The organism is Hydrogenibacillus sp. N12 (assembly GCF_019645935.1).
In the GTDB taxonomy this organism is placed as follows: domain Bacteria; phylum Bacillota; class Bacilli; order Thermicanales; family DSM-22653; genus Hydrogenibacillus; species Hydrogenibacillus schlegelii.
This window is the reverse complement of sequence record NZ_CP080953.1, coordinates 2010870-2126212: the sequence shown is the minus strand read 5'-3', so window position 1 is coordinate 2126212 and position 115343 is coordinate 2010870. Positions and strand designations below refer to the sequence as shown.

The 115343-nt window shown below is 66.6% G+C and carries 101 protein-coding genes, 2 pseudogenes and 1 riboswitch (2 of these 104 cut by a window edge); of the genes and pseudogenes, 74 read left to right on the top strand and 29 right to left on the bottom strand.

The window, feature by feature from the left end; genetic code table 11:
• The 12 genes from K2M58_RS09955 to K2M58_RS09900 all read left to right on the top strand — a co-directional run.
• On the top strand, window positions 1–161 hold the final stretch of the coding sequence (locus tag K2M58_RS09955; RefSeq protein WP_220677420.1) for an HAD-IA family hydrolase. 574 nt of this gene lie to the left of the window's left edge; only the last 161 of its 735 coding nucleotides appear in the window; the start codon falls outside the window, past its left edge; the stop codon is at window positions 159–161.
• 72 nt (window positions 162–233) lie between these two features.
• Window positions 234–390, top strand: a riboswitch (cyclic di-AMP (ydaO/yuaA leader).
• Window positions 391–758: 368 nt separating this feature from the next.
• Window positions 759–1757: an ectoine/hydroxyectoine ABC transporter substrate-binding protein EhuB gene (gene ehuB, locus K2M58_RS09950; protein ID WP_252393454.1), complete on the top strand. Its 999-nt coding sequence runs from the start codon at window positions 759–761 to the stop codon at window positions 1755–1757.
• Window positions 1758–1762: 5 nt separating this feature from the next.
• Entirely contained in the window at window positions 1763–2416 is a 654-nt protein-coding gene (gene ehuC / locus K2M58_RS09945) for an ectoine/hydroxyectoine ABC transporter permease subunit EhuC (protein WP_066199593.1), read from the top strand.
• Window positions 2416–3066, top strand: coding sequence for an ectoine/hydroxyectoine ABC transporter permease subunit EhuD (gene ehuD, locus K2M58_RS09940; protein WP_220677419.1), 651 nt, complete (start codon window positions 2416–2418; stop codon window positions 3064–3066). Before ehuC ends, ehuD begins: the two co-directional genes overlap by 1 nt.
• 20 nt (window positions 3067–3086) lie before the next feature.
• Window positions 3087–4013: an ectoine/hydroxyectoine ABC transporter ATP-binding protein EhuA gene (ehuA, locus tag K2M58_RS09935; RefSeq protein WP_289628245.1), complete on the top strand. Its 927-nt coding sequence runs from the start codon at window positions 3087–3089 to the stop codon at window positions 4011–4013.
• A gap of 218 nt (window positions 4014–4231) precedes the next feature.
• Window positions 4232–4693 (top strand): GNAT family N-acetyltransferase, encoded by a 462-nt coding sequence (locus K2M58_RS09930; protein WP_220677418.1) that lies wholly within the window; start codon window positions 4232–4234, stop codon window positions 4691–4693.
• Window positions 4694–5077: 384 nt separating this feature from the next.
• Window positions 5078–6367 carry a diaminobutyrate--2-oxoglutarate transaminase gene (gene ectB / locus K2M58_RS09925; RefSeq protein ID WP_220677417.1) on the top strand — a complete coding sequence of 430 codons (1290 nt, stop codon included), beginning with the start codon at window positions 5078–5080 and terminating at the stop codon, window positions 6365–6367.
• 85 nt (window positions 6368–6452) lie between these two features.
• Window positions 6453–6857 carry an ectoine synthase gene (locus tag K2M58_RS09920; RefSeq protein WP_220677416.1) on the top strand — a complete coding sequence of 135 codons (405 nt, stop codon included), beginning with the start codon at window positions 6453–6455 and terminating at the stop codon, window positions 6855–6857.
• A gap of 115 nt (window positions 6858–6972) precedes the next feature.
• A complete protein-coding gene (gene thpD, locus K2M58_RS09915) occupies window positions 6973–7851 on the top strand; it encodes an ectoine hydroxylase (protein WP_289628244.1) in 879 nt (292 codons plus the stop codon).
• A gap of 215 nt (window positions 7852–8066) precedes the next feature.
• Window positions 8067–9491 carry an acyl-CoA dehydrogenase family protein gene (locus tag K2M58_RS09910; protein WP_220677415.1) on the top strand — a complete coding sequence of 475 codons (1425 nt, stop codon included), beginning with the start codon at window positions 8067–8069 and terminating at the stop codon, window positions 9489–9491.
• A 234-nt stretch (window positions 9492–9725) separates the two neighbouring features.
• Window positions 9726–10271: a DUF2062 domain-containing protein gene (locus tag K2M58_RS09905; protein WP_220677414.1), complete on the top strand. Its 546-nt coding sequence runs from the start codon at window positions 9726–9728 to the stop codon at window positions 10269–10271.
• A gap of 92 nt (window positions 10272–10363) precedes the next feature.
• Window positions 10364–11764 (top strand): FAD-binding oxidoreductase, encoded by a 1401-nt coding sequence (locus K2M58_RS09900; protein WP_220677413.1) that lies wholly within the window; start codon window positions 10364–10366, stop codon window positions 11762–11764.
• A 28-nt stretch (window positions 11765–11792) separates the two neighbouring features.
• Here the strand turns inward: K2M58_RS09900 and K2M58_RS09895 are convergent, their stop codons facing one another.
• Complete coding sequence (locus K2M58_RS09895) at window positions 11793–12803, bottom strand: diacylglycerol/lipid kinase family protein (protein ID WP_220677412.1); 1011 nt, start codon at window positions 12801–12803, stop codon at window positions 11793–11795.
• 30 nt (window positions 12804–12833) lie between these two features.
• Here K2M58_RS09895 and K2M58_RS09890 point away from each other — a divergent pair, with 30 nt between their 5' ends.
• Entirely contained in the window at window positions 12834–13919 is a 1086-nt protein-coding gene (locus tag K2M58_RS09890) for a hypothetical protein (protein ID WP_220677411.1), read from the top strand.
• A gap of 94 nt (window positions 13920–14013) precedes the next feature.
• Here the strand turns inward: K2M58_RS09890 and K2M58_RS09885 are convergent, their stop codons facing one another.
• The 5 genes from K2M58_RS09885 to speE form a co-directional block, all read right to left on the bottom strand.
• The gene (locus K2M58_RS09885) at window positions 14014–14676 is read right to left on the bottom strand and encodes an amino acid ABC transporter permease (protein ID WP_220677410.1); all 663 of its coding nucleotides are present in this window, start codon (window positions 14674–14676) and stop codon (window positions 14014–14016) included.
• Between the two features lie 3 nt (window positions 14677–14679).
• Window positions 14680–15375 (bottom strand): amino acid ABC transporter permease, encoded by a 696-nt coding sequence (locus K2M58_RS09880; protein ID WP_252393453.1) that lies wholly within the window; start codon window positions 15373–15375, stop codon window positions 14680–14682.
• 338 nt (window positions 15376–15713) lie between these two features.
• Window positions 15714–16544, bottom strand: a complete 831-nt coding sequence (locus K2M58_RS09875) for an ABC transporter substrate-binding protein (protein WP_220677408.1) — start codon at window positions 16542–16544, stop codon at window positions 15714–15716.
• A 25-nt stretch (window positions 16545–16569) separates the two neighbouring features.
• On the bottom strand, window positions 16570–17298 hold the full coding sequence (locus K2M58_RS09870) for an amino acid ABC transporter ATP-binding protein (RefSeq protein WP_220677407.1): 729 nt from the start codon (window positions 17296–17298) through the stop codon (window positions 16570–16572).
• Between the two features lie 94 nt (window positions 17299–17392).
• Window positions 17393–18262, bottom strand: coding sequence for a polyamine aminopropyltransferase (gene speE / locus K2M58_RS09865; RefSeq protein WP_066199629.1), 870 nt, complete (start codon window positions 18260–18262; stop codon window positions 17393–17395).
• 427 nt (window positions 18263–18689) lie between these two features.
• Here speE and K2M58_RS13035 point away from each other — a divergent pair.
• The 6 genes and pseudogenes from K2M58_RS13035 to K2M58_RS09835 all read left to right on the top strand — a co-directional run.
• A pseudogene (locus K2M58_RS13035) lies at window positions 18690–18893 on the top strand (winged helix-turn-helix domain-containing protein); the annotation flags it as partial.
• A 77-nt stretch (window positions 18894–18970) separates the two neighbouring features.
• Entirely contained in the window at window positions 18971–19225 is a 255-nt protein-coding gene (locus K2M58_RS09855; RefSeq protein ID WP_220677406.1) for an FCD domain-containing protein, read from the top strand.
• Window positions 19222–20643: an FAD-binding oxidoreductase gene (locus tag K2M58_RS09850; RefSeq protein WP_220677405.1), complete on the top strand. Its 1422-nt coding sequence runs from the start codon at window positions 19222–19224 to the stop codon at window positions 20641–20643. Before K2M58_RS09855 ends, K2M58_RS09850 begins: the two co-directional genes overlap by 4 nt.
• A 104-nt stretch (window positions 20644–20747) precedes the next feature.
• A complete protein-coding gene (locus tag K2M58_RS09845) occupies window positions 20748–22256 on the top strand; it encodes a (Fe-S)-binding protein (RefSeq protein ID WP_220678883.1) in 1509 nt (502 codons plus the stop codon).
• Complete coding sequence (locus tag K2M58_RS09840; RefSeq protein WP_220677404.1) at window positions 22253–23755, top strand: FAD-binding oxidoreductase; 1503 nt, start codon at window positions 22253–22255, stop codon at window positions 23753–23755. Before K2M58_RS09845 ends, K2M58_RS09840 begins: the two co-directional genes overlap by 4 nt.
• A gap of 166 nt (window positions 23756–23921) precedes the next feature.
• A complete protein-coding gene (locus tag K2M58_RS09835) occupies window positions 23922–25721 on the top strand; it encodes an L-lactate permease (protein ID WP_220677403.1) in 1800 nt (599 codons plus the stop codon).
• Here K2M58_RS09835 and K2M58_RS09830 read toward each other — a convergent pair.
• A complete protein-coding gene (locus tag K2M58_RS09830) occupies window positions 25654–26511 on the bottom strand; it encodes an IclR family transcriptional regulator (RefSeq protein WP_220677402.1) in 858 nt (285 codons plus the stop codon). The two genes, K2M58_RS09835 and K2M58_RS09830, sit on opposite strands and share 68 nt — an antisense overlap.
• Before the next feature lie 273 nt (window positions 26512–26784).
• Between K2M58_RS09830 and aceB the strand changes: the two genes are divergently transcribed.
• Window positions 26785–28398 carry a malate synthase A gene (gene aceB / locus K2M58_RS09825; protein WP_220677401.1) on the top strand — a complete coding sequence of 538 codons (1614 nt, stop codon included), beginning with the start codon at window positions 26785–26787 and terminating at the stop codon, window positions 28396–28398.
• A 289-nt stretch (window positions 28399–28687) separates the two neighbouring features.
• Here aceB and K2M58_RS09820 read toward each other — a convergent pair whose 3' ends face one another.
• From K2M58_RS09820 to K2M58_RS09805, 4 genes and pseudogenes are all read right to left on the bottom strand, one after another.
• The gene (locus K2M58_RS09820) at window positions 28688–28969 is read right to left on the bottom strand and encodes a metal-sensitive transcriptional regulator (RefSeq protein ID WP_066201922.1); all 282 of its coding nucleotides are present in this window, start codon (window positions 28967–28969) and stop codon (window positions 28688–28690) included.
• A gap of 199 nt (window positions 28970–29168) precedes the next feature.
• Window positions 29169–29690 carry a MogA/MoaB family molybdenum cofactor biosynthesis protein gene (locus tag K2M58_RS09815; RefSeq protein ID WP_066201927.1) on the bottom strand — a complete coding sequence of 174 codons (522 nt, stop codon included), beginning with the start codon at window positions 29688–29690 and terminating at the stop codon, window positions 29169–29171.
• A 66-nt stretch (window positions 29691–29756) separates the two neighbouring features.
• A pseudogene (locus K2M58_RS09810) lies at window positions 29757–30026 on the bottom strand (hypothetical protein); the annotation flags it as partial.
• Window positions 30027–30125: 99 nt separating this feature from the next.
• The gene (locus tag K2M58_RS09805; protein WP_066201930.1) at window positions 30126–30704 is read right to left on the bottom strand and encodes an IS607 family transposase; all 579 of its coding nucleotides are present in this window, start codon (window positions 30702–30704) and stop codon (window positions 30126–30128) included.
• An 837-nt stretch (window positions 30705–31541) separates the two neighbouring features.
• On the opposite strand from K2M58_RS09805, the gene K2M58_RS09800 reads away from it, so the two are divergent.
• The 5 genes from K2M58_RS09800 (at window position 31542) to K2M58_RS09780 (ending at window position 36954) form a co-directional block, all read left to right on the top strand.
• Entirely contained in the window at window positions 31542–32057 is a 516-nt protein-coding gene (locus K2M58_RS09800; RefSeq protein WP_220677400.1) for a DUF1284 domain-containing protein, read from the top strand.
• On the top strand, window positions 32029–33339 hold the full coding sequence (locus K2M58_RS09795) for an MFS transporter (protein WP_220677399.1): 1311 nt from the start codon (window positions 32029–32031) through the stop codon (window positions 33337–33339). Before K2M58_RS09800 ends, K2M58_RS09795 begins: the two co-directional genes overlap by 29 nt.
• 137 nt (window positions 33340–33476) lie before the next feature.
• Window positions 33477–34112, top strand: a complete 636-nt coding sequence (locus tag K2M58_RS09790; RefSeq protein WP_220677398.1) for an IS607 family transposase — start codon at window positions 33477–33479, stop codon at window positions 34110–34112.
• A complete protein-coding gene (locus tag K2M58_RS09785) occupies window positions 34096–35766 on the top strand; it encodes a transposase (RefSeq protein WP_220677397.1) in 1671 nt (556 codons plus the stop codon). Before K2M58_RS09790 ends, K2M58_RS09785 begins: the two co-directional genes overlap by 17 nt.
• 291 nt (window positions 35767–36057) lie before the next feature.
• Window positions 36058–36954: an NAD(P)-dependent oxidoreductase gene (locus K2M58_RS09780; protein ID WP_220677396.1), complete on the top strand. Its 897-nt coding sequence runs from the start codon at window positions 36058–36060 to the stop codon at window positions 36952–36954.
• Between the two features lie 175 nt (window positions 36955–37129).
• Here the strand turns inward: K2M58_RS09780 and K2M58_RS09775 are convergent, their stop codons facing one another.
• The gene (locus K2M58_RS09775; RefSeq protein WP_220677395.1) at window positions 37130–37504 is read right to left on the bottom strand and encodes a hypothetical protein; all 375 of its coding nucleotides are present in this window, start codon (window positions 37502–37504) and stop codon (window positions 37130–37132) included.
• Between the two features lie 159 nt (window positions 37505–37663).
• Between K2M58_RS09775 and K2M58_RS09770 the strand changes: the two genes are divergently transcribed.
• The 28 genes from K2M58_RS09770 to K2M58_RS09635 all read left to right on the top strand — a co-directional run bounded on the left by K2M58_RS09770 (window position 37664) and on the right by K2M58_RS09635 (window position 69153).
• Window positions 37664–38980 (top strand): RNA-guided endonuclease InsQ/TnpB family protein, encoded by a 1317-nt coding sequence (locus K2M58_RS09770; protein ID WP_220677394.1) that lies wholly within the window; start codon window positions 37664–37666, stop codon window positions 38978–38980.
• Between the two features lie 324 nt (window positions 38981–39304).
• Window positions 39305–40153 carry an alpha/beta fold hydrolase gene (locus tag K2M58_RS09765; RefSeq protein WP_220677393.1) on the top strand — a complete coding sequence of 283 codons (849 nt, stop codon included), beginning with the start codon at window positions 39305–39307 and terminating at the stop codon, window positions 40151–40153.
• A gap of 59 nt (window positions 40154–40212) precedes the next feature.
• The gene (locus tag K2M58_RS09760) at window positions 40213–40968 is read left to right on the top strand and encodes an SDR family NAD(P)-dependent oxidoreductase (protein ID WP_220677392.1); all 756 of its coding nucleotides are present in this window, start codon (window positions 40213–40215) and stop codon (window positions 40966–40968) included.
• A 358-nt stretch (window positions 40969–41326) separates the two neighbouring features.
• Window positions 41327–42904: a 4-hydroxyphenylacetate 3-hydroxylase N-terminal domain-containing protein gene (locus tag K2M58_RS09755; protein WP_220677391.1), complete on the top strand. Its 1578-nt coding sequence runs from the start codon at window positions 41327–41329 to the stop codon at window positions 42902–42904.
• Window positions 42905–42965: 61 nt separating this feature from the next.
• A complete protein-coding gene (locus tag K2M58_RS09750; RefSeq protein ID WP_220677390.1) occupies window positions 42966–43574 on the top strand; it encodes a peroxiredoxin in 609 nt (202 codons plus the stop codon).
• Between the two features lie 76 nt (window positions 43575–43650).
• Window positions 43651–44115: a GlcG/HbpS family heme-binding protein gene (locus K2M58_RS09745; protein ID WP_281180929.1), complete on the top strand. Its 465-nt coding sequence runs from the start codon at window positions 43651–43653 to the stop codon at window positions 44113–44115.
• Between the two features lie 40 nt (window positions 44116–44155).
• Window positions 44156–44581, top strand: coding sequence for a 2Fe-2S iron-sulfur cluster-binding protein (locus K2M58_RS09740; protein WP_245637682.1), 426 nt, complete (start codon window positions 44156–44158; stop codon window positions 44579–44581).
• 151 nt (window positions 44582–44732) lie between these two features.
• Window positions 44733–45659, top strand: coding sequence for a catechol 2,3-dioxygenase (locus K2M58_RS09735; RefSeq protein ID WP_066201852.1), 927 nt, complete (start codon window positions 44733–44735; stop codon window positions 45657–45659).
• 161 nt (window positions 45660–45820) lie between these two features.
• The gene (locus tag K2M58_RS09730; protein ID WP_066201856.1) at window positions 45821–46510 is read left to right on the top strand and encodes a GntR family transcriptional regulator; all 690 of its coding nucleotides are present in this window, start codon (window positions 45821–45823) and stop codon (window positions 46508–46510) included.
• 319 nt (window positions 46511–46829) lie between these two features.
• The gene (locus tag K2M58_RS09725) at window positions 46830–47504 is read left to right on the top strand and encodes a 2-keto-4-pentenoate hydratase (RefSeq protein WP_252393452.1); all 675 of its coding nucleotides are present in this window, start codon (window positions 46830–46832) and stop codon (window positions 47502–47504) included.
• Window positions 47505–47664: 160 nt separating this feature from the next.
• Window positions 47665–49122 (top strand): aldehyde dehydrogenase, encoded by a 1458-nt coding sequence (locus K2M58_RS09720; protein WP_220677388.1) that lies wholly within the window; start codon window positions 47665–47667, stop codon window positions 49120–49122.
• 90 nt (window positions 49123–49212) lie between these two features.
• Entirely contained in the window at window positions 49213–50109 is an 897-nt protein-coding gene (locus tag K2M58_RS09715; RefSeq protein WP_220677387.1) for an acetaldehyde dehydrogenase (acetylating), read from the top strand.
• Window positions 50110–50278: 169 nt separating this feature from the next.
• Complete coding sequence (dmpG, locus tag K2M58_RS09710) at window positions 50279–51313, top strand: 4-hydroxy-2-oxovalerate aldolase (protein WP_066202658.1); 1035 nt, start codon at window positions 50279–50281, stop codon at window positions 51311–51313.
• Between the two features lie 40 nt (window positions 51314–51353).
• Window positions 51354–52202, top strand: coding sequence for a 2-keto-4-pentenoate hydratase (locus K2M58_RS09705; RefSeq protein ID WP_220677386.1), 849 nt, complete (start codon window positions 51354–51356; stop codon window positions 52200–52202).
• Window positions 52199–52996, top strand: a complete 798-nt coding sequence (locus K2M58_RS09700; RefSeq protein WP_066199488.1) for a 2-keto-4-pentenoate hydratase — start codon at window positions 52199–52201, stop codon at window positions 52994–52996. The genes K2M58_RS09705 and K2M58_RS09700 overlap by 4 nt, the downstream gene beginning before the upstream one ends.
• A 138-nt stretch (window positions 52997–53134) precedes the next feature.
• A complete protein-coding gene (locus tag K2M58_RS13030) occupies window positions 53135–53443 on the top strand; it encodes a 2-hydroxymuconate tautomerase (protein WP_220677385.1) in 309 nt (102 codons plus the stop codon).
• 47 nt (window positions 53444–53490) lie between these two features.
• The gene (locus tag K2M58_RS09690; protein WP_220677384.1) at window positions 53491–53973 is read left to right on the top strand and encodes a flavin reductase family protein; all 483 of its coding nucleotides are present in this window, start codon (window positions 53491–53493) and stop codon (window positions 53971–53973) included.
• Window positions 53974–54355: 382 nt separating this feature from the next.
• Complete coding sequence (locus K2M58_RS12900; protein WP_220677383.1) at window positions 54356–56188, top strand: acyl-CoA dehydrogenase family protein; 1833 nt, start codon at window positions 54356–54358, stop codon at window positions 56186–56188.
• 33 nt (window positions 56189–56221) lie between these two features.
• Window positions 56222–57139, top strand: coding sequence for an NAD(P)-dependent oxidoreductase (locus K2M58_RS09680; RefSeq protein WP_289628283.1), 918 nt, complete (start codon window positions 56222–56224; stop codon window positions 57137–57139).
• 5 nt (window positions 57140–57144) lie between these two features.
• Window positions 57145–58605, top strand: a complete 1461-nt coding sequence (locus tag K2M58_RS09675) for a CoA-acylating methylmalonate-semialdehyde dehydrogenase (protein WP_220677381.1) — start codon at window positions 57145–57147, stop codon at window positions 58603–58605.
• A gap of 279 nt (window positions 58606–58884) precedes the next feature.
• On the top strand, window positions 58885–59712 hold the full coding sequence (locus K2M58_RS09670) for an enoyl-CoA hydratase-related protein (RefSeq protein ID WP_338066083.1): 828 nt from the start codon (window positions 58885–58887) through the stop codon (window positions 59710–59712).
• A gap of 104 nt (window positions 59713–59816) precedes the next feature.
• Window positions 59817–60968 carry an enoyl-CoA hydratase/isomerase family protein gene (locus tag K2M58_RS09665; RefSeq protein WP_220677380.1) on the top strand — a complete coding sequence of 384 codons (1152 nt, stop codon included), beginning with the start codon at window positions 59817–59819 and terminating at the stop codon, window positions 60966–60968.
• A gap of 158 nt (window positions 60969–61126) precedes the next feature.
• A complete protein-coding gene (locus K2M58_RS09660; RefSeq protein ID WP_220677379.1) occupies window positions 61127–62827 on the top strand; it encodes an acetate--CoA ligase in 1701 nt (566 codons plus the stop codon).
• A gap of 288 nt (window positions 62828–63115) precedes the next feature.
• The gene (locus tag K2M58_RS09655; protein ID WP_220677378.1) at window positions 63116–64930 is read left to right on the top strand and encodes a peptide ABC transporter substrate-binding protein; all 1815 of its coding nucleotides are present in this window, start codon (window positions 63116–63118) and stop codon (window positions 64928–64930) included.
• A gap of 176 nt (window positions 64931–65106) precedes the next feature.
• Window positions 65107–66036, top strand: coding sequence for an ABC transporter permease (locus K2M58_RS09650; protein WP_066199463.1), 930 nt, complete (start codon window positions 65107–65109; stop codon window positions 66034–66036).
• Between the two features lie 9 nt (window positions 66037–66045).
• Entirely contained in the window at window positions 66046–66963 is a 918-nt protein-coding gene (locus tag K2M58_RS09645; RefSeq protein ID WP_066199458.1) for an ABC transporter permease, read from the top strand.
• A gap of 71 nt (window positions 66964–67034) precedes the next feature.
• A complete protein-coding gene (locus tag K2M58_RS09640; RefSeq protein WP_220677377.1) occupies window positions 67035–68198 on the top strand; it encodes an ABC transporter ATP-binding protein in 1164 nt (387 codons plus the stop codon).
• Window positions 68191–69153, top strand: a complete 963-nt coding sequence (locus K2M58_RS09635; protein ID WP_220677376.1) for an ABC transporter ATP-binding protein — start codon at window positions 68191–68193, stop codon at window positions 69151–69153. The genes K2M58_RS09640 and K2M58_RS09635 overlap by 8 nt, the downstream gene beginning before the upstream one ends.
• Before the next feature lie 222 nt (window positions 69154–69375).
• Here the strand turns inward: K2M58_RS09635 and K2M58_RS09630 are convergent, their stop codons facing one another.
• Window positions 69376–69882, bottom strand: a complete 507-nt coding sequence (locus tag K2M58_RS09630; RefSeq protein ID WP_220677375.1) for a hypothetical protein — start codon at window positions 69880–69882, stop codon at window positions 69376–69378.
• Between the two features lie 234 nt (window positions 69883–70116).
• Between K2M58_RS09630 and K2M58_RS09625 the strand changes: the two genes are divergently transcribed.
• The 8 genes from K2M58_RS09625 to K2M58_RS09590 all read left to right on the top strand — a co-directional run bounded on the left by K2M58_RS09625 (window position 70117) and on the right by K2M58_RS09590 (window position 80009).
• Window positions 70117–70524 carry a DUF6385 domain-containing protein gene (locus K2M58_RS09625; protein ID WP_066199450.1) on the top strand — a complete coding sequence of 136 codons (408 nt, stop codon included), beginning with the start codon at window positions 70117–70119 and terminating at the stop codon, window positions 70522–70524.
• A 97-nt stretch (window positions 70525–70621) separates the two neighbouring features.
• Window positions 70622–71347, top strand: a complete 726-nt coding sequence (locus K2M58_RS09620) for a DUF6385 domain-containing protein (protein ID WP_066199446.1) — start codon at window positions 70622–70624, stop codon at window positions 71345–71347.
• A 53-nt stretch (window positions 71348–71400) separates the two neighbouring features.
• Complete coding sequence (locus tag K2M58_RS12895) at window positions 71401–73545, top strand: glycosyltransferase family 2 protein (RefSeq protein WP_220677374.1); 2145 nt, start codon at window positions 71401–71403, stop codon at window positions 73543–73545.
• A gap of 314 nt (window positions 73546–73859) precedes the next feature.
• Entirely contained in the window at window positions 73860–75470 is a 1611-nt protein-coding gene (locus K2M58_RS09610; protein WP_220677373.1) for a glycosyltransferase family 2 protein, read from the top strand.
• Window positions 75430–76833 (top strand): glycosyltransferase, encoded by a 1404-nt coding sequence (locus K2M58_RS09605; RefSeq protein ID WP_220677372.1) that lies wholly within the window; start codon window positions 75430–75432, stop codon window positions 76831–76833. The genes K2M58_RS09610 and K2M58_RS09605 overlap by 41 nt, the downstream gene beginning before the upstream one ends.
• A complete protein-coding gene (locus K2M58_RS09600) occupies window positions 76815–77633 on the top strand; it encodes a GDSL-type esterase/lipase family protein (RefSeq protein ID WP_220677371.1) in 819 nt (272 codons plus the stop codon). The genes K2M58_RS09605 and K2M58_RS09600 overlap by 19 nt, the downstream gene beginning before the upstream one ends.
• Before the next feature lie 379 nt (window positions 77634–78012).
• Window positions 78013–79026, top strand: a complete 1014-nt coding sequence (locus K2M58_RS09595) for an ABC transporter ATP-binding protein (RefSeq protein WP_220677370.1) — start codon at window positions 78013–78015, stop codon at window positions 79024–79026.
• A complete protein-coding gene (locus K2M58_RS09590) occupies window positions 79023–80009 on the top strand; it encodes an ABC transporter permease (RefSeq protein ID WP_220677369.1) in 987 nt (328 codons plus the stop codon). The genes K2M58_RS09595 and K2M58_RS09590 overlap by 4 nt, the downstream gene beginning before the upstream one ends.
• Before the next feature lie 18 nt (window positions 80010–80027).
• On the opposite strand, the gene K2M58_RS09585 is transcribed toward K2M58_RS09590, so the two are convergent.
• Window positions 80028–82424, bottom strand: a complete 2397-nt coding sequence (locus K2M58_RS09585) for a bifunctional diguanylate cyclase/phosphodiesterase (protein WP_220677368.1) — start codon at window positions 82422–82424, stop codon at window positions 80028–80030.
• Between the two features lie 403 nt (window positions 82425–82827).
• Here K2M58_RS09585 and rarD point away from each other — a divergent pair, with 403 nt between their 5' ends.
• Window positions 82828–83703: an EamA family transporter RarD gene (rarD, locus tag K2M58_RS09580; protein WP_252393451.1), complete on the top strand. Its 876-nt coding sequence runs from the start codon at window positions 82828–82830 to the stop codon at window positions 83701–83703.
• A 138-nt stretch (window positions 83704–83841) separates the two neighbouring features.
• On the top strand, window positions 83842–85398 hold the full coding sequence (gene murJ / locus K2M58_RS09575) for a murein biosynthesis integral membrane protein MurJ (RefSeq protein ID WP_220677367.1): 1557 nt from the start codon (window positions 83842–83844) through the stop codon (window positions 85396–85398).
• Between the two features lie 233 nt (window positions 85399–85631).
• Here the strand turns inward: murJ and K2M58_RS09570 are convergent, their stop codons facing one another.
• From K2M58_RS09570 to K2M58_RS09560, 3 genes are all read right to left on the bottom strand, one after another.
• Window positions 85632–87008 carry a GH1 family beta-glucosidase gene (locus tag K2M58_RS09570; RefSeq protein ID WP_220677366.1) on the bottom strand — a complete coding sequence of 459 codons (1377 nt, stop codon included), beginning with the start codon at window positions 87006–87008 and terminating at the stop codon, window positions 85632–85634.
• A gap of 161 nt (window positions 87009–87169) precedes the next feature.
• Window positions 87170–87655, bottom strand: coding sequence for an NUDIX domain-containing protein (locus K2M58_RS09565; protein ID WP_220677365.1), 486 nt, complete (start codon window positions 87653–87655; stop codon window positions 87170–87172).
• Between the two features lie 25 nt (window positions 87656–87680).
• Window positions 87681–88790, bottom strand: coding sequence for an NAD(P)/FAD-dependent oxidoreductase (locus K2M58_RS09560; RefSeq protein WP_220677364.1), 1110 nt, complete (start codon window positions 88788–88790; stop codon window positions 87681–87683).
• A 102-nt stretch (window positions 88791–88892) separates the two neighbouring features.
• On the opposite strand from K2M58_RS09560, the gene K2M58_RS09555 reads away from it, so the two are divergent.
• On the top strand, window positions 88893–89219 hold the full coding sequence (locus K2M58_RS09555; RefSeq protein ID WP_220677363.1) for a hypothetical protein: 327 nt from the start codon (window positions 88893–88895) through the stop codon (window positions 89217–89219).
• A 151-nt stretch (window positions 89220–89370) separates the two neighbouring features.
• Here K2M58_RS09555 and K2M58_RS09550 read toward each other — a convergent pair whose 3' ends face one another.
• Entirely contained in the window at window positions 89371–89595 is a 225-nt protein-coding gene (locus K2M58_RS09550) for a hypothetical protein (protein WP_220677362.1), read from the bottom strand.
• Window positions 89596–89770: 175 nt separating this feature from the next.
• Between K2M58_RS09550 and K2M58_RS09545 the strand changes: the two genes are divergently transcribed.
• Window positions 89771–90619 carry a Cof-type HAD-IIB family hydrolase gene (locus K2M58_RS09545; RefSeq protein ID WP_220677361.1) on the top strand — a complete coding sequence of 283 codons (849 nt, stop codon included), beginning with the start codon at window positions 89771–89773 and terminating at the stop codon, window positions 90617–90619.
• 36 nt (window positions 90620–90655) lie between these two features.
• Window positions 90656–91750 carry a glycoside hydrolase family 130 protein gene (locus K2M58_RS09540; RefSeq protein ID WP_220677360.1) on the top strand — a complete coding sequence of 365 codons (1095 nt, stop codon included), beginning with the start codon at window positions 90656–90658 and terminating at the stop codon, window positions 91748–91750.
• Here K2M58_RS09540 and K2M58_RS09535 read toward each other — a convergent pair.
• The 6 genes from K2M58_RS09535 to K2M58_RS09510 form a co-directional block, all read right to left on the bottom strand.
• Window positions 91711–92745 carry an ABC transporter ATP-binding protein gene (locus K2M58_RS09535; protein ID WP_220677359.1) on the bottom strand — a complete coding sequence of 345 codons (1035 nt, stop codon included), beginning with the start codon at window positions 92743–92745 and terminating at the stop codon, window positions 91711–91713. The two genes, K2M58_RS09540 and K2M58_RS09535, sit on opposite strands and share 40 nt — an antisense overlap.
• Window positions 92746–92812: 67 nt before the next feature.
• A complete protein-coding gene (locus K2M58_RS09530) occupies window positions 92813–93823 on the bottom strand; it encodes an ABC transporter ATP-binding protein (RefSeq protein WP_220677358.1) in 1011 nt (336 codons plus the stop codon).
• Between the two features lie 78 nt (window positions 93824–93901).
• Window positions 93902–95155 (bottom strand): NAD(P)/FAD-dependent oxidoreductase, encoded by a 1254-nt coding sequence (locus K2M58_RS09525; protein ID WP_220677357.1) that lies wholly within the window; start codon window positions 95153–95155, stop codon window positions 93902–93904.
• An 88-nt stretch (window positions 95156–95243) separates the two neighbouring features.
• Window positions 95244–96134 (bottom strand): ABC transporter permease, encoded by an 891-nt coding sequence (locus tag K2M58_RS09520; RefSeq protein WP_252393450.1) that lies wholly within the window; start codon window positions 96132–96134, stop codon window positions 95244–95246.
• Window positions 96135–96167: 33 nt separating this feature from the next.
• Complete coding sequence (locus K2M58_RS09515) at window positions 96168–97172, bottom strand: ABC transporter permease (protein WP_220677356.1); 1005 nt, start codon at window positions 97170–97172, stop codon at window positions 96168–96170.
• 80 nt (window positions 97173–97252) lie between these two features.
• The gene (locus K2M58_RS09510) at window positions 97253–98827 is read right to left on the bottom strand and encodes an ABC transporter substrate-binding protein (protein WP_252393449.1); all 1575 of its coding nucleotides are present in this window, start codon (window positions 98825–98827) and stop codon (window positions 97253–97255) included.
• A 335-nt stretch (window positions 98828–99162) separates the two neighbouring features.
• On the opposite strand from K2M58_RS09510, the gene K2M58_RS09505 reads away from it, so the two are divergent.
• The 6 genes from K2M58_RS09505 to K2M58_RS09480 all read left to right on the top strand — a co-directional run bounded on the left by K2M58_RS09505 (window position 99163) and on the right by K2M58_RS09480 (window position 107308).
• Window positions 99163–99936: a 3-oxoacyl-ACP reductase gene (locus K2M58_RS09505; protein ID WP_220678879.1), complete on the top strand. Its 774-nt coding sequence runs from the start codon at window positions 99163–99165 to the stop codon at window positions 99934–99936.
• Window positions 99937–100183: 247 nt separating this feature from the next.
• Entirely contained in the window at window positions 100184–101209 is a 1026-nt protein-coding gene (locus K2M58_RS09500) for a DUF1028 domain-containing protein (protein ID WP_252393448.1), read from the top strand.
• A 281-nt stretch (window positions 101210–101490) separates the two neighbouring features.
• On the top strand, window positions 101491–102933 hold the full coding sequence (locus K2M58_RS09495; RefSeq protein WP_220677354.1) for a class I SAM-dependent rRNA methyltransferase: 1443 nt from the start codon (window positions 101491–101493) through the stop codon (window positions 102931–102933).
• 172 nt (window positions 102934–103105) lie between these two features.
• Complete coding sequence (locus K2M58_RS09490) at window positions 103106–104713, top strand: gamma-glutamyltransferase family protein (RefSeq protein ID WP_220677353.1); 1608 nt, start codon at window positions 103106–103108, stop codon at window positions 104711–104713.
• A gap of 409 nt (window positions 104714–105122) precedes the next feature.
• On the top strand, window positions 105123–106331 hold the full coding sequence (locus K2M58_RS09485; protein ID WP_220677352.1) for a globin-coupled sensor protein: 1209 nt from the start codon (window positions 105123–105125) through the stop codon (window positions 106329–106331).
• Between the two features lie 53 nt (window positions 106332–106384).
• Complete coding sequence (locus K2M58_RS09480; protein ID WP_220677351.1) at window positions 106385–107308, top strand: methyl-accepting chemotaxis protein; 924 nt, start codon at window positions 106385–106387, stop codon at window positions 107306–107308.
• A gap of 149 nt (window positions 107309–107457) precedes the next feature.
• Here the strand turns inward: K2M58_RS09480 and queF are convergent, their stop codons facing one another.
• The 5 genes from queF to K2M58_RS09455 all read right to left on the bottom strand — a co-directional run bounded on the left by queF (window position 107458) and on the right by K2M58_RS09455 (window position 113606).
• On the bottom strand, window positions 107458–107934 hold the full coding sequence (gene queF / locus K2M58_RS09475; protein WP_252393447.1) for a preQ(1) synthase: 477 nt from the start codon (window positions 107932–107934) through the stop codon (window positions 107458–107460).
• Window positions 107903–108520 (bottom strand): queuosine precursor transporter, encoded by a 618-nt coding sequence (locus K2M58_RS09470; RefSeq protein WP_252393446.1) that lies wholly within the window; start codon window positions 108518–108520, stop codon window positions 107903–107905. Before K2M58_RS09470 ends, queF begins: the two co-directional genes overlap by 32 nt.
• A 349-nt stretch (window positions 108521–108869) precedes the next feature.
• Window positions 108870–110822, bottom strand: coding sequence for a heavy metal translocating P-type ATPase (locus tag K2M58_RS09465; RefSeq protein ID WP_220677349.1), 1953 nt, complete (start codon window positions 110820–110822; stop codon window positions 108870–108872).
• Between the two features lie 527 nt (window positions 110823–111349).
• Entirely contained in the window at window positions 111350–112477 is a 1128-nt protein-coding gene (gene ugpC, locus K2M58_RS09460) for an ABC transporter ATP-binding protein (RefSeq protein ID WP_220677348.1), read from the bottom strand.
• A gap of 67 nt (window positions 112478–112544) precedes the next feature.
• Window positions 112545–113606, bottom strand: coding sequence for a helix-turn-helix domain-containing protein (locus K2M58_RS09455; protein ID WP_252393445.1), 1062 nt, complete (start codon window positions 113604–113606; stop codon window positions 112545–112547).
• 61 nt (window positions 113607–113667) lie between these two features.
• Here K2M58_RS09455 and K2M58_RS12700 point away from each other — a divergent pair, with 61 nt between their 5' ends.
• Complete coding sequence (locus K2M58_RS12700; protein WP_252393444.1) at window positions 113668–114732, top strand: BMP family ABC transporter substrate-binding protein; 1065 nt, start codon at window positions 113668–113670, stop codon at window positions 114730–114732.
• A protein-coding gene (locus K2M58_RS09450; RefSeq protein WP_220677346.1) for a sensor histidine kinase crosses the window boundary here: on the top strand, window positions 114729–115343 show its 5' end (the start). 1425 nt of this gene lie beyond the right edge of the window; 615 of the gene's 2040 nt are visible here — the first part of the coding sequence; its start codon is at window positions 114729–114731; the stop codon falls past the right edge of the window. The genes K2M58_RS12700 and K2M58_RS09450 overlap by 4 nt, the downstream gene beginning before the upstream one ends.

Sequence of the window (115343 nt, the reverse complement as noted above, 5' to 3'; positions counted from 1 at the left end):
TGGTGACGCCGAGTTTTTACACCCGCGGCGAGGTGTTCGACGGCGCCTGGGCGCTCCTTTCGGACCTCGGCGAACCGGAGCGGCCGGCGACGGATCTCCGGACCGGCCGGCCGGTGGTCGTCGATGTCAACTGGCTTCGGGCGCGGCTGGAAGGGGAGTGATGCAAAATTAGTCACTTCCTTGGGGTTGACCCCCCTGGCCAGCGGTGTTACGATGGACTCGAATTTGAAAGCTCCATATCCGGGCCGAATCTCGCGGGCGGATTGCCGCGCCGCGGGAACGGGGGACCCACTCCTCGGGGGCTAATCTCGGACGATATCCGAGAGGGATGCACGCTTCTCTGCCATCCTGCCCGTCAGCTAACCCCGTAGGCTAACGCAGAGAAGGCCAAGCGGTGCTTGGTGAATGTTTTCTTTTTACCCAGGCCAGTGCATTTAATACACATTCACCCTCCGCAAGAAAATGCCTTCTAAGTGAAGATTTTTTGTCTTCTTTGCGTGCCACGGGGGCGCCGTAGGCGCACCGGTCCGGGGAAGGTCCTCGGGATCGGTGCGCCTTTTTTCATCCGAATGGCTGGCGTTTCGGCGCCGGAGTGGCCTTCCGGTTCGGGTCTCCGGAAGGGGAGCGGATGCCGGATCGCCCGCGGCGGAAACGGGGTTGTTGCGGCGCTCTCCGCGACGGAAGCCGGGTCGTTGCGGCGGTCTTCGCGACGGTTCGGCCCGGGGAGGAGAGAAAGATGAAGACAGGGAGGGACGGCGGTGAAGCGAACGTTTTGGCAAGACGGAAGGCGTCTTGCGGTCGGGCTTTTGGGGCTGTTCATCGCGGTGGCGTTCGTCGTCGCCGGTTGCGGATCCTCCGGCGGACCGGGGGGCGGGACGGCCCCGGGCGGTCAGACGGGGACGGCGGAGGCGCCCTCGGGCGAAGGGGACGGATCCGGATCGGGCGGCGAGGGAGCCGGCGAGCCGGCGCTCCTCAAGCGCTTGAAGGAACAAGGTTACGTTACCGTCGGGCTGGCGAACGAAAAGCCGTACGCTTATCAAGAGGCCGACGGGACGCTGACCGGCGAGGCGATCGAAGTCGCTCGGGCGGTCTTTTCGGAGCTCGGGGTGCCGGAGATCCGCGGGCAGATCGTCGAGTTCTCGTCCCTCATCCCGGGGCTTAAGGCGAAGCGGTTTGACGTCGTGACGGCGGGGATGTTCATCACGCCGAAGCGGGCGGAAGAAGTCGTCTTCGCCGATCCGGAGTACCGCATCGGGGAAGCGCTGGCGGTGGCGAAGGGGAATCCGAAAAACCTCCGCAGCTATGAAGACATCGCCGCCGATCCGAGCCTCAAGGTGGCCGTCATGAGCGGCGCCGTCGAAATCGACTATCTGAAGGCGGCCGGCGTCCGGGAGGAGCAGATCGTGCAGGTTCAGGACCAGCCCCAGGCGGTGAAGGCGCTGGAGACGGGCCGGGTCGACGCGATCACGATGACCGGGCCGTCGCTTCAGGCGATGCTCGAGTCGGCGGGGAGCGACAAGATCGAACGGGTCGAAGACTTCAAGCAGCCGGTCGTCGACGGGAAGGAAGTGTACGGCTACGGCGCCGCGGCCTTCCGAAAAGAGGACGCCGACCTGGCGAAGCGCTACAGCGAAAAGTTGCATGAGCTGGAGCAGTCCGGAAAGCTCCTGGAACTCCTCCGGCCCTTCGGCTTTACGGAGGCGGAGCTTCCGAACGGGATGACGGCCGATGCGGTGCTGAAGGAGGCCGCGAAGTAAGGCGGATGGAAGCCGGGATCCTGCTCCTTCCGGGGCTTTTGCGCGGCCTTCGGGTGACGCTCGAGGTGTTCGTCCTCGGAGCGATGCTCGCTTTGGGGCTGTCGTTTGCCGTCGGGCTCCTTCGCCTCTCCCGCTTCCCGATCGTCCGAACGCTGGCGGCGGCTTACGTGGAGTTTTTTCGGGGCACGTCGCTTCTCATTCAGCTGTTCTGGCTTTACTATGCGCTTCCGTTTTTCGGCGTGGAGCTTTCGGCCCTGGCCGCGGGCGTCCTCGGCCTCGGCCTGAACTACGGGGCGTACGGGTCGGAGGTCGTCCGCAGCGCGATCCGCTCGGTGCCGAAAGGGCAGTGGGAGGCGGCGATCGCCCTCAACCTGTCGCCGCTCGTCCGTTTTCGCCGGGTGATCCTGCCGCAGGCCTGGCCGCTCATGCTGCCGCCTTTCGGCAACCTGCTCATCGAGCTGTTGAAGGGGACGTCCCTCGTTTCGATGATCACGCTGGGGGATATGACGTTTCAGGCGATGTCCCTCCGGACGACGTACGCCCGGTATGAGGTGCCCCTCTTTCTTTTGCTCCTCGTCCTATACTTCCTCATCGCGACCGCGACGAGCGCAATCGTCCGGCGGCTCGAGCGGCGGGCGCGGGTCGGGAGGTCGGCGTGATGGGGGATGAATGGCGCTGGGACGTCGCATGGGCGGCGGCCCGAAAGATCGCCGCCGTCGTCCCGGTGACGATCGCGGCGACCCTCCTCGGATTCGTCGTCGCCGCCGCCGCCGGGCTGGCCTGGACGATCGCCCGCCGGAGCCGGTCGGCCCTCGTCCGCGGGGCGGTTGAGTCGGCGATGGAATTCGTCCGCCGCACGCCGCTTCTGGTGCAGCTTCTCTTTCTGTACGTCGCGTTTCCTCGCTTGTCGGTGTTCGCCATCGGCGTCGTTGGTCTGGGGATTCACTACAGCGCGTATCTGTCGGAAGTCTACCGGGCGGGGATCGAGGCGGTCGACCGCGGACAGTGGGAGGCCGCCCGGGCCCTCAACTTTTCCCGCCGCAAGACGTGGACGCGCATCATCCTGCCTCAAGCGATCCGCCCGATCGTGCCGATGATGGGCAATTACCTGATCGTGCTCTTTAAGGAGACGCCGCTTCTTTTTGCGATCAACGTGACGGAGATGATGGCCGTCGCGAAGCAGTTCGGCTCGGAGACGTTCCGCTATCTCGAGGCGTTTACCGTCGTCGGCGTCTTTTTCTTCCTGATGAGCTACCCGGCGTCGCTCGTCGTCCGGTGGCTGGAGGCGCGCTTCGGGCGGGCCGGCTGAGGGGCCGGACGGGGCGCCCGATGGCGACGGCGAGCTTAAAAACGACGGCAAGTTTAAAACATTTTCGTTCCGAGGGGGAGATGAAAATGGCCGGTGCGCCGGCGATCGTCGATGCGAATCGCGCCCTTCAGGATCGGGCCCGCGCCCGGGGAGACGCCGCCGCCAAGCGGCCGATCGTCCGCTTCCGCGGCGTCAAAAAGGCGTTCGGTGCGATGACGGTGCTGGACGAGATCGATCTCGACCTGTATCCCGGCGAAAAGGTCGTCGTCATCGGGCCGTCGGGGTCCGGCAAGACGACTCTCGCCCGGATGCTCATGACGCTGGAGACGCCGTCCGGCGGCGAAATCGAGGTGGACGGGGAACCCCTCTGGTCGATGGTGCGGCGGGGGCGGCGCGTTCCTGCCGACGAGCGCCACCTGGCCCGCGTCCGGGGAAAGATCGGCATGGTCTTCCAGCACTTCAACCTCTTTCCCCACATGACGGTCCTCCGGAACGTGACGGAAGCCCTCATCCACGTCCGGCGGATGCCGCCGGAGGAAGCCCGCCGGCGGGCGATGGCGATGCTCGAGCGGGTCGGCATGGCGGAGCACACCGACAAATATCCGGCGCAGCTATCCGGCGGGCAGAAGCAGCGGGTCGCCATCGCCCGGGCCCTCGTGATGGAGCCGAAGGTGATGCTCTTCGACGAGCCGACGAGCGCCCTCGACCCGGAGCTCGTCGGGGAAGTGCTGGCGGTCATCAAGGAGATCGCCGCCAAAGGGGACATGGCGATGCTTCTCATCACCCACGAGATGCAGTTCGCCCGGGAGATCGCCGACCGGATCGTCTTCATCGACGGCGGCAAGATCGTCGAACAGGGGCCGCCCGATGAGGTGCTCCTTCGGCCGAAAAGCGAGCGCCTGAAGGCGTTTTTGGCCCGGTTCCGGAACGGGATGGGGCTCCGATGACGACCGAGGCGAACCGCCGGCCGGTGCCCCGCCTCGGGGCACCTCTGGCGGGGCCGGTGGCTAAGGCGCCGGGCGGCGCTCCGCCAGAGTTGGGCGGGGAAATGCGCCCCGCCGCGCCGCACGGGGCGGGGCATCGGGCCGCGGCCCGCGGGAAGGGGCCGGGCGATCGAAGGCCCGTCTTCCGCTTTCGGCCCCCGGCGCCGGATGAAGGGGCCATCATGTGGCGTATCGCCCGGGAGACTGGGGTGCTGGAGGCGAACTCGCCGTACGCCTACGTGATGGTGGCGCGCCTGTTCGCCGCCGCTTCCCGGATCGCCGAGGCGGACGGCCGCCCGGTCGGGTTCGTCGCCGGCATGGAGCTTCCGGAGCGCGACGGTCTTTTCGTCTGGCAGATCGGCGTCCGACCGGCGCATCAGGGAAACGGTCTCGGCGGACGGATGCTCGAGGCGCTTGTCTTTGACCGCTCCCGTCCGCCGGTGCGGCGGCTTTGGGCGACGGTGGCGGAGGGCAACCGGGCCTCGTGGCGCCTCTTCCAAGGGATGGCGGAGCGAAGCGGCGGCCGGTTCCGGGTGCTTGACGTCTGGCCGCCGTTCCTGTTTGCCGTGGGCGGCGGGGCGCCGCCGCATCCGCCGGAAACCCTCATCGAGATCGCCTGGACGGCGGATGCTTTGGCGCATTGAGATGCTTCGGCGCACGGAGGGCGTCGAGCGGGCGCGACCGGCATCGACGTCCGGAGGGCGGGCGGGGGGCGCCGAGGCAGCTTCCGGGGGATGAGGCGGGGTCTGGGAAGGGGCGGGTTCGGCGCCGACGGCGACGAAGCGGCGATCTGCCGGTGGACCGGACGGGAGGGGGCGTTTTGCCGGCGGGTGACCAGGGCGTGCCGATCTGGCGAGGCGACCTGCCAACGAACCAAACGGGAGGGGGCGTTCCGCCGGCGGACCGGAAGCGAGGGGGCGTTCCGCCGACGGACCGGACGGGAGGCGGCGTTCCGGCAGCGGACGGGGCGGGGGACCGGCGGCGCCCTGGAGCCGAAGCGAAAGCAGGGCCGAAGGAGGCGTATTCGGATGAGCGGGCTGGATCTGTTCGAACGGCTCGAGTCGAACGTCCGAAGTTACGGACGGATGTTCCCCACCGTGTTCGTCCGGGCGGAAGGATACCGGCTGATCGACCGGCACGGCCGGGTCTACCTCGACTTTTTCGCCGGGGCCGGGGCCCTCAACTACGGCCACAACGATCCGGCGATGAAGGCGGCGATCATCCGCTACCTCGAGGCCGACGGCATTGTGCACAGTCTCGACATGGCGACGGAAGCGAAGGAAAAGTTTTTGCATCATTTCGAAAATAAAATTTTAAAATCCCGAGGCCTGACTTATAAGATATTGTTCCCGGGGCCGACGGGGACGAACGCCATCGAGGCGGCGATGAAGCTTGCCCGGAAGGCGACGGGGCGGACGGCCGTCTACGGCTTTACGCGGGGATTTCACGGCATGACCCTCGGCTCCCTCGCCGTCACGGGGAACCGCGCCAAGCGGGCGGGAGCCGGGGTGCCGCTTCCCTACGGGATGGCCCTGCCGTACGATGGCTATTTCGGCCACGACGTCGACACGATCGACTGGATCGAGCGGCTTCTTACCGATCCGGGAAGCGGCGTCGATCTTCCGGCGGCGATCATCGTCGAGACGGTGCAGGGGGAAGGGGGGCTCCAGGCGGCGTCGTGGCCGTGGCTCCGGCGGATTCGGGCCCTCACGGAGCGCCTCGGCATCGTCCTCATCGTCGACGACATCCAGACGGGGAGCGGCCGGACGGGACCGTTTTTCAGCTTCGAGCGGGCGGGCATCGTTCCCGACATCGTGACGCTGTCGAAATCGATCGGCGGGTTCGGCCTGCCGTTTTCCCTCGTGCTCGTCCGGCCCGATCTCGACGTCCTCGGGCCCGGCGTGCACAACGGGACGTTTCGCGGCAACAATCTCGCGATGGTGGCGGCGACGGAGGCGCTTCGGCGGTGGGAGACGCCGGCGTTCGAGGCGGCGATCGACCAGAAGGCTGCCTTGCTCCGGCGCCGCCTCGAAGGGCTCCGGGACGCCGTCCGGGAACGAGGGATCGCGGCCGAGGTGCGGGGGCGGGGGCTCATGCAGGGCCTTGCGCTCGAGCCGCCGGGGCTTGCGTCGGCGGTGAGCCGGGAGGCGTTCCGGCGCGGGCTGATCGTCGAGACGTCGGGGCCCGAGGATGAGGTGGTGAAGCTGCTTCCGCCTCTCATCATCGACGAGGCGGGCCTTCAGGACGGGCTGGAGCGGCTGGAGGCGGCCCTGTCGGCGGCGATCGAAGCGGCCCGGCCGGCGGTCGCCGGCCGGTGAGCGGCCGGCCCCGGCCATAAGACGGGCGGGGCAGGAGGCGGGAGGCGGGATCGGGAATCCACGACGAGGAAAAGGGGGCGCACGGATGATCGTCCGAAGGCTGGAGGAGATCATCGGCACGGAGCGGGACGTCCAGGCGAAAACGTGGAACAGCCGGCGGCTCCTTTTGAAGCAGGACGGCTTCGGCTATTCGCTTCACGACACCCGCATCTTCGCCGGGACGGAGACGACGATGTGGTACAAACATCACATCGAAGCGGTCTACTGCGTCGAGGGAGAAGGGGAACTCGTCGATCACGAAACGGGGGCGGTGCACGCGATCCGGCCGGGGACGCTCTACGTCCTCGACCGGCATGACCGGCACACGCTCCGGGCGAAGACGGAGCTTCGGCTCATCTGCGTCTTCACTCCGGCCTTGACGGGCCAGGAGGTGCACGACGCCTCCGGGGCGTATCCGCCGCCGGAGGAAGCCGAAGCCGGGGCCTGCTGAGCGGAAGCCCGGATTCCGTTCGTGCTGTTCCGTGCGTGTTGAAGCCGAATTTCGGGCAAGCCGAAGCCAGGTGCCGCTTTCAAATAAAACCGTTTTTGTTAAGGAGGGCGAGACGATGAGCGCGCCGTCGCTGATGGAAGATCTGTATCCGTCCCGGACGGGCGAGGGGACCCGGTGGATCGAGCGGAAGGACCCGGTCGTCTACGGCCGGCCGGAGGACGGCCCCCTTTCGGCCGAGCAGCTCCGCGAATATGAAACGAAAGGGTTTCTTCTCTTGCGGGACGTCTTTTCTCCGGAAGAGGTGAGGGCGTTTCGAGAGGAACTCCGGAGATTGTTTGAGGAACGGGCGCACGATCCGTCGCCGGAAGTCGTCCGGGAGCCGGAGATCGACGTCGTCCGCTCGATCTTTCGTGTCCACCGGACGAGCGAGGTGTTCCGGCGCCTGGCGGAGGATCCGCGCCTTCGGGATGTCGCCCGACAGATTCTCGGAAGCGACGTCTACATCCACCAGTCCCGCATCAATTACAAAAAGGGCTTCCACGGCAAGGAGTTTTACTGGCATTCCGATTTCGAGACGTGGCACGTGGAAGACGGCATGCCCCGCATGCGGGCCTTGAGCGTCTCCGTCGCCCTCGAGGACAACTTTCCCTTCAACGGCCCGCTCCTTCTCATGCCGGGGTCTCACCGGGTGTTCGTCGCCTGTCCCGGCCGGACGCCCGAGCGGCACTACGAACGATCATTGCGCCGGCAGGAGTACGGCGTGCCGGATGAAGAAAGCCTCGCCCGCCTGGCCGAACGCTACGGCATCGAAGCGGCGGTCGGGCCGGCAGGGTCGGTTCTCTTTTTCGACAGCAACGTCATGCACGGCTCGAACGGCAACATCACGCCGTATCCGCGGAGCAACGTCTTTTTCGTCTACAACAGCACGGAAAACCGCCTGGTGGCGCCGTTTTCCGGCCAGGAACCGCGTCCGGCGTATCTCGCGGAGCGTTGACCTCCTCCGCCTCCTCCCCGGAATGGATCTCGGGGCTTTCGCCAACATGAACCCTTGTCGGCGATAGAGCCGAGCGCCCGTCGTCGATGCCGGCGGCGCTCACCGACGGCGCCCTGCCGGCCTTTCGCGGCCGTTCGGCCCGAAGGGCCGGCTTTTTTGGCCGGTCTCTTTTAAACTGTGCTATAATGGAGGCAATCCGTTGAGGGGGGACGGCGATGGACCGAAGCGATGGCGCGCCGGGGCGCCGGCCGCTTCCGGAGGACGCCGGGCCGGCGGCGACGGCGGAGAGGGCCGGTGCCGGGGAGACGGCGGCCGGTCCCGGGCCGGTGGCGCCGGCCGTCTCCGGCGGGGCCGCTCCCCGGCCGGAAAGGTTCGGCGATCCGGAGGTGGAAGCCGCGGCGGCGACCGCGCCGGAGGGGCCGGACTGGGTGGCCCGGGCGCGGGAGCTCGCCCGGAAGTTCGCCGAGACGGCGGGCCGCTACGATCGGGAGGGCGCCTTTCCCCACGAGCATTTTGAACGGTTGAAGGCGGCGGGGTTTTTCCGCCTCACGGTGCCCCGCGACTTAGGCGGCGAGGAGGCGTCGCTTACGCTTCTTCTCCAGGTGCTGGAGGCGCTCGCCTGGGGCGACGGCTCGACGGCGCTCGCCCTCGGCTGGCATCTCGGCCTCATCCTCCATTACCGGGCGTCGCGACGCTGGCCGGAGGAGCGGTTTCGGGAGCTCTGCCGGGCGGTCGTCGAAGAGGGGGCGCTCATCAACCATTTTTCGACCGAACCGGCGACGGGGAGCCCGAGCCGCGGCGGGCTTCCGGAGACGAAGGCGGTGCCGGTGCCCGGAGGCTTTCGCCTCTATGGCCGAAAGACGTTCGGAACGCTGTCGGCGGTGGCTCGCTTTTTCGTCGTGACGGCGACGGTGGCGGACGGCGGCGCCACCGCTTCGGGCGGTGAGCGGGAAGAAGGCGGGGCGCCGTTTGCCGGCGGGGCGGCGAGGGTCGGGGAGTTTCTCGTCGAGCGGGGCGAAGGGCTCCGGATCGAAAAGACGTGGGATACGCTCGGCATGCGGGCGACGGCGAGCGACGACGTCGTCCTGGAGGGGGCGTTCGTTCCGGCGGAGCGGCTTCTCGGCTTTCGCGGCGAGCGGCGTCCGGAGCGGATCGACGATGGCGACGGGTGGTATTTGTTCATCCCGGCGGTCTACCTCGGCATCGCCCGGGCGGCGCGGGATGCCGCCGTTCACTTTGCCAAGACGTACCGGCCGAACAGCCTGGGGGGCCGGCCGATCGCCGACGTGCCGCACGTGCGGCAGAAGATCGGTGAAATGGAGCGGCTCCTTTGGACGGCCCGGACGGTCGTCTACGCCGTCGCCGAGCGGTGGGACCGGGATGCGGCCGGCCGGGCGGCGCTCAGGCCGGAGGTGGGCGCCGCGAAGTCGGTGGCGACCAACGCGGCGATCGACGTCGTCGACCGGGCGATGCGCATCGTCGGCGGACAGAGCCTTTCCCGGGCGCTTCCGCTTGAACGGCTGTACCGGGACGTCCGGGCGGGCCTCCACAATCCGCCGATGGACGATGCGGTGCTGGAGATGCTGGCGGCCCAGGCGCTGGAGGAGCCGCCGAAGGAGCCGAGGGGCTTCGGCGTGTAGGGGGCCTTTCGGCCGGGGGCGCGTCATCGGCCGTGTTTTTGCGTCGACGCCATCGCGCTGGCGTCGGCGGCATCTTGCCGGGGTCGACGGCATCTCCGACAGAGGGGAACGGACGACGGGAGCGATCGGTTCGCCCTTGCGCCATCGGAGCGAATTTGCTACGATCGTTTCAGAAAAACAGGCAAAAAAGGACGGCGAAGGTCGGTCGTGAGGCCCACCAAAGAAGCTGGCCCGGTGCGCCCGCCCAGAAGCCGCTTCGAGCGGTGGCGGCGGGCGCTTCGCTTTTACCTTCTCCGGCTGATCCGGATCAAAGATAACCGGGCGAGCGTCGTTCGGGGGATCGGCATCGGCGTCGCGGTGCACAGCATCCCGCTGTTCGGCTTTTCGCTCCTCGCCGGGCTGGCGCTCGCGTTTCCGTTCCGGGCGAACAAGGCGGCGGTGACGCTGGCCAACCTGATGAGCGCGCCGGTGACGCTGCCGATTTATTCGCTGAACCTCATCGTGATCAAGCTGACGATCGACCGGCTGAAGCCCGCGGCGGAGGCGCTCGGGCTTCTGCCGCGGTACGCCTACTTCAGCGGAACGATCTTCGGCATCGCGAGCGTCTTTTTCCTCCTCTACCTCGCCTCGACGCTCGTGGCGGCGCTGGCTCTTAAAGGGCTCGATCGACATCTTGCCGAACGCCGCCGGCGGCGTCGGGCAGAACGGACGTCCCGCTCGGATCGGGCGGCCTTGCCGGCGGCAAAGTCGCCGCTTTCGTCGGAAGAAATCCCGGATTAAAGGCGTCGGGGGCGCCCCGAAGCCGGCCCTGGGCGGTTCTGGCGCCGGCCGCTGTGTTATGATGGAAAAAAAGCGGGGAGGGGTGCGCCGTGATGCATGAAGGGGAACGTCCGTGGTTGACCGAGCTTCGGGCGCTGTTTCCGAACGACCGGGTGTCGACGAATCCGACGGTTCTGGAGCAGCATAGCCACGACGAGTCGTACCATCCGCCGCACCTTCCGGACGCCGTTGTTTTTCCGGAATCGACGGAGGAGGTGGCGCGGCTCCTCCGGTTTGCGAACGCGCGGCGGATTCCGGTGATCCCGTTCGGCGTCGGCTCCAGCCTGGAAGGGCACGTCGTCCCGGTCCGGGGCGGCATCAGCCTCGATCTCACGCGGATGAACCGGATCTTGGACGTCCGGCCGGCGAATTTTCTCGTTCACGTCGAGGCGGGGATGACCCGGACGGCGCTCAACCGGGCCCTCGCCCGGCACGGCCTCTTTTTTTCCGTCGATCCCGGGGCCGATGCGACGCTCGGCGGCATGGCGGCGACGAACGCCAGCGGCACAACCGCCGTCCGCTACGGCGTCATGCGGGACCAGGTGCGGGGGATGACGGTCGTCCTTGCCGACGGGCGGGTGATCCGCCTCGGGGGCCCGTACGTGAAGTCGTCGTCGGGATATGACTTGAAGCACCTTTTCCTCGGCTCCGAAGGTACCCTCGGCGTCATCACGAGCCTCTGGCTGCGGGTGTTCGGATTGCCGGAGGCGGCGTACGCCGCCCGGGCGACGTTTCCGTCGGTCCGGCAGGCGGTGGAGGCGGCCCACGCGATGCTCCGCTACGGCCTCGCCCTCGCCCGGGTGGAGCTCGTCGACCGGACGTCGATCCGGCAGATGAACGCGATGAAGGGGACGACGTATCCGGAGGCGGATACGCTCTTTTTGGAGTTTCACGGCAGCCCGGCGACGCTCGAGGCCGACCTTCCGGCGGCGGAGGCGATCGCCCGGGATGGCGGGGCGACGGCGTTCGAGATCGAGCGGGAAAAAGAAGCCCGGGACCGGCTGTGGGAGGCCCGGCATCACCTCGCCTACGCTTATCTCCACGCCCATCCGGGGAAAAAACAGCTCGCGACCGACGTCTGCGTGCCGCTTTCGGCCCTCGCCGACGGGATCGAGCTCGCCCGGCGGGAGCTCGAAGCCCGCGGGCTCGAAGGCGGGGTCCTCGGGCACATCGGGGACGGGAACTTCCATACGATCGTCATGATCGACGCTGACGACCCGGCGGACGTCGCCCGGGCGGAAGGGCTGCACGAGGCGCTCGTCCGGTACGCCCTCTCCGTCGGCGGGACGGCCACCGGCGAGCACGGCGTCGGCCTAGGGAAGCTCAAGTATCAGGCGGAGGAGCACGGGGAGGCGCTTTCGCTCATGCAGGCGATCAAGCGTCTCATCGATCCGGCCGGCATCCTGAACCCCGGGAAGAAAATTCCCCTTCCGCCGGATGAAAGCACCGGCTGAAGGGGCCCGGTGCGCGGAAACAGAGGCTTTAGGCGCGAAAACGGATCGCTTTCGGCAGGACGTCGACGGCGACGCTTAGGCCTTCTTCCCGCTCGCCGTCCCGCTGCAGCCCGACGGGTCGGCGGGCGGCTCCGGTGCCCCGAGGTCGCTCTCCGAAGGTGACGACGGCCTTATGCACCCGCCGAACGGTCACCGCCGGGTGGCGGATGTGCCGCCCCCGGAAGACGAGCGGGAAGGCCCGGAGAAAGCCGAGGCGGCCGATGCCGGAGACGACGACGAGGTCGAAAGCGCCGTCGGCGACTTCCGCGCCGGGGGCGATGTGCATCCCGCCGCCCAGGAAGGGGATGTTGGCGAGGACGATCAGCCAGGCGTCGTCGAAGCGGAGCCGCCCGTCTTCCAGCTCGATCGTCACCGGAAACGGCCGAAACGTCGACCACGCCTTGACGACGCCGAGGGCATAGGCGATCCGCTGGAAGCGCTTTTTGAAGGCAAGCGCCTCGACGGCGTCGATGACGGCGGCGTCGATTCCGGCGCCGGTAAAACCGAAGAAGTAGACCGGCGCCTCCGGTCCGCTTCCCGGGGTCATGATCCGGAGGCGGCCGACGTCGATCGCCCGCTCCGGCGCGGCGAGGAGCCGCTCGAGGGCCCGTTCCGGATGCCGCGGGATGCCGAACGTCCGGGCGACGTCGTTGCCGGAACCGGCCGGAATGAGGGCGAGGGCGGGGGCGGGTCCGTTGGGGTCGGCGCCTGGAGGCGGTGTGCCGGTTTGAGCGGCGGCCGGGTTCGCGGCGCCTTCGGTCCGAGCGCCCATCACGGCGTTTAAGACGAGCGAGAGCGTCCCGTCGCCGCCGACGGCGACGAGCGCCTCGACGCGGCGGTCTCCGGCGGCTTCCCGGGCGAGGTCGAAGGCGCCCCGGGCGTCCCGGCCGACGAGGAGCTCGTAAGGGATGCCGCGGCGCTTTAAGGCCGCTTCCAGCCGGCGCCAGATGCGGACGCTCCGGCCCGCGCCGGCGGTCGGATTGAGGAGAAAAGCAAACACGGGCGTCTCCTTTCTTTCAGGAGGGATGAGATGTCGGTCGAAATCTGGGTCTATCGCCTCTACGATGTGGCCCAGGAAATCGATCTGGACGCGATCGAAGCGCGCCTCAGGGGCGAGCGGACAGCGTCGCGTCTGACCCTGCGGTTGGGGCATCCGAAGGGGCTGGAGATCAAAAACCCGCCCCTTTCGTTCGTCCTCGACCCGGATGCCCGCATTTCCCTGTCCGGCGAAGAGACGCCGGCGGAAGTGAGCGCCCGCTTTTACGACTTCGGCGTCCTAAGCCTCGTCATACGCCTCCGCCTGTCGACGTCCCTGGACTGGGGGCGGCTCATGCGCTACGCCGAGGCGCTCCAGGCGGAGGAGACGCCGGAGCTGGATCGGCGGTTCGAGGCGTATCGCGACGACGTCCTCCGGCGCTTCGGCACGTATTTTTACGGCGGCGGATATGCGGATTATGTGGAGGATTTTGTCCTGTTTGCCGTCCGGGCGTGGCCGGACGACGAGGAATGGTCGCCGCTTCCGATCCTTCTCGGCGAAAAGGGGCCTCTGAGCGAGGCGCTCGTCGAGGATGCGCTCCGGTATCGCTTTTCATACGACGAAGACGACATCATCATCGCCTGGGACAGCGCTTGGGTCGAGGACGCCGACGGCCCCGGGGCGGTGGCGGATCTTCTCGAGTTTGCCAAGGCGCAGCTCCTTGAACTCCGCTACTACGACGACCTGCTCGAGCGGGAGCTCGCTGCCCTCTACGATATGCTCGCCGCTGCTCACGGGCACCGGGGGCGCTTTCGCTTCGGCCGGCTCCGGGAGTCGCGGAAGCTCATGCGGAAGATCATGGAGCTGATCCTCGAGATCACCGAGTTCACCGGCCGGATCGAAAACGCCCTCAAGGTGACGCATGATTTTTATTACGCCCGGATTTACACGGCGGCGGTCGAGCGCTTCCGCATGCGGGAGTGGTCGGAGAGCATCCGGGAGAAGATGAGCGTCCTCGAGCGGCACTACCAGCTCCTCGCCGACGAGTCTCTGTCGACGCGCTTCATCTGGATCGACACGCTCATCCTTCTCCTGATTCTCATCGAGATCCTCCTCGGCCTGCTCCGGCTAACCGGCTGAGAGGCGTGATGCGCCGCTTGACAGATTGGAGGCAGCGTTTGGAGGGGCCGCAAGCGCCGCCAAACGGGCTTTATGCGCCGTTTCGCCGATCCGGTCAGTGTTCGATTCGGAGGCGCCGCTCGAGGGTGAGGGCGAGCTGGGAGAGGCTGAAGTTGGTGATGAAGTAAAGGAAACCGGCGAAGAGGAGGACCGGCACGACGTACCGGCTCGGGTTGGCGTTGTAGATGATCTTGCTGTTGTGAAGCAGTTCCGGCAGGGCGATGGCGACCGCGAGCGACGTGTCTTTGAGGAGGGAGATGAACTGGCTGACCGTCGGGGGGATCATCCGGACGAGGGCCTGCGGGAGGACGATGTAGCGGAGCGTCTGGAAGGCGGTCAGCCCTGTCGACCGGGCGGCTTCGATCTGGCCTTTGTCGACGGAGAGGAGCCCGCCGCGGATGATCTCCGAGATCATCGCCATCTCGAAGACGGTGAGCGCGACGATGGCGCTCGCGACGACGTCGAGGCGGATGCCGATGTCCGGCAGGGCGAAGCGGGTAAAGATGATGATCAGAAGGAGCGGGAGGTTCCTCAGGGCCTCGACAACGGCGCCGAGCACCGGCGCCAGAACCGGAACCTGGGCGTAGCGGAAGACGGCGATGACGGTGCCGAAGAGAAACGAAAGGACGATGGCGCTCGCGGCGACGATGAGCGTCACCCGAAAGCCGTCAAGCATGAAGAGAATGTGTTCCGGCGTAAGCGCCGCCCGAAAGTCCACGGCTTACACCTCCCCGTAGGCCGCCTGAGCCGCCCGGGAACGGTCCGGCAACCGGTGCAGGCGGCCCTCCAGCGTGCGGACGGCGATGCTCAGCGGGATCGTCATCAGGAGGTAAAAAGCGGCGGCAAGAATATAGGCGCCGAATGTCTTAAACGAGTCGCTCGCCGCATAGTCGCTCCAGTACATGAGATCGAAACCGGCGAAGAGGCTCAGGATGGAAGAGTTTTTGACGAGGTTCAAGAACTGGTTGCCGATCGGCGGAATGACGATCTTGATCGCCTGCGGCAGGATGATGTAGCGCATCGTCTGGACGTAGCTGAGGCCGCTCGCCAGGCCGGCTTCCATCTGCCCCCGGGGGATGGCCTGGATGCCGGCCCGGACGGCTTCGGCGATGAAGGCGGCGGTGTAGACCGTAAGACCCAGGGTGCCGGCGGTAAAGCCGTCGAGGTTGAGGCCGAAGGCGGTGAGTCCGTGGTAGAAAAAGAAGGCGACGAGGAGGAGCGGGATGTTCCGCAAAATTTCAACATAGGCGCGGCCAAAAGCGTTCAACGCCTTCGACGGCACGATGCGGAGGACGGCGACGACGATGCCGATGAGGAGGCTTCCGGCGAGGGCGATGACGCTCACCAGCAAGGTGGTGAAAAAGCCGCGAATCAAATACGGGTAATAGTGTTCCAGGACGTACAGAACGTCCCCCACACGCTTCACTCCTTTCCCGGGACGCCGAGCCGTGCGTTTCGTTCTGAACGAGGGCCGCTCCCCGCCGGCGACGCGAGCCCTTATCGCCGGCGGAAGCCCGCTCGGCAAACGGAAAGCGTGGATGGGGCCATCCACGCTTTCCGTCGCTTGCCGGCGCTTGTCGCTTGGCGACCGACGTCCGCCGGTCGGATCGGCTTTTGGCGCCCGCCGGAGCGTCGGCCGTCGTCCGGGCGCCCAGCGGGCGACGATCCTCGGTTCGGACGACGGTCGATCGGAGGGGACCATCCGACGATCGCTCTTAAGAGCGACCGATCGCCTCCGGCGTCCGTCGGGGCGCGTCACTCCGCCGGCGGCTCTTCCTTAAACCACTTGCGGTACAGCTCGGCGTACTGGCCGCTTTCCTTGAGCTCCTTCAGGAAGTCGTTGACGTACTGGGTGAACTTCTCGTCGCCCTTCCGGATGCCGATGCCATACGGCTCCTTCGTGAACAGCCCGCCGACGAGCTCGAAATTCGGATCCTGCTGGGCGTAGCCCATGAGGATGATGTTGTCCGTCGTCATGGCGTCCACCTTGCCGCTCTTTAAGGCCGCAAACGCCTCGGCGTAGTTGTCGTATTCGAGCACCTGAGCCTTCGGCGCTTTCTCGCGGATGTTTTTCACCGAGGTGGACCCTTTGACGCCGGCGACCTTCGTGTTTTCGTTCAGGTCTTCGATGCCCCGGATCGGGGATCCCTTTGGGACGAGGAGCGACTGGCCGGCGGTGTAGTAGACGTCGGAGAAGTTGATCTCCTTCTTGCGCTCGTCGGTGATCGTCATCGTGGCGACGATGATGTCGATGTCGCCGTTTTTGAGCATCGGGATGCGGGTCGAGGAGGTGACTTCTTTCAGTTCGATCTTGTTCTCGTCGCCGAGGATCTTCTTTGCCAGCGCCTTGGCGATGTCGACGTCGAAGCCTTCAACTTCGCCGGTCTTCGGATTTTTGTAGCCCATGAGCGGCGTGTCATACTTGACGCCGGCGATGAGCTTGCCCCGCTCCTGGATGAGGTCCAGGGTGCTCTTTCCTTCCTGGGCGCCTTCTTTGCTCCCGGAGCTGCAGGCGGCCAGGGTGAAGGCGAGCACGAAAGCCGCGGCCAGGGCAGCCCAGCGGAACGAACGGTGACGGCGCGTCATCGAACCCCTCCTTAATTATTTTTCATCAGTGGCTCAGGACCCGTTTTAAAAAGGCCCGCGCCCGCTCTTCCTTCGGGCGGGTGAAAAATTCCTCCGGCGGCGCGTCTTCGAGAATTTCCCCCTGGTCCATAAAGACGATCCGGTCGGCCACCTCCCGGGCAAACCCCATCTCGTGCGTGACGATGACCATCGTCATGCCTTCTTCGGCGAGCATTTTCATCACGGCGAGCACCTCGCCAATCATCTCCGGGTCGAGGGCGCTCGTCGGCTCATCGAAGAGCATGATCTTCGGCCTCATGGCCAACCCCCGGGCGATGGCGACCCGCTGCTGCTGGCCGCCGGACAGCTGCGCCGGATAGGCGTGGATTTTGTCGAGGAGGCCCACCTTTTCCAGATAAAAGCGGGCGATCTTTTCCGCTTCGGCCCGGGGCATCTTGAGCACCTTCGTCGGGGCGAGGATGATGTTCTCCAGCACCGTCATGTGGGGGTAGAGGTTGAAGTGCTGGAAGACCATGCCGATGTTTCGCCGGAGCTTGTTGAGGTCGGTCCCCTTTTGGTGCACCGGGATGCCGTCGACGATAAGTTCGCCGCTCGTGATCGGCTCCAGGCCGTTGATCGTCCGAAGAAGCGTCGATTTTCCGGAACCGGACGGGCCGATGATGACGACGACTTCGCCGGCGCGGATCGTCAGGGTGATGTTTTTGAGCACGTGGAAGGCTCCGTAGTGCTTGTTCACGTTTTTAAATTCGATCATCGCACCCCTCGCCTGCCCGTCGCCCCCGACCGGCCCCTCACCCCCGGCCGGCGGCGCCGTATGGCATGTAGTCTAGTGGATCCGGTCGGCAAAATCAACCGGACGGGCCTTCGGGGCGGATGCGCTCCACGACATACGGCGGGAGGGCAAACGCCGCCCGCATGACGTCGGTCGTGGCGTAGCGGGTCCGGATGCCGGGGTCGAGGGGACGCACGGCCTCGTATCGCCGGCTGGCCAGGGTAAAGAGCCAGAGGCCGCTCGGATAGCTCGGGACGACGGCGAGGTACGGCCGGACGATCGGGAACAGGGCCTCGAGGGCACGGAGGGTTCGGCGGGCCGTCTCGGGATGGTGGAACGGGGAGTCGGTCTGGGCGACGAGGAGGCCGTCTTCGGCGAGGAGGCGGGCCAGCGCTTCGTAAAACGGCGACTCGAAAAGCACCGTCGCCGGTCCGATCGGGTCGGCGGCGTCGACGATGATGACGTCATAGGGGCCGTCGGCCCGGGCGGCGAAACGGGCGCCGTCTTCGAAATGGAGCCGAAGGCGGGGGTCGAGGGCCTCGCCGGCGATCTCCGGCAGATACCGGCGGCTCGCCTCGACGACGGTTTGGTCGATTTCGACGAGGTCGACCGAGCGGACGAAGGGGTATTTGAGCACTTCGCGGGCCGCGCCGAGGTCGCCGCCGCCGATGATGAGCACCCGCTCGGCCCGGGGATGGACCGACAGCGGCACGTGGGCGATCATCTCGTTGTAGATAAACCCTTCGGCGACCGTCGTCTGGATGATGCCGTCGAGGATGAGGGCGCGGCCGAACGGCACGGTGTCGGCGATCATGACGTGCTGAAAGGGCGACTGGGCTTCGAACAGGACGTCGGTGATGCGGACGCTCGTCAACAGGCCCGGCTCGTCGTCGGTAAGCCACAGCTCTCCGCCCAGGCGGGTGAGGTGCTTCGGCAGTCGGTTCATCTCGTCTCCCTTCTTTCGGCGCATCGGCAAACGGACGGCCGTTCGGCCGCCGTTCGGTCAAAAGCCCGTGCCACATTATAACATATCCTTTCGGGCGGGACGATGGCCCGCCCGGACGAGGCGCGGGACCGCGACGCGGCGGCCGCCCGCTCGGGATTCAGAATAGGCGCTCGGCCGCGCCGTCGAGCGCCGGCCCGCGTTCACCGCCCGGCTTCGGCCCATGGCCGCGCTCCGTCTGACCCTGAACGGAAGGGGGCGGCCGGGGCCGCCGGGGCAGCACAAAAACCCCCTCTTGTCGGAAAGGTTGGAATGGCGGTATCATATGAAGGATCGGACGTCTGATGAGTGCCGTGCCGGCGATCGGTTTCGGACGAAGAACGATGCGGATCGCGGTATGGCAGGAAAAGCCGGAAGGGGCGGGTGAAATGTGATCGGGTGGGAGCCGAACCCGCGCAATCGGTCCGAAGCGCTCGCTTCGGTCCTGGCCGCCCGTCTGGCGGCCGGGGAGTGGCGGCCGGGCGAGAAGCTGCCGTCGATTCCGGAGCTCATGGCCCGCTACGGCGTTTCCCGCTCGACGGTGCGGGAAGCGCTCATGCGCCTCGCCGGGCAGGGCCTCGTCCGGATCGTTCACGGGGAGGGGACGATCGCCCGGGGTCGGCCGACCGCCGCCCTTTTGCCGCCGGTTTCGCCGGAGGAGCGGGCCAAGCTGTGCCGAACGCTCGTCGCGCGGCGGAAGCGCTGGAAGACGCCCTCGTCCAGGTGCACCGCCGTCTTCTTCGCCGGCCGGGGCGCTTCGAGGCGGTGGTCGGCGATCACCGGGCGATCGCCGCCGTTGGTCGGGTCGATCCGGCGGCTGCCCGCCGGGCGATGGCGCGGCATCTCGGCCGGGTCGAGCGGTGGATCGGCTGCCGCGGCGCGGTTCCCCGGCGCGGCCCGAAAACCGAGGGGAGGGCGGGGCGATGACGGACCGAGAAAGGCGGCTCGATTCGGTTCTTCCCGGCCGCTTTCGGAAGGTGGCGGACGACCGCTACGGCGGGCTTCCGCCGACGATGGTCGTGCCGCGAACGGTCGAAGAGGCGCAGGCGATCGTCCGGGAGGCGCGGGCTTCCGGGGAGACGGTGGCCTGGTTCGGCACCGGAAGCCGCCGCGGTCTGGGCCGGCCGGCAACGGCGGCGATCGGCCTTTCGCTCATGGCGCTCAAAGGCGTCGTCGACTATCGGCCCCACGATCTCGTCGTTACCGTGCGGGCGGGGACGACGGTGGCGGAGCTTGCCGCCGTCCTCGCTCCGGAAGGGCAGCGGCTGGCCGTCGACGTGCCGAACCCGGAGCGGACGACGATCGGCGGCGCGGTGGCGGCCGACGCGTTCGGCTGGAGGCGCCATCGCCACGGGGGGGTTCGCGATCATCTGCTCGGCCTGCGGATGATCTCCGCCTCCGGCGATCTTCTCCGGTTTGGCGGCACGGTGATGAAAAACGTCGCCGGCTACGACATGCCCAAGCTCGCCGTCGGCGCCCTCGGGACGATCGGCGGCGCGGTGGAGTTTTCTTTTCGCCTGCGGCCGCTTCCGCGGGCGCGGGCAAGCGTGGTCGCTTTTTTTCCGCCGGCGCGCTGGCCGGAGATCGAAGCGGCCCTCGCGGCGGCGCTTCGGGCGCCGATCGAACCGGAGGCGCTCTGGCTGCTTTCGCCGGCGGCGGCGGGCGATGCGGCGGGGCGGTGGGGGCTGGTGGTCCCCTTCGCCGGAGAGCCGGCGGCGATCGCGGCGGAAGAGGAGCGGCTGCGCCGGCTTCTTCCGCGGGGGGCGGGCGTCGAGGTGTCGACCGTCGGAGAAGCGGAGGAGCGGGCGCGGTTCGATCGCCTGTCGGCCGCCCTGGCCGGAAGCCCGCCCTGGCCGGCCTTTTATCGACCGATGGAAGGGTCCGAGGCGGTGGCCCGCGCCGAAGGGGAACCGGGGGCTCAAGCCGGGGACGCGGAGGCGCAAGCGCCGGATTCGGCGCCCGATCGCGCTCCGATCGTCCTCCGATTCGGGCTTCGCTCAACGGACGTGCCGGAAGCGCTCCGGCAGGCGGAGGCGCTCGGGCGGGCGGAAGGGTTTTCGCCGCAGGTGTTCGGCTGTTTCGGAAGCGGCGTGGCCTGGGCGGTGCTGGGCGGCGCATCGGCCGACGCCGCGCCGTCGGAGATCGAGGCGGCCCGGCGGGTGATCGCGGCGCTTCGGGAGGCCTTTCCGTATCCCCGCGGCATCGTCCGCATCGAGCATGGGCCGGCGACCCTGCGGCAGGCGGTCGACCCGTGGGGGATCGACGAGCGGACGGCGTCCCTCTTTCGTCGTCTGCACCGGGCGCTCGATCCGGAGGGGCGTTTTTTGGCGGCCCGGCTGGCGTAGCGGCCGATGTCCGCAGCGGACTGCCCCGGGCCCGTTCGAAGCGTTCGGTGGCCCACCGGCGCCCGGGGCGGTTGAGAAATAGGACCGGAAGGAGGGGCGGCAGGATGGCGCGAGAAATCGAAGCAGCCGAGGCGGAGGCGGGGGGCCGGCCGGGAACGGACCGTGCCGGCCGGCGCTCTCCGGGGTTTCCGTATCCGGATCCGCCGCAGGCGCCGGATTATGAACTTTGCGTCCACTGCGGCCTGTGTCTCGACGTGTGCCCGACGTATCTCGAGCGCGGCGAGGAGCTCCATTCGCCGCGGGGGCGGGTGTTTCTCATCCGCCAGGCGGCGGAAGGACGCCTTCCCCTCGACGCGGGCCTTTACGAGGCCGTCTTTCAGTGCCTCGACTGCCGGGCCTGCGAGACGGCCTGTCCGTCCGGCGTGCCGGTCGGCCGGCTGATCGAAGCGGCTCGCGGGCAGGTCGTCCGGGCGATGCCGTCGCGGGGGTTCCGGCGCTTCGTCGAGGCGACGCTCCTTCGCGGCCTCATTCCCCATCCGAGGTGCCTCGACCGGGCGGCGGCGCTCCTTCGCCTGTACCAGCGAAGCGGTCTGGCCCGAGCGGCCCGGGCCCTTCGCCTGACGAAGCTCTTGCCGCCCCATCTTCGGAAGCTGGAGCGGGCGCTTCCGGCCGTCCGCCGCTCCGTCCGCCGGCGGTATCCGGAAGCGCTGCCGGCGCTTCGACCGTCTGCGGCGGCGCGGGCCGAAGCGGCGGTCGCGGCCGCCCCCCGATCGGGATCCGAGGCGCGCCCGCCGGTCTCCCTCGCCGCGGCCGCTTCCGCGCCCGCCGCGCCTCCGGCGTTCAGGCCGGAATTCAAGCGGCCGAAGCGGGTCGGGGTGTTCACCGGCTGCGTCATGGACGTCTGGTATGCGGACGTCAACGAAGCGACGGTGCGGGTCCTCCGGGAAAACGGCTACGACGTCGTCATCCCGAAGGACCAGCGGTGCTGCGGCGCCCTCCACGTCCACGCCGGCGATCGGGAGACGGGAAAGGCGCTCGCCCGGGCCAACCTCGAGGCCTTTCTCTCCCGGGACGTCGACGCGATCGTCGTCAACGCCGCCGGCTGCGGGGCGGCGCTGAAAGAATACGGCCATCTGCTGGCCGAGGATCCGGAGCGGGAGCGGGCGGAAGCGTTTGCCGAAAAAGTTTACGACGTCAGCGAATTCCTCGTCCGTTTCGGTTTTCGGACGCCGACGGGGCGCGTCGAGGCGACGGTGACCTATCACGAGGCCTGCCATCTCGCCCACGCTCAGGGGATTCGCGAGGCGCCCCGGGCGCTCCTTCGGAGCATCCCCGGCCTTCGCCTCGTCGAGATGCCGGAGGCGGACCACTGCTGTGGAAGCGCCGGCATCTACAACCTCACCCACCCGGAGATGGCGGAGGCGCTTCTCCGCCGCAAGGTGGCCAACGTGCCGGCCGAAGCGGAGGCGGTGGCGATGGGCAATCCCGGCTGCATGCTGCAGATCGCGTCCGGCCTGCTGGAGGCCGGGCGACGGACGGAAGTGGTGCATACCGTCGCGCTGCTCGATCGGGCTTACCGCGCCGAAACCCACGGAAAGGAGGAGGCGCCATGATCGAATCCCGGGTCGCGGCGGATGCCCGGCGCCGCGAAGGCGCCGCTCTTCCCGGGCCAGAGGAGAACTTTCCGCCGCCCCTTCCCCGGGCGGTGGCGGCGGCGATCCGGTCGATCGTCGGGGAGCGGTTCTTCCTGGAAGATCCGGCGTCGCTTCTCGCCTACGCCTGCGACGGTCAGACGCTCATCTGCCGTCCTCCCCGGGCGGTCGTGCTTCCGGCGACGACGGAAGAGGTGGCGGCGGTCGTCCGCCTCCTCTACGACGCCGGGATCCCGTATCTTCCGCGGGGTGCCGGAACGGGCTTAAGCGGGGGCGCCGTCCCGCTGAACGGAGAGGTCGTCTTAAGCCTCGCCCGGATGAAGCGGATCCTTCACGTCGATCCGGTCAACCGGCTGGCGGTCGTTCAGCCGGGGGTCGTCAACCTCCGCCTCTCTCAGGCGGTGGCGTCGGAGGGGCTCTACTTCGCGCCGGATCCCTCCAGCCAGTACGCGTGCACGGTCGGCGGCAACGTCGGGGAAAACGCCGGCGGCGCCCACTGCCTCAAGTACGGCGTGACGACGAACCACGTCCTCGCCCTCCGGGTCGTCCTTCCGGACGGGGAGGTCGTCGACCTCGGCGGTCCGCCCGGAACCCCGGGGCCGGACCTCGTCGGCCTCTGGACGGGTTCCGAGGGGACCCTCGGCATCGTCACCGAACTCACCGTCCGGCTTTTGCCGCTTCCGGAAGGCCGGCGGACGGCCCTCGCCTATTTCGATACGGTCGACGCCGCCAGCCGGACGGTGGCGGACATCATGGCCGCCGGGATCGTTCCCGCCGCCCTCGAAATGATGGACGCCGTCGCCATCGAAGGGGTGGAGCGGGGGAAAAAGCCGGCGGGGCATCCGCCGGATGTCGAGGCGCTCCTCCTCATCGAGGTGGACGGCGTCGAGGCGGGCCTCGACGCCGAGATGGAACGGATCGTCGCCGTCTGCCGGAAAAACGGCGTGCGGTCGGTCAAGGTCGCCGAAAGCGAGGCGGAGCGGCGGCTCTGGTGGGACAACCGGAAGACGGCCTTCGCCGCCATGGGGGCGATCTCGCCAAATTACCTCGTTCAGGACGGGGTGATTCCCCTCAGCACGCTGCCGGAAGTGCTGCGGCGGATCCGGGCGATCGGGGAAAAATACGGCCTTCGCATCGCCAACGTGTTTCACGCCGGCGACGGCAACCTCCACCCGCTCATCCTGTACGACGGGCGGGTACCGGGAGAAGCGGAGCGGGCGGAAGCGGCGGGCCTGGAGGCGCTTCGGGTGTGCGTCGAGGTCGGCGGGTCGATCACCGGCGAACACGGCGTCGGCATCGAGAAACGGGAGGCGATGTGCTTCATGTTCGACCCGCCGGAACTCGAGGCGATGCGGGCCGTCCGGGCGGCCTTCGATCCGAAGGGGCTTCTCAACGCCGCCAAGCTCATTCCGACGCCGGGACGCTGCGGCGAGGTGAAGGCGGCCTCATGGGAAAGGTGAGAGCGCGGAGCGGGCAATCCGCCCGCCCGCCTCCTTTTGAAAGCGGTTGCTTGTTTCCGAATGCGCCAAAACGCGACGGAGACGCCATGAGTCATGGGTTCGAAAATTTTTACTAATGTATTCCGGGAGCTGGCACCGATCTGAGCCAAGGGGGTGTCGATGGACGATGTCTCTTGTTTATTTTCAAAATTACGACCCGCTCCGCAACGGGGTCCTGTCGACCGTCGTGGCCGCGCTGCCGATTCTCGTGCTCCTGTATTTGCTGGCGCTTCATCCGCGCCGGGACGCGCTTGGACGGCGTCAGTTCGGGATTTATGCACCGTATGCGGCGGCGGCGGCCGCGGCAGTGGCGATCGTTCTGGCCGTCACGGTCATGGGCATGCCCGCGCCGACGGCGATCAGCGCTTTTGTCTATGGCGCTCTGACCGGCCTTCTGCCGATCGGCTGGATCGTATTTGCGGCCATTTTTCTGTATAATATGACTCTTGTCAGCGGAGCCTTTGACGTCCTCCGCCGAAGCATCGCCGGCATCACGGAAGACCGGCGCCTGCAGGCGCTTTTGATCGCTTTCAGCTTCGGCGCGTTCATGGAGGGGGCGGCGGGTTTTGGCACGCCGGTGGCGGTCGCCGGGGCGATCCTGGCTGGCCTCGGCTTTCGGCCGCTCGTTGCCGCCGTCATCGCCCTCATCGCCAACACCGCGCCGGTCGCCTGGGGAGCGATCGGAACGCCGATCATTACCCTGTCGGCCGTAAGCGGCCTTCCGGAACATCTGCTCACGATGATGGCCGGAAGGCAACTTCCTTTTTTCTCGATCCTCATCCCCTTTTGGATGATTGCGACCCTGGTCGTCCTCGATCGAGGAACGGTGCGGGAGTTTTTTGAGGTTTGGCCTGCCACGCTCGTCAACGGCCTATCGTTTGCCCTCGTCCAGTATGGGCTTTCGCAGGCCGGAAACGTGATGCTCGTCGACATCGTGAGCGGCGTTGTCAGCCTGGCGGCGACGGCTCTCTTTTTGAAAATCTGGCACCCGAAACACGTCTTGACCCATGAAGAAGTCAATCGCCGCTTCGGTTGGACCGGCGATCCGGCCCCTCGCGGGAGCGATCCGGCCCGGGTGGAAAGCGCCGCCACCGAAAGCCGGGCCCACGACCGATCTTCTTCTGCCGGCCTTACCCCCCGCGCGGTTCTTCGGGCGTGGGCGCCGTGGGCGCTTCTTGCTGTCGCCGTATTCCTCTGGGGGCTTCCCGGCGTGAAGGCCTGGCTGAACGGTCTGTCGGCGCCGAAGTGGCCCATGCCCTATCTTCACGGCATCGTGTACCGGACGCCGCCTGTGGCGCCTGGCGGGGAACCGCAAGCGGAGGCGGCCGTCTATACGCTGGCCTGGCTTTCGGCCGCCGGAACGGGCATCCTCATCGCCGCCCTCATCTCTGGCCTTTTTGTGCTTCGGCTAACGGCCGCTCAGTGGAAAGAAGCATTTTTCCGCACGGTCGCTCGCATGAAGGTGCCGATTCCGGTGATCGCGACCGTCGTCGGCCTCGGCTTTACGACGCGTTATGCCGGCATGGACGCGATCCTCGGCCTCGCCTTCACGAAAACGGGTGCGATTTATCCCTTCTTTGCCGCAATGCTCGGCTGGCTTGGCGTCTTTCTCACCGGAAGCGATACCGCTTCCAACGCGATGTTCGGCAGCCTGCAGCGGATCACCGCCGAACAGCTCGGGCTCAACCCGGTGCTCATCGTCGCCTCCAACAGCACCGGCGGCGTGATGGGGAAGATGATCGACGCCCAGAGCATCGTCGTCGCGACGGTGGCGACGTACGAGACGCAGGAAGAAGGGTTGGCGAACGTCGGGACGATCTTCCGGCACGTGTTCTGGCACAGCGTGGCGCTGGCGACGCTTATGGGCCTTCTCGTCCTGCTTCAGGCGTACGTCTTTCCGTGGATGCAGGTGCCGTACCGGCCTTAACGCCTTTTTCGGCGGGGGGCGGGGCCGAAGAAGCGTCCGGGTGCCCGAGGCGGGCGGAGATGGCGGCGCCGGCCGCCCGTGCCCGTTCCGCCAGCGCCGGAAGGCGGGGGGTCATCCGTTCCGTCGGGCCCGAGATGGAGAGGGCGGCGACGATGGCGCCGGTGTGGTCGAAGATCGGCGCCGCGACGCAGGTGATGCCCGGTTCGTTTTCCTCGTGGTCGAAGGCGACGCCCCGGGCCCGGATGTCGGCGAGGTGCCGGATGAGGGTCGCCTCGTCGGTGATCGTGCGGGGGGTGTGGCGGGGCAGGCCGTGCCGCCGGAGGATGGCGTCTCGCCGCTCGGGCGGCTGGTGGGCGAGGAGCGTTTTCCCGGCGGCGGTGCAGTGGAGGGGCGCCCGATGGCCGATGCGGCTGTGCATCCGGATCGTCTGGCGCCCTTCGACTTTGTCGATGTAGACCGCTTCCCCTTCGTTCAGGACGACGAGGTGGATCACCTCGCCGGTCTCCTCGGCAAGGGCTTCGAGCTCCCGGCGGGCCACCTGCCGCACGTCGAGATCGGCGAGAAAGCGCGTCACGAGGCTTAGCCACTTTGCGGTCAGGCGATAGCGGCCGTGCGCTTCGTCTTTTTCCATGTAGCCGAGTTCGACGAAGGCGGAAAGCAGGCGGTGGACGGTCGTCTTCGGCAGGGCGAGCCGGCGGGCGAGATCGGCGACGCCGACGCCGTCTTTGGCCTCGGCGACCGCTTCCGCAAGCCGCATCGCCCGCTCGAGCGATTTGATGGGCGACTCCATCGACAGAGCTCCTTTCCCGGGGCGAAATATCGATTTGAACTGTCGTGAATAAGATTGCACGCCGCGTCATCGCCGCGGGTTCTTCCGTTTCCGCCGAAACGATGATACCATAAGGATGAATGCGGAACATCGTTCCGCATTGAGGAACGACGGCGGCGATCGCAACGATCGAAGGGTCGCGGTGAGGGAGGCCGCCTGAGCGGCGCGTCGCCCGCTGCGGCCGTCGGACGGCGTACGGCGCCGTGGCGAGATGGGGGAGAAAGGGTGAGGCGGATGTCGGAAGCGCGGAACGGGGCGATCGCGGCTCCGGACGGGGTCGAGATCCGCGGCCCGGTGACGGCGGCCTTCGCAGAGATCCTGACGCCGGAGGCGCTGACCTTCGTCGCCGAGCTGGAGCGGCGATTCGGCGGCCGGCGGCTTGAGCTCATGAAGCGCCGGGAGGAGCGCCAGGCGGAGATCGACGCCGGGAAGCTGCCGGATTTTCTCCCGGAGACGCGGGAGATCCGGGAAAGCGCGTGGACCGTCGGGCCGATCCCGGCGGATCTTCAGGACCGGCGGGTGGAGATCACCGGCCCGGCGAGCGACCGGAAGATGGTCGTCAACGCCTTGAACTCCGGCGCCAAGGTGTTCATGGCCGACTTCGAGGATGCGAACGCGCCGACGTGGGAAAACGTCATCCAGGGGCAGATCAACCTTCGGGACGCCATCCGGCGTGAGATCGATTTCGTGTCGCCGGAAGGGAAGGCGTACCGCCTGAACGAGAAGGTGGCCGTCCTCATTGCCCGGCCCCGAGGCTGGCACCTGCCGGAAAAGCACCTCCTCGTCGACGGTCGGCCGGCCTCCGGGGCGCTGGTGGACTTCGGCCTGTACGTGTTCCATAACGCCCACGAACTTCTCCGACGGGGGAGCGGGCCGTATTTTTATCTGCCCAAGCTCGAGTCGCACCTTGAGGCGCGCCTGTGGAACGACGTGTTCAACTACGCCGAGGACGCCCTCGGCCTCGCCCGGGGGACGATCAAGGCGACGGTCCTCATCGAGACGATCCTCGCGACGTTCGAGCTGGACGAAATCCTCTACGAACTTCGGGAACACGCCGTCGGCATGAACTGCGGCCGGTGGGACTACATCTTCAGCTACATCAAGCGGCTCCGGAACCGGCCGGAGGTCATCCTGCCGGACCGGGCCCAGGTAACGATGACGGTGCCGTTCATGCGGGCGTACACGCTCCACACGATCAAGGTCGCCCACCGGCGGGGGGCGTTTGCCATCGGCGGGATGTCGGCGTTCATCCCGGTCAAGGACGACCCGGAAGCGAACGCCCGGGCGCTCGAGCAGGTTCGCCTCGACAAGGAGCGGGAGGTGACCGACGGCCACGACGGGACGTGGGTCGCCCATCCGGCGCTCGTTCCGGTGGCGATGGAGGTGTTCGACCGGCACATGCCGGCCCCGAACCAGGTCCACCGGCGACGGGACGACGTCCAGGTGACGGCGGCCGACCTCCTCGCCGTGCCGGAAGGGTCGATCACCGAAACGGGGCTTCGGAACAACATCAGCGTCGCCGTCCAGTACATCGAAGCTTGGCTCGGCGGCCGGGGGGCGGTGGCGATCTTCAACCTGATGGAAGATGCAGCGACGGCGGAGATCGCCCGGGCGCAGGTGTGGCAGTGGATCCACCACCCGAAAGGGGTGCTGGACGACGGCCGCAAGGTAACGGAGGCGCTCGTCCGGACCCTCATCGACGAAGAAATGGCGAAGATCCGGGCGATGGTCGGCGAGGAGCGGTTTCAATCCGGCCGGTACGGCGAGGCGAAAGATCTCTTCCTCGACCTGGTGCTCCGGGACGATTTCGTCGAATTTTTGACGCTGCCGGCCTATGAGCGGTTGTAAGAAACGCGCGTCCGAGGGGTTGCCGGCGGAGGCCGCCGTCATGCCTGAGAACGCCGTCGGCCCGGATCCGGCCGCCTTCGCCGGCGAGGAGGCTCACGAACGCTCGAGCGTTCGGAGGGCGCCGGGCGATTCGGCGCCGAAGATCCGGCGCCGCAACGGAAGAAATGCAAAAAGCGCCGCCCTGGGCGGCGCTTTTTTCGATTCGGGCGCTGGCGACGGACGTTTTTCCCGCACGGCCGAAAGGCCGGGGCCCTCATTTCCGTCGCCTCGGCCGGCGCACCGGAGGCGCTCAGCGGGATTTGGTGAGGAGCTGGATCGCTTCCTGGATCTTCTGCTCGGTGTCCTCGCCCTTGATCACCTGTTCCCGGATGCACTGCTCCATGTAGTTGGCGATGACGTAGGCGATCGCCCGGTCGACGGCGGCGCGCATGGCCGAAAGCTGGTGGACGACCTCACCGCAGCTTCGCGCCTCTTCCATCATGCGGAGGATGCCCCGGGCCTGGCCTTCGATGCGCTTCAGGCGATTTTTGACCTTCTCGTCGTAGATCGTCGCTTCGCGCGAACGCTCCATGGCGTTCACCCTTTCTTTTCTATCGTGCTGATCCGTCGAAGCAGGGGCACCGGCCTCCGAACGGCCGCGCCGAGCGGCGGTGCCTGGAGGGGGCTCGGCCCGCTGTCGGAGGCGTATGCCGGTATCCCTAACTTTCTTCCCCTTATATCCTACCCGCACGTTCAAAAAAAAGAAAGGGCCTGGTACGACGGTTTCGCTTTTAAGGCGTTTTCTGCCGGTGTTTGCGGAGTTCGCCGATGAGGTGCGGAAGTTCCGGCAGGATGAGCTTTTCCATCCCGAGGGCGACCGCCTTGGTCGATCCGGGGAGGGCGAAGACGGGTTTCCCGGCGGCGATGCCGCCGATCGCCCGGGAGAGCATGGCCGCGGAGCCGATGTCGTGATAGCTCAGCATGCGAAAAAGCTCTCCGAACCCGTCCAGCTCCTTCTCGAGGCGGCGGGAGACGACTTCGACCGTCGTGTCCCGGGCCGAGATGCCGGTGCCGCCGCTTAGGACGACGGCTTCGACGTCCGGGTGATCGAGGGCCGCCGTCAAGGCGGCGTCGATGCGATCGGGCTCGTCGGGAACGATGGCATAGGAGACGACGGGAAAACCGCGGGCTGCCGCCAGTTCGCGGATGCGGGCGCCGCTTCTGTCCGTCTCCGGCGTTCGGGTGTCACTCACGGTGATGACGGCGATTCGGACCGTATCCGGCCCGGGAGTGTGGCAGACGGAATCGGGCATGGGGCAGGCTCCTTTCTGTTCTCATCAGTGGGGTTGAAACGCGTGTGACTTTCTCCGTTCCGCAACTCATGGACAAAGGTCGCGGTTGCTTCCGGCATCCTCGACGGGATGCGCGTAGACCGCGGCCGGAGTCAGCCGCGTTTCGCCGCAGAGCCCGACTCCACAGGCGTCACTTTCCGCGGAACTCACGGGAGGACCGCATTCACCTACGGCCAGGTCGAACCTGAGCCGGTTCTTCGTCCCATTCTCGTCCCGGTTGCGGTGCGCGCCGCACGCCGGATACGTCCACGCCCGGACGGAAAGCGGAAGATCGGAAAGAACATGCCCGCAGGCGCGGCACGTCTTCGACGGTTGTGGGCGAAGCGGGCCGCTTCGGCATGCTTCGCGAGGAGAACGCGCTGCCGGTCGTCGGGATCCGGTTCGTACCGGGAGGCTCTATGGATCTTCACGCTGGAGCGCCTCCAGCGCCCTTTTTGCCCGGCGTCTCGCGGAACGCTTGCCGTACCATCGTGCGGCGAGGGACGTGAGCACCTCGGTCATGTCGCGCACCAGGTCGTCGGCGTTCTCTTTTTCTTCTTCTTCCACCACCAGGACTCTTCGGCCTTGCGCCCGAAGGGCGGCTTCGAGGAATTCAAAACCAACGGGAGTGAGCCGGTCTCGGTGTTCGACGACGATCGTCGTGACGTTCGGGTCGGAGAGGAGCTTGATGAGCTCCCTCCGCTTGCCGTTCAGACCGGACCCGATCTCCTTGACCGTCTTTCCGACCGAAAGGCCCTGGGCATTGGCAAACTCCAGAAGCCTCACCACCTGTCGTTCGAGATCGGCCTTTTGGTCGGAAGACGACACCCGGGCGTAAAGGGCGACGATGCCAGCTTTCGGCGCTTCGGGTTCGTGGACGAGGATCGTGCCCGAGGGGGTGATTTCGAACGGCACGGGCATTTTGCCCTCTTTGACCCAGCGCCACGCCGTCTTGTAGGTGATGCCGCGTTTTCTGGCCCATTCGCTGAGTTTCATGGGTATATTTTACTTGAGAAAGTGACAAAGATCAATCCGTATTTTGGCTCCATGTCAAAAAGTGTGACCGGGCGATCCGATGAGCGAAGGGAACAAAGGGCCAAAAGCATCTTCGGTTTGATCTTCGGGTGCACGCCCTCGGTGTCGCCGTTCAACGCCCGCCAGGGGGGATCGGCAAGGATTTCGTTCTTCCGGCGCTCAAGCGTTCGGCCCTGCGGCAGGAGCGCCGCGTCTCTGCCCCCCTGCCTCAAAGCGGATCCGGTCCAAAATTGCCTTGGCTTCCTCCCGGGAGGCGGCCCGGGAGCGGTCTCGCAGCTCTTCCTTGACCCCGTGAAACTGCGCCCCGTTCCGGAGCCCGGCGGGTCGTGGCCGGCGCTTTCGCCGGACGCTCGCTGAGGTCTGCTTCGTTTTTGCGCGGACCCGCCGCGGCCGAATCCGGAGAGAGGCCGGCCCTTGATTCCCCCCGTCGACGCTCTGCTTATTTTGCACCAGGCGATCGATGATCCGGCCTTGAAGACCGTGCGCGTGTCCATGGACGGTTTCACAGGCGGTCGGAGCCTCCTTGGGATGGGGGATGGTGTTGGTGACGATCCCATGAGCGCTCTGACCGCCTTTTTCCTGCTTGGGCCACCCCACTTTTTAGCTTGGAGCCCCGAAGGCTCTTTGCCTTCGGAGGGGACCGTCACTGGAGTCCCGACTGCGTCAGGGTGCCGGGCTTACGCCCCGGACCTTGACAATACGTGTATAGACGCCGCTTTCATTCCGTCCCCTGAAGGAGGCGGGTCTTTCCGCGGCGTACTATAATATAAAAAATCCGAGTTTGGAGAGGGGGAGGAAATGGATCGGCCGGTCGGCGGGAAGGCGCCGCTCGTCCTGCGGGCGCACCATCTTCTCTGCATCCACGGGTTTCAGGGGATGGGCTACAGCGCGGAATTCGTCGCGACGATGGCGCGCATCGTCGCGGCGATGCGGAATTCGGCGCCCCTTCCGGTGCGGGTCGTCCGCGGCCTCGATACGGCGTGCTTGAGCTGCCCGCACCACGGCGAGACGACGTGTGAGGCGTCGCCGACGTCGGAGGCGCACGTCCTCGGGATCGACGACCGGGTGCTAGCGCGGCTCGACCTTGTGCCGGGGAGGGTGTACGAGAAAGCGGAGCTCATCCGTAGGACGCGGGAGCGGGTGCGGCCGGAGGATCTTGACGAACTGTGCGCCGGCTGTTCGTGGCTTTCGTACGGTGTGTGCCAGGAAGGGATCGCCCGCCTGCGCGGAGGGGCAGACCGGGGCGCGCCGCCGGGATCAATCCATCGAAAAGGGGAGCGGGAAGATGGCGACGTCGACGGGGCGCAGGGATGATCTGGAGCGGACGACGGTGCGCAAGGTGTCGCGGAGGATTTTGCCGTTTTTGTTCGTTCTGTACATCATCGCGTATCTTGACCGGGTGAACCTCGGATATGCCGCCTTGGAAATGAACGCCGATCTCGGCATCGCCGCGGAGGCGTTCGGGCTGGCCGCGGGGATTTTTTTCATCGGGTATTTTTTGTTTGAAGTGCCGAGCAACGTCCTGCTGCATCGGCTGGGGGCCCGGGTGTGGATCGCCCGCATCCTCATCAGCTGGGGGCTCGTCGTGATCGCCACCGCTTGGGTGGCGAACACGTGGCAGCTGTACGCCCTGCGGTTTCTCCTCGGCCTGGCCGAGGCGGGCTTTTTCCCCGGCATCATCCTGTACCTCACCTACTGGTTCCGGGATCGGGACCGGGCCCGGGCGGTTGCCCTCTTCATGTCGGCGCTTCCGGTCTCCAATATCATCGGGGCGCCGGTGTCGACCTGGATCATCGATCACGTTCACTGGTTCGGGTGGGCCGGCTGGCGCTGGATGTTCATTCTGGAAGGGATTCCGGCGGTCGTGCTCGGCCTGATGACGCTTCAGGTTCTCACGGACCGGCCGGAGCAGGCCGACTGGCTCGCCGCCGAGGAAAAAGCGTGGCTCGTCGGGGCGCTCCGGGAGGAGGCGGCGGCGAAGCCGCCGGCGTCGACGTGGACGGCCTTTCGCGACAGGACGGTGTGGCATTTTTCGCTGATCTATTTTACGCTCGTCATCGGCCTGTACGGCATCGGTTTCTGGCTGCCGACGATCACCAAAGGAATCGCCGAGGTGATGGCCAAGGCGCAGGTGTCGAACACGACCGTGGGCCTGATCGTCGTCGTCCCGTATGTCTTCGGCGGCGCGGCGATGCTCCTCTGGTCCCGCCGGAGCGACCGCCTCGGCGAACGGAAGTGGCACACGGCGCTTCCGGCCCTCGTCGGCGCGGTCGGGCTCTTCTTTTCCGGTTTCTGGCCGGAGCCGTTCGGGGCGCTCGTGATGCTCACGGTGGCGACCGTCGGCATCTACAGCTTCTTCGGGCCGTTCTGGTCGTTTGCGAACCAGTTCTTAAGCGCCGAGGCGGCGCCCGTCGGCATCGCCGTCATCAACTCGATCGGCAACCTCGGCGGCTTCGTCGGCCCGTACGCGGTCGGGTATCTCAAAACCCTGACGGGCGCGAACGCAGCAGGGCTGTACTTTCTGAGCGCGTCTCTGGCGGTGTCGTTCATCCTCGTGACGCTCGTGCGGGTCAAGGCTCGGCAGGCGGTCGTTTAAAAGGGCGCTGCAAAGATTCAAAGCGAAATCCCGATCGGTTCCGGCGCGGAGCCGATCGGAGGGCAAGGAGGTTCGTAGCAGTCACGAATAAACACCCTTTTCTTGACTGAAATTCACTGTCTTTATACCATAAAAACATGGAACTTCTATCCATCCGCGAAGCGGCGAAAAAGCTCGGCGTGCACCCCAACCGTCTCCGGGAGTGGGAGAAAAAAGGGCTCATCCGACCGATTCGGCTTCCGAGCGGCCACCGAAGATACCCGACAGAAGAAATCGACCGCATCCTGAAGGCAGGAGGGATGAACGAAACAGAAGCCGATGCGGTCGCTCTCTATGCCCGGGTCTCGACGAAAAAAGAGGCCGAAGCGGGAAACCTCGAGCGGCAACTGGAAAGGCTTCGGGCTTACGCCGGTGAGAAAGGATACCGGGTGGCGGCCGAATACACGGACGTGGCCTCCGGCCTGAATCAGAAGCGCCGCGGATTGGACCGAATGCTTAAGGCGGCCGAACAGGGCGAGTTCAAACGACTTCTCATCGAATCTCCCGACCGCCTGGCACGGTTTGGCTTTGATTACCTCGAACGGCACCTGAAGTTCTGCGGCGTAGAAATCGAAGTGATCTCGCCGAAAGAACCGGAAGAGGCGCACGCGGAGCTCGTTCAGGATCTTCTGGCTGTCGTCACGTCTTTTTCCGCCCGGATCGACGGCGCCCGAGGGGGAAGGAAAATCCGCCGGGGCTTTCAGGAGCTGATGCGGCGTGTCCGCGAAGAATAGCTTCACGATCGTCGGGGAATTCTTTCCCGAAGTTTACCCGGCCTTTCGGTCCGGGAAGTGGGCCCGGGGCGAAGAAGATCCCCTGACCACCGAGATGCGGCTTTTCTCCGCCTGTCTCCGGTGGTCTTACAGGCGGATTTTGAAGGGAGTTCCCCGCACGGAAATCAAAAAGCACGGCCAGGATCTTTTCGGCCTCAACTCCCGCTACGTCGACGATGCCCGCCTGAAGGCGCAGGGCATGATCGATGCGCAGAAAGAACTTCTGGAGCTTAAGATCGACACGACCGAAGCGAAGCTTCGGCGGGCGAGAAAGAAACTCGGCTGGGCCATGGAGAAACGGAGCCGGGCCGAAAAGAACGGCCTCTCGAAAGAGGAACTCCGGGCGCTCGATCGGACCGTCCATGGAAAGCAGGCCCGCGTCTCGGCGCTGGAAAAGAAGTTAAGGGAGTTAAAAGAACACAAAGAAAACGGAACCGTCCCGCCCGTGATCTTTGGAGGAAGAAAGCTCTGGCGGAACGTCTGCAAGGGAAAGGCCACCCGGGACGAATGGCGGGCGGCCCGAAAAAATCGGCTTTACGCCCGCGGGGACCGCACCAAAGGCGGCAACCCCAACCTGAAGATCACCTTCGACGGGCATGCATTCCGCATGGCCGTCACGATTTCTCATCTGTCGGAGCCGACCGGTGTGGACGCCCTAGGGCGACCGATCATGCGCCGGGCGCCCCGCGTCCTTGGGCGACTCTGGATTCCCGAGAAGCACCGGGCGCGCCTTCTCGGGTGGCTCGCCGAAAAGCGGGCGTACACCGTAGAACTGATCCGGGGCCTGGACGGACGCTTTCGCGTTCACATCGCGCTGGAACTGGACGATCAACCGGCGCCGGATTTTTCGTGCGGCGTCCTGGCCGTCGACATCAACCCCGACGGCGTGGGGCTCGCCAACGTCTCTTCCCGCGGTCTTCCCGAACCGTGGCCGAAGAGATTCCGGATTCCCCATCCGAAGAACCTGGGCAAATACGACGGGGAGTTTCAAATCATCCTGTATCCGTCGGGCTTTCTGTATCTCCGGGTCCCTGAACTCGCCTACGCTTCGGGATTTCGGCGCCGGTATCTCATCGGCGTCCTGGCCAAGGTGGTCGTGGACGTCGCCAAAGCGTTGGGGAAGCCTCTGGCGATGGAAACGCTGAGTTTCGATCAGGGGAGGCTGGACCGGGGAAAAACGTTCAACCGGATGGCCGCCCAGTTTCCTTATGCGATGGTCCTTCAGGCGTTGATGCGGCGGGCGGTCAAAGAGAACGTGGGGTACAAACCCGTTCCGCCCCAGCACACCTCCACCATCGGCCGGCTCAAGTACGAAAAGAAATACGGCGTTCCCGTTCACGGTGCGGCGGCCCTGGTCATCGGCAGGCGGGCCATGGGTTTTAGGGAGCGCATCACGCGCGAGGTTCGGGACTTCGTGCTTCGGGTGAAAGAACGGCGGAAACCGACGGGGAATCTCTTGCCGAGGGAAGGAACCGGGATGACCCGGAAGGTCGAAGCCGCGCTTCAGGCGCTGGAGACGAAGCTTCACCGGCACAACGGGCTTGCCCGCCGGCAGCAGGAAAGTTTCTTCTCCTGCTGGCGCGACCTCAAAACGCTTGCTTTGGCCTTCCGGTAACCCCGTTTCGCCGGGTGTTCGGACAAACCCGGTAGGGCGAATCTGACAGATCGGTGCTTGCGGCGGCGGGTTTCGCCGCCTCTCCCCCGGCCCCCTCCGTTCTGCGGGTGCAACGCACTCCGACCGGCCGTGCAGACGAGACCGGGGGACGGGGAAGGAAGACCTTCCCGTGAGCACACCGGGTGGGACGCCCGGGCCCAGACCCCGATTTCCGAAAGGAGGTGAACGCCTGGTTCGGAGGGGTCCCTGCCTGAAATGAAGTTCAGGTAGGTTTTACGAACCAGGATCAGCATGACCCGTTCCCATGCGAATGCCGCCGATCCGCGCCGGGCCGTCGGATGGATCGGCCTGGGCCGGATGGGGCTTCCGATGGCCACCCACCTCGTCAAGGCGGGCATCCCCGTCGTCGCCTGGAATCGATCGCCCAAAGAAGCGCCGGAGGGGACGTTTCGGCTTGCCGCCTCACCGGCCGAAGCGGCGTCGGCCGGCATCGTTTTTACCATGCTCGCCGACGACGCGGCGACGGAAGCCGTCCTGCCGGCGATTCTCGAGGGCCTTCCGGAAGGCGGCATCCACGTGGCGATGAGCACGCTCAGCGTCTCCTTTTCCCGTTCGCTTGTCGAACGGCATGCGGCTCGGGGTCAAAGGTTCGTGGCGGCACCGGTGTTCGGCCGGCCGGATGCCGCTCAGGCGGCGAAGCTCCGCATCGTCGTCGCCGGACCGCCGGCGGCCAAGGAGGCGGTGCGGCCTTTCCTGGCGCGACTCGGCGAAGCGATCTTTGACGTTGGCGATGAACCTCATCTCGCCCATGCCGTCAAGCTCGGGGGGAATTTCCTCATCGCCAGCATGCTGGAAGCCCTTTCGGAAGCGTACGTGTTCGTGGACAAGCTCGGCGTGTCGCGGGAAGCGTTTTACGAAGTCCTGACGGCCTTTTTCCGCTCGCCGGTCTACGACAATTACGGCCGCATCCTGCTTGAACGGCGGTTTGATCCGCCGGGTTTTCAGCTTCGGCTCGGGCTCAAGGACGTCCGCCTCATCGCCAGGGCGGCCGATGAAGCCCTCGCGCCGCTTCCCCTAGCAGCGCTTCTTCTCGACCGGTATCGGGAGGCGGCCGCCAATGGCCTTGCCGAGGAGGATTGGACGGCCATCCTCAAACGCGTCGAAGCTGCCGCCGGTCTCGTGCGTTAAACGTAGGGTTCAAAAACGCCTGAATTCGGCGGGAAGCCGCGGCGCGACCTTCGCGCGAGGAGGCCGTGCCGCGGGCGGCCCGCACGGGGCGACGGCACGGCGGGAAGGCCGGGGAAAAGCGCGAAAAGGCGCCGACGGGTTCCCCGGTGGAATCGGTGATATCCCGGTCGGCATGCTAGGGCGCCCCGGACAGCATGGTCTGAAGGCGGTACGCCCGAAGCACTTCATCGAGCGTCTCGGCGTCGGGCGCTTCAAAGTCGAGGACGACGACGTCGATGGACCACGCGGCGGTCACCGTGAGCGTCCGCACCTCCCGGACGGCAATCGCCGCCCCATCGTCGCGGCAGTGCCGCTCGGTGCCGGCCGCACGATCTTGCGAGGGAGCCGTTGAAGCAGGGAGGCGGTCGGGCGCCGCGTCCGTCCCTTCCGGCAAAGCGACGGATTCCGGAGAAGGGGCGGACGGCGAGCACGGCCGAAAGCCGAGCTTTTGCATGTAAGCGCGATGCGTGCTCAGCGGAATCCCGCGAAATTCAAGTCGCGCTTGTGCCACCGTGTCGCCTCCTTTCGAACCTGCGTTTCGAACCTGCGTCGATCCATTATAGTACGCCGCGGGAAGACCCGCCTCCTTCAGGGGGCGGGATGAAAGCGGCGCTTGAACATTTGTGCGAATATCGGTATCCTCGTCTTGGACTGAAAGGAGGTGAAAGGTGTGGCCTGGAGTTCCGCCTCCCATCCCGATCGACTGCTTCTCACCCGGCAGTTTCCACTCGGACCCGACCGCCTGCCGGAGTTCGAACCGATCATGCAGGCGGCCAACCGGATCTGGAATTCGTGTGTCTGGCATTCGCGGGAGATCCGGGAAAAGGAAAACCGGTGGCCAAACGAAGGAGAGCTGAAGGCGAAGTTCAAGTTCTTCCAGGTCTGGAAGGAACTCCACTCCCAGTCGGCTCAGGCGGTCGTGGAAGAATACTTCGAAGCCGTCTCCAGCTACCGGAAGCACCGGGAAAACGGTCACGATGAAATGCGACCGCCTGATTTCAAACCGAAGAAACACCTTCGGACCGTGACCTGGAAAAAGCAAGGGTTTAAAGCCGGGGAAGATGGCCTTGTGCTGAAGCGGTCGCGGGGAAAAGATCCCGTTTCGGTTCCGCTGCCTGCGGGATGGAACGTCATCGTCCTGCCGGATGGACGAAGTGTGACCGGGACTCCGATCGAGGTCAAGGTGAAGGCGATCGTCCGTCGCCGGAAGGTGGAAAACCTCATCCTCCACGTGACCTTCGATCTCGGAGTCGTGCCGGTTCGTCCGCAGGAAGGTCCCGTCTCCGCTTACGACTACAACAGCGCGCTGGTCGCCCGGGCGACCTCCGCCGGTGTGCTGGATCTTTTCGTCGGCCGCGAACTTCTGGCCCTCGTCCAGTACCGCAACAAGGTACTGGCGGAATTTCAGGCGAAGCTGAGCCGCCTCAGGGAAGGGTCGCGGCGCTTTCGCCGGCTTCAGGCGGCCAAAGCCCGGGTCCTGGAGAAGCTCGATCGCCGGATCCGGCACATGGAGCACGCCCTGACGAAAGCGCTGGCCGAACTCGACCGTAAAGAAGGCATCGCCGTCGCCGTCCTCGGCGATCTGACCGGCCTGCGCCGCTCTGCCAGAGCCAGGATGATAGGGAAGAAGGCCAGCCAGAAGATCAACCAGATGGCCTACGATCGCCTCGGCTCCCAGCAGGTGTACAAAAACCTCATGCGTGGGATTTGGACGGAGTTTCTCACGGAAAAACACACGTCATCCACCTGCTACGCCTGCGGCCACCATCACCCGGCGTCGAGACGCCATCGTGGGTTCTGGCGTTGTGAGCGGTGCGGGTTTTCGCTTCAGGCGGATCTGAACGGCGCGGGGAATTTGCTGAAACGCCGGCTCACGGGCGACCGCATCGATCTTCCGGCGCCGGTGCCCGTCCGTGTGATCCGGCACTGGCGCTGGGATAAGCGCTACAACCGGTACGTGCATGTATCGTCAAGGGCCGGGGCTTAAACCCGGTACCTGACGTAGTCGGGACCTAAGTGACGGTCCCCTCCGGAGGCGAAAAGCCTCCGGTGTAACCCGGCAGGATGTCCTGCCGCAAGGAAGCCCTACCCCTTTAGGGGTAGGGAGGAAGTCACAACAAAATTCCTTCGTCCTTTCGCCTTAAACACCGTTTGACCGGCAATCCCATATTTGATATTTTATTCACAGATCTCCTTTTACCCCTTTGGTCAAGGAGGTGAGGCCCGGTCCGGAAGGCGATCCGGTCGTCCGGAGGGCGCACCGGCCTGAGCGCCAGGGCGACGCCGGCGGATTTCCGGGCCGGGAACCGGGATGCCGATGGAGACGCTGAAGATCAAAACCGGGGCCTTCGAGACGCATCTCAATCGCGCCGGGAACGGAAAAGAGGCGATCCTCATGATCCACGGCTCGGGGCCGGGGGCGACCGCTTTTTCGAACTGGCAGTATGCCCTCGCCGAATTCGGCGCGACCTACTCGGCCCTGGCGCCGGATCTCATCGGGTTTGGCGAGAGCACCCATCCCGACCCACCGCCGACCGGCGTGCGCGCATGGATTCGGCTGTGGGTGCGGCAACTTCTGGATCTTCTTGACGTGCTCTCCATTGAACGCGCGCATCTCGTCGGCAACTCCCTCGGCGGCGCGGTGGCCCTTCATCTCTTGATGGAAGCGCCGCATCGTTTTGAGCGGGTCGTGCTCATGGGTCCGGCCGGCGCGCCGTTTCCGATCACGCCGGAGCTGGACCGCATCTGGGGCTTTTACGACGACCCGACGGAAGGAACGATGCAAAGCGTTATTCGCTGGTTCGCCTATGACGAAGGCTTCATCGCCGACCGCCTGGAAGAGATTTCGAAAAGCCGTCTTCAGGCGGCGCTCAGGCCGGAAGTACGGCGGAGCTACGAGGCGATGTTCCCGGCGCCGAGGCAGCGGCATGTGGACGATCTCGTCGTCCCCGAATCGGCGCTCCGGCGGATCCCCCATCCGGTGCTGATCGCCCACGGTCGTGAAGACCACATCGTCCCTTACGAGACGAGCCTGCACCTGGTTCGGCATCTCCCGAATGCGCGGCTCTATCTCCTGGGGCGGTGCAGCCACTGGATCCAGATTGAACATAAGGACGCGTTTCACCGGGTGGTCGGCGCCTTTTTGCGCGGGGAAATCTGAGGGCGCTTCCGATCGGGGCGGGCCTCGTCAGGAGATCCCGGAGGAAGGGAAGGGGAATCATGCCGCGCCTGAAGGAGAAGCGGGCGATCATCACCGGTGCGGCCAGGGGCATCGGCGCGGGAATCGCCGAGGCCTTCGGCCGGGAGGGCGCGTCGCTTGTCCTTCTCGACAAGCGGGAAGACCTGCTTCGCGAGACGGCCGAACGGCTGAAGCGGCTCGGGTATGCGGTCGAAGCCTCCCCGTGCGACGTGGCCGATCCGGAGGCGGTCGAACGGGCGGTGGCCGCCGCGGCCCAAGGCGGGCGCATCGATGTGCTGGTGAACAACGCCGCCGTGATCCCGCGGGTGCGCCCCTTTTATGAAATCAGGCCGGAAGAATGGGCCCAGGTGCTCTCGGTGAACCTGCTTGGCAGTTTTTGGATGTCCCGGGCGGTCTTCCCGCATATGCAGCGGCAGGGGGGCGGGCGGATCATCATGATCGCTTCGCGGACGTATTTTTATGCGCCGCCCGGACAGGCGGATTATGTCGCTTCCAAAGGCGCCTTGATGGGCCTGGCGCGGGTGATGGCCCGGGAGCTCGGGCCGTACAACATTACCGTAAACTGCATTGCTCCGGGCTTTCTGCCGACTCCCGGGGTGCTGGAGAACATGCCGGACGCCGGCGAACGCCGGCATGACCTGCTTAAAAACCAGGCGATTCAGCGCCCGCAGGAAATCGGCGATTTTGCCGATGCGGTCGTCTTTCTGGCTTCGGACGACGCCCGCTTCATCACCGGCCAGACTTTAATCGTGGACGGCGGGATGTATTTTCATTAATGCCGTCAGGTTTCGATCCGTGTTTTTTTGCGGAAGCGCGCGCCCGAGCCGGATCCGGCCGCCGATCGGCCGGAAGGGCGAGATCGGCGCGCCTTCCGTTTTATTGTTTCTTAAAAATGAGCGCATTTATTTTATGTTGACATGTTATTGGATATCTGATAAGATTCTCGATGACGAAGGATAGGCAGCGGGGGGTGAGAGCGCTTGCTTTAGCGAAAAGGGAAAATCGGCAGGCTTCGGGGCTGGAGATTTCCGAAAGGAAAAAAACGCGAGGAGGGAGTGTAGGGGCTGGGAACGGTTGAAAGCGGAAACAAGCGAAGGGAAGCTCAGAAATCGCAAAAGGAGTGAGGGATTCGAAATGACTGTAGAACAAAAAAGTGCGACCCGTCCTTTTACCGGTGAAGAATACTTGGAGAGCCTGCGGGACGGGCGTGAGGTGTACATCTATGGGGAACGCATCAAGGACGTTACCACCCACCCCGCGTACCGAAATGCGGCTCGGATGTTCGCCCGCTGGTATGACCGCATCCATCAGCTACATGAAGAAGACGAAAAGCGGGGCGGACCGGAAGCCTGGAAATGGACGGTGCCGACCGACACCGGAAGCGGCGGCTGGACGCATCCGTATTTCCGGGCCTCCAAAAGTGCGGAAGATTTGATCAAAGGACGCGACACGATCGCTGAGCTGCAGCGCGTCGTTTACGGCTGGCTCGGGCGGGCGCCGGACTATAAGGCCGCCTTTGTGGGGACGCTGGGGGCCAACAGCGACTTTTATGCGCCGTATCACGAAAACGCCAAGCGGTGGTACAAGGAGACGCAGGAGCGGCTCATCTTCTGGAACCACGCCATCGTCAACCCGCCGGTCGACCGGAACCGGCCGATTGAAGAAGTGGGCGACGTCTTCATGCACGTGGAAAAAGAAACCGACGCGGGCGTCATCGTCTCCGGCGCCAAAGTCGTGGCGACGGGAAGCGCGCTCACGCACATGAACTTCATCGCCCACTATGGGCCGATCCCCATCAAGGACAAAAAATTCGCCCTGATCTTCACCGTGCCGATGAACGCCAAAGGCGTCAAACTGATCAGCCGGCAGTCGTACGAATACGTGGCCGCCGTGGCCGGCAGTCCCTTTGATTATCCGCTCTCCAGCCGCCTGGATGAGAACGATGCGATCCTGGTGTTTGACCAGGTCCTGGTCCCGTGGGAGAACATCTTCGTCTACGGCGACGTGGAAAAGGTCAACACCTTCTTCCCGCTCTCCGGGTTTATCCATCGCTTTACGCTGCACGGTCTGACGCGGCTCGCGGTGAAGCTCGACTTTATCGCGGGGCTTGTGCTCAAGGCGATCGAGGCGACGGGTGTCAAAGATTTTCGCGGCGTTCAGGCCCGCGTCGGGGAGATCATCGCCTGGCGGCACCTGTTCTGGTCGCTGTCCGAGGCGCAGGTGCGCAATCCCGAACCGTGGGTCGGCGACTACGTGTTGCCGAGCCTGGCTCCGGGTCTGGCGTACCGGGTGTTTGCGACGGAAGCCTACCCGAAGATCAAGGATCTGATTGAGAAAGATCTGGCCAGCGCCCTCATTTATCTGCCGTCGAGCGCCGCAGATTTCCTCGATCCGGAGATCCGGCCCTATCTCGAAAAGTATGTCCGGGGTTCGAACGGCTATGACGCCAAAGACCGCGTGAAGCTGATGAAGCTGCTCTGGGATGCCGTGGGCTCGGAATTCGGCGGTCGGCATGAGCTCTATGAGCGGAACTACGCCGGCAACCATGAGAACATCCGCCTGGAGGTCCTCCTTACGGCGCTGCAGACCGGCGACGCGAAGCGTTTCACAGAATTCGCCGAACAGTGCATGGCGGAATATGACCTTGAAGGCTGGACGGTATCCGATCTCGTCAATCCAGACGACGTCGGAACGGTCTTTCGGCGCCGCTGAGGCCACGGAGTCCAGTCCGCTCCGATGGCGCCAACCGATGGTTGGGGAGGAGGGATGAGGCGTGGAGGCAGGGCAGGCCGTCTTGAAACTCGGCGATGCGCTGCCGGACATCGCGCTTCCGGCCTACTTTCCGGAGACGAAGGCGGACGGGACGATCCACCTCGGCCCGTCGGCGCCGGAGAAGCGGTGGACGATCCTCGTCTATTATCCGGCAGATTTTACCTTTGTCTGTCCGACGGAGCTCGCCGACTTTGCCCGGCACTATGACGCCTTTCGGGCTCTCGGGGCGGAAGTCGTCGGCGTGAGCACCGACACCGTCTACACCCACAAGGCGTGGCTGGAGTCGGAACGGCTCCTCAGCGACGTCCGCTTCCCGATGGCCGCCGATCACAACGGGCGGCTGGCGCGGCTCTTCAACATTTACAACGAAGCGGACGGGACGGCGCTTCGGGGGACGTTCCTCGTCGATCCGGACGGCATCCTTCGGGCGCAGGAAGTGACGTGGTACGACGTCGGCCGGAACGCCGAGGAGACGCTCCGGCTGCTGGAAGCCTTCGAATTTGTGCGCAACAATCCGGGTGTCGCCTGCCCGGCCGGCTGGCGGAAGGGGCAGAAATTCCTGAAGCCGGGGATGGAGCTCGTCGGCAAGGTGGCGGAGGCGCTTACTTGAAGCATTTGATGAATTAATTGACATTGACGCCTTTTTCGATGTTAGATATCATATCAGATACCGGGTGCGTGGCTCGGTGCGCGGATTCGGCGCGGTGGAAAAGGAGGACGAGCGGGTGGAGCGGTACATCCCCGTCAAGCACATCTCCCTGGCGCTGGCCGCCCGCATGCTGGAGGCGGCGGTCCGGAAGGCGGAAGAACTGGGGGCACGGGTGAACATCGCCATCGTCGATGCTTCGGCCCAGCTGAAAGCGTTTTATCGCATGGACGGCGCCCCCCTGCTTTCGATCGGCATCGCCCAGCGGAAGGCTTATTCGGCGGCGGCGTTCGGGATGGAGACGGGCAAGTGGTACGACATGATCAAGGACAACCCCCGCCTCCTGCACGGCCTTCCGCACACGCCGGATCTGACGATCTTCGGCGGCGGGTTTCCGATCGTCATCGACGGCGAGATGATCGGCGCGATCGGCGTGAGCGGCGGGACGGAAGAACAGGACGAAATCATCGCCCGGGCCGCCCTGGCCGTCGCGGCGGACGCCTGAGCCGGGCTTCACCGCCGCCCCTTTCACACGGAGGAGAAACATGCGGGCGAGAGCGGAAGGACGGGAACGGACGATGGAGGCGCCGAAGACGGTAAGGGCCGGCAAGGCGGAGCCTAAGGGGGCGGTCCGCATCCGCATCGACCCGGATGGTGTGGTCGTCGTCGGCCGCGCCGGCGCCAACCTGCTGTCTGAATTGCGGGAGACGTATTACGGCCGCGTCGGACGACCGGCGTTTCCGGGCTGTCGCAGCGGGGGATGCGGGTACTGCAAGGTCGAGCTGCTCGAGGGGGAGGTGATGCTCGGCGACACGTACTCCAGGGGCGCTCTGACCGACGAGGAACGCGCCGACGGCCGCATCCTCATGTGCCGCGCGGAGCTCGTTGGTGACATCGCCATCCGGATGCTGCCGAAAGACGACCCGCTGGCCCGGCTTCTTTTGCGCTTGAAGCGCGAAGGCCAGACGTGAGGTCCTCCGGCGCCGATGCGCGATCCGGCCGCCGGTCGACCGAGGCAAACGCCCTGCAAATAACAAAGTGCCGGAAAAATCGCGGCGTTGAAAAAGCCCGCCGGAACAAAAAAGGATCCGTGACAAAGATCGAACAAGGAGGGTTCGAACGATGGGCGAGGGCATCATGCGGCTCGGATATGTCGTCACCCGGGTGACGGATCTGGAGGCTGCCCGGAAGCACTACGTCGAGGTCATGGGCATGGAAGCGACCGACCGGACGGACAGCGCCATTTATCTGAAAGGCTGGGACGAATACGACCACCATTCGATCGTCCTGAAAAAGGCCGACCGGCCGGGCCTGGAGAAGATGGGCTTCAAAGTGCACACGTACGACGACCTGGCCGAACTGGAAAAGCGCCTTATTCAGTACGGGGCGAGCGTGACGCGCTTCTCCAAAGGAGAAAATCATAAAGTCGGCGAAGGGGTTCGCTTCCGGCTGCCCTCGGGGCACGTGATGGAGCTTTACGTCGAGATGGAGTATGTCGGCAAGGCGCTGCCGCAGCTCAATCCGCCGCCGTGGCCGGAAGGGCTCATCGGCGTCGGCGCGCCGCGGATTGACCATCTCCTCATCACCGCCGAGCGGCCGCAAGAGACCGTTGATTTCCTGATGAAGGCGCTCAATTTCTACATGAGCGAGATGGTCGTCGAGAAGCCCGATTCCGACGTTCCCATTGCGGCGTGGCTTTTCCGCAGCAATACGCCGCATGACATCGCCATCATCCCGGGGAAGGATGAGGGCCTGCATCACTTTGCGTTCTGGCTTGACGAATTTAACGACCTGCGGAAAGCGGGCGACGTCTTCTCCAAACACGACGTGCCGATCGATGTCGGCATCGAGCGGCACGGCATCACCCGCGGCCAGACGATTTACTACTTCGACCCGTCCGGGAACCGCAACGAAGTGTTTACCGGCGGCTACATCGCCTATCCGGATATGCCGGTCGTCAAGTGGACGGTGGATCAGCTCGCCCGCGGCATCTTCTACTTCAACCACCGCCAGGAGTGGATCGAAGGCTTTACCGGGGTGACGACCTGAACCGCCCGGGCGGTATGCACGGGGCGAGCGAGGATGGGAGTCCTCTTGAAGTGCGGCCGCGTGCTCATAGGGGAGAGGCCCAAGGCGCTTTGGGCCTCTTCTTTGTTAAAATATGTGATATAATCGAGGCGGACACACGCTGCACTTCGGGAGGATGAGCGATGACTCAGATGCCGGCCACGCGGGCCGAGTGGGCATATGAACAGCTCAAGGAGAAAATCCTGTCCAACGAGATCGCACCCGGCGAGCGGCTTGTCGTCGATCAGATCGCCCGCGATCTCGGAATCAGCCCGATGCCCGTCCGCGAAGCCATCCGGCGCCTGGAAGCGGAGGGGTGGGTGGAAAGCAAGCCCTATATCGGCGCCCGCGTCGCGCCGATTCGCTTAGAGGAACTGGAAGAGCTGTATACCATCCGCCTGGCGTTGGAACCGATCCTGGCCCGCACGGCGGTGGACAAGGCGACGCCGGAGGTCATCGAGGAGCTGGAGGCGCTTCTCCGGCAAATGGATCGGGCCGTCGAGGCGGGGGACGCCGCGATGTTCAGCCGGCTCAATTACACCTTCCACCGGACGCTGTATGACCTTTCTCCGTGGCGGGAACTCAATCGCATTGTCACGGCGGTCTGGGAAAAGTCGGCGCGCTCGCGCTGGATCTTCGTTCAGACGCCGGAAGCGATGCGCGAGTCGCAGAGCGAGCACTGGGGCATGCTGGAAGCGTTGAAGCACAAGGATGCCCGGCGGATGGAAGAACTGATGCGGCAGCAAAAGCAGCGCTCATTTGAAAACTTCATGAGCTATTTAAAGCGTACGCTTGAGATGTCCGAGTTGAAGTCTGCAAGGGAGGGCAATTAGCCCGCCCGGCAGCGCCCTGCGCCGGCGGACGATCGCGTTTCTTCGTACACGCGCGTTTCTTTGAACGCGTCACCGGTTTTCCTGCATTGAAGGTGATACATCCGTGCATCACCGGGGGCAAGGAGAAACGTCGGTCCGAATGTTCCGGGCGTTGAGAAAACGCGCCACTGCGTTCCGGTGGCGGAGGGTTTGTTTGCGGTGGGCTTGAAAGGAGAGAAAAAGGATGGGGGGAATCCCGCACCGGGACTTGGCAAGGCGGCTATGGGAGGCGCGTCTTAGGCGCACCCCCATTTCGCCCCTAACGGAAGAGTGGCCGGAGATGACGGTGGACGACGCATATGCCATTCAGGATCACCTGATCGCGTTCTACCGCGCGGCTGGAGACCGCCCGGTGGGATTTAAGCTTGGGTTTACCAGTGCAGCCATGCGGCGCGCCCTGGGCGTAGAACAGCCCAACTATGGTGTCCTGATGGCGAGCATGCTTCGATCTTCTCCCGCTCGGGCACTGGAAAGCTTTATTCATCCGCGCGTGGAGCCCGAGATTGCGGTGCGCGTGCATCGCGAACTGTATGGTTCCGACCTGGATGAAGCTCAAGTGAAAGGTGCCATTGAGGCAGTGGCGCCGGCTCTGGAAATTGTGGATTCTCGCTACGAACACTTTCGCTTTACCTTTCTCGATAACACGGCCGACAACTCTTCGGCGGCGGGTGTGGTACTGGGCGAGTGGCGAGAGGCATCGGACATCGATCTGGAGCGTTTGAGCGTCGTCCTGAGCGACGGGTCTCACGAATGGAGGGGATCGAGCGCGGACGTCATGGGCAGTCCCGTCAAAGCGGTGGCCTGGCTCAGCGGGGAATTGGCGCGCCGGGGTCGATCCCTCCCGGCTGGATCGGTGATCCTCACCGGGGGGATGACCGCCCCCCTGCCGTTGCGGCCGGGAAGCAGGGTTGTAGGAAATTTCGGGAACCTGGGAACCCTCGTGATCCACGGGTGAGCCTCAACTCAGATCTGGAGTGAGTCGTGACTCCTGAGCAAATTTCATAGAATCCCAGGCGGCCGGCGGACGTCCCTTCGATCGCGAGGAAGCGTCGATGGTTGCTCGCGCCTAATTTTTGATATATAATCTGATCAAATCGTTGAAAGGAGGCAGGCGGATGGTTCAGACCGTCGCCCAGACCCATCATGCGCGGCTGTTCATCGACGGGGCGTTTGTAGAATCGTCGGCCGGAAAGCGCTTTGTGAACATTAACCCGGCGACCGAGGAAGAACTCGGCTGGGTGGAAGAGGCGACGAAGGAAGACGTCGATCGGGCGGTGCAGGCGGCCCGGCGGGCGCTTCAGGGGCCGTGGGGTCGTCTTTCGATCCCCGAGCGCATCCGGTTGGTCCGGCGCATCGGCGACCTCATCCTGGAGCGGCGGGAGGAGTTTGCCCGGCTCGAGACCCTCGACACGGGGAAGCCCTACTGGGCGGCTTACGAGCACGAAATCCCGCGGGCGGCGTACAACTTTCACTTTTTTGCGGATTATTTGCACTCGGTCGGCACCGAAGCGTATCAGCTCGATGCGGGGCAGCTCCACTACGCCATCCGCCGGCCGGTCGGCGTCGTCGGACTGATCACGCCGTGGAACCTGCCGATGGTGCTCCTCACCTGGAAGATGGCGCCGGCTCTGGCCATGGGCAACACCGTCGTCGTCAAGCCGGCGGAGCTTTCGCCTCTTTCGGCGACGCTCCTTGCCGAGGTGATCCAGGAAGCGGGCATCCCGGACGGGGTGGTCAACGTCGTGCACGGCTTCGGCCCGAATTCCGCCGGCGCCTTCCTCGTCGAACATCCGGGCGTGAACGCCATCTCCTTTACCGGCGAGACGACGACGGGCAAGACGATCATGGCCAACGCCTCCCGGAATTTGAAGCGGCTATCCTTTGAGCTCGGCGGCAAAAACCCGAACATCATCTTCGCCGACGCCGACCTCGATGAGGCCATCGATATGACCCTCCGTTCGAGCTTCCACAACCAGGGCGAAGTCTGCCTCTGCGGTTCACGCATCTACGTCGAGCGGCCGGTCTACGAGGAATTCCTGGACCGCTTCGTCAAGCGGACGAAAGAACTCGTCGTCGGCGATCCGTTCGATCCGAAGACGTTCGTCGGGCCGCTCATCAGCCGGGAACACCTGGAGCGCGTCATGGGCTACGTCGAGATCGCCCGAAACGAGGGACGCATCCTCATCGGCGGCAAGCAACCGGAAGGGCTCACTCGGGGGTATTATCTCGAACCGACGATCGTCGTCGACATGCCGGACACCTGCCGGGTGATGAAGGAGGAAGTCTTCGGCCCGGTGGTGACGGTCTCGCCCTTCGACACGGAGGAAGAAGTGATCGCCCGGGCGAACGACACCGAGTACGGCTTAAGCGCCACCGTCTGGACGACGAATCTGAAGCGGGCCCATCGCGTGGCCCATCAGCTGGAAGTCGGGATGGTCTGGATCAATACGTGGTTCCTCCGGGACCTTCGGACGCCCTTCGGCGGCATGAAGCAGAGCGGCATCGGCCGGGAGGGTGGTATGCACAGCGTCGAGTTTTATTCCGAGCTCACCAACATCACCGTCAAGCTTTGACGGGCCTTGAAACCTCTCGTCGATCGATCGGTGAGCCGCGACGGCCAAACCGGCGGCCCCGGATCGGGGCCGCCGAAAGGAGGGACCGCGATGTCCCGCAAGTTGCGGGTGGCGATCATCGGGTCGGGGAACATCGGCACCGACCTCATGTACAAAATGTTCCGCAGCCCGTATCTCGAACCGGTGTGGATGATCGGCATCGATCCGGAATCCGAGGGCCTGAAGCGGGCCCGCTCCCTCGGCCTTGAGACGTTCGACGCCGGCCTCAAGCAGGCGCTTGAGGCCGGCGTGCGGCCGGATCTCGCCTTTGACGCCACGAGCGCCAAGGCGCACATTCGGAACTGGAAACTGCTCCAGGAACACGGCATTCAGGTGATCGACCTCACCCCGGCGGCCCGCGGTCCGTACGTCTCCGCGGCGGTGAACCTCGGCGAGCACCTCGACACTCCCAACATCAACATGATCACCTGCGGCGGGCAGGCGACTGTGCCGATCACCTACGCCGTCGGGCGTGTCGTGCCCGTGCAGTACGCCGAGATCGTCGCCACCATCGCCTCCAAGAGCGCCGGTCCCGGGACGCGGCAGAACATCGACGAATTCACCGTCACCACCGCCAAGGCGCTCGAGGTCGTCGGCAAGGCGAAGAAGGGCAAAGCGATCATCATCCTGAACCCGGCGGAGCCGCCGATCATGATGCGGAACACCGTCTACAGCCTCGTCGGCGACGTCGACCGCGAGACTCTGGACAAAATCGAACGATCGATCCACGACATGGTCGCCTACATCCAGACGTACGTGCCGGGCTACCGCCTGAACCGCGACATCGTCTACCGCGACGGCGTCGTGAGCGTCTCCGTCGAAGTCGAGGGCCTCGGCGATTTTCTCCCCGTCTACGCCGGCAACCTCGACATCATGACGACCGCCGCCGTCAAGGTCGGCGAAGAGATCGCCAAGCACCGCCTGGCCCTCGTCGAGGAGAAAGCGTAAGCGCCGGCGCGGGCGGCTTGTGCGCCGGGCGCTTCGGCGAATCGGGCGGAACGCGCCGGTCGAACCGGCCCCAACCGACAAAAAGCCGGCGCCAAGCGGCGGACGCCTTCCGGCCCGCCGCTTGCCCAGGGGCCGGCGAACCAAACCTTCCAGAAAGGCGGGGAAGCTCATGCCAAAGGCGCCGCGCATCGCCGTCACCGACGTCACGCTTCGGGACGGCATGCACGCCATCCGGCATCAGTTCAGCGTCGACGACGTCCGGGCCATTGCCGCGGCCCTCGACGACGTCGGCGTAAGCCACATCGAAGTCTCCCACGGCGACGGTCTCGGCGGCTCGACGATCCAGTACGGCTTTGCCAAAGAAAACGAAGACGACCTCATCCGGGCTGCCCGGGAGGTCGTCCGGCGCGCCCGCCTGACCGCGCTCCTGCTTCCCGGCATCGGCATCATCGAAGACATGAAGCGGGTCCAGAAACTCGGCGTCGAGACCATCCGCATCGCCACGCACTGCACCGAAGCGGACATCTCCGAGCAGCACATGCGGGAAGCGAAAAAGCTGGGCCTGGAAGTCGTCGGCTTCCTCATGATGGCCCACATGCTCGCGCCGGAAGATCTCGCCCACCAGGCGCGGCTCATGGCCAGCTACGGCGCCGACGTCGTCTACGTCGTCGACTCCGCCGGCGCGATGCTGCCCGAAGACGCCTACGCCCGCGTCAAGGCCCTGCGGGAGGCGCTTCCGGACACCGTCGAAGTCGGCTTTCACGCCCACCACAACCTCGGCCTGTCCATCGCCAACTCCTTTGCCGCCGTCGACGCCGGCGCGACCCGGATCGACGCGAGCTTAAAGGGCCTCGGCGCCGGCGCCGGGAACACCCCCCTCGAAGTGTTTGCCGCCGCGGCGGCGAAGCGGGGCCTCGAGACGGGGCTCGACCTCTACAAAGCGATGGACGCCGCCGAAGACGTCCTCCGGCCCCGGGTGCCCCGGCTCGTCGAGATCGACCGGGCGAGCCTCACCTTAGGCTACGCCGGCGTCTACTCCAGCTTCCTCCTGCACGCCTACCGGGCGGCGGAACAGTTCGGCGTCGACGCCCGGGACATCCTCGTCGAACTTGGCAAGAAAAAAGTCGTCGGCGGCCAGGAAGACATGATCCTCGACGTCGCCCTAGCGCTCAAAAAACAAAAAGAAGCCGCCGCCGCCCGCTGAGGGCGGCGGATGAGTTCCCGCGGCCGATGGAGGGGAACCGATGACCGACCTTAAAGCCCTCGCCGATCGCCTGTGGGAGGCCGAGCGAACGAAGACGGCGATCCCGCCGCTTACGGCCGACCATCCCGAGCTTACGCCCGACGACGCCTACCGCATCCAGCTCCTCAACATCGAACGCAAAACGGCCTTAGGCGCCCGCGTCGTCGGGAAGAAGATCGGGCTCACCTCCAAAGCGATGCAGAACCTCCTGGGCGTGGACGAACCGGACTACGGCCACCTCCTCGACACGATGCAGGTGGTCGCCGGATCGCCGGTGCCGTGGGCGCCGCTCTTTCAACCGAAGGTCGAAGGCGAGATCGCCTTCATCATGAAACGGACGCTGAAGGGTCCGGGCGTGACGTATCTGGACGTTCTCGACGCCGTCGAGGCGGCCGTCCCGGCGATCGAGATCGTCGACAGCCGCATCCGGGACTGGAAGATCAAGCTCCAAGACACGATCGCCGACAACGCCTCGTCGGGGCTCTTTCTGCTCGGGCGGGCGGCCCGGCGGGTGGAAGACGTCGATCTGGCGGCGGTGGGCATGGCGCTTTACAAAAACGGGACGCTCGTCAACACCGGCGTCGGCGCCGCGGCCCTGGGGCATCCGCTGTATAGCGTGGCGTGGCTGGCGAACTTTCTCGGCCGCTTCGACATCGCCCTGGAAGCCGGGGAGATCGTCCTGTCGGGGGCGCTCTCGGCGGCGGTGGACGCCGCCCCGGGCGACCGGTTCACCGTCGCTTTCGACGGATGGGAGACGCTGGAGATGACATTTGCTCCGGCGGAGGAAGGAGCCCCTTCCGGTGCCGGAGCCGCGGCGGCCGAGGGGGGCGAAGGGAGGCGCGGCGGATGACCGAAGCGTGGACCGAAGAGGGCGGCGCGGCACGGGCGGTTGAGCATCTGCGGGCGGCGGTCCTCCGGCGACGGCCGATTCCGCGCCTTACCGAAACGATGGCGCTCTCGCTGGATCAGGCCTATGAGATTCAAAAGCGGTTGATCGAGGTCGATCTCGCCGCAGGCGCCCGCCGGATCGGCTATAAGATGGGGCTGACGAGCCCGGCGAAGATGAAGCAGATGAACGTCGACGTTCCGGTGTTCGGGCAGCTTCTCGACCGGATGCTCCTTCAGGACGGGGCTCCTTTGCGAAGGGAGGAGCTCATTCACCCGCGGGTGGAGCTCGAAGTGGCGGTCATCCTCGGCGATGGGGTGGACCCGGACCGGGTGAAGACCGTCGACGACGTCGCTTCGCGCATCCGGGCGATGGCCGTCGCGCTGGAAGTCATCGACAGCCGCTACGAGGGATTTCGCTTTACCCTGCCGGACGTCGTGGCCGACAACGCTTCGGCGGCCCGGTTCGTCCTCGGTTCGGCCTTCGTTCGGCCTTCGAAGGACGTCCATCTCTGGGGGGCGCGGCTTTTTAAGAACGGCGAAGCCGTCGGATTCGGTACGCCGGCCAACGTCCTCGGACATCCGTTTGCGGCGGTGCTGGCGCTGGCGCGGCTTCTGGCCGAACGCGGCTTTCCGCCGCTCGCCGCCGGCGACGTCGTCCTCACCGGGGCGATCGGCGAGGCCGTTCCGGTGGAGGCCGGTGACGTGGTGGAAGGCGTGCTGGATCACGCCGGAAGCGTGCACCTTCGCCTGGTCTGATCGGGCCGGGGGCGGTTTCAGACGGGCCGTGCCTCCTTTAGGCGAGCCGTGCAGGGGGCTCCGCGGGGCGCGGTCGGGAAGATCCGGGTTCGGGTCGCGAGGCTGTTGAGGATAGAATCGGAGGGGAGCGTTCAAACGATGCCGCTTATTCAGATCACCTTGCTGGAAGGGCGCACGGAAGCCCAGAAGGCGGCGCTCATCAAGGCGGTGACGAAGGCCGTCGTCGAGGCGATCGGCGCGCCGCCGGAAAGCGTTCGCATTGCGCTGTACGAGCTTCCCCGCACCCACTGGGCGGTCGGTGGCGTCACCAAAGCCGAGCTCGAGGCCAGAGCCCAGGCGGCCGATGCCGTCCCCGGCGGGGCGGAAGGTGAACGGTCGGATCGGTTGCGGGCGGGGGCCGGCGAAGCACTCCCGGACGCCGACGAGGCGCTCCCCGCCCGCCGCTGAAGCGGTTCGAGCAGGAGCTTCGTGATCTTCGAAAGGATGGATGGCCCATGTTCGATACGCGCGATCTCCGATACGCTTTCGGCCGCTTTGCCACCGGCATCACGGTCGTCACCTATCGGACGGACGACGGTCCCCGGGGGTTTACGGCCAATTCTTTCACGTCCGTCTCGTTGGATCCACCGCTGCTTCTCATTTCCGTCGACCGGAAGATCCAGGCGGCCCGGTACCTGCCGGAGACGCCGTTTGCGGTCAACATTTTAAAGGCCGAGCAAAAGGCGCTGTCGGATCAGTTCGCCGGCCGCGCCCGCGAGCCGGTCGCCGTTCCGTGGACCGAAGGGGCGTGGGCGCCCCATTTGAGCGAAGCGCTGGCGGTGTTTGAGTGCACGCCGTGGCAGACGTACGACGGCGGGGATCATCTGCTCGTCGTCGGCGAAATCCGCCGCTACGCCTACGGCGATGGGGACGCCCTGACGTACTTCTACGGCCGCTACGGAACGCTTCCTCAGCCGGAAGAGGCCCGAAAGGGGTAGGCGCGCGTCGATCTTCTCGGTTTGTGCTCCTCCGCCGACCGATCTCCGCGGGAGAAACGGACGGCGGTTTTTTGCGCTTGCGGTCGAGCGAGCGCTCGTATACAATCGTCAATGAAGAAATGTCAAATGAGTTCGGCGCCGCACGAGGCGCTTTGATCGCGATCGGTGACGATGCGATGGGTTGCGATGCGACGCGAGGGAGAGGGGCGGGGTCCATCCCGTTGATCGAGCGAGCGCTCGGTTGCCGAGTTCGCCGAATTGTTCGCCGGCGTGTTGGCCAAAGCGGCCGCAGACGTCCTGCCGCGGGAAGCGCTCCTTCCGGAGGGCATCTGCGCCGCCGGAGCGACCGGACGGCCGCCGGCGGCCGAAAGGGGGAGAGATGATGGTGCAGGCGTCGCTTTCCGGACCGGTTCACCCGCTCGTCCGCTCGATCCTCATCCCGGAGGCGAAGACGTCGGAGCACCAGCTCATCGAAACGACGGCCCGGTCCTTCGTCGAAGAGCGCGTGCTTCCGCACCTTCCGGCGCTCGAAGCCCACGACGACGCCCTTTTGAAAGCGCTTTATCGGGAGGCCGGCGAGCTCGGCCTTGCCGGCGTCGACGTGCCGGAGGCGTACGGCGGCCTCGAGCTCGACGCCCTGTCCGTCCTCCTCGTCACCGAAGCCCTCGGCGAGGCCGGCGGCTTCGGCGTCTCCTTCAACATCCACAGCGGCGTCGGCACCCAGCCGATTCTCTTTTTCGGCACGGAAGAGCAGCGGCGCCGCTACGTCCCCGATCTCGCCGCCGGGGTGCGCATCGGCGCTTACGCCCTCACCGAGCCGAACGCCGGCTCCGACGCCTTAAGCGGCCGCACCCGGACCCGCTGGGATCCGGCGGCCGGCGTCTTTCGGCTGAGCGGCGAAAAGCAGTGGATCTCGAACGCCCGGGTGGCGGACGTGTTCATCGTCTTCGCCCGGCTGGAGGGGGAAGGCCTCACGGCGTTTATCGTCGAGCGGGGGAGCCCGGGGCTTTCCGTCGGGCCGGAGGAGCGGAAGATGGGCATTCACGCGAGCCCGACGGCGTCCCTCATCCTCGACGAGGTGCCGGTGCCGGAGGCGGGCCTCCTTGGCGCCCCCGGCGAGGGGCACCGGGTCGCCCTGTCGGTTCTGAACCTCGCCCGGCACAAGATGGCCGTCTACGCCCTCGGCCAGAGCCGTCGGGCGCTCCGCTTCGCCGTCCGTTTTGCCAAAGAACGAAAGCAGTTCGGCCGGCCGATCGCCGAGTTCGGCCTCATCCGGGAAAAACTGGCCGAGATGTTCCTCCGGCACGCGATCGCCGAAAGCATGGTCTACCGCACCGGCGGCGAGCTCGACGGCGACAAGAAGGCGATCGTCGCGGATCTTTCGGCCGACGGCGGCGCGCCTCCGTCGTCGGGCACCCCCCTGCCTGAGGGCGTCCGTCCATCGGAAGCGGACCGGGCGGCCGTCGTCCGGCGCCGGGCGGCGACGCTGTCGCAGCGGATTGCCGCCTGCGCCTTGAACAAAGTGCTGGCCACCGAAGCGCAGGGTGAGAACGTCGACGAAGCGGTGCAGATCCACGGCGGTTACGGTTACATGGCGGAGTACGAAGTCGAGCGCCTCTACCGGGATGCCCGCATCACCCGAATCTTTGAAGGGACGAACGAGATCAACCGCCTGGCGGCGGTGCGGGATCTCATCGGCAAAGACGGGGCGCCCAAGCCGTGGCCGTCGCCGGAGACGGCGGCCGCCGCCGCAGGGGACCGGCGGCCGTTTGCCGATTCGGCGCTCGCTTCAGCGGTGCGGGAGGGAGCGGCGGTCGCCGAGGCGGTGCTCTATGCCGGCTCGACGCGGTTTTCCGCGCTCTTCGAGGCGGCCCGGCGCCGCTTTGGACCCGCGCTCCCGGAGGCGCAGGCCGTCGTTCGGCGCCTCGCCGACGCCCAGGCGGCCCTTTACGCCCTCGAGTCGACCCTCGCCCGGACGGTGAGGGCCCAGGCGGCCGGGGCCGGTCTTCCGGCCGATGCCGCCGGAGCGCTTCTCGCCCTCGCCGGGGCGTGGGCAAGCCGGACGCTCCGGACGAATATGGATGAACTGGAGCGGCACCTGGGCGCATCATCCGCGGCCCCGCCCCCCGCATCCGGCGGCGAGGGGACGGCGCCGGTCGACGTCATCCGGGCGGCCGAGACGCTGGCCGACTACGTCCTTTCGGCCCGGTTGTGAACGCAAGCGGTGGCTGCGACGCGACTCTGGTGGGTGCGACGCTACTCTGAAGGAGGCCTCGCCATGGAAAAGCCGACGATCGGCTTCATCGGCCTCGGCAAGATGGGTCGGCCGATGAGCTCGAACCTCGTCGCAAGCGGCTACGCCGTCACCGGCTACGACGTCGTGCCGGCGGCGATTCAGGCCTTCGTCGACGCCGGCGGCCGCGGCGCCGGGAGCGTCGCGGAGGTGGCACAGGCGAGCGACGTCATCCTCACCAGCCTCCCCTCGCCGGTCGAGGTCGAGGCGGTTTACCTCGGCGAAGGGGGCGTCCTCGCCCACGCCCGCCCCGGCACCCTCGCCGTCGACTTCAGCACCGTCTCGCCGAAGGTCTACCACCGGGTGGCGGAGGCGCTCCGGGAGCGGGGGATCGATTTTCTCGGCGCGCCGGTCTCCGGCGGCGTGGAACGGGCCGTCGACCGGTCGCTCACGATCATGGTCGGCGGGCCGAAGGCGGCCTTCGAGCGGGGGAAACCGATCTTCGAGGCCCTCGGCCAGAACATCTTCCACATCGGCGAAGACGTCGGCCTCGGCGCCGTGGTGAAGCTCACGAACAACTACTTCATCGGCTATTACACGCTGGCGGTGGCCGAAGCCCTCACCCTCGCCGGCGAGGTGGGCATGGATCTCGATCAGCTCTTTGAAATCATGAAGGTGAGCTACGGCCAAAGCCGCATCTACGAGCGGAATTACGGCCTGTTTATCGCCAAGAACCGGTACGAACCCGGCTTTACGACGAAACTCCTCGTCAAGGACCTCAAGCTCGCCAAGGCGATGGCCGAGGAGGCGGGCCTCAAGCTCCCGATGACCGACGTCCTCATCGCGCAGTACGAGCGGGCGATCGAGGCCGGTTACGGCGATCTGGACATGGCGGCGATGTACCGGTATATTCAAGACATTACAAAGGGATGAGGACCATGACGATGGTGCAGGAAAAGACGGTCCTGAAAAACTTCATCGGCGGCCGCTGGGTCGACGCCGAGGCGACGGGGACGGCGCCGGTGTACAACCCGGCGACCGGCGAGGTGATCGCCGAGACGCCCCTTTCGACCGCCGCCGACGTCGCCAGGGCCGTCGAAGCCGCCAAGGCGGCGTACGAGCGCTGGCGGAAGGTGCCGGTCATCAAGCGGGCGCGGCTTCTTTACGCTTACCTGGAACGGCTTCGCCGGGAACGGGAGGCCCTCGCCCGGATGATCACGACCGAGCACGGCAAAAGCCTCGCCGATGCCCTTGCTGAGGTTGACCGGGGCATCGAGAGCGTCGAGCACGCGACGGCGGCGCCGACGCTCATGATGGGCGATGCCCTCGCCGAGGTGGCGGAGGGGCTGGAGCAGACGACGTACCGCTACCCCCTCGGGGTGGTGGCGAGCATTACGCCGTTCAACTTCCCGGCGATGATCCCCCTCTGGGTCATCCCGTGGGCGGTGGTGACCGGCAACGCCCTCATCTTAAAGCCGTCGGAGCAGACGCCGATGACGACGCTCCGGCTCGTCGAACTCCTGCACGAGGTCGGCCTGCCGGACGGCGTCGTGAACGTCGTCAACGGCGCCAAAGAAGCCGTGGACGCCCTCCTCGCCCATCCGGACATCGTCGCCGTGAACTTCACCGGCTCCCAGAAGACGGCCGCCTACGTCTACGAGACGGCGGCCCGCTACGGCAAGCGGGTGCAGGCCTTCTCCGGCGCGAAAAACCACGCCGTCGTCCTCGAGGACGCGGTGCTCGCGCCGACGATCGACGGCATCCTCCGGGCGGCCTTTGGGAACGGCGGGCAGCGCTGCATGGCGACGAGCGTCGTCGTGGCGGTCGAGGGGATCGCCGACGACCTCGTCGAACGCCTCGCCGACGGCGCCCGGAAGCTCAAGGTCGGAAGCGGCTTCGAAGAAGGGGTGGAGCTCACCCCGCTCATCCGGGAGGAGCACCGCCGGCGGGTGCTTTCGTACATCGAAGAAGGAGAAAAGCAGGCCCGCCTCGTCGTCGACGGCCGGGAGGCGATGTCCCGCTTTCCGCGAGGCTTTTACCTCGGGGCGACGGTCTTCGACCGCGTAACGCCGGAGATGCGCCTCTGGCAGGAGGAGATCTTCGGGCCGGTTCTTTCCGTCGTCCGGGTGCGGGATCTCGACGAGGCGATCGCCGTCACCAACCGCTCCCGCTACGCCAACGGCGCCATCCTCTACACTCAAAGCGGCAAGGCCGCCCGCCGCTTCCGGGAGGAGATCGACGCCGGGATGGTCGGCATCAACGTCAACATCCCGCTCCCGGTCGCTTTCTTCCCGTTCGGCGGCCACAAAGATTCGTTCTACGGCGTCATCGGCGAAAACGGCAAGGACATCGTCCAGTTCTTCACCCGGAAAAAGACCGTCTCGAGCCGGTGGTTCTGAACGGTCGGGTCCGGGGCGCCGTCGGCCCGCGGCGGAAAGGGCCGCTTTGGGTCGCCTCTGCCGGCGAAGGCGCGCGTTCGCCGGCGGAGGGCGCCGTCGGGGGTGGACGGGCCCGGTCGGGGCCGGAGCCGGAGACTGGCCGTCGCGGCTCCGACGGATGGGAGGCGGCGACGCCGACGGAGGGGGGACGCCCACGGCGGCGCTGAAGCGGTTCGACCCCAACCGACCAGATTCGGTGGGCGATTCGGAATCCGGGGAAACGCGAACCCGAGAAAGGAGGTGACGCCCTGCGGCGCCGCCGGACGGCGGACCGCAGGGCGGACGGTGAGCGAAGGTCTTCGCATCGAACGGGACGGCCGGGTGGCGATCGTGACGATCGACCGCCCGCCGGCGAACGCGCTGTCGCAGGGGCTTTTGCAGGAGCTCGACGAAGCGTTTCAAGAGCTCGCGGCCGACCCGGCGGTGAAGGCGGTCGTCGTCACGGGAAGAGGGAAGTTTTTCTCCGCCGGAGCGGACCTCAAGGAGATGCAGGGCGCGTTGGGCGACGCCACCCGGGGTCGGGCCCTCGCCGAGCGGGGCCAGCGAACGTTTGACCGGATCGAAGGCCTCCCGAAGCCGGTCGTTGCCGCCGTGAACGGCTTTGCGCTGGGCGGCGGCATGGAGCTTCTTCTCGCCTGCCACGTCCGCTTCGCCGCCGCGTCGGCGAAGGTCGGGCTTCCCGAGACGAACCTCGGTCTCATTCCGGGCTACGGCGGCACCCAGCGCCTCGCCCGGACGGTCGGCGCCGCCACCGCCCTCGATCTCATCCTGACGGGGCGGATGATCGACGCCGCCGAAGCGCACCGCCTCGGCATCGTCCAGCGGGTCGTCCCGGACGAGGCGCTTCGGGACGAAGCGCTCGCCTATGCCCGGGCCCTCGCCGAAGAAAAAAGCGCCGTCTCCCTCGCTCGGGCGCTTCGGGCGGTCCTGGCCGGCCGGGAGCGGCCGCTCGCCGAAGGGCTCGCCCTGGAGGCGGCGCTGTTCGGCGAACTGTTTGCTTCGGCGGACGCCCGGGAAGGGGTCGGCGCCTTCGTCGAGAAGCGAAAACCCACCTTCCAGGACCGATGAGCTTTCGAATCGAGGGGTAGTAAATTCGCGATGCGGAAGGCCCCGACGTCCAGGCCGCTTGGGCGAGCGAGGATGAAGCGAGACGGAAGGGTGAGCGGATCGAGATGGCGGAGACGAACGCCCAACCCATCGCGACGGACGAAGTGCGCGCAGAAATCGCAGACGGCATCGGCTGGATCACCTTGAACCGGCCGAAGCAGCTCAATGCCCTCAACCTCCCCATGATCCGGGCGATCCGCGCGGCCCTGGAAGCCTTCGAGGCGGACGAGGCGGTGCGCCTCGTCGTGTTTGAAGGGGCCGGCGAGCGGGGCTTTTGCGCCGGAGGCGACATCCGGGCGCTGTACGCGGCGCGGGAGGAGCCGGATCGGGCGACCGCCCGGACGTTTTTCGCCGAGGAGTACGCCGTCGATCACTACGTCCTGACCTATGCGAAGCCCGTCGTCGCCTTCCTCGACGGCATCGTCATGGGGGGCGGGGTGGGGCTTTCGTACGGAGCGACGGTAAAGATCGTGACCGAACGCACCCGCTGGGCCATGCCGGAGGCGGGAATCGGCTTTTTTCCCGACGTCGGGGCGTCGTATTTTTTAAGCCGCCTGCCGCATCACGCCGGCCGCTACCTCGCCCTGACCGGCGAGGCGGTCGGCGCGGACGTCCTCCTTCGGCTGGGGCTCGCCGACTGCTTCCTTCCGTCGGCGGCGTGGCCGGCGGTCAAGGCGGCGCTTCGGGAAGCGGGCGCCGCCGGCGCCGACGCGCCGGCCATCCTGACGGCGCTCCGGGAGCGGTGCCGCCGGAGTCCGGGCGAGGCCGGAGCGGGTCCGGACGGCGGGGCGCCGGCCGAGGGCGCCGGCGGCGGGGCTCAGGACGTGGATGGGCTCTTCGAGCGGACGGCGCGGTATTTCGCCGGCGAGAGCGTCCCGGCGATCGTGGATGCCCTCGAGGCCGGCGCCGAGGCGGGGGACGCGTGGGCCCGGGAGACGCTGGCGGTCCTTCGGAGCCGGTCGCCGACGTCGCTGTTCGTCATCTTTGAAACCCTCCGGCGGGCGCGGACGAGCACGTACAAGGAGGCGCTCGTCCGGGATCTCGGCGTCGCGGATGCCTTTTTGGCGCACGGCGATTTTTACGAAGGCGTCCGGGCCCAGGTCGTCGACAAAGACCGCCGCCCCCGCTGGCGGCCGGCGTCTCTCGCCGAGGTGACGCCGGAAGCGGTCGCGGCGTTTTTCCGCGACCCGCCCCGGCCGATCCCGTTCGTCCGCTGACGAGCCCGGCCGGTGGAGCGCTTCGCTTCCGGAAGGTGCGGGTTTTTGAAAAGTCCCGACCCCGTTCGTCCGCTGACGAGAGGGCGCCGCCCCCGCCCTTTTCTCCGCCCAAGGTTTAGAAAACGATGAAAAATAATTCATGAAGCGGAGGGATGACGATGACGGACGCCTTTCGGGCGCTCCTCGCCCCGGAGCGGTTCAACATCGCCGAGGCGCTCCTCGCCCACGATCCGGCGAAGCCGGCGCTCCTTTGGGAAAACGACGCCGGCGACACCCGGCGGGTGACCTACGGCGAACTCCGGGACCTTTCGGACCGCCTGGCCCGGGCGCTTGAGGAGCTTGAACTCGTCAAAGGCGACCGGGTGATGGTCCTCATGCCGCGGCTTCCGGAGACGTATGTCGTCTACCTCGCCCTCCTCAAAAACGGCCTCGTCGTCCTCCCGGGGTCGGAGCTCCTCATGCCGGCGGACCTCGACTACCGGCTGAACCACGCCGAGGCCCGGGCGGTGATCGCCCACGAGACGCTCGCCGAGCGGGTCGACGCGGTGGCGGAGAAGACGCCGAGCCTCGCCGTCCGGATCGTCGTCGGCGGGCCGCGGCCCGGCTGGATGACCCTCGCCTCCCTCGTCGAAGACGCCGTCGGGGCGCCGGAGCCGGTCGAGACGTCGCGGGACGACCTCGCCTTCCTCTCGTACACGTCCGGGACGACCGGCTACCCGAAGGGCGTCATGCACACCCACGGCTGGGCGTACGCCCATTTTACGATCGCCGCCAAGCGCTGGCTCGACATCCGGCCGGACGACGTCGTGTGGGCGACGGCGGCGCCGGGGTGGGCAAAGTGGATCTGGAGCCCCCTCGTGGCGACGCTCATGAGCGGCGCGACGGGCTTCCACTACCTCGGCCGCTTCGATCCGGAGCGGTATCTCGGCCTTTTGGAAAAGTACCGCATCAACGTCCTCTGCGCCACGCCGACGGAGTACCGGATGATGGCCAAAGTCGACGGCCTGGAGCGGTTTCGGCTCGATGCGCTCCGGAGCGCGGTCAGCGCCGGAGAGCCCTTAAACCGCGAGGTGATCGACACGTTCCGGCGCGTCTTCGGCGTCACCGTCCGGGACGGCTACGGCCAGACGGAAAACACCCTGCTCGTGGCGACGACAATCGACGTCGAGCTCCGGCCGGGGTCGATGGGACGGCCGACCGTCCCCGGGGCGGTGGAGATCGTCGACGAGTTCGGCCGCATCGTGCCGCCGGGCGTCGTCGGCGACATCGCCGTGCGGCGGGATTTTCCGCCCCTGTTCAAAGGGTACTTCCGGGACCCGGAGCGGACCGAGGCGGCCTTCCGGGGCGAATGGTACATCACCGGCGACCGGGCGAAAAAGGATGACGACGGCTACTTCTGGTTCGAGGGTCGCGCCGACGACATCATCATCTCGAGCGGGTACACGATCGGGCCGTTCGAAGTGGAAGACGCCCTCGTCAAGCACCCGGCGGTCAAAGAAAGCGCCGTCGTCGCGAGTCCGGACGAAGTCCGGGGTGCGATCGTGAAGGCGTTCGTCGTCCTGAAAGACCCGGCGCTCCTCGAGGCGGTCCGCGCCGACGCGGCCCGGCGGGAGGCCCTCGTCGCCGAACTGCAGGAGCACGTCAAGCGCATCACCGCCCCGTACAAGTACCCCCGGGCGATCGAATTTGTCGACGATCTTCCCAAGACGGTCTCCGGCAAGATCCGCCGGGTCGAGCTTCGGCAGCGGGAGTGGGCGAAGGTGAAGGAAAAGGAGCGAGCGGCAGAAGGGGAGGGGACCGACGACCGCTTCTCCGGGATCGGTCATTCAACCGAAACCTTCGGTGAATCCGCGACGTAAGGGGAACGCAGAATAAAAAACACAAATCATCAGCGGTGAATCAACTGCGCCGGGGCGCCCTCGGCGTTTTTCATGTCGGGGTTGCCGACGGCCCCGGATGTCCGCGCCCGGCGTGCTTCGCGGCGGTTTGCTCATACGAGAAAGAAAAATGAAAATGAAAACACAAACATAGAAAATAAAAGAAGGGTATAGCGCAAAAATAACATCATCGATCAGTTGAAAAAAAGGCGAAGTCGATATATGATTATCCCGATTTCGTCGCCCAGCGTGAGAAAAGGGGGTAACGGCATGCAGCGGCGCTTCCGGGGCGTGTCGCTCGCCCTTGCCGTCGTATTCGCGCTGTCGATGGCGCTTTCGGCGTGCGGCGGCGGAAAGAGCGAGAACACGCCGTCGAATCAGCCGGCGGCCGGCGAGGCCGCCCAGGAACTTCACCTCATGATCGGCGACGAGCCTCCGGCGCTGGACGCCCAGATCACGACCGACAACATCTCCATCCTCATCCTGAACGCCGTGCAGGAAGGGCTCGTCCGCCTCAATCCGGACGGGTCGATCGGGCCCGGCATGGCGGAGTCGTGGGACGTGAAGGACGACGGCAAGACGTACGTCTTCCACCTCCGGAAGGACGCGGTCTGGTCCGACGGCACGCCCGTGACGGCGCAGCAGTTCAGCGACGCCTGGGAGCGGGCGGCAAACGGTGAGACGGCCTCCCAGTACGCCAACCTGATCACCGACTACATCCAGGGTGCCGAGGAATACTACCGGTATACGAGCTACCTCGCGGCGAAGAAACTCTATGAGACGGACAAAAAGGCGTATGAAGAGGCGTACAAGAAGGAAGACGGCACCGTGCCGCCACCGGATGTGGCCGTCTACGGCAAGCCGATGTCCGACATCAAGCCGGTGACGTGGGACGACGTCGGCGTGAAGGTGATCGACGACCACACGCTGGAAGTCCGCCTGAAGCAGGCGGTGCCGTACTGGCTGGAGCTCACGCAGTTCCCGACGTATCTCCCGTTCGTGAAGGAGTTCTACGAGAAGAACAAGGACAGCTACGCGACGGAGCCGGATAAGCTCCTCTACAACGGCCCCTTCGTCATCGACCAGTGGCTCCACGACGCGAAGGTCGTCCTGAAGAAGAACCCGAATTACTGGGACAAGGACACGGTCAAACTCGAGACGATCACCCTCGACGTCGTGAAGGACTCGAACACGGCGCTCAACCTCTACCTCGCCGGCGAGGTCGACCGGACGGGGCTGGCGCGGGAGCAGGTGCCGCAGTACAAGAACGATCCGAACTTCCACACCTTCCCGGATTTTTCCGTCTTCTACCTCGAATTCAATACGACGAAGAAGCCGTTTGACAACCCGAAGGTCCGGAAAGCCCTCTCGATCGCCCTCGACCGGAAGGCGTACGTCGACACGGTCCTGAACAACGGCTCGATGCCGGCGTACGGGCTCATCCCGCCGGGGTTCAGCGCTTACTCCGGTTCGACGAAGACGTTCCGGGAAGTCTCGAAGGAGCTCTTTGGGGAACCGCTCTTTCAGGACAACCGGCCGGATGAGGCGGCGAAGCTTCTCAAGGAGGGCCTCGAGGAAAGCGGCATCCACCCGAACGGCTGGACGTTCCGCCTCCTCGGCGACGACTCCGACACCGCCCGCAAGGGGAACGAATTCCTGAAGGCGATGTGGGAGCAGGCGTTCAAAGACCTCGGCGTCAAGGTCGAGCTCGACCAGGTGCCGTTCAAGGAACGCCTGAAGCGGTCCCGGAGCGGCGACTTTGAGGTCGTCATGGCCGGCTGGGGTCCGGACTACAACGATCCGGACACCTATATGTTCGTCTTCGAGACCGGCGGCGCCTACAACGACGGCAAGTGGTCCAATCCGGAGTACGACCGGCTCGTGAAAGAAGCCCGGGCGGCGACGAACCTGGACGAGCGGGCGAAGAAGTTCGCCGAGGCGGAGAAGGTCCTCGTCGACGACACGGGCGTCGCGCCGATGTACTGGCGGGTGATCGCTTATCTCCAGCAGCCCTACGTCAAGGGCCTGGTCGAACGGGGCATCGGCGCCTCCCTCGAGTTCAAGTGGGCTTCCGTCGAGAAGTGATGACATCGAACCGTAAGCCCGACGAACCTTGGGAGCGAACGGCCCCGATGATCGTCGGGTGCGATTCCGCGGATCCGACGGCATCCTGATCGGGATGCAAAAAACAAGGATGTGGCGGCGTCCACACGCCGCCCTCCTTGTTTTTTTGAGTTTCGGGCTGAAAAGGAGGGGCCCCGGTGCTCCGGTATGTTTTGGAAAAATTCTTCCTCATGCTGTTTACCCTTTTCGTCATCGCGACGCTGACCTTTTTCATGGCCCGCGCCCTCCCCGGCGGTCCGTACCAGAACCCGGAAAAGCTCACGCCGCAGGTGAAGGCCCTCTTCGACATGAAGTACGGCTTGAGCGATCCCCTGCCGATCCAGTACCTCCGCTACTTGAACAACCTCCTTCACGGGGACCTCGGCCATTCGTTCAAATACCTCAACCAGTCCGTCAACGGCATCATCGCCCAGACGTTCCCGGTTTCGGCCCGCCTCGGGCTGCAGGCGCTTCTCTTTGCCCTGCCGCTCGGCCTCGCCTTCGGCATCGTCGCCGCCCTGTTCCGGGGCCGGCTGCCGGATTACGTCCTCGTCTTCATCGCCGTCCTCGGCGTCTCGATCCCGAACTTCGTCCTCGCCGGATTTATGCAGTACTGGCTCGGCGTGCAGTGGAAAGTGCTGCCGGTTGCCCGCTGGGGGACGTTTCAGCATACGATCATGCCGAGCCTGGCCCTCGGCATCGGCATCCTCGCCCTCATCACCCGCCTCATGCGGACGTCGATGCTGGACGTCCTCGGCTCGGACTATTTGCGGACGGCCCGAGCCAAGGGGCTGAGCCCGACGGCGGTCGTCGTCCGCCACGGCATCCGAAACGCGCTTCTTCCCATCATCACCATCGTCGGCGTGCTGATGGTCGACCTCATCACCGGCTCGATCATCATCGAGCAGATCTTCGTCATCCCCGGCATGGGGAAGCACTATGTGAATTCGATCAACACGAACGACTACATGCTCATCATGGGGCTGACGATCTTCTACAGCGCGCTTCTGGTCTTGGCCATCTTCATCACCGACGTCCTCTATGGGGTCGTCGATCCTCGCATCCGCGTGGCCGGACGAAAGGAGTGAGCGTTTGCCGTGCAGGGGGAGCTGACCGAACGGGATTTTTTGCCGCTCCGGGAAAAAGAAGAAGCGGAGCGGATTGCCGGCGAGAGCCTTTCGTTCTGGCGCGACGTCTTTCGGCGACTTCGGAAAAACCCGGTGGCGATGGGGGCGCTCGTCTTCCTCCTCGTCATGACGGCGCTCGCGATCTTGGCGCCCATCCTGAGCCCCTACGCCTACGACGAGCCGAACCTTACGGATGCGAACATGCCCCCGGGAGCCAAGCACTGGTTCGGCACCGATGAGTTCGGCCGGGATCTCTGGGTGCGGGTGTGGATCGGAGCCCGGATCTCCCTCTTCATCGCCCTGATGGCCGCCCTCATCGATCTCGTCATCGGGGTCGTCCTCGGCGTGCTCGCCGGCTACAAGGGCGGCTGGGTCGACAACGTCATCATGCGGACGATCGAGATTCTCTCCGGCATCCCCTGGCTCATCATGGTCATCCTGCTCATCATCGTCATGGGCAGCGGCATGGCCACCCTGATCATCGCCATGGCCATCACCGGCTGGGTGGGCATGGCCCGCCTCGTCCGGGGTCAGGTGATGCAGCTGAAGGTGCAGGAGTTCGTGCTTGCCGCTCGAACGCTCGGCGCCGGGACGTGGCGGATCATGTGGAAACATCTGATCCCGAACGTCCTCGGCATCGTCATCGTCCGGCTGACGATGAACATTCCGGCGATCATCTTCACCGAGGCGGTGCTGAGCTTTCTCGGCATCGGCCTCAAGCCGCCCCTCGCGTCTTGGGGCGTCCTCGTCAACGACGGGTACAAAATGCTCGGGTCGTTCCCGTGGAACTTCTGGTTTCCGGCGCTGGCCATCAGCCTGACGACGCTGGCCTTCAACCTGCTCGGCGACGGCCTTCGGGACGCCATCGATCCGCGGCTTCGGCGCTGAGCCCGTAAGGCGCCGTTCGTCCGCCGGCGCTTCAGTTCAAGTTCGGATGGGGTCAGAAAGGAGGTCGATCGATGGCCGAACGGCTCCTCGAGGTGGAAGACCTCGTCGTTTCGTTCCGGACGTATGCCGGCAAGGTGCACGCCGTGCGGGGCGTGTCGTTTGCCGTCGATGCCGGCGAGACGCTGGCGATCGTCGGCGAATCGGGGAGCGGAAAAAGCGTCACCGTTCAGGCGGTGATGCGGCTGCTTACGACGCCGCCGGCGGTCATCGAACGCGGCCGCATCCGCTACGGCGGCCGAGATCTCCTCGCCTTAAGCGAGCGGGAGATGCAGGACGTCCGCGGCCGGGAGATCGGCATGATCTTCCAGGATCCCATGACGTCGCTGAACCCGACGATGACCGTCGGCCGTCAGATTGCCGAAGGGGTCATCCGGCACCAGAAGCTTTCCCGATCGGCAGCGCTCGAGGAAGCCGTCCGCCTTCTGGGGGAGGTCGGCATTCCGAACCCGGAGGTGCGGATCAAGCAGTATCCGCATCAGTTTTCCGGCGGGATGCGCCAGCGGGCGATGATCGCGATGGCGATCGCCAACCGGCCGAAAATCGTCATCGCCGACGAACCGACGACGGCCCTCGACGTGACGATTCAGGCGCAGATCCTCGAACTGCTCGTCGAAATGCAGCGGACGCACGGGATGGCGATCATCCTCATCACCCATGACCTCGGCGTCGTGGCGAAGATGGCCCACCGGGTGGCGGTCATGTACGCCGGGCAGATCCTCGAGGCCGGGTCGGTGGACGACCTCTTTTATCGTCCTCGGCATCCGTACACCTGGGGGCTTCTCAACTCCATCCCGCGGATCGACGCCGGGGAGCGAAAGCCCCTCGTCTCCATCCCGGGTTCGCCGCCCAATCTGATCGATCCGCCGAAGGGCTGCCCGTTTGCGCCTCGCTGCCCGTATGCGATGGAGATCTGCGTTCGCCGGATGCCGGAGGAGACGCCGGTGCCGCCGTCCGGCGTGCCGCTTTCGGAAGCGGGAGCCCCTGAAACGGTCGGCAGGACGGCCGCCGATGCCAGGTCGTCGGGCGATGCCGATGCCTCCCACCGCCCGACGGCCGTCCGAAAAACCGGCCGGTCGGCTGCCGGCGCAGGGCACACCGTCCGCTGCTGGCTGATGCACCCGATGGCGCCGAAGGTCGAACCGCCGATCGCGGCGGGGAGGGAATCCCGTGTCTAACCCCACACCGATCCTCGAAGCGGAACGTCTGAGCAAACACTTTCGCCTTCGCGGCGGCGCCGTCGTCCGGGCCGTGGAGGACGTGAGCTTTGTCGTCTACGAAGGAGAGACCTTCGGCCTGGTCGGAGAGTCCGGCTCCGGGAAATCGACCCTCGGCCGGACGCTCATCCGGCTGTACGAACCGACGTCGGGCCGGGTCCGCTTTCTCGGTGAAGACGTTCATCGCCTGCGGGGGCCGGCGCTCCGGCGATTTCACCGGCAGATGCAGATGATCTTCCAGGACCCGTACGCCTCGCTGAACCCGCGGATGACGGTGGCGGACATCGTCGCCGAGGGAATCGACATCCACGGGCTGGCCAGGTCCAAAAAGGAACGCATGGAACGGGTCTACGCCCTCCTCGAGACGGTCGGGCTTCTGCCCGAGCATGCCGGCCGTTTTCCGCACGAGTTTTCCGGCGGGCAGCGGCAGCGGATCGGGATCGCCCGGGCGCTGGCGGTCGAACCGAAGCTCGTCATCGCCGATGAGCCGATCTCGGCGCTGGACGTCTCGATTCAGGCGCAGGTCGTCAATCTCTTGAAAAAACTCCAGCAGGAAAAAAAGCTCACCTACATCTTCATCGCCCACGACCTGTCGATGGTGCGCTACATCTCCGATCGCATCGGGGTGATGTACCTCGGTCAGCTGATGGAGCTCGCCGGCAGCGATGAGATCTACGCGCGTCCGCTTCATCCGTACACGCAGGCGCTCCTTTCGGCGGTGCCGATTCCCGACCCGGCGAAGGAGCGCACCCGGGAGCGGATCGTCCTTTCCGGCGACATCCCGTCTCCGATCAACCCGCCGAGCGGCTGCCGGTTCCGCACCCGCTGCCCGCACGCGATGGACGTCTGCGCGGCGCAGGTGCCGGAATGGAAGGAAGTCGAACCGGGGCACTATGTCGCGTGCCATCTGTACTGAATTCTGTCCTCTGCAATTGTGGGTACGAAACGGCGAAAACGGCCACAAATCCGGCCGCGTTCCGATGGGAACGGCGGCGATCATTCGATTCGGCCAGATGACAACGGGCGGGCCGGCCGCAAATGCGGCCGGCGTTTTTCATGCCGCGCTCTGTGAGCCGCGTTTTTTGCCATGTTCTTCCGTGGTCGTAATTTTTCCGGTCTGAGGACAAATGGCGACCGTTTAAGGTTCGAGCGCGGTGAGGGCGAGGAGGAGCGACAGCAAAAAGGCCCATGCTCCGGCGAGCATGAGGCGGATCGCCATCCGTTCGTTGGCGCGCCGGCGGTCTTGGGCGGCCTTGCCGTCGTCTTCGTCGACGGCTTCGCGGCGGGTGACGCCGGAGGGGGTGCCGGTCGTCTTTTCGCAGGCCGGATGGCCGGCGACCCCTTTGCGCCCGGCGCTCGGCAGGCCGAGGCGCTTTTCGTGCGGCGGGGTCGTCGGGTGAAACAGCCCTTGAAAGGCGAAGACGATGAGGTCGAAAACGCCCCGGGCGGCGATCCAGATGACGGCGCCGAGGAGGAACACGCCGAGGCCGGCCATGGCGAGCCGATCGACGATCGACCGAAGGGGATCGTCGATATCCGTCCCGAGCACGGTCCAGGCGATGACGATCAGGGCGATGAGGCCGGAGAAGGCGAAGCCTTGAGCCAGCAGTCGAACCGCGCGCCGGAGATTCGCGTTCGGAATCATCGCGGCCTCCTGAGAAAGGTGAGATTTCCTGGGAAAGATGAGATTTTCACAGCATCGGTGCGGGTCGTCGGTCGGGGCCGTTTGGCCAAAAGAGGGATCGCCGGACGAACGCGGACGGGGTTCGCCCTTTTTTGATTTTTAGCGACGGAAGGGAGACAAACATCCCGGACAGGCCGGTGTGCGGCTCATACAGATAGTATCGCAAGGCCGATGCGGCCGGAAGGGGGTGAGGCGATGGGGGCATGCCGGAAACCGAAACCGTGCCGGCCCGTCCGGCGGGTCCGGCAGGTGAAGATCATCGTCTGCATGCCGAGCCGGGCGCCGGTATTTACCGAGGCGGTGTACCGAAACGTGCGGGTGAGGGGTCAGCCGATGGCGCTTCCTCGGCAGAACACGGCGCGCCTGCAGAGGTATTCGTACGCCGTCGTGAACGCCGGGCCGGCGGAAGTCGAGGTCCGCCTCGAGGTGAGCCCGGACGGCGTGCATTACGCGCCGGATGCGTCGATGCGGGTGGAAAGCGGGAAGACCGGCGTCATCGTGCCGAACCGCTATCTTCGGTACACGCGGCCTACGCTTCGGACCGTCGAGGCCGGCGCCACGGCGACGGTGGACGTTTTCTTCCAGGCGCAGTCGGCCGGCTGAAGCAGGCGATGGATCACGGGGACGGGGATCAGAACGAAGATCGATGGGCGGAACCGACCACGAGGATCGGTCCGCGGAAAAGGGGAGGTAAAAACGGATGCCGAACTACTCGGTGTTTCAGGCCAATCCGGAAGAACTGAAAGCGCTCATTTTCGGTTCGGACGGAACGACGGCGCGGCCGCTGGCGGTGAATGCCAGCGCCGAGCTCCTCGTCGGCGGCGCAACGGTGACCGGCGGGACGCTGGATGCGGTGTCGGCGGCGACGATCGCGGGCGGGACGCTGGATGCGGTGTCGGCGGCGACGATCGCGGGCGGGACGCTGGATGCGGTGTCGGCGGCGACGATCGCGGGCGGGACGCTGGATGCGGTATCGGCGGCGACGATCGCGGGCGGGACGCTGGACGCGGTATCGGCGGCGACGATCGCGGGCGGGACGCTGGACGCGGTGTCGGCGGCGACGATCGCCGGCGGAACGCTGGACAGCGTCACGTCGATCTCGCAACGGAGTTTTCTCGAGATCGCCAACACGGATGTCGCCACCGGGGATACGCTGACGGCCCTGCCGGCGGTGACGACGGCCGTCCTCGGACATTACTCGTATTTCATTTACAATGCCGGCGCCAACGACGCGGTGGCCCAGGTGGAAATCAGCGCCGACGGGACGCACTGGTACACGGATATTCCTTCGACGACGGTCGCGTCTGGTTCGGTGGCGGTGCTCGTGCCGACGCGCTTTTTGAAGTACACCCGGCTGGCGTACGCTTCGGCGGTGGTCGGCGCCGCGACGACGATCGACGTGTACTTCAACGCGCAGGGGACATAACCGCCGGGGACGGGCGTTGATCGACCGGCGGTCGAGAAAGGAGACGGTCGGCGATGGAGGATCGACCGCGACGCTCCGGTGCCATGCTCTTGGGAGTGCACATTTTGGCGAAGAATGAGGCCGCGCGGCTTCCGGCGGCTCTCGAAAGCGTACGGGAGATCGCCGACGAGATCATCGTCATCGACACGGGCTCGACGGACGGGACGCCGGAGGTGGCCCGCGCCTTCGGGGCGCGGGTCCTTTTTGTGCCGTGGCAGGACGATTTTGCGGCGGCCCGAAATGCGGGGCTTGAGGCGGCCCGGACGGACTGGGTGCTCGTCCTCGACGCCGATGAGCGGGTCGTCGCCGGGCGGAGGGTTCTGCGGTCGCTCATTCGGGAGACGGAAAATGAGGCTTTCACGGTCGAAATTCAAAATGCGATCGGTTCCGATCCGTGGGCGCGCGTCGTCTTTCGCCCGGTGCGCCTGTTTCGGCCGTCTGCCTTCGGCGGCCTTCGCTTCTTAGGTCGCATTCACGAACAGCTCGTCACCCCGGACGGCCGCCCGGCGCCGTTTCGGCCGGCGGCGTCGCCGCTCGTGATCGAGCACGTCGGCTACCGGCCCGACGTGCTCCGGGAAAAGGGGACGGCGGAGCGAAATGCTCGCCTCCTCGCGCGATGTCTGGAGGAGCGACCGGACGACCCGTTTTACTGCTACCACCGGGGTATCACGTTGGTGCAGCTCCGGCGGCTTCGGGAGGCGGCCGCCGAACTCGAACGGGCGCTTGAAACCGCTCCGAAGTCGGCGCCGTATCGCCCGTCGCTCGTTCGGACGCTGTCGCTTGTGTATGAAGGGTTGGGGCGGCCGGAGCGGGCGCGGACGCTGCTTCAGGCGGAGGCCCCCGACGTCGAAGGACAGCCGGAGCTTTGGCATCTTTTGGGGGAATCGTTTCTGGCGGCGGGCTGGGTCAGGCCGGCCGAAGCGGCCTTTCGGGCGGCCCTTGCCGCGGCCTTAAGGGCCGATCCAAGCGACGACAACGTTCGGACGTTCGGCGTCGGCGGCTTTCGGACGCGGACCCGCCTGACGGAGGCGCTTGCCCGGCAGGGGCGGTGGGCGGAGGCGATGGAGGCGCTGCGGGCGGCCCTTCTGGAACGGCCGGATTTTGCTCCGGCGCGCCGGCTGCTTGAGGCGCTGGTCGAACCGCCGGCGTTGCCGGGCCGGCCGGCGAATCGGGCGCCTCAAGCGGGGCGGCGGGAGCAGGACGCGGCGCCGGAGGCGGCCCGGGCCTGGCAGGTGCCGGAGGCGGCGGGGCAGGCGCCGGATGCGGCGGGGCAGGCGCCGGATGCGGTGGGCAGGACGGCGGAGGCGGCGGATGGCCCGCGGGAAAAGGGGGAAGTGGCGCCCAAAGCTGCGGCCGAAGAGACGGATCCGAAAACGGATCCGGATAAAGAAACGGCGCCGAAAGCCGCGTCGGCGGATCGGAGGACGCAGGGCCCGGCATCGCCGGCGCCCGAAGGGGACGGGCATGCGGTGGGCGCGGCGTCCGTTACCGGCCGATGTTCGGCGATGCCGAAGACGGCGGCGGAGGCGTGGGCGATGTATCGGGCGGGGGTGGTTCGGCCGGCGGCGGAGTTTTTCCTCGAATCCCTCGGGGCGGGGACGCTCACGGCAGAGGGGGCGTATGCCCTCGGTGAACTGCTTTACGAACGGGGGCACAGGGCGGCGGCCGAAGCGATGTTTGTCCGGGCGATCGCGCTGGCGGAGGCGGCGGGCGAAGGGCAGAGGCGCGCTCTTCAGGCGGACGAAAGCGGGGGTGACGTTCCGCCGGCGGCGGGCAAGGGGCCGGGCGGTGCCGGCGAGGGGGAGTTCGGCCCGGCGGGGCTTTCGGATCGGGCTCGCGTCGGCGCGGCACTGGCCCGACTGGACGATCTTCTGGCCGGTGTGGATCGAGCGCTTCGGCGGGCGGACGAAAGAGCGGCGTCGGCGGTTCGGAGGGCCGGAGAGGGTCGGGATGGGTCATCCCCTGGCACGGCGGAGGTCGTCCGCCGGTGGACGGCGGCCGAAGCGGCGCTCCGACGGATGCAAAATCGCCTCGCGGAGGCGCGAACGGCGCTTGCCGGGTTGCCCTGGAAGGTCCGGATGATCGGAGACCGCGGTCCGGACCGTGGAGGAAGCGGGGAAGGGACTCGGATGACGGAAGGATCGGAAGGGGCGGATTGAGCGGCTCGGGTGAAGGAAGCGGCGGATGGGACGGCTCGGGCGGCTCAGGGAACGGATGTGGCGAAGGAGGCGGCTCGGACGGCTCAGCGTACGGACGGGGTGGAGAGGGCGGATCGGGCGCCGGAGACGCCGGAGGGGCAGGTTGGACGGCGGAAGCGGCGGCGGGGAAGGGGCGGGCGGAGGAGAGGGGAAGGCCGTTCAGGCGATGGGGAAGGAAAGGGCGTTTCAGGGGGGACGGGCGGCGGAAGCGATCGAGGGTCGTCTCGGACGACGGAGGAGGCGAAAAAGAACGATGGACAGGAGGGACGGTGGGGATGGTGCGGCTTACGCTGGCGATGATCGTGCGCAATGAAGCCGGACGGCTTTCGCGGGCGCTTCAAAGCGTCCGGGACGTCGTCGACGAGATGATCGTCGTCGACACCGGCTCGACGGACGGGACGCCGGAGATCGCCCGCGCGCACGGGGCGCGGGTCGTCGCCGTGCCGTGGCAGGACGACTTTTCCGCCGCAAGGAATGCCGGGCTCGAGTTCGCGCGGGGAGACTGGGTGTTCGTCCTCGATGCGGACGAATGGCTGGAGCCGGCCGATCGCGGGCGGCTGAAGGCGCTTCTTTGGTCGCCGGCGCTGGCCGCCTATGAGGGGGGGTTCGTCCAGATCTGGAACCGGCTTGGCGACGGCCGGGAGGGGGTGGCGGTGCATCCGGCGCTCCGCCTTTTCCGCAACCGGCCGGAGCACCGGTTTTCCGGCCGGGTGCATGAACAGATCGCGGCGGCGATTTTCCGGCGGAAGCCCGATGCGGCGTTATTCGTGAGCGACATCCGGGTGCATCACGACGGATATCTCCGGGACGTCGTGCGGCTCAGGGGAAAAATCGAGCGCAATGAGCGGCTCCTCCGCCAGGCGCTCCTGGCGGCGCCGGACGATCCGTTTCTCTGGTACAACCTCGGCGTCGAGGCGCTTCGGCGGGGAGCGGCCGCGGAGGCGGTGCAGGCGTTTGTTCGCGCTCGGGAAACGATGGCGCCGGCGGTGAGCTTTGCGCCGCTCGTGTACAAATACGAGGCGCTGGCCCGGCGGCTGGCCGGCGATCCGGACGGGGCGCGGGCGGTGCTCGAAGCGGGGTGCCGGCGGTACCCGCATCATCCGGACCTCTGGCATCTTTGGGGCGAGATCGAGGCGGCGGCCGGGCGACTCTGGGCGGCGGAGGCGGCCTATGCGACGGCGTATGCCCTCGGACCGGCGCCGCCGGGGGTGCCCACCGAGGCGGGCGTCGGCGGCGCCCGGACGGCGGCGGCGCTTGCCCGCCTTCGGGCGGCGCTGGGGGACCTCGCTGGCGCCCGGCGCTGGGCGGGGGAGGCGCTCCGGCAGGCGCCGGGGGACGGCCGGGCGCTCGGGCTTCTGCTTCGCCTGGCGGTCGTCGCCGGTGGGGAGCGGGAGGCGGTCCGGACGGCCGTCCGCCTGCTTCGGGTGCGGGACGTTCAGGCGGCGGAGCGGGTGGCCGGGGCGCTCCGGGCCGCCGGAGCGCCCCGGGCGGCGGCCGTCTACGTCCGCTATCTTCGGCGCTTCGGTTCGCCGGCGGTGCAGGGCGCACGGCCACCGGTCGGTCGGGCGCCCGGCGGCCGGCTGTGGGCGGTGGAACGGTGGCTGGCCGGCGTGCGGCACCCGGAATGGCGGACGGGGACGGTGCTGGCGGCGCGGCTTTCGCTGTTCGACGGGGCGACGCCTTGGATCAAGGAGGCGCATGTTGCCGAGGATTCGCCGGTTGCCGAGGGGCCTCCGTCCGGGGAGGATCGGTCCGGCGGACTCCCTTTGTCCGGACGGTTTGCATGGGGCGGCGGGCGGACGGGCGGTCCGGCGGCGGGCGTGTGGAAAGAAGGGGGGATAGGCGGTGGGGCCGACGATTTCGCTTGCGATGATCGCGCGGGATGAGGCGGCGTCGATCGGACGGGCGATCCGGTCGGCGGCGCCGATCGTCGACGAAGTCGTCGTCGGCGATACGGGTTCGACGGACGGGACGCCGGAGGTGGCCCGCGCCTTCGGGGCGCGGGTCATCGCCGTGCCGTGGCAGGATGATTTTGCCGCCGCCCGCAATGCGGTGCTCGAGGCGGTTCGGGGAACGTGGGTGTTTGTCCTCGACGCCGACGAGGTGGTGGTGTCGGTCGACCGCCCGGCGCTGGAGGCGATGCTCGGCCGCCCGGACGTCTTCGGCGGGGTGGTCGAGATCCGGCACCACCTGGGGGCCCGACCGGGGGCGATGCTGGCGACGGATGCGGTGCTCCGGTTGTTTCGCCGGGACCCGCGGATCCGCTATCGGGGCCGCATCCACGAAGACGTCACGCCGTCGATCACCGCCCTCCCCGGCGCTCGCATCGTCCGGGCGCCGGTGGTGCTGGAGCACTTCGGCTATCTCGAGCCGGCGGTGGCGGCGAAGCGGAAAAATGAGCGAAACCTCGCCCTCGTGCTCCGGGCGATCGCCGACGAGGGAGACGATCCGCGCCTCTGGTATGCCCTCGGCACGGAGTGGTTTCAGCGGGGGGACGTCGTCCGAGCCGCGGCCGCGCTCGAGCGCGCGTTCCGGATGGCGCCGCCGGCGGCCGGGTATGGGCCGGATTTGGCGATGAAGCTTTTGTTTTCGCTGCGGCAGGCGGGACGGCTGGAGGAGGCGCTCAGGCTCAAAGGCGAGGTGCTGGCCCGCTATCCGGGGGCGCCCGAGCTTTGGGCGCTCGCGGCGGAGCTTTTGCTTTCCGCCGGCCGGCCGGCGGCAGCGCTTCGAGCGGCCCGGGCCGCCCGCGAGGCCGAAGCGGCGCATCGGTCGGCGGAATCGGTCGGCGGGTGGTCGGCCGGGCGGATGGTCGGAAGCGGGACGTTTGTGAGCGATGTGCTGGCCGGTCAGGCGTGGGAGGCGCTCGGCCGGCCGGCGTGCGCGCTCCGGCACTACCTTCGGGCCGTCCGGGAAAACCCGCGGTTTTTGCCGGCGTGGGGGCGCCTCGCGGCGTTCGGTGTCCGGATGGGGCGCGTGGGGCCGCTCGTGCGGGCGATCCGCCGTTACCGGGATCGATGGGCGCCGGAAGACGGCATTCCGTCTGCGATCCTCGCCGCCTGCCGGACGGCGGCCGGGACCGATCCGGCAGCGCACGCCGCGATTCGGAAGGCGCTCGGAAAAGCGCTGGGGGAGCAGACGGAGGCCCCGGAAGAACCGACGCCGAAGGGGAACAGGGGATTCGATGAAGGGAAGGGCGGGGCCATGGTCGGGGAAAAGGCTATAATGGGAGCATGGGACGAACATGGGTGATCGGGTGGATGGCGGTGGCGGCGCTCATGAGCGCCGTCTGGCTCGTCGGGTTCGTCGCGGCGGCCATGGAGCTCCTCGGACCGGGCCGAACAGGCCCGGCGTCGCCTGCTCAGCCGGAGACGGTGACCGACGAGGCGGGGTCTTCCCGGGGGTCGGAGGCCGGACCGCTTCGCCTCGTCGGCCTCGGCGATTCGATCATGCGGGGGATCGGCGACGGCGAAGGCGGCGGCGTCTTCCGGCGGTTCGGGGAAAGGCTGGCGACGGCCGATCCGGGCCGGCGGCCGCCGGTGATGGTGAATCTGGCGGTGGCCGGCGATAAGAGCGCGGATCTTTGGCGCCGCCTCGCGCTTCCCGAATTTCAGACGGCGGTCCTGGCGGCGGACGGGATCGTCCTTTCGATCGGCGGGAACGACGCGTTTCCGAGCGTCGATGTGTTGAAGCGGCCGGCGGCGTACGCCGATCCGGAAGCGATCTCCGCCTTTCAGGCGACGATGGAAACGGTTTTGCGCGCCCTCCGGCAGGACAACCCGAAGGCGCCGATCCTTTGGCTCGGGCTGTACGATCCGTTTTCCGATGTGCCGGGGCTTTCCGGGGCGGCGGAGGCGGCCCTCGACCGGTGGAACGCGGCGATCCACGCGGCGGCCCGGAGCGCGCCGGGGGTGATCGTCGTGCCGACGAACGACCTCCGGCAGGCGGCGGGGGCAGCGTTTCTTGCGGGAGATCATTTTCACCCGAGCGCGGTCGGCCATGCGCTCCTTGCCGGGCGGCTGGCGGAGGTGTGGGCGGCGCTCCGACGGTAGGGGCGAGGCCCGGGCGAGGCGAGGTCGGGAGCGGGGGAAAAAAGGCGGTGTCGATGGCCGGGGCCGCGCCAAAACCGGGTTGAGGGCGTCGGAGCGCCTGCGGCGAGAACCGGCTGAGATGCTCGAGGAAGGCGCAGAAGGGCGCAGATGCTCAAAGGAAGACGCAAAGGAAAACGCAGAAGAAGGGGCAGCCGAGGTCGCCGCAGCTGAGGTCGCCGCAGCAGCGAAAGGCGCTGGAAAACCGCATCCGAGGTTGACGGAGCACGGGGGCTGAAAAGAGGCAAAGGAAGCCCGAGCCGTAGACGCCGAGGGAGATGCGGGGAGAAGGCGCCCGCGGAGGGAAGGTCGGGCGCGAAACCGGTGGCCAGGAGGGATGGCGGTGAGCGGCAAAAAAGCATCGGAGGAAGCGGCGTCCGAGGAAGCGGGGTTCGGCAGGGCGGAGGCGCCGGCGCTCGCGGTTCGGGGGCTCACGGTGCGCGCCGGCGGCCGGGTGCTCGTCGAGGAGGTGACGTTTGCCGTCCGGCCGGGGGAGGTGTTCGCCCTTCTCGGGCCGAACGGCGCCGGGAAGACGACGACGCTCCGGGCCGTCCTCGGCCTGGTCCGGCCGGTCGCCGGCGAGGTGTGGCTCGCCGGGCGGAAGCTCTGGCCCGGCCGGCCCTCGGCGCTTCGGGCGGTCGGCGGGCTGATCGAGACGCCGGCGGTCTATCCCTACCTCACCGGGTGGGATCATTTGAAACACGTGGGGCGGATGCGGGGGGTGTTCGATCCGGCGGCGCTTTATGCCCTCGCCGAGCGGACCGGCATCGCGCCGCACCTTTCGGCCCGGGTGGCGACGTATTCCCTCGGCATGCGGCAGCGGCTGGCCCTCGCCCTCGCCCTCGTCGGCCGGCCGGCGGTCGTCGTGCTGGATGAGCCGATGAACGGCCTCGACCCGCCGGGGATGCGGGATTTTCGGATGCTCATCCGGGAGCTGGCGGCGGAAAGACAGGCGGTGCTTTTTTCCAGCCACCTCCTCGCCGAGGTGGAGGCGGTGGCGGATCGGATCGGGCTCATGGCCGGCGGCCGGCTCCTCTGGTCGCGGTCGGTCTCCGATGTCCGGCGGGCCGCCGGCCGGCGGTACCGGATGGTTCTCCGGCCGCCGGAGGCGGGGGAGGCGCTCCTTCGGGCGGCGCCGGAGGTGGTGCGCCTGGAGCCGGTGCCGGACGCACCGCCGGGGACGGTCTGGGTGGGGCTCGTGGACGAAACAAAGGCGCCGGCGCTCATCGCCCGCCTCGCCGGCGCCGGCGTCGAGGTCCGGGCGGCGGCGCCGGATGTGCCGCCGCTTCAGGAGTTGTTTTTCGCCTGGACGGAGGCGGACGGGCAAGCGAATCCGGGAGGGCGGGCGGAGCGATGACGGCGTGGTTCTGGCTCGTCTACAACGAAGTGGAAAAACTTCTTTTCCGCCGCCGGATGGCGGTGGTGGTGGGACTCCTCGCGGTGCTCATCCCGCTTTTTGTCTACGCCCAGCACAAGCAGCTCGAGACGGTTCGGTCGCGGATGGGGACGGACGACTGGCGGCTCTGGACGGCGCAGCTCATCGCCGACAACGAAAATCGCCTCGCCGCCTCCCGCCTGCCGGAAGAGTGGCGCCGGTGGCTCCTCATCCGCAACGAACAGCTCCGGGCGTATCTCGCCGCCGGCGTCGACCCGAACGCGCCGGGGGCGGCGGGGTTTCTGCGGAGCTTCATGGAGGCGGGGATGCCGCTTTTCGTGCCGCTCTTTGCCCTCATCGTCGGGAGCGACATCATCTCCGGCGAGCGGTCGGCGGGGACGCTCCGGCTCCTTCTTTCGCAGCCGGTCGGGCGGCTCCGGCTCGCACTGGCCAAGGTGGCGGCGCTTTGGCTTTCGGTCGGGATGATTTTGTTCTGGATCGCCGTGCTGGGGACGCTCGTTTCGGGGCCGGTGTTCGGCTTCGGCGGCTTTCAGGTGCCGCAGCTCGTTGGCTTTCGCGTAAGCGGTGAGACGCTCGATCTCGGCGGCGTCCGGCTCATCCCGATGTGGCAGTATCTGCTCATGCTGTTCGGCCTCGGCTGGTACGCGAGCACGGTCGTGGCGCTCTGGACGTTTTTCGCGTCCAGCGTCGCCCGCTCGACGGCGGCGGGGATGGGGGCGGTTTTCGCCTTTCTGCTCGCGGGGAGCGTGCTGGCCAATTACGCGAGCGGCTGGCGGGGGGCCAAGTGGGTGGCCAGCACGAACCTCGATCTCGGGCCGTACCTTGCGGGGCTCATGCCGCCGATCGAGGGGCTTACGCCGGCGTTTGCCCTCGGCTACCTCGGCGCAACCGGCGCTTTGGCGCTCGGGCTTGCCCTCTGGCGTTTGACCCGGGATGTTCCGTAAACGGCGTTCGACCGGCGCCTAAAACGGCGCGATGAGGGAGGCGCTCCCCGGCCGGCGCTTGACTTCCCGCTTCAGGGCGGCAGCCCGCTCGGCGAGCGTCTCGGTCGAAAGTCCCCGGGGATCGCGGACGATGACGACGGCGACGGAGACGCTGACGCGCTCCGCCAAGGAGGCGGAAGCGGCCTCTGACAGTGGAAGCCCGTCGGAAGGCGCGTCAGACGGCACCTCGGACGGCGCGACCGCCGCCGGAATTTCGGGCGGGATGGGCGTCCGGTCGGGGCCTTCCGGCGCCTCGCGCTCCGGCGGATCGATCGGTGATGCCGCGTCGCTCCGGTGACTTGTCGTGCCGCCGTCCCGGCCGGAGGCCATCGGCGCCGGCGCCTCCTGGCAGTAGAAGCCGATGCCCCGGTCGAACGCCGCGACGATGTCGAAGGCGAGGGGCTCGGCGGCGTCCGGCGGGGCGACGAGGACGAAGTCGTCGCCGCCGATGTGGCCGACAAAGACGTCCGCCTCCGGCCGCCGGGCGGCGGCGTCCTTGAGCACGTCGGCGAGGAAGCGGATGACCTGATCGCCCCGCTGGTAGCCGTATCGGTCGTTGTACTGTTTAAAACGATCGAGGTCGACGTACAGGAGGGCAAAGGGGAGGTTTTTTTCGATCTTTTCCCGCACGGCCAGGTCGATGGCGTGGTTCCCCGGAAGGCCGGTGAGGGGGTTCGCCAGCCGGACGGCTTCCATCTTGACGTTGGCCAGGTAATTCAGGATCGCTTCGATGGAGACGACGCCGATGAGGCGGCCTTCGTCGGCGACGATGATGTAGTCGTACGCCTTGTCCGCCGGCCGGGCCATCGCCAGCCGGGCGACGACGTCGATCGGGGTCTTCGGGTCGACGACCAGCGGGTCGAAATCGGTGACCAGACCGATCGGCCGGCGGCTGTAGAGGGAGGCGCCGTACTGGGTGGCGAGCACCTGCAGGAGCTTCTCTCGCATGACGAGGCCAACGATCCGGCCGCCGTCGGTGATGACGACGCCGCCGTCTTTCGTTTCTTCGAGGTACTGCCGGACGAGGGCGGTGATCGTCCGACGGTCGAACGTGTGCGCCGGGGCGGTGATGAGCTCGACGGCGTCTTCCTGCCGCCGCTGGAGGGCGAGGATACGCCGGTGGCGGAGGATGGCTTCGACGGCGTCTTTCGGTGGGGTGCCCGGCGGCCGGCGCGCGGGGCGGGCGAGATAAAAGCCCTGGGCGGCGTAGACGCCGAGGCGGATGAGCTGGACGAGCTCGCCGGCGGTCTCGACCCCTTCGGCGATGATGCGGCTTCCGACCTTGGTGGCGAAGAAGACGAAGCTTTCGAGGAGGCTCTGCTTGACCGGGTCGGCGTCGAGCCCGGCGATGAGCGAGCGATCGACCTTGATGAACTCCGGCCGGAGGGCGAGGATCGTCTGGAAGGAGGCGTACCCGGCGCCGGCGTCGTCGACGGCGATGCGGAAGCCCTGGCGGCGGTAGTGGTCGATAATCTCCCGGAAGCGGCGAAAATCGTCGATCGCCTGCTGCTCGGTCACCTCGAAGACGGAATCCGAGACGGAAAGCCCCCGCGCTTCGAGGAGCCGCTGCGTGTGGCCGGGGTGAAAGGCGGGATCGTGGACGACGGCGGGGCTGACGTTCAGAAAGAGCTTTTCGCTTGGCCGGAGAAAGCCGGCGCCGGCGATGGCCGTTTCCCGGGCCAGTTTCTCCAGGAGATAGAGGAGGCCCTCTTCTTCCGCCCGGGCGAAGAGTTTAAGCGGCGAGTGCAGAGGGCTTCCCTCCGGCCCGCGGGTGAGGGCCTCGTAGCCGACCACGGAACCGTCGGCGAGGGAAAAAATCGGCTGGTAGACGACGGAAAGCTCCCGCCGGGACAGGAGGCGAAGGAGCGCCTCCCGCTCGGCGATGTCTTCCGGTGCCGGACGGCGCTTGGCGAGCTTCAGGGCGAGCTTGATCGTCCGGTAAAACTGTCGCTCCGCTTCCTCGCTTCGTTCCGGGAGGGTGACGGCGCTCAGATGAAAGGCGAACCGGTCGACGAGGGACGGGAGGGCCGCTTCGGCGGCCGCGACGAGGCATTTTAAAATTCTCCCGCCTCGGACGTGAGCCAGCGGCGGGATGTGCTCCGGCGCCGCGGCGTCCAGCCGCAAGAAGACGAGATAGTCGTCGCCGAAGGCCCGGCCGGCGGCGAGCACGTCCGGTTCGAGGGTGACCAGCTCGGCGACAGCCCGGTCGAGGGCATCGAGAACGCGCCGGGCGGCCGCCTCGCCGTACCGCATTTCTATTTCAGTAAAATTCTGTATATCGAAAAAGAGCATCGCGTTGGCGCCCTGTTCGAGGAGTTCGGCAAAGCGGGCCGGCCACCGTTCGGTCGAAAGGTCAAAGGTCCGGCGTTCCGACATGAGGCGTCCTCCTTTGCCTCGATTCCTTCGCCGTCCGGGAGCGCCCCGCCCGAGGGCCGTCGCCGAGACCGTCCCGGAGCTTCGATGCCGTCTTGGGGGGACCGCCGCTTTCCCGAGGCCGGAAGCGCAGACGGGCGGCGGTTCGGAGGGCGGAGCTGTTCCGGCGACGGCCGGTCCACCCCACCGGTGCCGCCGACGACGCGCTTCGACACGATCGGACGGGTACCTCGAGTTTACCGTTTTTTGTCACGCGGGAGGGTAAAGATGGGGTAAAAAAGAGGTAAAAATTTGATGAAGAAGAAAGCAATCGTGATATAAGATCGAAATTTCCGTTATCCAAAGCGATCATTTGAGACTCGAAAGAAACGGCGGTAAAATGGAGTGAGGAAAGGGGTCGGCTGGAATGGGCTATGCGCTGGCGGCGTTTTTGCTCTGGGGGCTCCTTCCCCTCTACTGGAAACACCTGGCCGGCATCCCGGCGCTGGAACTGCTCGCCCATCGGTTTCTCTGGTCGTTCGTCTTCGTCGCCGGCTGGCTCGGCGTCCGCCGGCGCCTCGGCGAGCTCGGGGCGGTGTTTTCCGATCCCCGCCGGCGCCGGCCGCTTTTTTTCGCCGCCGTGCTGATCGCCATCAACTGGGGGGTGTACGTCTGGGCGGTCACCGGCGATCACCTCATCGAGGCGAGCCTCGGGTATTACATCAATCCGCTGGTGAGCGTCGCCCTTGGCGTCCTCGTCCTCGGCGAGCGGCTCGGGCGGCGGCAGTGGGCGGCGGTGGGGTTGGCGGCGGCGGGGGTCGTGCTCTTTGCGCTGGAGGTGCGGGGGCTGCCCTGGATCTCGCTGGCCCTCGCGTTTTCGTTCGGCTTTTACGGACTGGTGAAAAAAACGCTCCATCTCGACGCCCTGACCGGCCTGGCGGCGGAGACGGGGATGCTGGTGCTTCCGGCGGCCCTCACCCTCGCTTTGATCGAAAGCGCCCGGGGCTGGCCGGCGCTCGGGTACACCGCCGATGTGTGGCTCCTTTTGCTCGGCGCCGGAGTGGTGACGGCGCTCCCGCTTCTCTGGTTTGCCGAGGCGGTGCGGCGGGCGGCGCTCTCGACGGTCGGCCTCATCCAGTACGTGACGCCGACGATGAAGCTTTTGATCGGCGTGTTTTTGTATCATGAGCCGTTTACGCCGGCCCACCTCGCGAGCTTTGCCCTCATCTGGGCGGCGCTGGGGCTGTATACGACCACCCTCTTTCGCCGCGCCGGCGCCGCACCGGCGACGGTGGAAAAGTAGTCTGAGAGGCCGAAACGCGCGTCCGGGTGTGGCTTCAAGGAGAAGCCGCACCGGCGACGGGGGAAAAGCAGTCACAGAGGCTTCTCCGGGACGCTGTCCGGAGGAAGCGCATCGCCGGGCGGAAGAAAGGAGCCGGTTATGCAGCGCGGTGTGGTCTTTACGACAGCGGCCATCATGGCCATCACGCTCTTAAGCCGCCTCCTCGGCTTTGTCCGGGAGACGGCCATCGCCGCTTATTTCGGGGCGAGCGTCGAGTCGGACGCGTATTTTATCGCCTACTCGATCCCGGGCGTCCTGTTTGCGGCGATGGCGGCGGCGATCGGGACGACGTTCATCCCGGTCTACCAGCGGCTGGAAGGCGCCGAGCGGGAGCGGTTTATGCATAATGCGACGACGGTCATCGGGCTCGTTTCGCTCGTGACGAGCGCCGTCGCCTTTGTCTTTGCGCCGGGGCTTGTCCGGCTGTTTGCTCCCGGATTCGGGCCGGAGGCGGCGGCGCTCACCGCCGACCTGAGCCGCATTTTGCTCTGGATGATCGTTTTTTTGACGCTCAATGCGATCTTCACCGCGTACCTTCAGAGCCGGGGCCGCTTTCTTGCCCCGGCGGCGGTCGGCATCCCGTTTAACGTCGTCGTCGTCGGCTACCTCCTCGTCTTCGGCCGGTCCCTCGGCATCGCCGGGTTTACGTGGGTGACGCTTCTGGCGGTGGCGGTGCAGGTCGTCTTTCTCCTGCCGTCGATGGTCCGGGAAGGGTACCGCTACCGCGTCGTCTTCGACCTCAAGGAACCGGGGATCCGGCAGGTCGTCGGCCTCATCGGTCCGGTGATGATCGGGACGGTGGCGGCGCAGCTCAACGTCGTCGTCGACCGGATGCTCGCCTCCGGCCTGAGCGAGGGCAGCATCTCGGCTTTGAACTACAGCAACAAGGTCGTCCAGCTCGCCTACGGCATCGTCGTCCTCTCGGTCCTTTCGGTGCTTTATCCGCGCTTTTCCCGTCAGGCGGCCGACGGTGACCTTCGGGCGCTCCGGGAAAGCGTCGCCCGGTCCTTTGCCGCCCTCATGCTCATCCTCGTTCCGATCACCGTCGGGAGCCTCCTCCTCGCCCGGCCGATCATCGCCGTCCTCTTCGAGCGTGGCGCTTTTGACGCCCGGGCGACGGAGCTTACGGCGGGCGCCTTTTTCTTTTTCAGCCTCGGCCTCATCGGCCTCGGGACGCGGGAACTCTGGACGAAGGCGTTTTACGCGCTGCAGGACACCCGGACGCCGATGCTGAACGGCGTTATCGCCATCGGCCTCAACATCGGCTTAAATCTCCTCCTCGTCGGGCCGATGCAGCACCTCGGCCTCGCCTTGGCGACGTCGATCGCGCTCACGATCGCAAGCCTCATGCAGTATGTCTCGCTTCGGCGGCGGATCGGCGGCGTCGGTCTGCCGGCCGTGCAGAAGTCCCTCGCTCGCTCGGCCCTGGCCTCCGCCGGGATGGGGGCGGCGCTCTGGCCGATCGCCGGGAGCCCGCTCCTCCTCGGCGAAGGGTCGGCCGTTTGGCGGGCGCTGGTCCTCATGGCCGTCATCGCCGGCGGGGGGCTTTTGTACGTCGGGCTCCTGTCCCTCTTCCGGGAGCCCCTCTGGCTCGAGGCGCTCACTCGGGCGCGCGGCGCCTTCCGCCGGCGGATGGCCGTGCTCCGGCGTTCATAGCCGGCCTCCGGCGCTCACGGCGCGGTTTGCTTGAAGTTTTCTTTCGGGCGTCTAACGTCGGGGGCGCGGCGCCTCTCACCGATGGCCGCCGGTCTTCCGGCGGCCGCAGCGGCTTTCGGCCGTCGACGTTTGCGCCGCTGGCGCGGTGCTTTTTGCCGCCGGTGCGGAGCTTGCGTCGATGGCCGGCGGCCTTCCGGCGGCACGAAAACGGCCCGGCCGGAGCCGGGCACGGTTCATGGGCCGCGGCGGGCGGCGATCAGGTCCCGGTACGCGTAGAAGCTTGCCTTCGGTGTCCGCCGCTGGGTGCCGTAGTCGACGTAGAGGAGGCCGAAGCGTTTCGTGTAGCCGTGGGCCCATTCGAAGTTGTCGAGGAGCGACCAGTAAAAGTAGCCGGTCACCGGGACGCCGCCCTCGATGGCCTGCCGGACGGCGTCGACGTGGGCTTCGAGGTAGCGGATGCGGGCGGGATCGTCGATGCGGCCGTCGGTCTGGGGCGCATCGTCGTAGGCGGCGCCGTTTTCGGTGATGATGATCCTTTCTGGCCGGTAGCGCTCCTTGAGGTCCCGGAGGACCGCGACCAGGCCGTCCGGAGCCACTTCCCATCCCATCGCCGTCCGTTCGACGCCCGACGGTTCGACGAAGTCGAGGCCGCCCCACGGGCCGCCCGCCCGGAAGGCGATCCGGGTCGGGAAGTAGTAGTTGACGCCGAGGAAATCCGGGGGCCGCACCCACCGGGCCGCCTCGGCCTGCATCGCCTCCAGCGCCGCCTTCGGATCGCCGGCCTCGGGCGGCCAAAGGGCGGCGGGGAGGAGGGAAAGGAGCGTCACCGGCTCCTCCGGGTAGCGGCCGAAATAAAACGGATCGAGAAACCACCCGTTTTGCAGCCGCTCGAAGGCGGTCGCGAGGGCGACGTCGAGGTTGTCGTTTTTGCTTGGGTAGACTTTGGTCATCAGGTTGGTCAGGCCTACCCGGGCGTTTCGGGTTTCGGTCCGGATGGCCTGGTCGGCTTCGAAATGGGCGAGGTTCAGGTGATGGGCGACCCGAAAGGCAAGCTGAACATCCTTCAGGCCCGGCGCGTGTTCGCCGGTGAGGTGGCCCATCACGGTGACGACCCACGGCTCGTTTAAGGTGATCCACCAGCGGACGGCGTCGCCGAGGCGTCGGGCGACGGCCGCCGCGTATTCGGCGAACCGGTGGGCGGTGTCGCGATTCGCCCATCCCCCCGCATCCTGCAGGGCGAGGGGGAGGTCCCAGTGATAAAGGGTGACGACCGGGGTGATTCCGGCCTGAAGGAGGCGTTCGATCAGCCGGGCGTAGAAGGCGAGGCCCCGTTCGTTGAGGGGCCCGCGTCCCTCGGGAAAAAGGCGCGGCCAGGCGATGGAAAACCGGTAGGCGTTCACGCCGAGGATCTCCATCCAGCGGACGTCTTCTTCCCACCGGTGGTAGTGGTCGCAGGCGACGTCGCCGGTGTCGCCGCCGGCGACGGCGCCGGGTCGGCGGACGAAAGCGTCCCAGATGGACGGCCCCCGGCCGTCTTCGGCCACCGCTCCTTCGATTTGATAGGCCGACGTCGCCACACCCCAGAGAAAATCTCTCGGAAAGGCGGTCATCGCCATCGCCCTTTCCATTCTTTAAGCTCAAAGCTCTTTAAGCTCAAAGCGCGACGCGAGAGAACGCAGGCACGACCCGTCGGGCCGACGTCTCGTGGAGGCAGAGTCGACCGGACCGCCGGCCAGGGGCGCCTCCGGATTCGAGGGCTCGGCCGAGGCCTCTACGCCTGCCGCCGTTCGCCGAGGAGCCCGAGGACTTCCAGCAGGCGGGGATAGACGTCGTCCTGCATGTAGGGGGAAAACCGGGGATCGTCCCGCACCTCGACCGGAAGGACGTCGAAGAGCACCGGCCCTTCGGTGTCGGTCGTAAATGGCCGGGGTTCCAGGGCTTCGACGTCGGCCCGGTAGATCGACTTGATGAGGCGGCCACCGTCCGGATCGTCGACGACGTACTGGCCGATGAGGGCGATCGATCGGAGGCGGGCCCCGGTTTCTTCATACGCTTCCCGGACGGCAGCCTGAAGCGGCGTCTCGCCGGGCTCCACCTTGCCGCCGGGAAGTTCGATCCCCCGCTCCCGGTGGCGGGTAAAGACGATCCGGCCCCGGTAAAACGGCACGACGAGAACGTGGCCGGCCGGGAGAAAATCGGCCGGATCGAAGGTCAGGCGGACCGTCCGGCCGAATCGATCGCGAAAGACTTCGTACATCGCGTTTCGACTCCTTTGGTTTGCGTCAACCGCCGGCCTCGGAGGCGTCCGCTTCGGAGAGAATCTGCTGCGCTTCCAGCCAGAGGACGGCCCGCTTCGCCGCTTGCATGCCGCTGCCGACGGCGGCGGCGACGCTCCGCTCGCTGGCAGGAAGCGCCGCGTCGCCGGCGATCCAGATGCCTTCCGGCACGGTCTCCTCCAGCATCGCTCCGCCGGCCGCCAAAAAAGCGTCCTCGGCCTGCGATCGGCCGGGGTCGGAGGCCTCCGTCCAGATCGGCGGGAGGACGGGTTCCATGCCGATGCGAAGGAGGACGTCGTCGGCGGTCAGGACCGGCGGAAGGCTTTCCTCCGTCTTCCCGGCGCCCGCTTCGGAGGGGGGGCCGTCCGAAGGGGCGAGCAGGAGGCGATAGCGCGGGCCAGGGCCGTCTGAGGCTTCGATCCGCCGGATGACGGTCCGGTAGAAGATGCGGATGTTTCGGTGGGACGGGAGTTTTTGCCGCAGGGCGCTGCGCGCCTTGAGCGCGGCCCCCCGGACGAGGAGCGTGACAACCGCGGCGTGGGGCGCGACGTTCAGCGCCCCCTCGACCGCCCGGTCGCCTCCGCCGACGATGACTACGGCCCGGCCGTGAAAGCGCTCGGCGTTCCGGCTGGTGGAACTCCAGGCGCTTTCGGCGATGAGCGCTTCCCCGGGGACGCCGAGACGCCGGGGGCGGGTGCCGGTGGCGAGGATGACGGCCCGGGCGCAGAGCACGGAGGCGCCTCCGTTTTTCCGGTCGGTCGACGCCGGGACTCCGGCATCGGGGGGGCCTGTTTTTTTTCCCGGAACGAGGAGAAAGTGCGGTCGGGGTTCCGTCCGGTGGAGAATGCCGGCGATCGGGACGCCGAGGGCGATCGAGACGCCGGCCTGCCGCAGATGGTCCAAGAAAAGGCGGATGAGCTCCGGCCCGTCGCGGGCCGGAAGCCCCAGGTAGTCGATGATCGGTTGATGGACCGCCTGAAGCTGGCCGCCCGGCCGATCGGCGGCTTCAAACACAGCCGGCATCCAGCCGAGGCGGGCGGCCCAGAGGGCGGCGGAGAGCCCCGCCGCCCCGGCGCCGACCACCGCCAGCGGCCGGCAGGGGCGGTCTTCCTTCATCGCCGTTCCGTCCTTTCGCATATATATGAAATGAATGCCGGGGAAAAGCCGGCCTCGGTGAAGGGGATCCGGCGCTGGCCGGCGAAGGAAGGAGGGGCGGCGATGACGGTCAACCAGGTGGCCCTCGAATGGGTGCCGGTGATCATGGCCTTGGTCACCCTGACCAAGCGCTATCTTCCGCGGGCCTATGCCCCGCTTTATGCGATCGGCTACGGCATCTTGCTTTCGCTGGCGCTTCAGTATCCGGACATCCGGGCGGATAATGTGGTCAACGTCTTCCTGCAGGGGATCGTTCTGGGCCTCGTGGCCAGCGGCCTCTACGAAGTGCCGGGGGTGAAAAAATATGAGCTTCTGCTCCGGCCCCCGGGCGGCAGCGGCCCGCCGGGCGGATCGACCGGACCGGAAAGTCCGCCGCGGCCTTCGGGGTGACCGTTCACGCGGTCTTTTCTTCCGGTCCGCTCGCAGGCCCGCTCGGGACAAGGGCGTTCGACACGCCCCGGGACTGTCCGAGCCCCGGCCGGGCGCCCGGATCGATGAAGCCCTCGGGATAAGCGCGACGGAAAGCTGCCGGCGGGCCGTCTTACGACGGCCGGTGCCGGCGGCGGATCGCTTCCCGAGCCCGCCTGAGTTCCGTCGGAGGCCAGGGGGAGCTTTTGCCGCGGGCGTAGCGACGGACGTCCCGGTCCTGATGGTGGTGGGCGAGAAGAAGCTGCCGCTTCATAAAGTAGACGCCCAGATAAAACCCGATGATCCCCGCCGCGACCGATGCTATAATGACTATAATGACAAGGAAGATCCAGGACATCCCCGGTCAGGCCCCCTCTTCGCATCACCGATGCTTTCATTGTATCATTCCGGTGCCGGCGGTAAAACTCCTGTCAATGCGAAAACTCCGGTCTCTCCGCCGGAAGCGCCGAAGCCGGACGATGTCTGAGCGGCCGGGCCGGCGGTCGAGACCGGCGCCGGTAGGGAGGATGAAAGTGGCGAGGGATTTTCGCATGGTGCTCGTCGACCTCGACGGCACCGCCCTCACGTCGGAAAAGACGATCACGCCCCGGACGCGTTCGATCCTCACCCGGCTGGAGGCATCCGGCGTCCGGGTCGTCATCGCCACGGGGCGGGCGATATACTCCGTCCGGACATTGTTTCAGGACGTTCCGTTCCAGGGACCGGTCATCGCCTTAAACGGCGCGGCGATCTTTTCCGGTCTCACGGGACCGCTCTGGCACGTCGAGGCGATCGACGCCGAGGCGCTGGATCTGACGATGGCGGTTCTCGGTCAGGAACGGCGGATCCGGAATCTCCTGTTTGAGGCGCCGGATGCGTATTTTGTCTCCCGGTTCGACGACGAGGTGCGGACGACGTTTGCCGATTACCGGAACCTGGAACCGCATCCCCTCGAACCCGATCGGGTCCGACAGGCGCCGGTGACGAACATCCTCGTCCGCCCCGAGGAGCCGGACAAAGAAGCGGTACACGCTTATTTGAGCGCGCTTCTCGGAGCGCATGTCCGCTTCATCCGGACGACGTGGACGTGGCTCGAGGGGCTCAAGGCCGGCGTGACGAAAGCGACGGCGATGCACGTTCTGGCCCGGCGGTTTGGCATTTCGCCGAGTGAAATCGTCGCCGTCGGCGATGAGTGGAACGACGTCGAGATGCTCCGGGAAGCGGGGCTCGGCATCGCGATGGCGAACGGCAGCGACCTCGCCAAAGCGGCGGCCGATGTCATCGCTCCGCCGAACGACGAAGACGGCCTCGCCCGGGTGCTGGAAGACGTGTTTGCGGTCCGCCTGAAGGACGGCGCCGGCCGGGGAACCGCTGGGGGCTGAACGGTTGAACGGTCGGAAGGAGGCGATCGGAAGGGAATGGGGGCGGTGTTCGAACGGTGCGGTCCGGCGCCGCTTCTTCAGCCGGACGACGTGCCGCCGGTCGTCCCGGGGGATGAGGTGATCGGCGTCTTCAATCCGGCGGCGGTCCGGTGGGAAGAGGGCCTCCTCCTCATCTTCCGTAGCGCCGAGCGCCCGCGTTCTTCGGCGGGGCTCCTTCGGGTCCCGGTCTACGAGGAAAGCGCTCCGACGCCGGAGGGCGGCGGGGGAAGCGCCCGGCAGGTTCGAATGTTCCGGTTCGACGACGATCGGTATGACTTTTCCGACCCTCGGGTCGTCGTCGAGCGGGACGGCCGGCGGATCGTCGCCCTCACGTCGTTTTCGTTCTTGCGGCGGGCCGTCCTCCGGCCGGACGGGCAGGTGGAGGTCGACCCGCGGCCGATCCTCTGGCCGTCGGACCCGGCGGAGGCGTGGGGAATGGAAGACCCCCGCATCGTCGCCGTCGAGGGCCGGCTCGTGCTTTCGTATGCGGCGGTGTCGGCCCGGGGCATCGTCGTCATGCTGGCGGCTTCCCGGGACGGGAGGACGTTCGAGCGGCTCGGCGTGGCGCTCCCGCCGGAGAACAAAAACGCCGTCCTCTTCCCCCGCCGCTTGGGCGGCCGCTACGTCCTCCTGCATCGGCCGGTGCCGGCCGGCATCGGGATGCCGGACGTCTGGTACGCCGCCTCGCCGGATCTCCGGCACTGGGGCGAGCACCGGCCGGTCTTTGGCGTCCGGCCGGGGGCGTGGGACGAGGCGCGGGTCGGTGCCGGTGCGCCGCCGATCGAGACAGAGAAAGGCTGGCTCCTCTTCTACCATGGCGCAGATCGCCACAACCGCTACGCCATGGGGGCGGTGCTTTTGCACCGGGACCGGCCGTGGGAGGTCCTCGCCCGGACGGCGGCGCCGCTTCTGGAACCGGAGGCACCCTACGAGCGCCGGGGCTTTTTCGGCGGCGTGGTCTTTCCCACCGGCGCCGTCCTCGACGAGGACGGCACGGTGACGGTGTTTTACGGCGCGGCGGACGAAGCGATCGGCTGCGCCCGGGCGCCGCTTCAGGCGGTGCTGGAGGCGCTTTGGACGTCAAATAAATGACAGGCGACCGCGTGGCCGGGGCCGACCTCCCGAAGGGGCGGCCGAACGCTCCGGCAGACGTCCATCGCCTTCGGGCAGCGGGGGTGAAAGACGCAGCCGGACGGCGGCCGGGCGGCGCTCGGAATCTCTCCGGTGAGGAGGATCCGCTCCCGCCGCCGCTTCGGGTCCGGCACCGGGACCGCCGCGAGAAGCGCCTGGGTGTACGGGTGAAGCGGGTCTTTGAACAGGCTTTTTTTGTCGGCCAATTCGACGAGATGGCCGAGATAAAGCACGCCGACGCGGTCGGAGATGTGCTTGACAACGCTGAGATCGTGGGCGATAAAGAGGTACGTCAGCCCGAACTCCTCCTGCAGATCCATCATCAGATTGATGATCTGCGCCTGGATCGACACGTCGAGGGCGGAGACCGGCTCGTCGGCGATGACGAGGCTCGGACGGATCGAGATGGCCCGGGCGATGCCGATCCGCTGCCGCTGTCCGCCGGAAAATTCGTGCGGATAGCGGTTCGCGGCATCCGGCGGCAGGCCGACGATCGCAAGCAGGCGGCGGACTTCGTCCCGACGCTCTTTTTTGCCGAGGTCGGTGTGCAGCATCAGCGGCTCTTCGATGAGAGTGCCGACGGTCATCCGGGGATTGAGGGAGGCGTAGGGGTCCTGAAAGATCATCTGGATGTGCTTCCGGTACGGCCGGAACTGGGCCGGCTTCAGGCGACTGATGTCGGCTCCGCGGAAGCGGATGGCGCCGTCCGTCGGATCGTACAGGCGGACGATCAGACGGCCGAGCGTCGATTTGCCGGAACCGGATTCGCCGACGAGGCCGAACGTCTCTCCGGCGCGCAAGGTGAAGCTCACGCCATCGACGGCCCGGACGGCGCCGGTGGGGCGGCGGAAGAGGCCGCTTCGGATCGGGAAATATTTTTTTACGTTTTCGAGTTCCAGAAGCGGGGGTGTAGCGTTGTGCCTCGCAGCGACGGCCTCCGGCAGGGGATGAGGCATGGCCAGATCCCTCCTTTTCTTGGGAAAGCGCCGCCGATGCCGAAGCGGCGGTCGGCGTCGGGCCGGTTCATCCGTTTGAGGCGGCCGCCGCCGGTTCGACGGGCAGCGTCTCGGCGAGGTGGCAGCGGACCCGGTGGCCGTCCTCCGGCCGGCCGAACGGGCGAAGCGCCGGCATCGCCGCGCACGCTTCGGTCCGGAACGGGCAGCGAGGAGCAAACCGGCAGCCGGGGGGAAAGGCGTGCGCCGGCGGAACGGTGCCGGGAATCGCCTCGAGGCGGGGCCGGTCGTCGTCGAGGCGCGGCATGGAGCGGATGAGCCCTCGGGTGTAGGGGTGCCGGGGATCGTCGAAGAGGCGCTCGACCGGCGCTTCTTCCACGATCTGGCCGGCGTACATGACGGCCACCCGATCGGCCATCTCGGCGACGACGCCGAGGTCGTGCGTGATGAGAAGGAGCGCCGTGTTCGTTCGGCTTTTGAGCTCGCGCATGAGGTCGAGGATCTGGGCCTGAATGGTCACGTCGAGGGCCGTCGTCGGCTCGTCGGCGATGAGGAGGGCCGGTTCGTTGATCATCGCCATGGCGATCATCACGCGCTGGCGCTGGCCGCCGGAAAGCTGGTGCGGATAGGCGCGAAGCATCGCCTCCGGCCGGCCGATGCCGACCCGTTCGAGCCACGTCGCCGCCAGCCGCTCGGCTTCGGAACGCCTCATGCTCCGGTGCACGCGGACGGCCTCGACCAGCTGCTCGCCGATGGTAAAAACGGGGTTTAAGGCCGTCATCGGTTCCTGGAAGATCATGGCGATGCGGCGTCCGCGGATGCGGTTCATCTCGCGCTCGCTCTGCTTAAGGAGGTCGCGCCCTTCAAACCGGATTTCGCCCGCGACGATTTTCCCCGGCGGGTCCGGGATGAGGCGAAGAATCGAAAGGGACGTGACGCTTTTGCCGCTCCCCGACTCGCCGACGAGGGCGAGCGTCTCCCCGGAGAAGATGTCGAGATCGACGCCGTCGACGGCCCGGGCTACCCGGCGACCGCTCGTAAACATCGTGGTCAAGTTGCGCACCGAAAGAAGCGGCTCCATCGTCACCCTCCTCCGTGGATCGGTTCGGTCCGCCTTGGGCGATCGGGCGGATGCGGCGGACGCCCCGATGCCCGCCCGCTAACGCAGCGGGTCGAACGGTCGAAGTTCTGCCGGGATGTTCCCCGTCGTCACAGCTTCGGCCACGAGCTTTCCGGTCACCGGTCCGAGGAAGATGCCCCACATGCAATGTCCGCCTGCCACGAACACGCGCGGCGAGGCCGTGCGGCCGATGAGCGGCAACCCGTCCGCCGTGCAAGGACGCGATCCCACCCATTCATCGCGGCGATCGGCAAAGTCCGCTTCTTCCAGGAGCGGCTCGACGGCCTTGATGATCGCGTCGATCCGGCGCGGATCGAGCGGTTCTTCGGGGCGACGGAATTCCATCATTCCGGCGACCCGAAGCCGGTCCCCCAGCGGCGTACAGGCCACCCGCTGGACGGGAAAATAAACGGGTCCGGCAGGAAGACGTTTCATCGGGATGCTGAAACTGTAGCCCCGTCCGGCTTGCACGAAGGTGCGGACACCGAATCGTTTGGCCAACCGGGAAAGATCGGCGCCGGTGGCGATGACGACGGCGTCTGCCGTCAGGCGCTCGCCGTTTTCGAGCACCACGGTCGCTTGCGCGTTTTCATCGACCACTTCGCGAGCTGCCGTGCCTTCCCGAATGTCTCCTCCCCGATCACGGACGGAGCGGGCCAGGGCGTCCATGTATCGGCCCGGGTGGATGAACCGCTGACCATCCAGGCGCACGGCAGCGCGGACCCGGCTCGACAGGGCGGGCTCCAGGCGTCGGGCATCTTCACCGGTGAGGCGTTCATACTCGACTTCGATTCCTTCTTTCCGGAGGGATTCGAGTTCATCGATGAGCTCTTGGGCTTCCTCCGGCGTCTGGAACCCGGCCAAAAACGGCTCGGCGTCGTACACCGGTTCGCTGATGCTTTCGGCCAGCGCGCCGTAAGCCGCGTAGGCCCGGCGGATCATCGGGGCGTAAGCCCGGACCCCTGCCGCCCAGCGGGCGTGGGTGCTGTGGCGGGCAAAGCCGAGCAAAAAGCGAAGCAGGCTTAAGCTCGGCCGGATCGGCACGTAAAGGGGCGAGTCCGGACGAAAGAGGGCCCGAAGCCCGAACCGTAACACCGACGGATGCGGAAGCGGGGCCGTAAGGCCCGGCGTCAGCCAGCCGGCATTGCCCCATGAAGCTCCGGCGGCGACATGCCGGCTTTCGAGGACCGTGACGTCGACGCCCCGCTCCAGGAGAAACCAGGCGGTCGAAAGCCCGACCATGCCGGCGCCGACGACGACGACGCGGCGGGGTTGCGCCGCTTTTTGGGGCACGACCTTCCCCCCTGATGTTCGTTTTGGTAGGAATCAGCTTCGCGTTCACAGCGGAGCGCGATCGCAAAGTTAGTCGGGCGAAGAACTCTCATGGCCGGAGTCGCGGATCAAAGACATCCCGGAGAGCGTCTCCGATCAGGTTGAAGGCCAAAACCGTAAGCATGATGAAAAACCCGGGGAAAAACATCGTCCACGGCGCGATTTGGAAATACTCTCGCGCATCGGCCAGCATCCGTCCCCACTCTGGCGTTGGCCGTTCGGCACCCAAACCGAGGAATCCGAGGGCGGCCGTTTCGAGGATTGCCGTGGCGATGCTCAAAGACGCTTGGACGATGATCGGCGCTGTCGCATTCGGCAAAATGTGGCGAAAAAGGAGGCGGGCATCGCCGACGCCGATCGTGCGGGCCGCGAGCACAAATTCTTCCTGAGCCAGCTGTTGTACCCGTGAACGAACGAGCCGACCAAAGGTCGGGATATTAATGATGGACACCGCGATGAGCGCCTTCATCAGGCCGCCGCCGAGAATGGCGACGATGGCGATGGCAAGAAGAATGCTCGGGAAAGCGAACATCGTGTCAAACAATCGAGAGATGAACGCATCGACGGCCCGTCCAAAGTAACCGGCGAGAAGGCCGAGGATCGTCCCAACCGCGGCGGCACCGGCGACCGCGACGAAGCCAACCCAGAGCGAAATGCGGGCCCCGTAGGCGACGCGCGTCAATATGTCGCGCCCCAAATCGTCGGTTCCGAACGGATGGGACCAGGTCGGCGGGGTCAGGTGGTCGGTGAGGGAAGGTTCGTTCGGATTGTAAGGGAGCATGAGCGGTCCAAAGACGGCAAGAAGGACGAGAAAAAACAAAAGCCCTGCTCCTAGGCGAAAAAAACGGTGACCCCAGAGAAGAGCAAAAAAGCTGGGTTCGCTTTTGCCGACCGGTGATTCGGCAGCAAACGGTACAGAAGAAGGCGCAATCTCCGGCAAGAAAAACCCTTCCTTCCCAATACTTTTTCGTTTTTATCGGTATTGAATCCGCGGGTCCAACCAAGCGTAAAGAAGATCCACGATCAGGTTGATTAGCACGAAAAGGGTGGCGACGACCAAGATGCCGGACTGAATGACGGGATAGTCCCGATAACTGATTGCTTCATAAATATATCTTCCGATGCCCGGCCAGCCGAAAATCGTCTCCGTCAAAACAGCGCCGCCGAGCAGAAAGCCGAATTGCATGCCGATGACGGTGAGGATCGGAATGAGGGCGTTTTTTAGGGCGTGCTTGTAGACGACCCAAAGCGTCGGAACCCCCTTCGCCCGGGCGGTGCGGACGTAGTCGGAACGGAGAACCTCAAGCATTGACGATCGGGTGATGCGGGCGATGATCGCCATCGGAATCGTCCCGAGGGCTACGCCGGGAAGGACGAGGTGGCGGGCGACGTCGACGAACTGATCCCATCGTCCGGCGAGCAGGCTGTCGAGCAGATAGAGATTGGTGATGGCGTTCACTGGATCCCGCGGATTATCGCGGCCGGAGGAAGGAAACCAGTGGAGCACTTCGGCAAAGATCCACTGTTCCATCAGCCCGAGCCAGAACACCGGCACCGAAACGCCGACGAGCGCAAGGAGCATCGCGGCGACGTCAAACGAGGAATTTTGTCGCCAGGCGCTGAGAATGCCGAGGTTCGTGCCCAGGACGACGGCAAACAGGAGGCTTGCGACGGATAGTTCGACTGTTGCCGCCAAATAGGGGCCGATTTCTTCGGCGATCGGCCGACCCGTGCGCAGCGAGACGCCAAGGTCGCCGGTGAGAATCCGCTTCAGGTACAGGCCGTACTGGACGAAAAGCGGCTCTTGGAGGCCGTATTCGACGTTCAGACGTTCGATGGCTTGGGGAGAAGCACGCTCACCAAGGATCGTCGTCGCCGGATCGCCAGGGATCAAGTGAACGATGGCGAATACGACGATCGACATGCCGAACAGGACCGGAATAAGCATGAGGAGCCGCCGAACGACGTAACGGAACATGGGACCTTCCTCCGAACGGGAAACGGCGCCCGCGCGCGGCTGGCGCCGTTTCACCAGGTGGTCTCATGGGAAACTCGCCATTACTTTTCAAAGTAAACGTCAGTCAATTTGTCGCTTCCGCCCGGATGAGGGGTAAACCCCTTGATCGTCGGTTTTCCGGCGAGGGAAGAAATGGAGTGGACGAGCGGCACCATGGGAACGTCCCGATGGATGATCTCCTGCGCCTCCCGATAGAGGGCGGCTCGTTTGTCGGGATCGAGCTCTTTTTGCGCTTGCGTAAGCAGTCGGTGGACGTCTTCGTTGTCGTAGAATGTTCGGTTCGATCCGCCGGCGTTGTCCTTGTCCAAAAGGACGTAAAGGTAGTTGTCCGGGTCGCCGTTGTCTCCAATCCAGCCGAGAAGGAAGAGGTCGGCTTTTCCCTGCTTGGTCTCGTCGAGGTAGACGGCCCACTCCGGTGAGACGATCTTCGATTTTAACCCGATGGCGGAGAGGTTGGCCTGGATCGCTTCGGCGATCTTCGGACCGTTCGGCATGTACGGCCGGTAGACGGGCATGGCGTAGAACAGGACTTCTCGGCCATCGTAGCCCGAGGCTTGGATCAGAGATTTGGCCTTTTCCAGATCAAAGGGATAGTCTTCGATGGCATCGTTGTAGCTGGCGATCGTGGGTGGCATCGGGTTTTTCGCCGGCTCCGCCTGATCGCTGTAAAACGCGGCGATGAGCGCCGGTTTGTCGATGGCGTGTGCGACGGCCTGACGGACGCGAGGATCGTCAAACGGCGCTTTTTTGGTGTTAAATCCGAGGTAGCCGACGTTGTTCGGCGGTCGATCCCAGACTTGAAAACGTCCGTCCGCTTTCAGCGTTTTGACGTCGCTCGGCAACACGCCGTCGATCAGGTCGACATCGCCGGATTTAAGCGCCTGAAGCCGGGCCGAGTTGTCTTCGATGACGGTAAAAACGATCCGCTCCAGCTTCGGCGCGCCGCCCCAGTAATCGGGGTTTCTTTCGAGGGTGATCGATTGCTTCGGCTTCCATTCCTTGAAAACGAACGGTCCCGTGCCGACCGGGTGTCGACCGAAGTCGGCGCCGTATTTTTCGAGCGCTGCCGGCGAAGCGATGGCAAAAGGGTCCATGGCGATGTTCTGAAGAAACGGCGCCTGGCGCTCTTTGAGCCGGAACTGAACGGTGTGGTCATCGATCGCGACGACGTCTTCGATCAGGTCGCCGAATTGGGACCGGTAGTATTCGAACTCGGCGTAGTGGGGGTCGTTCGGGTTCGTCCAGCGCTTGAAGTTGTAGACGACGGCGTCGGCGTTAAAATCTGTGCCGTCGTGGAATTTGACCCCTTTCCGCAGATAAAACGTGTAGACGAGACCGTCGTCGCTGACTTCCCATCGTTCGGCCAGGGCGGGCCTGACCTCAAAACTGTCCGGTGCATACTGGAGGAGCGGTTCGAGGATGTTTTTCGTTACTCGAAGCGATTCTCCGTCGGTCACCGTCGCGGGATCGAGAGAGACCGAGTCCCCGCCGCGGGCGTAGACGAGGACCGTCTGGGCTTTTTGTTCTTTGCCGCCTTCGCCTGAAGTCGTTTCGCCGGCCGGGCTGCTGGCTGGTTTGCCGCCGCAGCCGGCCAGGGCGATCGCTGCAGCAAGCATGATGAGGCTCCCGCGGAAAGCCCCAGGATGCCGCCATGGCATCGTCAAAGGGACCGACCTCCTTTTTCAGGGGATGGAGCGGGGCATCCGAAAGTTGAATAGCTAGCCTTATTCTAACCCATGGTCGTTTGATTGTAAATGATTAAATTTGCATATTGCATTTGTTTTTTCTATGCCTTTCATGCAAAATAGAGGGGCTAAAAGCGCTGTGCGGAGGGGTGGATGGTCGGTTCTGTGACCGGTGATTAACATTGACTTATAATGGAGGCAACCTGAACCGAGCGCACCGATTGGAAAACCATTACAGCCGAAAGGGGGGGCGTGAGCGCATGTCGCTGGGGCTGGAACGGCGCGTTGTGCTCGTCACAGGGGCCGGCCGGGGGCTGGGGGCCGCGATTGCGCGGGCGTTTGGACAGCAGGGGAGCGCCGTCGTCGTGAACTATTACCGGAGCGAAGATCTTGCTCGGAGCGTGGTGGAAGCTATCCGCCGACTCGGAGGACGGGCGGTAGCGCTTCAAGCCGATGTGCGGGATTTGGCCCAGGTCGAAAGTATGGTTCGCGAAGCCGCGGACGTTTTTGGACAGCCGGTCGATGTGGTGGTGAATAATGCGCTGGTGAATTATCGCTTCGATCCCGAGGTCCGAAAGCCGGCATGGGAGATCTCATGGGACGATTATCAGGCGCAAATCGACGGGACGCTCAAAGCCGCTTTCAACACGGTGCGCGCCACGGTCGAATCCATGATGGAGCGGAAATTTGGCCGTATCATCAACATCGGTACAAATTTGCTCAACCATCCGGTGGTCGCGTACCATGACTACACGACCGCGAAAGCGGCGCTTTTAGGATTCACGCGCAATTTGGCGCAAGATCTCGGACCGTACAACATCACGGTCAATACCGTGGCCGGAGGTCTCCTCCGGATGACAGATGCCAGCTCTGCCACGACGCCGGAGGTATTTGCGCTGATCGAAGCCAACACGCCGCTTCGCCGCGTCACGACCCCGGAGGATGTGGCGCAGGCGGTTCTCTTTTTTGCTTCGGATTGGGCCGCGCAGATCACCGGCCAATATCTCGTCGTCGACGGCGGGTTGGTGATGCCCGGCTGACAAAACGAATCTGGAAGCGGAACTCGGGGAATGAACAGGCGAAGACCGGGGGCAAAGGGAGAGGAAAGGCCGGCAAATGGAAGGAGCGGGCGGACGGGGCGCGCTCGCGCCGAGGCGATGGTGCGGCGCTCCCGTCCGGCGAGAGGGGTTGGCGAGGGGAGGCGGCGGAAGGGGTCGGCCGTTGGCGATTGCCCCGCGTCGCGGCCGTTCGCTTTGCGTCTTGAAGGAACCGAAAGGAGGGTCCCGTTTGTCGCAAAGGGCAAACCGAATCGCGCCGGCGCCGGTGGTCACTTTTTCCATCGTGGCCTACGACCCGGCGACCGGCGATGTCGGAGTGGCGGTGGCGTCGAAGTTTCTCGCCGTCGGGAGCGTCGTGCCGTGGGTCAAAGCCGGCGTCGGGGCGGTGGCGACGCAGGCGTGGGCGAACCCGCAGTACGGGCCGGAGGGACTCCGGCTCATCGCCGAGGGGAAGTCGGCGGAAGAAGCGCTGGCGGCCCTCGTCGCCGGAGATGAGCGGCGGGCGGTGCGGCAGGTCGGCCTCGTCGACGTCCGGGGCGGCGCGGCGACGTACACCGGGGAGGCGTGCACGCCGTGGGCCGGCGGCCGGACGGGGCGGCACTATGCGGTGCAGGGCAACATTCTCACCGGACCGGAGGTCATCGAGCGGATGGCCGCGGCGTTCGAGCGGACCGACGGGGAGCTCGCGGAACGGCTGCTGCGGGCGCTTTGGGCCGGCGAAGCGGCCGGCGGCGACGCCCGGGGGAAGCAGTCGGCGGCGCTCGTCGTCGAGCGCCCGGGCGGCGGCTATGACGGCCTTTCGGACCGGTACCTCGACCTTAGGGTCGATGATCATCCGGAGCCGGTGCGGGAACTCGAGCGGCTTCTTCGCCTGCATCGGCTGTATTTTCAGCGGCCGAGGGCGGAAGACTTCGTGACGATCGATGCGGCCCTTCGGACGGAGCTCGTTCGGGCCCTTGCGCGCCTCGGGTATCTTCGGAGCCGGGAAGATTCCGGGACGGCGCGGCCGGGCGGCGCCGGAGGAGAAGGCGGCGCAGAAGAAGCGGTCGGGTCCGGGCGAAGGCTCGGCGCCGGTGTCCCTTCCCCCGGCGACGCTCCGGAGGCGCCGGTCGATCCGGCGGCCGTCACGGAGGCGGCGTTCCGGGCGGCGCTTCAGGCGTTTCACCTCCGGGAAAACTTTGAGATGCGGCTTCCGCCGGAAGGGAAAATCGACCGGGCGGTGCTCGCCTATCTCCGGGAGCGGGCGGCCCGCTAACGGGCAGGGGCCGGCGCCCCGGCGGGCCGGGCGGGTGGCCGGTTGGCCCGGCGATGGACGCCGGATCCGGCCGGAGCTCTCCGCACGCCGGCCGTGTCGCGGACGGCGCAACCGGAACGCGCGAGGCGCCGGCCGTAACACAGACGGCTCGGCCGTAACGCACGAGGCGCCGGCCGTGTCGCGGGCGGCGCAACCGTAGCGCACGGGACGTCGGTCGGGGAGCCTCAGGCGCCGGCCGAACGCCCGGAGGTAGAATCCTGAATCACAAGGGAGCATTATCGATGCGATCGTCCGACGATCTCCGCGCTTTTGCCTCAGCGGCTTCAGAGGTTTATGGTCTCGTTTCCGGCGATCTCCGAACTTCCGGCGATCCCCGAACTTCCGGCGACCCCCGAACGGCGGTCCGGGGACGGGTCGTCCTCTCGCCGACGCGGAAGCGACGCTTGGAAGCCGGCCATCCGTGGGTGTTTCGGACGGAAGTGCTCCGGACGGAGGGCGAGGTCGCCCCGGGGGACGTCGTCGATGTCGTCAACCATCAGGGGGTGTTTCTCGCCCGAGGGTTTGTTCACCCAGCGTCGCAGATCTTCGTCCGCGTGCTCACGTACGACCCCGCGGAGCGGATCGATGCCGACTTTTTCCGCCGGCGGATCGAAGCCGCCCGCCGCTTGAGGGAGCGGTTTTTGGACGACCCGGCTTTCGGACGGATGGTGTTCGGCGAGGCGGACTTTCTCCCGGGGCTGATCGTCGATCGTTTCGGCGACGTCCTCGTCGTGCAGATGCTCTCCTACGGCATGGACGTCCGGCGGGACTGGATCCGGGAGGCGCTTGTGGCGGCGTTCAGCCCGCGAGCCATCGTGCTCCGGAACGACGTCCCGGTGCGGGAAAAAGAAGGCCTTCCGCAGGAAGTGGGCCTTCTCTACGGCGAAGCGCCGGAAGCGGTGGAGGTCCGGGAGCACGGCCTCGTCTTCCGGGTGGACGTCTTCCGCGGGCAGAAGACCGGCTACTTTTACGACCAGCGGGAAAACCGCGCCGCCTTAAAGCCGCTCATAAAAGGCTGGGGACCGGACGGTGCGGCGGGGGCGGAGGTGCTCGACTGCTTCAGCCACACGGGCGCCTTTGCCGTCCACGCCGCCCACTACGGCGCCCGGCGGGTGCTGGCGGTGGATGCCTCCGAAGAGGCGATCGCCCTGGCCCGGGAGAATGCCGAGCGGAACGGCCTTCTGGACCGGATCGAGTTTCGCGTCGGGAACTGCTTTGACGTGCTCAGGGAGCTGGAGGACTCCGGCGCCCGGTTCGACGTCGTCATCCTCGATCCGCCGGCCTTTGCCAAAAGTCGCCAGGCGCTCGAGGGCGCCCTCCGGGGCTATAAGGAGATCAACCTCCGGGCGATGCGCCTCCTCCGGGAAGGCGGCTTTCTCGTCACGGCGTCGTGCTCGGCGTTCGTCGACCGGGAGCGGTTTCTCGGCGTGATCTCCGAGGCGGCCTTCGACAGCCGCAAAATCCTCCGGCGCATCGCCTTTCGGACCGCCGCCGCCGATCACCCGGCCCTCCTCGCCGCGCCGGAAGAAGACTATCTGAAGTTCGGCATCTTCGAGGTGCGAAGCCGGGGGTGGCGCCCGAGCCGGGGCAAAAGGCCGGTCGGCCATCGACGGGAGGAGCGGATCGGAACCGGGGCGGTCCGGGCGCGGGACGTCGAGGAGGGCGAGGGGGGAGGGTCCGAATGAAGCCGGTCGCCCGGCGGGCGAAGCCGGAAATCGCGGTGAGGCGGGCGGGCGCATGATCGTCCGGCGGGCGGCGCCGGTCCTTTTCTGAGGCGGCATCTCGCTTCGGCGGCGGTCCGGCCGGCCGTTCGTCGGGCGGTCCTTGGGCGGCAAAAAGCGGCAGGAGGGATGAGGGATGCGCTTCGATCCGCATTTTTACCCGTATCCGTCACGCCGGACGGTCGTCTACGCCCGGCGCGGCATGGTCGCCACGAGCCAGCCGCTCGCGGCGCAGGCCGGGCTCCGGATGCTCCTTCAGGGCGGGAACGCCGTCGACGCCGCCGTCGCGACCGCGGCGGCGCTTACGGTGCTCGAACCGACGTCGAACGGCATCGGCGGCGACGCCTTCGCCCTCGTCTGGCACGAAGGCCGGTTGTACGGCCTCAATGCCAGCGGCCCGGCGCCCGGGCGGCTTACGCCGGAGGCGCTTCGGGAGGCCGGCTACGGGGCGATGCCCGAGACCGGCTGGGCGCCGGTGACGGTCCCCGGCGCGCCGGCGGCGTGGGCGGCCCTGTCGGCGCGGTTCGGTCGGCTTCCGTTTTCGAAATTGATCGAGCCGGCGATCGAATACGCCGAGGCGGGCTTTCCCGTCTCGCCGGTCGTCGCCGAACACTGGGCCCGGGCGGTCGAAGCGTACCGCCGCCGGCTCGAGGGGCCGCTCTTTCGGCCGTGGTTTGAGACGTTTGCCCCGGCCGGCCGGGCGCCGGCGGCCGGGGAGGTCGTCCGCTTTCCGGACCACGCCCGGACGCTTCAGGCGATCGCCGAAACGCGGGCGGAGGCGTTTTACCGTGGCTCGATTGCGGAGGCGATCGACCGCTTTTCCCGGGAAACGGGCGGGTTCCTCCGCGGCGAGGACCTCGCCGCTTTTCGGCCGGAGTGGGTTGAGCCGATCCGGGTTTCGTACCGGGGGATCGACGTCTGGGAGCTCCCGCCGAACGGTCAGGGGCTGGTGACGCTTCTTGCCCTTCGCATTCTGGACGGGCTTGCCCTTCAGGGGCGGGAGGACGTGGAAACCGTCCACCGGGCGATCGAGGCGCTCAAGCTCGCTTTTTCCGACGGCCTGGCTCGGATCGCCGATCCCCGGGTCGCCGACGTCCCCGTCGCCGCCCTGTTGTCCGACGCTTACGCGGAGAAGCGGCGCCGGGCGATCGGCGACCGGGCACTCGATCCGGCGCCGGGGCGGCTTCCGGCCGGCGGGACGGTGTACCTCGCGGCGGCGGACGGCGACGGGACGATGGTCTCGTTCATCCAGAGCAATTACATGGGGTTCGGCTCCGGCCTCGTCGTCCCGGGGACGGGGATCGCCCTTCACAACCGGGGGCTCGGCTTTCGCCTGGAGCCGGATCATCCGAACGCCCTGGCGCCGGGGAAGCGGCCGTATCACACGATCATCCCGGGGTTTCTTGCCGCCGGCGATCGGCCGCTCGGGCCGTTCGGCGTGATGGGCGGGTTCATGCAGCCGCAGGGGCACCTGCAGGTGGTGATGCACCTCGTCGATTTTGCCCTGAACCCTCAGGCGGCCCTCGATGCGCCCCGCTGGCGGTGGGTCGAAGGGCGGACCGTCGAGTTTGAAGAGGGCTTTCCGCCGACGGTCGTCCACGCCCTCGAGCGGCGGGGGCACGATGTCCGCTGGGCGGTCGGGCCGGCGGCGTTCGGCCGGGGGGAGATCATCCTCCGGCAGCCGGACGGCGTTCTCGTCGGCGCCGCCGAACCGCGGGCAGACGGCACCGTCGCCGCGTGGTAGAGGGAAGCCGGTGCGAACGAAGCCCGTTCCGGCCATGGGAATCGCGTCGGCGGGGGATCCGACCTGACGCCGTCGCCGTGCGGCGGATCGGGTCGCTTGCGCTCGATGCCTTCGCCCCGGCGTCGGCGGTGCCCGCGCCGCGGTCCCGGCCTAACGGACCGTTGCCGATCGACCGATATCCTTTTTGAGAAATCTTCTTGAGAAGTCCCTGTCGAAACGGGGAAGTCCGAAGCACGAGGGGGATATCGCGTTGCTCGATCGGCGTTTTTTTCGGCACCTCGTGAGGATAACCGGGGCCCGGCCTTCGGCCGACCGCGCTTCCGCCCGGTCCGAACGTGTGGGGGATCCGGAAAGCCGGGGCGACCGGGACGGCGGGGAAGGCATCCGGATTGCGGATGAGACGGTGCGGATGCGGCTTCAGCTGATCGGCCTGGGGGAGGCCGACCTCGCCGCCGTCCGGGCGGCGGCACCCCGGATTCGACCGAAGCTTCCGGCGATCGTCGAGGCGTTCTACGATCGCCTCCTGGCGGTGCCGGAGCTTCGCCGGATCATCGAAACCCACCGGGGGGTGGACGCGCTCAAGCGGACGCTCCACCGGCACCTGGAAGAGATGCTCGCCGGCGTGATCGACGACGCCTATCTCGCCCGCCGTCAGGCGATCGCCCAGGCGCACGTCCGGATCGGTCTTCCGAGCCCGTGGTATCTGGCTTCGTTTCAAGTGTTGCTGAGCGAAATCCAGGCGGCGCTGGCGGGCGATCCCGTTCGGGAAGCGGCCGAAGCCGATCGGGCAACGCTGGCGTTTGCCAAGCTGTTCAACCTCGAGATGCAGCTCGTCATCGAACGCTACGACCGGGACCGGGAGACCCTGCAGGAAGCGACGCTCCGCGAGAAGCGGGCGATCGCCAAACGGCTGAACGAGCTTTCGGAGCATCTCCTCGCCCTCGCCGAAGAGACGAGCGCTTCCCTCCAGGCGCTCAAAGAAGAAGGGGCGAACCTCCTGGCCGTCGGGGAGGAGACGGCGGCGCTCGGCACCCTCGTTGCCGGACACGCCCGGGGCGGCGTGGAAGCGCTGGAGGCCCACGGACGGCACCTTCAGGCGGCGGCCGTGGCCTTCGGCGACCTCGCCGACCGGGCCAATGAACTGATGTCCATCTCCGAGCGGATCGACGGCGTCGTCCAGCTCATCCGCGGCGTCGCCGAGCAGACGAATCTTCTCGCGCTCAATGCCGCCATCGAAGCGGCCCGGGCCGGGGAAGCCGGCCGGGGCTTTAGCGTCGTCGCCGGAGAGATCAAAAAGCTCGCCGATCAGACGAAAGCGCAGCTTGCGAGCGTCACCGAGCTCATCGAGACGACGAAGGCGCACATCGCCGCGATGCAGTCGCTCACGGAGGCGACCGAAAGCCGCATCGCCGACGGCGATGCGAGCCTGCGATCGGTCGCCGACGACTTAAAAGACCTCGCCGATCGGGCGGACAGGCAGTCGGCCCGGACGACGGAGCTCGAGGCGACGCTCCGGCGGTTTGAAGCGATGCTCGAGGACATTGCCCAGGCGTCCGGCGGCGTCGCCGCGGAGGCGGAGCGGCTGAACGAGACGGCCCGACAGCTCACCGGCGCGTAGCGCCGGCCCTCCTGCTCCGGCGGCGGGACATCGGCTCGGACGAGGTCGCCGCCTTGATTCAGGCGATCGATCGGCTCTTTAACTTTGAGATGCAGGTGGTGCTCACCCTCTACAACGCCGGCCGCCGGCTGGCGGCCCAGCAGGCGGAAGCGGCCCGGCGGGAGGCCCTCGCGGCCGAACTGTTCGACGTGGCCCACGAGCTTGCGGCAAGCGCCGAAGAGGCGAACGTCGCCATGCGAACGTTGGCCGAGGCCCAGTCGATCGCCTGGAAAAAAAGCGAGGAGACGACGACGTTAAGCGGCCGTGCCTTGGAGCAATCCGGTTATGGCCGGCGGGCGATCGAGGAAAACGCCGGGCGTCTGGAAAGCATGCAAATGACGTTGGCCGATCTCCGCGACCGGACGAAAGCGCTGGTCGACCTTTCCCGGCGCATCGATGAAGTCGTGGCGATCGTCCGCAACGTCGCCGAGCAGACGAACCTCCTTGCCCTCAATGCCGCCATCGAGGCGGCCCGGGCGGGAGAGGCGGGCCGGGGCTTTGCCGTCGTCGCCGGCGAAGTGCGGAAGCTCGCCGAACAGACGAAGCAGTCCCTCGGCGAAGTGCGGGCGATGATCGAAAAGACCAAGGCCCTTTCCGCCGCGATGGACGAAGCTGCCCAAAAGTCGGAAGCCGTCTTCGTCGAGCTCGCCGAAAGCCTGCGGACGACGGCATCGGCGTTCGGTGAGATCGTCGACGTCGCCGAAAAGCAAAAGGCGGCATCGGCCGATGTCGAGGCGGCGATGACGAACCTGAAGACGATGGCAGACGACCTGAGCCGCACGATCGAACAGGTCGCCGTCCTCGGCGAACGACTGAGCGAGCTGGCCGGATTGCTTCAGTCGGGCGAAGGAGAAACTTCGGAGCCTTCCCGTCCGTCGCCGTCTTCCTCGGGCGCCTTTCGCTCCGAAGCGGCCCCTTCGGTCGCCGACCGGCGATGATCGGCAGGCGAGCGCCCGAAAAAGGCGCCGGGCGCCGCCGAAGCCGTTCGAGCGGCCGAAAAAAGCCCGGGATCGATCCCGGGCTTTTTTCGTGGGTGCCGTTACAGAACCCGCCGGCTTCATCCCCGGAATTCATTCCGGGGAGGAGGTCAACGGTTGTCGACTTTTTCGGGGTACATGTCGTGCTCGTAAAGGCGCTTTTTCGCCACTTCTTCCCAGGGCGTCCCCGGCTTGCCGTAGTTGACGTACGGATCGATGGACAGGCCGCCGCGGGGGAGGAACTTGCCCCAGATCTCCAGGTACTTCGGCTCGAGCAGGCGGACGAGATCGTCCCGGATGACGTTCACGACCGATTCGTGAAAGGCGCCGTGGTTCCGGAAGCTGAAAAGATACAGTTTGAGCGATTTGCTCTCGACGAGCCACCGGTCCGGCACATACGAGATATAAAGCGTTGCAAAATCCGGCTGGCCGGTCACCGGGCAGAGGGTCGTAAACTCCGGCGCGTTGAACTTGACGAACATGTCCCGATCGGGGAAGGCGTTTTCGAACCGCTCCAGGACCGACGGGTCGTAGGTCGTGGGGACGGCGCTCTTTTTACCGAGCGCGCGGAACGGCGACGGGTCCACGGTCATCCCTCCTGGCCCAGGCGACGAGAAGATACGTAAACGGTGTGCCGAAGACGGCGAGCGTCGCCTTGATCGCGTATTCGGTGCCGATGATCTGCCACAGGGCGGCGGTCGGGTACACCCCGTAGAAGGCGACGAACGTAAAGAGGGTCGTGTCGATGAGCTGGCTCGTGAGGATCGCCGCGTTGTTCCGAAGCCACAGATGACGCCCGCGGGTGAGCGCCCGTAAGGTAAGGAAGATCGTCACGTCGAGATGCTGCGAGACGGCGTAGGCCGTCATCGACGCCAGCGCGATCCGGGGCACGCCGCCGAGGACTCGGGCATAGGCGTCCTGGTCGGCGTAAAACGGTGCCGCCGGCATCAGCACCGCGATGGCGTACATGACGGAGACGGCGAAGTTGACGCCGAGGCCGGTCCAGATCGTCCGGCGGGCGGCGGGCTTGCCCCACACTTCGGCGATCGTATCGGCGATGACGAAGCTGATTGGATAAAACAAGATCGCCACCGTCGCGTACGTGACGCCGAAATCGGCGATCTTCGACGCCGTCGTGTTGGCGACGATGACGACGGCGACGAAGAAGCCCACCAGCGTGTTCAGACGCCCGACGTGCGGCTCGAGCGGATACGGTTCACGGATGGCGCATCCCCCCCGGGAAAGTTTTGATAACGCGGGTTGGCTTCGACCGCGCCGCCGGCAGGCCCTTCGCGGAAAACGCGCCCTCGACACCGCCGGAAAAAGGCACCGGCCGGCGGATGAGGTATGCGATTGTCGTCCCTCATTGTATCAGTCTCCGGGTCGAGGCAAAAGCGCCGTCCAGGCGCCCGTCGGAGGCCGAGAAAAAAACGCCCGTCCGATCGGACGGGCCGATGGATTGGCGAGGACGTGGCCGACGCGTTCGCGAGGACGGCCGGTCCCTCCGCTCCCCGTCGTCGGGCTAGCCGCGGAGGAGCCGGAGGGCGTTTAAGATGACCAGAATCGTCGATCCTTCGTGGCCAACGACGCCGAGCGGAAGAGGGAGCGCGGCGCCGAAGTTCACCGCGATGAGGAGCACAATCACGCCGGCGGCAAAGGTGAGGTTTTGCTTGATGATCCGCTCCGTCCGCCGGCCGAGCCGGACGGCGTGGACGAGCTTGGCCAGCTGGTCGTTCATGAGCACGACGTCGGCCGTCTCGAGGGCGATGTCGCTCCCGGCGGCGCCCATCGCCACGCCGACCGACGCCCGGGCGAGGGCGGGAGCATCGTTGATGCCGTCGCCGACCATGACGACGGTGCCGTGTTTCCTCCGGAGCTCGTCGACGATGCGGGCCTTGTCGTCCGGGAGGAGTTCGGCGTAGACGAGATCGATGCCGACCTCCCGGGCGATCGCCTCCGCCGGCGTCCGGTGGTCGCCGGTGAGCATCGCGACCCGGACGCCCATCGCCCGGAGGGCCGCGATCGCCTCCTTCGCTTCGGGCCGGATGACGTCTCGCAGGGCGATGAGGCCGGTCAGGCGCCCGTCTTCCTCGACGAGGGCGAATGTTTTTCCTTCTTTTTCCATATCCCGGATCGCCGCCCGCCACGGGTGGTCGTCCGGAAGCCCGATCCAGACGACGCTTCCGATCCTGAGGACGCGCTCTCCAAGGCGGACGGTGACGCCAAGGCCGGCGTGGGCTTCCAGGTTGTCGACGTCGAAAAGCGGCACGCCCTCCCGCTCGGCGTAGGCGACGATCGCCCGGGCGATCGGGTGTTCCGAAAGGCGCTCGGCGGAGGCGACCCGGCTCAGCCATTCCCGCCGGTCGACGTCGTCGGCGACGAGGACGTCGGTGACCTCGTGCCGGCCGGCGGTGATCGTGCCGGTCTTGTCGAAGGCGACGACCTTCGCCCGGCCGAGGTACTCGAGATACGCGCCGCCTTTTAAGAGCAGGCCGTTTCGGGCGCCGTTCGACATGGCGGCGAGGATCGCCGGCGTAATCGAAGCGACGACGGCACACGGCGAGGCGACGACCATAAAGACGATCGCTTTGTAAAGGGCGGCCGTCCAGCTGAGGTGAAAGACGGTCGGGAGCGCGACGATGAGCAGGATCGTCACGACGAGGACGCCGTAGACGTAGGCCCCTTCCACCCGGTCGATGAACCGCTGGGTCGGCGGCATGCTCTCTTCCGCTTCCCGGACGAGCCGGACGATCTTCGCAAAGAGCGTCCCTTCCGCCCGCTGGGTGACGCGGATCTTGAGGGCGCCGTGGGTGTTTTGCGTCCCGGCGTAGACGGCATCGCCGGGCGCCTTGTCCACCGGGACCGACTCTCCGGTGATCGCCGCCTGGTTCACGCTCGAGGTGCCCTCGAGGACGACGCCGTCGATCGGCACCGTCTCCCCGGGCCGGACGAGGACGACGTCGTCGACGTCAAGGGCGTCGATCGGGACGATCTCTTCCCGGCCGTCCACGAGCCGCGTCGCCGTCTTCGGCTGGAGCGAAAGGAGCCGGGAGAGGTCCCGGCGGCTTCGGGCGAGGGTCATCGTCTCGAGGGCGCCGCTCATGGCGAAGATGAAGATGAGGACGGCCCCTTCCGTCCAGTAGCCGGTGGCCGCCGCCGCGGCGGCGGCGAGGATCATGAGCACGTCGACGCCGAGTTTTTTCTGACGGAAGAGGAGGGAAAGCCCCTCCCGCGCTTTGTGGTAGCCGCCGACGGCGTAGGCGAGGAGAAAAAGCGGCACGACCGCTTCGGCGCCGGCGCCGAAGGCTTGAAGCGCCCAGGCCGCGGCGGTGAGGGCGCCGCTTACGAGGGCGAGGACGAGCTCGCCGTATGCCGCCCACCATCCGGCCCGGCCCCCCGCGCCGCGGTCGGTCGCCTCGGCCTTCGGCCGGCAGGCGCAGCCGGCGGCCCGATCTACATCTTTCGCTTCGATCATCGTCCAAACCTCCGGGGGGGATCTTCTTTAGGATGGATTCCACATTAGAATTATATTAATTAGTCTTCCCCGGCGCAAGGCCGGCCGACCCGGAAAGAAGCGCAAAAAAGGAAGCCTATTCAAATCTCAAACGAAAAAAAACTCCGGCCGGCCGGAAGGCCGGTCGGAGGCTTAAGGGCGGGGCGACGGTTCGGACCGGAAGCGGATGGAATGGGGTTGCGGAACAGAGGCCGCTTCGGCGCGGTCGGCGCGGCGGTCGCTCGGCGGGCCGCTTCGACGCGATCGGCCGGAGCAGCCGATCGGCGCCCGCTTCGGCCGGAAGCGCCGATCGCCGATGCGGCGGGCGCCGGTCGTTCGGCCTTGCCGATCGCCGATGCGGCGGGCGCCGGTCGTTCGGCCGTGCCGATCGCCGATGTGGCGGGCGCCGGTCGTTCGGCCGTGCCGATCGCCGATGCGGCGGGCGCCGGTCGTTTGGCTGCGCTGATCGTCTGCGCGGCGGGCGCCGGTCGTTCGGCCGCGCCGATCGCTTACGCGACGGTCGCCGAACGTTCGGCCGGGGGGCGGACGGCGAGCTCCGTCTCCGGGTCGAAAAAGTGGAGCTTTTCGGGGTGGAAGCCGAGGGTCACCCGCTCGTGGGGCGTCACCCGGAGCGAGGCGTCGACCCGGGCGACGATTTCCGTCGCCTCGTCGACGGCGATGTAGAGGTACTTTTCCGAGCCCATGTTCTCCACGACGGTGACGGTGCCGGAGAAGGTGAGCCCTTCCGGTCCCCGATCGATGATGTCCTGAGGCCGGATGCCGAGGATGATCGGTCGCCCGGCGTAGCCCCGCTCCCGGAGGACGGCGGCGTCCGGCTCCGGCACGGCGAGCGAAAGGTTGGGCGCCTGGAAGCGGAGGATGCCGCCGGTGTCTTCCAGCGTCCCGCGGAGGAAGTTCATCGCCGGGGAGCCGATGAAGCCGGCGACGAAGAGGTTGACCGGTCGGTGGTACACCGCTTCGGGCGTGCTCACCTGCTGGATGACGCCGTCTTTCATGACGACGATCCGGTCGCCCATCGTCATCGCCTCGGTCTGGTCGTGGGTGACGTAGATCGTCGTCGCGCCGATCCGTTCGTGAAGCTTGATGATCTCCGCCCGCATCTGCACCCGGAGCTTCGCGTCGAGGTTGGACAAGGGCTCGTCCATGAGGAAGACTTGCGGTTCCCGGACGATCGCCCGGCCGAGGGCGACCCGCTGCCGCTGGCCGCCGGAGAGGGCCTTCGGCTTTCGGTCGAGGAGGTGCTCGATGGCGAGGATGCGGGCCGCCTCGTGGACCCGGCGGCGGATTTCGTCTTTCGGCACCTTGCGAAGCTTCAGGCCGAAGGCCATGTTGTCATAGACGGTCATGTGGGGGTAGAGGGCGTAGTTTTGAAACACCATCGCGATGTCCCGGTCTTTCGGCGGGACGTCGTTGACGAGCCGGTCGCCGATGTAAAGCTCCCCTTCGGTGATGTCCTCGAGCCCCGCGATCATGCGGAGCGTCGTCGACTTGCCGCAGCCGGACGGGCCGACGAGGACGACGAATTCACCGTCCTCGATGGTGAGGCTCACGTTTTTGACCGCGACGAAGCCGTTCGGGTAGCGCTTCGTGACGTTTTTCAGGACGACGCTGGCCATCTTCCCGCTCCTTTCGCCTTGAATTCGGCTCGCCCGGCCCGCCGGGCGGCGTCCGCCTACTCTGACTCTACCGGCGATCGGTGGCCCAAGCCATGGGCAGGCTGCACAACGGGGAGAAGGGCCGGTCGGGGAAAAGGAGCCGATCGATGAAGAAAAGGGCGACGGCGTCGTCGAAGCGCCGGGGGTCGAGGTCGGACGACTGCCGGATGCGCTCGATCCGGTAGAGGAGGGTGTTCCGGTGCAGGCCGAGGCGCCGGGCGGCCCGGGAGACGCTCAGGTGCTCGGCCCAAAGCGCCCGGACGGTCGCCCAGAGCTCGTCCGGCCAACCGGCCGGCGGCCGACGCCGGAGGGCGGCGGAGAGGCCTAAGACCGTTCTCCCTTCGGATCGGGCGGCCGGCCGGGCCTTCGCCGGCGGCGCCTCCTCGCCGCGCCGACGAAGGCGCCCTTCCTTGGGAGCATTCGGCGCGGCGCCGGGCGCCGGGCCGAGGCCGGGGATGAGGAGGTCGGGAAGCTTTCGGAGCCAGGGGTCTGCCGTTCCGGGAGCGACGAGCCGGGCGGCGGCCCGAAGCCACGGCACGGCTTCCGCTTCGCCCGCCCCGAAGGCGAAAAGGTCCCCGGCGGCGTGCCGGCTTCCGGAAGCCGAGGTCCTTTGAAAAGCGTCGCTCTCTTCGGCGGCGAACGCCGCTTTTGCGCCGTCGGGACCTCCATGGGGGAAGGGGCCGTCAAAGGCGACGGAAACCCGGAGATGGGCTTCCTGCGTCCAGGCGTCGACGAGCCCCCGTAGGGCTTCGCCGGCCTCGCCGGCGCCGGCCAGCCAGGGCGTCGAAAAGACAAACCGCCCCTCCCGGGGCGAGAGCACCGTCCAACGGCCGGGCAGGCCGTATGCTTCCGCGACTTCCGCCAGCCGGCCGAAGGGATCGGCCGATCCGGGCGGGTCACCCGGGTCCGGCAGGCGGATGACCGCCGCCCAGCGGGGCGGGCGGTCCGGCGTCCGGCCCGCCCCAGAAGGACGGAAAGAAGCGGCATCGTCTCCGGCGCCGGCGGGACGGTCGGACCTCGGGCGCTCCGGCGCGGCGTCCGGGCGAGTAAAAACGGCGTCGTGCAGAAGTTCATGGTCCGAATCGCGCAACGGGCCGGCCCCCCATGCTACAATAAAGACCGGATGATGAACAAGGCAGGCGAACGGCGGGATGTTCAGGCGCGGATCGACGGACGGTCGGGCGGCCTTCTGGGCGCTGGCGGCGGTCGCTCTGGGGCTTTTCGCGTGGGCCGCCGGGTTCGCCCTTGACGATGCGAACCGTCGGGCGGACGGCGGAAGCGATTCGGCGGAGCGGCCGGCGGATCGGGCGCCGCGGGTCGGCGTCCTCATCGAAGGGGCGATCTACGATCAGGGGTGGGACTCGGAAGCGTACGCCGCGCTTCAAGCGCTGGAGCGGCATTACGGGGCCGATGTGGCGTTCGTGGAGTTTCACAACGCCGCGACGCCGGAAAAAATTGCCTCGGCCCTCGAGCGCTTCATCGCGGAGGGTCGGACGCTCCTCATCGGCCACGGGGCGGTCTTCGGCCCGGTGATCGAGGCGACGGCGCCGCACCATCCGGACGTGCAGTTTGTCTCGATCAACGGCCCGGCCGCCGAGGCGAACGTCGTGTCGGTCCACTTTTCCGGCCGGACGATGGGCATTCTCGCCGGCGCGGCGGCGGCGCTCATGTCCCGCACGGGGATCGTCGGCATTGTCAGCGCCTATCCGGACCTCCCGGAAGTCGACGGTTTTCGGGCCGGCGCCCGGTACGCGCGGCCGGAGACGGTCGTCCTCGCCCGGTCCGTCGGGAGCTGGGGCGACCGGCCGGCGGGGCGGGCGGCGGCAGAAGCCCTCATCCGGCAGGGGGCCGACGTGCTCTTTCCGGCCGGCGACGGGTTCAGCATCGATGTCATCGACGTTGCGCGGCGGCACGGTCGCTATGCGGTCGGCTTCATCATAGATCAATCGTTTATCGCCCGCAACGCGGTCATCACGAGCGTGACCCAGGACGTCCGACGGCTTTATACCGAGATCTTCCTCCGGGCGAGGGACGGCACGCTCGACGCGCTCAGGGGCCAGGTGCTCGACGTCAAAAACGGCTACGAACGGCTTTCGGGGTTCGGGCCGATGGTGCCGAAGCCGGTGGCAGAAGCGGTGGAGCGGCTCTATGAGGCGCTTCGGACCGGAAAGCTCACGGAGGCGGACCTGGACGCAGGGGGCCGGAGGGCGTCGTGAGGGGATGGGGTCGGCGGCTTTTTCGCCGCTGGTACGATCTTCCCCTGGCGGGGAAACTCGTCGTCACCCTCGGCACCGTGGCCAGCGGAGCGCTTTTGTCGACGGCCGTCTCCGTCGTCCTGGCGCTCAAGGTCTGGCAGGCGTACGATCGGGTGCTGGAGGCGGAGCACGTCTGGTTCTGGGAGATGGAGTACAAAAACACCGTCTATGCCCGCCTCCACGACGTGACGAGCTACATCGCCACCGGAGATCGGACGTACCGGGAGGCATTTGAAGCGTCGGCGGCCCGGGTGCACGACCTGGAGCGGGCGCTCTTTGCGGCGACCCGGGGCAGCGAGCGGGCGGCGCTCGTCGCTTTTTTTTACGATCAGCGGTCGTTTGATTTTATCCTCCGAAACCGGGTCATCCCGGTCTACGAGCTCGGCAACTTTGAAGACGCCTGGGAGACGCTGCTTACGGATGCGGAGAAAGAGGCGAGGAAGCTCCTCGCCCGGCTGGAGGCGTTCAGTCGGGACAAGGAGGCGGAGATCCAGCGCCTCGTCGTCGAAACGGCGGCCGACGCCCGCCGCTCGGCGGTGGCGCTCGCCGTACTCTGGAGCGCCCAGCTCGCC

Bases quoted from the DNA above. Each gene is read 5' to 3' on its own strand.
- ehuC (WP_066199593.1), top strand. From the start codon at position 1,763: ATGGAAGCCGGGATCCTGCTCCTTCCGGGGCTTTTGCGCGGCCTTCGG.
- ehuD (WP_220677419.1), top strand. From the start codon at position 2,416: ATGGGGGATGAATGGCGCTGGGACGTCGCATGGGCGGCGGCCCGAAAG.
- ehuA (WP_289628245.1), top strand. From the start codon at position 3,087: ATGGCGACGGCGAGCTTAAAAACGACGGCAAGTTTAAAACATTTTCGT.
- K2M58_RS09930 (WP_220677418.1), top strand. From the start codon at position 4,232: ATGTGGCGTATCGCCCGGGAGACTGGGGTGCTGGAGGCGAACTCGCCG.
- ectB (WP_220677417.1), top strand. From the start codon at position 5,078: ATGAGCGGGCTGGATCTGTTCGAACGGCTCGAGTCGAACGTCCGAAGT.
- K2M58_RS09920 (WP_220677416.1), top strand. From the start codon at position 6,453: ATGATCGTCCGAAGGCTGGAGGAGATCATCGGCACGGAGCGGGACGTC.
- thpD (WP_289628244.1), top strand. From the start codon at position 6,973: ATGAGCGCGCCGTCGCTGATGGAAGATCTGTATCCGTCCCGGACGGGC.
- K2M58_RS09910 (WP_220677415.1), top strand. From the start codon at position 8,067: ATGGACCGAAGCGATGGCGCGCCGGGGCGCCGGCCGCTTCCGGAGGAC.
- K2M58_RS09900 (WP_220677413.1), top strand. From the start codon at position 10,364: ATGCATGAAGGGGAACGTCCGTGGTTGACCGAGCTTCGGGCGCTGTTT.
- K2M58_RS09890 (WP_220677411.1), top strand. From the start codon at position 12,834: ATGTCGGTCGAAATCTGGGTCTATCGCCTCTACGATGTGGCCCAGGAA.
- K2M58_RS09875 (WP_220677408.1), bottom strand. From the start codon at position 16,544: ATGACGCGCCGTCACCGTTCGTTCCGCTGGGCTGCCCTGGCCGCGGCT.
- K2M58_RS09870 (WP_220677407.1), bottom strand. From the start codon at position 17,298: ATGATCGAATTTAAAAACGTGAACAAGCACTACGGAGCCTTCCACGTG.
- speE (WP_066199629.1), bottom strand. From the start codon at position 18,262: ATGAACCGACTGCCGAAGCACCTCACCCGCCTGGGCGGAGAGCTGTGG.
- K2M58_RS09850 (WP_220677405.1), top strand. From the start codon at position 19,222: ATGACGGACCGAGAAAGGCGGCTCGATTCGGTTCTTCCCGGCCGCTTT.
- K2M58_RS09845 (WP_220678883.1), top strand. From the start codon at position 20,748: ATGGCGCGAGAAATCGAAGCAGCCGAGGCGGAGGCGGGGGGCCGGCCG.
- K2M58_RS09840 (WP_220677404.1), top strand. From the start codon at position 22,253: ATGATCGAATCCCGGGTCGCGGCGGATGCCCGGCGCCGCGAAGGCGCC.
- K2M58_RS09835 (WP_220677403.1), top strand. From the start codon at position 23,922: ATGTCTCTTGTTTATTTTCAAAATTACGACCCGCTCCGCAACGGGGTC.
- K2M58_RS09830 (WP_220677402.1), bottom strand. From the start codon at position 26,511: ATGGAGTCGCCCATCAAATCGCTCGAGCGGGCGATGCGGCTTGCGGAA.
- aceB (WP_220677401.1), top strand. From the start codon at position 26,785: ATGTCGGAAGCGCGGAACGGGGCGATCGCGGCTCCGGACGGGGTCGAG.
- K2M58_RS09820 (WP_066201922.1), bottom strand. From the start codon at position 28,969: ATGGAGCGTTCGCGCGAAGCGACGATCTACGACGAGAAGGTCAAAAAT.
- K2M58_RS09815 (WP_066201927.1), bottom strand. From the start codon at position 29,690: ATGCCCGATTCCGTCTGCCACACTCCCGGGCCGGATACGGTCCGAATC.
- K2M58_RS09805 (WP_066201930.1), bottom strand. From the start codon at position 30,704: ATGAAACTCAGCGAATGGGCCAGAAAACGCGGCATCACCTACAAGACG.
- K2M58_RS09800 (WP_220677400.1), top strand. From the start codon at position 31,542: ATGGATCGGCCGGTCGGCGGGAAGGCGCCGCTCGTCCTGCGGGCGCAC.
- K2M58_RS09795 (WP_220677399.1), top strand. From the start codon at position 32,029: ATGGCGACGTCGACGGGGCGCAGGGATGATCTGGAGCGGACGACGGTG.
- K2M58_RS09790 (WP_220677398.1), top strand. From the start codon at position 33,477: ATGGAACTTCTATCCATCCGCGAAGCGGCGAAAAAGCTCGGCGTGCAC.
- K2M58_RS09780 (WP_220677396.1), top strand. From the start codon at position 36,058: ATGACCCGTTCCCATGCGAATGCCGCCGATCCGCGCCGGGCCGTCGGA.
- K2M58_RS09765 (WP_220677393.1), top strand. From the start codon at position 39,305: ATGCCGATGGAGACGCTGAAGATCAAAACCGGGGCCTTCGAGACGCAT.
- K2M58_RS09760 (WP_220677392.1), top strand. From the start codon at position 40,213: ATGCCGCGCCTGAAGGAGAAGCGGGCGATCATCACCGGTGCGGCCAGG.
- K2M58_RS09755 (WP_220677391.1), top strand. From the start codon at position 41,327: ATGACTGTAGAACAAAAAAGTGCGACCCGTCCTTTTACCGGTGAAGAA.
- K2M58_RS09740 (WP_245637682.1), top strand. From the start codon at position 44,156: ATGCGGGCGAGAGCGGAAGGACGGGAACGGACGATGGAGGCGCCGAAG.
- K2M58_RS09735 (WP_066201852.1), top strand. From the start codon at position 44,733: ATGGGCGAGGGCATCATGCGGCTCGGATATGTCGTCACCCGGGTGACG.
- K2M58_RS09730 (WP_066201856.1), top strand. From the start codon at position 45,821: ATGACTCAGATGCCGGCCACGCGGGCCGAGTGGGCATATGAACAGCTC.
- K2M58_RS09725 (WP_252393452.1), top strand. From the start codon at position 46,830: ATGACGGTGGACGACGCATATGCCATTCAGGATCACCTGATCGCGTTC.
- K2M58_RS09720 (WP_220677388.1), top strand. From the start codon at position 47,665: ATGGTTCAGACCGTCGCCCAGACCCATCATGCGCGGCTGTTCATCGAC.
- K2M58_RS09715 (WP_220677387.1), top strand. From the start codon at position 49,213: ATGTCCCGCAAGTTGCGGGTGGCGATCATCGGGTCGGGGAACATCGGC.
- dmpG (WP_066202658.1), top strand. From the start codon at position 50,279: ATGCCAAAGGCGCCGCGCATCGCCGTCACCGACGTCACGCTTCGGGAC.
- K2M58_RS09705 (WP_220677386.1), top strand. From the start codon at position 51,354: ATGACCGACCTTAAAGCCCTCGCCGATCGCCTGTGGGAGGCCGAGCGA.
- K2M58_RS09700 (WP_066199488.1), top strand. From the start codon at position 52,199: ATGACCGAAGCGTGGACCGAAGAGGGCGGCGCGGCACGGGCGGTTGAG.
- K2M58_RS13030 (WP_220677385.1), top strand. From the start codon at position 53,135: ATGCCGCTTATTCAGATCACCTTGCTGGAAGGGCGCACGGAAGCCCAG.
- K2M58_RS09690 (WP_220677384.1), top strand. From the start codon at position 53,491: ATGTTCGATACGCGCGATCTCCGATACGCTTTCGGCCGCTTTGCCACC.
- K2M58_RS12900 (WP_220677383.1), top strand. From the start codon at position 54,356: ATGGTGCAGGCGTCGCTTTCCGGACCGGTTCACCCGCTCGTCCGCTCG.
- K2M58_RS09675 (WP_220677381.1), top strand. From the start codon at position 57,145: ATGACGATGGTGCAGGAAAAGACGGTCCTGAAAAACTTCATCGGCGGC.
- K2M58_RS09665 (WP_220677380.1), top strand. From the start codon at position 59,817: ATGGCGGAGACGAACGCCCAACCCATCGCGACGGACGAAGTGCGCGCA.
- K2M58_RS09660 (WP_220677379.1), top strand. From the start codon at position 61,127: ATGACGGACGCCTTTCGGGCGCTCCTCGCCCCGGAGCGGTTCAACATC.
- K2M58_RS09655 (WP_220677378.1), top strand. From the start codon at position 63,116: ATGCAGCGGCGCTTCCGGGGCGTGTCGCTCGCCCTTGCCGTCGTATTC.
- K2M58_RS09640 (WP_220677377.1), top strand. From the start codon at position 67,035: ATGGCCGAACGGCTCCTCGAGGTGGAAGACCTCGTCGTTTCGTTCCGG.
- K2M58_RS09630 (WP_220677375.1), bottom strand. From the start codon at position 69,882: ATGATTCCGAACGCGAATCTCCGGCGCGCGGTTCGACTGCTGGCTCAA.
- K2M58_RS09625 (WP_066199450.1), top strand. From the start codon at position 70,117: ATGGGGGCATGCCGGAAACCGAAACCGTGCCGGCCCGTCCGGCGGGTC.
- K2M58_RS09620 (WP_066199446.1), top strand. From the start codon at position 70,622: ATGCCGAACTACTCGGTGTTTCAGGCCAATCCGGAAGAACTGAAAGCG.
- K2M58_RS12895 (WP_220677374.1), top strand. From the start codon at position 71,401: ATGGAGGATCGACCGCGACGCTCCGGTGCCATGCTCTTGGGAGTGCAC.
- K2M58_RS09610 (WP_220677373.1), top strand. From the start codon at position 73,860: ATGGTGCGGCTTACGCTGGCGATGATCGTGCGCAATGAAGCCGGACGG.
- K2M58_RS09600 (WP_220677371.1), top strand. From the start codon at position 76,815: ATGGGACGAACATGGGTGATCGGGTGGATGGCGGTGGCGGCGCTCATG.
- K2M58_RS09590 (WP_220677369.1), top strand. From the start codon at position 79,023: ATGACGGCGTGGTTCTGGCTCGTCTACAACGAAGTGGAAAAACTTCTT.
- K2M58_RS09585 (WP_220677368.1), bottom strand. From the start codon at position 82,424: ATGTCGGAACGCCGGACCTTTGACCTTTCGACCGAACGGTGGCCGGCC.
- rarD (WP_252393451.1), top strand. From the start codon at position 82,828: ATGGGCTATGCGCTGGCGGCGTTTTTGCTCTGGGGGCTCCTTCCCCTC.
- murJ (WP_220677367.1), top strand. From the start codon at position 83,842: ATGCAGCGCGGTGTGGTCTTTACGACAGCGGCCATCATGGCCATCACG.
- K2M58_RS09570 (WP_220677366.1), bottom strand. From the start codon at position 87,008: ATGACCGCCTTTCCGAGAGATTTTCTCTGGGGTGTGGCGACGTCGGCC.
- K2M58_RS09565 (WP_220677365.1), bottom strand. From the start codon at position 87,655: ATGTACGAAGTCTTTCGCGATCGATTCGGCCGGACGGTCCGCCTGACC.
- K2M58_RS09560 (WP_220677364.1), bottom strand. From the start codon at position 88,790: ATGAAGGAAGACCGCCCCTGCCGGCCGCTGGCGGTGGTCGGCGCCGGG.
- K2M58_RS09555 (WP_220677363.1), top strand. From the start codon at position 88,893: ATGACGGTCAACCAGGTGGCCCTCGAATGGGTGCCGGTGATCATGGCC.
- K2M58_RS09550 (WP_220677362.1), bottom strand. From the start codon at position 89,595: ATGTCCTGGATCTTCCTTGTCATTATAGTCATTATAGCATCGGTCGCG.
- K2M58_RS09540 (WP_220677360.1), top strand. From the start codon at position 90,656: ATGGGGGCGGTGTTCGAACGGTGCGGTCCGGCGCCGCTTCTTCAGCCG.
- K2M58_RS09535 (WP_220677359.1), bottom strand. From the start codon at position 92,745: ATGCCTCATCCCCTGCCGGAGGCCGTCGCTGCGAGGCACAACGCTACA.
- K2M58_RS09530 (WP_220677358.1), bottom strand. From the start codon at position 93,823: ATGGAGCCGCTTCTTTCGGTGCGCAACTTGACCACGATGTTTACGAGC.
- K2M58_RS09515 (WP_220677356.1), bottom strand. From the start codon at position 97,172: ATGTTCCGTTACGTCGTTCGGCGGCTCCTCATGCTTATTCCGGTCCTG.
- K2M58_RS09510 (WP_252393449.1), bottom strand. From the start codon at position 98,827: ATGCTTGCTGCAGCGATCGCCCTGGCCGGCTGCGGCGGCAAACCAGCC.
- K2M58_RS09495 (WP_220677354.1), top strand. From the start codon at position 101,491: ATGCGATCGTCCGACGATCTCCGCGCTTTTGCCTCAGCGGCTTCAGAG.
- K2M58_RS09490 (WP_220677353.1), top strand. From the start codon at position 103,106: ATGCGCTTCGATCCGCATTTTTACCCGTATCCGTCACGCCGGACGGTC.
- K2M58_RS09485 (WP_220677352.1), top strand. From the start codon at position 105,123: ATGCGGCTTCAGCTGATCGGCCTGGGGGAGGCCGACCTCGCCGCCGTC.
- K2M58_RS09465 (WP_220677349.1), bottom strand. From the start codon at position 110,822: ATGATCGAAGCGAAAGATGTAGATCGGGCCGCCGGCTGCGCCTGCCGG.
- ugpC (WP_220677348.1), bottom strand. From the start codon at position 112,477: ATGGCCAGCGTCGTCCTGAAAAACGTCACGAAGCGCTACCCGAACGGC.
- K2M58_RS12700 (WP_252393444.1), top strand. From the start codon at position 113,668: ATGTTCAGGCGCGGATCGACGGACGGTCGGGCGGCCTTCTGGGCGCTG.